101 protein-coding genes and 17 tRNA genes (2 of these 118 cut by a window edge) are annotated in these 115,343 nt (G+C 44.3%); 79 read left to right on the top strand and 39 right to left on the bottom strand.

The annotated features are described in order from the left end of the window. Together OA79_RS01090 and OA79_RS01085 are read left to right on the top strand one after the other, a co-directional pair. Positions 1–504, top strand: the 3' portion of a protein-coding gene (locus OA79_RS01090; RefSeq protein ID WP_063331366.1) for a helix-turn-helix domain-containing protein. It extends 108 nt beyond the left edge of the window; only the last 504 of its 612 coding nucleotides appear in the window; its start codon lies off the left edge, out of view; it ends in the stop codon at positions 502–504. Positions 505–541: 37 nt separating this feature from the next. Further along, positions 542–1,888: a class II 3-deoxy-7-phosphoheptulonate synthase gene (locus OA79_RS01085; protein ID WP_063331365.1), complete on the top strand. Its 1,347-nt coding sequence runs from the start codon at positions 542–544 to the stop codon at positions 1,886–1,888. Between the two features lie 82 nt (positions 1,889–1,970). Here OA79_RS01085 and OA79_RS01080 read toward each other — a convergent pair whose 3' ends face one another. Together OA79_RS01080 and OA79_RS01075 are read right to left on the bottom strand one after the other, a co-directional pair. After that, a complete protein-coding gene (locus tag OA79_RS01080) occupies positions 1,971–2,669 on the bottom strand; it encodes a GIY-YIG nuclease family protein (protein WP_063331364.1) in 699 nt (232 codons plus the stop codon). Between the two features lie 95 nt (positions 2,670–2,764). Continuing rightward, a complete protein-coding gene (locus OA79_RS01075) occupies positions 2,765–3,391 on the bottom strand; it encodes an O-methyltransferase (protein WP_063331363.1) in 627 nt (208 codons plus the stop codon). Positions 3,392–3,628: 237 nt separating this feature from the next. Here OA79_RS01075 and thrS point away from each other — a divergent pair, with 237 nt between their 5' ends. The 23 genes from thrS to OA79_RS00960 all read left to right on the top strand — a co-directional run bounded on the left by thrS (position 3,629) and on the right by OA79_RS00960 (position 12,793). After that, positions 3,629–5,566 (top strand): threonine--tRNA ligase, encoded by a 1,938-nt coding sequence (thrS, locus tag OA79_RS01070; RefSeq protein ID WP_063331362.1) that lies wholly within the window; start codon positions 3,629–3,631, stop codon positions 5,564–5,566. 8 nt (positions 5,567–5,574) lie between these two features. After that, the gene (gene infC / locus OA79_RS01065) at positions 5,575–6,108 is read left to right on the top strand and encodes a translation initiation factor IF-3 (RefSeq protein WP_063331361.1); all 534 of its coding nucleotides are present in this window, start codon (positions 5,575–5,577) and stop codon (positions 6,106–6,108) included. Positions 6,109–6,201: 93 nt separating this feature from the next. Next, positions 6,202–6,396: a 50S ribosomal protein L35 gene (rpmI, locus tag OA79_RS01060; RefSeq protein ID WP_063331360.1), complete on the top strand. Its 195-nt coding sequence runs from the start codon at positions 6,202–6,204 to the stop codon at positions 6,394–6,396. Positions 6,397–6,439: 43 nt separating this feature from the next. Next, on the top strand, positions 6,440–6,796 hold the full coding sequence (gene rplT, locus OA79_RS01055) for a 50S ribosomal protein L20 (protein WP_063331359.1): 357 nt from the start codon (positions 6,440–6,442) through the stop codon (positions 6,794–6,796). Between the two features lie 126 nt (positions 6,797–6,922). Further along, a complete protein-coding gene (gene pheS / locus OA79_RS01050) occupies positions 6,923–7,918 on the top strand; it encodes a phenylalanine--tRNA ligase subunit alpha (RefSeq protein ID WP_063331358.1) in 996 nt (331 codons plus the stop codon). A gap of 22 nt (positions 7,919–7,940) precedes the next feature. After that, positions 7,941–10,325, top strand: a complete 2,385-nt coding sequence (gene pheT, locus OA79_RS01045; RefSeq protein WP_063331357.1) for a phenylalanine--tRNA ligase subunit beta — start codon at positions 7,941–7,943, stop codon at positions 10,323–10,325. A 4-nt stretch (positions 10,326–10,329) separates the two neighbouring features. Continuing rightward, complete coding sequence (locus OA79_RS01040; RefSeq protein WP_013795997.1) at positions 10,330–10,626, top strand: integration host factor subunit alpha; 297 nt, start codon at positions 10,330–10,332, stop codon at positions 10,624–10,626. 267 nt (positions 10,627–10,893) lie between these two features. Beyond that, positions 10,894–10,970: transfer RNA gene (locus OA79_RS01035), tRNA-Pro, on the top strand. A 14-nt stretch (positions 10,971–10,984) separates the two neighbouring features. Next, positions 10,985–11,060 (top strand) — tRNA-Thr (locus tag OA79_RS01030). Positions 11,061–11,119: 59 nt separating this feature from the next. Continuing rightward, a tRNA-Thr gene (locus OA79_RS01025) sits at positions 11,120–11,195 on the top strand. Between the two features lie 43 nt (positions 11,196–11,238). Next, positions 11,239–11,314: transfer RNA gene (locus tag OA79_RS01020), tRNA-Thr, on the top strand. 44 nt (positions 11,315–11,358) lie between these two features. Continuing rightward, positions 11,359–11,434: transfer RNA gene (locus OA79_RS01015), tRNA-Thr, on the top strand. Positions 11,435–11,474: 40 nt separating this feature from the next. Beyond that, positions 11,475–11,550, top strand: a tRNA-Val gene (locus tag OA79_RS01010). Between the two features lie 35 nt (positions 11,551–11,585). Next, positions 11,586–11,662 (top strand) — tRNA-Asp (locus OA79_RS01005). 46 nt (positions 11,663–11,708) lie between these two features. Then, positions 11,709–11,784, top strand: a tRNA-Val gene (locus OA79_RS01000). A 34-nt stretch (positions 11,785–11,818) separates the two neighbouring features. After that, positions 11,819–11,895, top strand: a tRNA-Asp gene (locus OA79_RS00995). A 46-nt stretch (positions 11,896–11,941) separates the two neighbouring features. Then, a tRNA-Val gene (locus OA79_RS00990) sits at positions 11,942–12,017 on the top strand. Positions 12,018–12,051: 34 nt separating this feature from the next. Continuing rightward, positions 12,052–12,128, top strand: a tRNA-Asp gene (locus OA79_RS00985). Positions 12,129–12,174: 46 nt separating this feature from the next. Continuing rightward, positions 12,175–12,250, top strand: a tRNA-Val gene (locus OA79_RS00980). A 34-nt stretch (positions 12,251–12,284) separates the two neighbouring features. After that, positions 12,285–12,361, top strand: a tRNA-Asp gene (locus OA79_RS00975). A gap of 29 nt (positions 12,362–12,390) precedes the next feature. After that, a tRNA-Val gene (locus OA79_RS00970) sits at positions 12,391–12,466 on the top strand. Positions 12,467–12,500: 34 nt separating this feature from the next. Further along, positions 12,501–12,577, top strand: a tRNA-Asp gene (locus tag OA79_RS00965). Positions 12,578–12,717: 140 nt separating this feature from the next. Further along, positions 12,718–12,793: transfer RNA gene (locus OA79_RS00960), tRNA-Val, on the top strand. 340 nt (positions 12,794–13,133) lie between these two features. On the opposite strand, the gene OA79_RS18580 is transcribed toward OA79_RS00960, so the two are convergent. After that, the gene (locus OA79_RS18580) at positions 13,134–13,367 is read right to left on the bottom strand and encodes a SidA/IucD/PvdA family monooxygenase (RefSeq protein WP_156486194.1); all 234 of its coding nucleotides are present in this window, start codon (positions 13,365–13,367) and stop codon (positions 13,134–13,136) included. Between the two features lie 276 nt (positions 13,368–13,643). Between OA79_RS18580 and OA79_RS00955 the strand changes: the two genes are divergently transcribed. The 12 genes from OA79_RS00955 to OA79_RS00900 all read left to right on the top strand — a co-directional run bounded on the left by OA79_RS00955 (position 13,644) and on the right by OA79_RS00900 (position 28,259). Beyond that, positions 13,644–15,755 carry a TonB-dependent siderophore receptor gene (locus tag OA79_RS00955; RefSeq protein ID WP_063331356.1) on the top strand — a complete coding sequence of 704 codons (2,112 nt, stop codon included), beginning with the start codon at positions 13,644–13,646 and terminating at the stop codon, positions 15,753–15,755. Between the two features lie 139 nt (positions 15,756–15,894). Beyond that, on the top strand, positions 15,895–16,890 hold the full coding sequence (locus OA79_RS00950) for an iron-siderophore ABC transporter substrate-binding protein (RefSeq protein WP_231908773.1): 996 nt from the start codon (positions 15,895–15,897) through the stop codon (positions 16,888–16,890). 101 nt (positions 16,891–16,991) lie between these two features. Further along, entirely contained in the window at positions 16,992–17,840 is an 849-nt protein-coding gene (locus tag OA79_RS00945; RefSeq protein ID WP_063331355.1) for an ABC transporter ATP-binding protein, read from the top strand. Next, positions 17,830–18,870: a FecCD family ABC transporter permease gene (locus OA79_RS00940; RefSeq protein ID WP_063331354.1), complete on the top strand. Its 1,041-nt coding sequence runs from the start codon at positions 17,830–17,832 to the stop codon at positions 18,868–18,870. Before OA79_RS00945 ends, OA79_RS00940 begins: the two co-directional genes overlap by 11 nt. Then, the gene (locus tag OA79_RS00935) at positions 18,870–19,940 is read left to right on the top strand and encodes a FecCD family ABC transporter permease (protein ID WP_063331353.1); all 1,071 of its coding nucleotides are present in this window, start codon (positions 18,870–18,872) and stop codon (positions 19,938–19,940) included. Before OA79_RS00940 ends, OA79_RS00935 begins: the two co-directional genes overlap by 1 nt. A 161-nt stretch (positions 19,941–20,101) precedes the next feature. Then, a tRNA-Val gene (locus OA79_RS00930) sits at positions 20,102–20,177 on the top strand. Between the two features lie 399 nt (positions 20,178–20,576). After that, positions 20,577–22,256 carry a cyclic peptide export ABC transporter gene (locus tag OA79_RS00925; RefSeq protein ID WP_063331352.1) on the top strand — a complete coding sequence of 560 codons (1,680 nt, stop codon included), beginning with the start codon at positions 20,577–20,579 and terminating at the stop codon, positions 22,254–22,256. Next, entirely contained in the window at positions 22,250–24,043 is a 1,794-nt protein-coding gene (locus OA79_RS00920) for an extracellular solute-binding protein (protein ID WP_063331351.1), read from the top strand. Before OA79_RS00925 ends, OA79_RS00920 begins: the two co-directional genes overlap by 7 nt. Continuing rightward, entirely contained in the window at positions 24,022–25,104 is a 1,083-nt protein-coding gene (locus tag OA79_RS00915) for an ABC transporter permease subunit (RefSeq protein ID WP_197465334.1), read from the top strand. Before OA79_RS00920 ends, OA79_RS00915 begins: the two co-directional genes overlap by 22 nt. Next, positions 25,101–26,129 carry an ABC transporter permease subunit gene (locus OA79_RS00910; protein ID WP_063331350.1) on the top strand — a complete coding sequence of 343 codons (1,029 nt, stop codon included), beginning with the start codon at positions 25,101–25,103 and terminating at the stop codon, positions 26,127–26,129. The genes OA79_RS00915 and OA79_RS00910 overlap by 4 nt, the downstream gene beginning before the upstream one ends. Next, positions 26,122–27,630: an ATP-binding cassette domain-containing protein gene (locus OA79_RS00905; protein ID WP_063331349.1), complete on the top strand. Its 1,509-nt coding sequence runs from the start codon at positions 26,122–26,124 to the stop codon at positions 27,628–27,630. Before OA79_RS00910 ends, OA79_RS00905 begins: the two co-directional genes overlap by 8 nt. Next, complete coding sequence (locus OA79_RS00900) at positions 27,627–28,259, top strand: nitroreductase family protein (protein WP_063331348.1); 633 nt, start codon at positions 27,627–27,629, stop codon at positions 28,257–28,259. Before OA79_RS00905 ends, OA79_RS00900 begins: the two co-directional genes overlap by 4 nt. A 113-nt stretch (positions 28,260–28,372) precedes the next feature. Here OA79_RS00900 and OA79_RS00895 read toward each other — a convergent pair whose 3' ends face one another. After that, a complete protein-coding gene (locus OA79_RS00895; RefSeq protein ID WP_231908775.1) occupies positions 28,373–28,840 on the bottom strand; it encodes a thioesterase II family protein in 468 nt (155 codons plus the stop codon). Between the two features lie 168 nt (positions 28,841–29,008). Further along, positions 29,009–31,399, bottom strand: coding sequence for a TonB-dependent siderophore receptor (locus OA79_RS00890; RefSeq protein WP_197465333.1), 2,391 nt, complete (start codon positions 31,397–31,399; stop codon positions 29,009–29,011). Positions 31,400–31,539: 140 nt separating this feature from the next. Between OA79_RS00890 and OA79_RS00885 the strand changes: the two genes are divergently transcribed. Then, positions 31,540–31,947, top strand: coding sequence for a TauD/TfdA family dioxygenase (locus tag OA79_RS00885; protein ID WP_063331345.1), 408 nt, complete (start codon positions 31,540–31,542; stop codon positions 31,945–31,947). 606 nt (positions 31,948–32,553) lie between these two features. Here the strand turns inward: OA79_RS00885 and OA79_RS00880 are convergent. The 6 genes from OA79_RS00880 to OA79_RS00855 form a co-directional block, all read right to left on the bottom strand. Beyond that, positions 32,554–33,864: a purine-cytosine permease family protein gene (locus OA79_RS00880; RefSeq protein WP_063331344.1), complete on the bottom strand. Its 1,311-nt coding sequence runs from the start codon at positions 33,862–33,864 to the stop codon at positions 32,554–32,556. Positions 33,865–33,997: 133 nt separating this feature from the next. Further along, positions 33,998–34,978, bottom strand: coding sequence for a biotin-dependent carboxyltransferase family protein (locus tag OA79_RS00875; protein WP_063331343.1), 981 nt, complete (start codon positions 34,976–34,978; stop codon positions 33,998–34,000). After that, positions 34,968–35,855, bottom strand: coding sequence for a 5-oxoprolinase subunit B family protein (locus OA79_RS00870; protein WP_197465332.1), 888 nt, complete (start codon positions 35,853–35,855; stop codon positions 34,968–34,970). Before OA79_RS00870 ends, OA79_RS00875 begins: the two co-directional genes overlap by 11 nt. Continuing rightward, on the bottom strand, positions 35,836–37,239 hold the full coding sequence (locus tag OA79_RS00865) for an acetyl-CoA carboxylase biotin carboxylase subunit (RefSeq protein WP_063331342.1): 1,404 nt from the start codon (positions 37,237–37,239) through the stop codon (positions 35,836–35,838). Before OA79_RS00865 ends, OA79_RS00870 begins: the two co-directional genes overlap by 20 nt. A gap of 3 nt (positions 37,240–37,242) precedes the next feature. After that, entirely contained in the window at positions 37,243–37,491 is a 249-nt protein-coding gene (locus tag OA79_RS00860) for an acetyl-CoA carboxylase (RefSeq protein ID WP_063331341.1), read from the bottom strand. 48 nt (positions 37,492–37,539) lie between these two features. Continuing rightward, positions 37,540–38,301: a 5-oxoprolinase subunit PxpA gene (locus OA79_RS00855; RefSeq protein WP_063331340.1), complete on the bottom strand. Its 762-nt coding sequence runs from the start codon at positions 38,299–38,301 to the stop codon at positions 37,540–37,542. Between the two features lie 117 nt (positions 38,302–38,418). Between OA79_RS00855 and OA79_RS00850 the strand changes: the two genes are divergently transcribed. Then, positions 38,419–39,339, top strand: coding sequence for a LysR family transcriptional regulator (locus tag OA79_RS00850; protein ID WP_063331339.1), 921 nt, complete (start codon positions 38,419–38,421; stop codon positions 39,337–39,339). A 22-nt stretch (positions 39,340–39,361) separates the two neighbouring features. On the opposite strand, the gene hpaR is transcribed toward OA79_RS00850, so the two are convergent. The 4 genes from hpaR to OA79_RS00830 form a co-directional block, all read right to left on the bottom strand. Further along, on the bottom strand, positions 39,362–39,784 hold the full coding sequence (gene hpaR, locus OA79_RS00845) for a homoprotocatechuate degradation operon regulator HpaR (RefSeq protein WP_063331338.1): 423 nt from the start codon (positions 39,782–39,784) through the stop codon (positions 39,362–39,364). Positions 39,785–39,930: 146 nt separating this feature from the next. Continuing rightward, complete coding sequence (locus tag OA79_RS00840; protein ID WP_063331337.1) at positions 39,931–41,112, bottom strand: MFS transporter; 1,182 nt, start codon at positions 41,110–41,112, stop codon at positions 39,931–39,933. A gap of 120 nt (positions 41,113–41,232) precedes the next feature. Further along, positions 41,233–42,147 (bottom strand): p-hydroxyphenylacetate 3-hydroxylase reductase component, encoded by a 915-nt coding sequence (locus OA79_RS00835; RefSeq protein WP_063331336.1) that lies wholly within the window; start codon positions 42,145–42,147, stop codon positions 41,233–41,235. Between the two features lie 38 nt (positions 42,148–42,185). Next, positions 42,186–43,355: a p-hydroxyphenylacetate 3-hydroxylase oxygenase component gene (locus OA79_RS00830; protein WP_063331335.1), complete on the bottom strand. Its 1,170-nt coding sequence runs from the start codon at positions 43,353–43,355 to the stop codon at positions 42,186–42,188. A gap of 322 nt (positions 43,356–43,677) precedes the next feature. Between OA79_RS00830 and OA79_RS00825 the strand changes: the two genes are divergently transcribed. Continuing rightward, positions 43,678–44,667, top strand: a complete 990-nt coding sequence (locus tag OA79_RS00825) for an MBL fold metallo-hydrolase (RefSeq protein ID WP_063331334.1) — start codon at positions 43,678–43,680, stop codon at positions 44,665–44,667. Positions 44,668–44,763: 96 nt separating this feature from the next. Here OA79_RS00825 and OA79_RS00820 read toward each other — a convergent pair whose 3' ends face one another. After that, on the bottom strand, positions 44,764–45,654 hold the full coding sequence (locus tag OA79_RS00820) for a LysR family transcriptional regulator (protein ID WP_063331333.1): 891 nt from the start codon (positions 45,652–45,654) through the stop codon (positions 44,764–44,766). A gap of 126 nt (positions 45,655–45,780) precedes the next feature. Between OA79_RS00820 and OA79_RS00815 the strand changes: the two genes are divergently transcribed. The 6 genes from OA79_RS00815 (at position 45,781) to OA79_RS00790 (ending at position 51,860) form a co-directional block, all read left to right on the top strand. Next, positions 45,781–46,209: a DoxX family protein gene (locus OA79_RS00815; RefSeq protein WP_231908772.1), complete on the top strand. Its 429-nt coding sequence runs from the start codon at positions 45,781–45,783 to the stop codon at positions 46,207–46,209. Between the two features lie 98 nt (positions 46,210–46,307). Continuing rightward, positions 46,308–47,105 (top strand): DODA-type extradiol aromatic ring-opening family dioxygenase, encoded by a 798-nt coding sequence (locus tag OA79_RS00810; protein ID WP_063331332.1) that lies wholly within the window; start codon positions 46,308–46,310, stop codon positions 47,103–47,105. Between the two features lie 298 nt (positions 47,106–47,403). Further along, positions 47,404–48,681, top strand: a complete 1,278-nt coding sequence (locus tag OA79_RS00805) for a hypothetical protein (protein WP_197465331.1) — start codon at positions 47,404–47,406, stop codon at positions 48,679–48,681. Positions 48,682–48,813: 132 nt separating this feature from the next. Beyond that, positions 48,814–50,409 (top strand): transposase, encoded by a 1,596-nt coding sequence (locus OA79_RS00800; protein WP_197465330.1) that lies wholly within the window; start codon positions 48,814–48,816, stop codon positions 50,407–50,409. Positions 50,410–50,739: 330 nt separating this feature from the next. After that, positions 50,740–51,222, top strand: a complete 483-nt coding sequence (locus OA79_RS00795; protein ID WP_197465329.1) for a hypothetical protein — start codon at positions 50,740–50,742, stop codon at positions 51,220–51,222. Between the two features lie 35 nt (positions 51,223–51,257). Beyond that, a complete protein-coding gene (locus OA79_RS00790) occupies positions 51,258–51,860 on the top strand; it encodes a class I SAM-dependent methyltransferase (RefSeq protein WP_063331330.1) in 603 nt (200 codons plus the stop codon). A gap of 114 nt (positions 51,861–51,974) precedes the next feature. Here OA79_RS00790 and OA79_RS00785 read toward each other — a convergent pair whose 3' ends face one another. The 8 genes from OA79_RS00785 to OA79_RS00750 form a co-directional block, all read right to left on the bottom strand. Beyond that, the gene (locus OA79_RS00785; protein WP_063331329.1) at positions 51,975–53,168 is read right to left on the bottom strand and encodes a multidrug effflux MFS transporter; all 1,194 of its coding nucleotides are present in this window, start codon (positions 53,166–53,168) and stop codon (positions 51,975–51,977) included. Positions 53,169–53,252: 84 nt separating this feature from the next. Next, positions 53,253–54,683 (bottom strand): aldehyde dehydrogenase family protein, encoded by a 1,431-nt coding sequence (locus tag OA79_RS00780; RefSeq protein ID WP_063331328.1) that lies wholly within the window; start codon positions 54,681–54,683, stop codon positions 53,253–53,255. A gap of 14 nt (positions 54,684–54,697) precedes the next feature. Next, positions 54,698–55,141 (bottom strand): GlcG/HbpS family heme-binding protein, encoded by a 444-nt coding sequence (locus OA79_RS00775; RefSeq protein ID WP_063331327.1) that lies wholly within the window; start codon positions 55,139–55,141, stop codon positions 54,698–54,700. Between the two features lie 4 nt (positions 55,142–55,145). After that, positions 55,146–56,045: a 4-hydroxyphenylacetate catabolism regulatory protein HpaA gene (gene hpaA / locus OA79_RS00770; protein ID WP_063331326.1), complete on the bottom strand. Its 900-nt coding sequence runs from the start codon at positions 56,043–56,045 to the stop codon at positions 55,146–55,148. 63 nt (positions 56,046–56,108) lie between these two features. After that, the gene (gene hpaI, locus OA79_RS00765; RefSeq protein WP_063331325.1) at positions 56,109–56,915 is read right to left on the bottom strand and encodes a 4-hydroxy-2-oxoheptanedioate aldolase; all 807 of its coding nucleotides are present in this window, start codon (positions 56,913–56,915) and stop codon (positions 56,109–56,111) included. Positions 56,916–57,009: 94 nt separating this feature from the next. Further along, positions 57,010–57,813 carry a 2-oxo-hept-4-ene-1,7-dioate hydratase gene (gene hpaH / locus OA79_RS00760; protein ID WP_063331324.1) on the bottom strand — a complete coding sequence of 268 codons (804 nt, stop codon included), beginning with the start codon at positions 57,811–57,813 and terminating at the stop codon, positions 57,010–57,012. 22 nt (positions 57,814–57,835) lie between these two features. Continuing rightward, on the bottom strand, positions 57,836–58,597 hold the full coding sequence (locus tag OA79_RS00755; protein ID WP_063331323.1) for a fumarylacetoacetate hydrolase family protein: 762 nt from the start codon (positions 58,595–58,597) through the stop codon (positions 57,836–57,838). Between the two features lie 12 nt (positions 58,598–58,609). Then, positions 58,610–59,347, bottom strand: coding sequence for a fumarylacetoacetate hydrolase family protein (locus tag OA79_RS00750; RefSeq protein ID WP_082825324.1), 738 nt, complete (start codon positions 59,345–59,347; stop codon positions 58,610–58,612). Between the two features lie 292 nt (positions 59,348–59,639). Between OA79_RS00750 and hpaE the strand changes: the two genes are divergently transcribed. The 7 genes from hpaE to OA79_RS00715 all read left to right on the top strand — a co-directional run bounded on the left by hpaE (position 59,640) and on the right by OA79_RS00715 (position 66,224). Then, on the top strand, positions 59,640–61,103 hold the full coding sequence (gene hpaE, locus OA79_RS00745; RefSeq protein WP_156486193.1) for a 5-carboxymethyl-2-hydroxymuconate semialdehyde dehydrogenase: 1,464 nt from the start codon (positions 59,640–59,642) through the stop codon (positions 61,101–61,103). Between the two features lie 198 nt (positions 61,104–61,301). Continuing rightward, positions 61,302–61,682 (top strand): 5-carboxymethyl-2-hydroxymuconate Delta-isomerase, encoded by a 381-nt coding sequence (locus tag OA79_RS00740; RefSeq protein ID WP_063331321.1) that lies wholly within the window; start codon positions 61,302–61,304, stop codon positions 61,680–61,682. Positions 61,683–61,709: 27 nt separating this feature from the next. Continuing rightward, a complete protein-coding gene (gene hpaD, locus OA79_RS00735; RefSeq protein ID WP_063331320.1) occupies positions 61,710–62,639 on the top strand; it encodes a 3,4-dihydroxyphenylacetate 2,3-dioxygenase in 930 nt (309 codons plus the stop codon). Between the two features lie 27 nt (positions 62,640–62,666). Beyond that, positions 62,667–63,128: a DUF3237 domain-containing protein gene (locus tag OA79_RS00730; RefSeq protein WP_063331319.1), complete on the top strand. Its 462-nt coding sequence runs from the start codon at positions 62,667–62,669 to the stop codon at positions 63,126–63,128. Positions 63,129–63,244: 116 nt separating this feature from the next. Continuing rightward, positions 63,245–63,778 (top strand): TRAP transporter small permease, encoded by a 534-nt coding sequence (locus OA79_RS00725; RefSeq protein WP_063331318.1) that lies wholly within the window; start codon positions 63,245–63,247, stop codon positions 63,776–63,778. 1 nt (position 63,779) lies between these two features. Then, positions 63,780–65,108: a TRAP transporter large permease gene (locus OA79_RS00720; protein WP_063331317.1), complete on the top strand. Its 1,329-nt coding sequence runs from the start codon at positions 63,780–63,782 to the stop codon at positions 65,106–65,108. An 87-nt stretch (positions 65,109–65,195) separates the two neighbouring features. Further along, on the top strand, positions 65,196–66,224 hold the full coding sequence (locus tag OA79_RS00715; protein ID WP_082825323.1) for a TRAP transporter substrate-binding protein: 1,029 nt from the start codon (positions 65,196–65,198) through the stop codon (positions 66,222–66,224). Positions 66,225–66,325: 101 nt separating this feature from the next. Here OA79_RS00715 and OA79_RS00710 read toward each other — a convergent pair whose 3' ends face one another. The 3 genes from OA79_RS00710 to OA79_RS00700 all read right to left on the bottom strand — a co-directional run bounded on the left by OA79_RS00710 (position 66,326) and on the right by OA79_RS00700 (position 70,287). After that, positions 66,326–67,309, bottom strand: a complete 984-nt coding sequence (locus OA79_RS00710) for a 2-dehydropantoate 2-reductase (protein ID WP_063331316.1) — start codon at positions 67,307–67,309, stop codon at positions 66,326–66,328. A 309-nt stretch (positions 67,310–67,618) separates the two neighbouring features. After that, positions 67,619–69,127, bottom strand: coding sequence for a carboxylesterase/lipase family protein (locus tag OA79_RS00705; RefSeq protein ID WP_197465328.1), 1,509 nt, complete (start codon positions 69,125–69,127; stop codon positions 67,619–67,621). A gap of 389 nt (positions 69,128–69,516) precedes the next feature. Next, positions 69,517–70,287 (bottom strand): class II aldolase/adducin family protein, encoded by a 771-nt coding sequence (locus OA79_RS00700; protein WP_063331314.1) that lies wholly within the window; start codon positions 70,285–70,287, stop codon positions 69,517–69,519. Between the two features lie 128 nt (positions 70,288–70,415). Between OA79_RS00700 and OA79_RS00695 the strand changes: the two genes are divergently transcribed. The 5 genes from OA79_RS00695 (at position 70,416) to OA79_RS00675 (ending at position 75,767) form a co-directional block, all read left to right on the top strand. After that, positions 70,416–71,366: a LysR family transcriptional regulator gene (locus OA79_RS00695; protein WP_063331313.1), complete on the top strand. Its 951-nt coding sequence runs from the start codon at positions 70,416–70,418 to the stop codon at positions 71,364–71,366. Positions 71,367–71,482: 116 nt separating this feature from the next. Next, the gene (locus OA79_RS00690; protein ID WP_063331312.1) at positions 71,483–71,944 is read left to right on the top strand and encodes a hypothetical protein; all 462 of its coding nucleotides are present in this window, start codon (positions 71,483–71,485) and stop codon (positions 71,942–71,944) included. Positions 71,945–71,953: 9 nt separating this feature from the next. Then, positions 71,954–72,505 (top strand): hypothetical protein, encoded by a 552-nt coding sequence (locus OA79_RS00685; RefSeq protein ID WP_063331311.1) that lies wholly within the window; start codon positions 71,954–71,956, stop codon positions 72,503–72,505. A gap of 155 nt (positions 72,506–72,660) precedes the next feature. Beyond that, positions 72,661–74,511: an arylsulfatase gene (locus tag OA79_RS00680; protein WP_082825322.1), complete on the top strand. Its 1,851-nt coding sequence runs from the start codon at positions 72,661–72,663 to the stop codon at positions 74,509–74,511. A gap of 32 nt (positions 74,512–74,543) precedes the next feature. Further along, complete coding sequence (locus OA79_RS00675) at positions 74,544–75,767, top strand: anaerobic sulfatase maturase (protein WP_063331310.1); 1,224 nt, start codon at positions 74,544–74,546, stop codon at positions 75,765–75,767. 539 nt (positions 75,768–76,306) lie between these two features. Here the strand turns inward: OA79_RS00675 and OA79_RS00670 are convergent. Next, positions 76,307–77,221 carry a LysR family transcriptional regulator gene (locus tag OA79_RS00670; RefSeq protein WP_063331309.1) on the bottom strand — a complete coding sequence of 305 codons (915 nt, stop codon included), beginning with the start codon at positions 77,219–77,221 and terminating at the stop codon, positions 76,307–76,309. Between the two features lie 146 nt (positions 77,222–77,367). Between OA79_RS00670 and OA79_RS00665 the strand changes: the two genes are divergently transcribed. The 12 genes from OA79_RS00665 to OA79_RS00610 all read left to right on the top strand — a co-directional run bounded on the left by OA79_RS00665 (position 77,368) and on the right by OA79_RS00610 (position 91,820). Next, entirely contained in the window at positions 77,368–79,014 is a 1,647-nt protein-coding gene (locus tag OA79_RS00665; RefSeq protein WP_063331308.1) for a DUF1302 domain-containing protein, read from the top strand. Between the two features lie 16 nt (positions 79,015–79,030). Continuing rightward, positions 79,031–80,392 carry a DUF1329 domain-containing protein gene (locus OA79_RS00660; RefSeq protein ID WP_063331307.1) on the top strand — a complete coding sequence of 454 codons (1,362 nt, stop codon included), beginning with the start codon at positions 79,031–79,033 and terminating at the stop codon, positions 80,390–80,392. Between the two features lie 163 nt (positions 80,393–80,555). Continuing rightward, positions 80,556–81,713, top strand: a complete 1,158-nt coding sequence (locus tag OA79_RS00655) for an alpha/beta hydrolase family protein (protein ID WP_063331306.1) — start codon at positions 80,556–80,558, stop codon at positions 81,711–81,713. A 24-nt stretch (positions 81,714–81,737) separates the two neighbouring features. Beyond that, positions 81,738–82,688 carry a VOC family protein gene (locus OA79_RS00650; protein ID WP_063331305.1) on the top strand — a complete coding sequence of 317 codons (951 nt, stop codon included), beginning with the start codon at positions 81,738–81,740 and terminating at the stop codon, positions 82,686–82,688. Positions 82,689–82,923: 235 nt separating this feature from the next. After that, positions 82,924–84,105 (top strand): MFS transporter, encoded by a 1,182-nt coding sequence (locus OA79_RS00645; protein ID WP_063331304.1) that lies wholly within the window; start codon positions 82,924–82,926, stop codon positions 84,103–84,105. A 7-nt stretch (positions 84,106–84,112) separates the two neighbouring features. Continuing rightward, the gene (locus tag OA79_RS00640; RefSeq protein WP_231908771.1) at positions 84,113–85,204 is read left to right on the top strand and encodes a WD40/YVTN/BNR-like repeat-containing protein; all 1,092 of its coding nucleotides are present in this window, start codon (positions 84,113–84,115) and stop codon (positions 85,202–85,204) included. Next, positions 85,201–87,600: an efflux RND transporter permease subunit gene (locus OA79_RS00635; RefSeq protein ID WP_063331303.1), complete on the top strand. Its 2,400-nt coding sequence runs from the start codon at positions 85,201–85,203 to the stop codon at positions 87,598–87,600. The genes OA79_RS00640 and OA79_RS00635 overlap by 4 nt, the downstream gene beginning before the upstream one ends. Continuing rightward, entirely contained in the window at positions 87,597–87,989 is a 393-nt protein-coding gene (locus OA79_RS00630; protein WP_063331302.1) for a Rieske (2Fe-2S) protein, read from the top strand. Before OA79_RS00635 ends, OA79_RS00630 begins: the two co-directional genes overlap by 4 nt. A 20-nt stretch (positions 87,990–88,009) precedes the next feature. After that, the gene (locus tag OA79_RS00625; RefSeq protein ID WP_063331301.1) at positions 88,010–89,140 is read left to right on the top strand and encodes an FAD-dependent oxidoreductase; all 1,131 of its coding nucleotides are present in this window, start codon (positions 88,010–88,012) and stop codon (positions 89,138–89,140) included. A gap of 115 nt (positions 89,141–89,255) precedes the next feature. Continuing rightward, entirely contained in the window at positions 89,256–89,831 is a 576-nt protein-coding gene (locus OA79_RS00620; RefSeq protein ID WP_063331300.1) for a cupin domain-containing protein, read from the top strand. 14 nt (positions 89,832–89,845) lie between these two features. Beyond that, positions 89,846–90,838, top strand: coding sequence for a fumarylacetoacetate hydrolase family protein (locus OA79_RS00615; protein ID WP_063331299.1), 993 nt, complete (start codon positions 89,846–89,848; stop codon positions 90,836–90,838). Positions 90,839–90,842: 4 nt separating this feature from the next. Then, entirely contained in the window at positions 90,843–91,820 is a 978-nt protein-coding gene (locus tag OA79_RS00610; protein ID WP_063331298.1) for an NAD-dependent epimerase/dehydratase family protein, read from the top strand. A gap of 59 nt (positions 91,821–91,879) precedes the next feature. Here OA79_RS00610 and OA79_RS00605 read toward each other — a convergent pair whose 3' ends face one another. Next, entirely contained in the window at positions 91,880–92,794 is a 915-nt protein-coding gene (locus OA79_RS00605) for a LysR family transcriptional regulator (RefSeq protein ID WP_063331297.1), read from the bottom strand. Positions 92,795–93,026: 232 nt separating this feature from the next. Here OA79_RS00605 and OA79_RS00600 point away from each other — a divergent pair, with 232 nt between their 5' ends. From OA79_RS00600 to OA79_RS00590, 3 genes are all read left to right on the top strand, one after another. Beyond that, entirely contained in the window at positions 93,027–94,076 is a 1,050-nt protein-coding gene (locus tag OA79_RS00600; RefSeq protein WP_063331296.1) for an amidohydrolase family protein, read from the top strand. A 233-nt stretch (positions 94,077–94,309) separates the two neighbouring features. Then, positions 94,310–95,248 (top strand): VOC family protein, encoded by a 939-nt coding sequence (locus tag OA79_RS00595; protein ID WP_063331295.1) that lies wholly within the window; start codon positions 94,310–94,312, stop codon positions 95,246–95,248. Between the two features lie 35 nt (positions 95,249–95,283). Continuing rightward, positions 95,284–96,357: a fumarylacetoacetate hydrolase family protein gene (locus OA79_RS00590; protein WP_063331294.1), complete on the top strand. Its 1,074-nt coding sequence runs from the start codon at positions 95,284–95,286 to the stop codon at positions 96,355–96,357. Between the two features lie 176 nt (positions 96,358–96,533). Here the strand turns inward: OA79_RS00590 and OA79_RS00585 are convergent, their stop codons facing one another. Together OA79_RS00585 and OA79_RS00580 are read right to left on the bottom strand one after the other, a co-directional pair. After that, the gene (locus tag OA79_RS00585) at positions 96,534–97,319 is read right to left on the bottom strand and encodes a cyclase family protein (RefSeq protein WP_063331293.1); all 786 of its coding nucleotides are present in this window, start codon (positions 97,317–97,319) and stop codon (positions 96,534–96,536) included. Positions 97,320–97,478: 159 nt separating this feature from the next. Then, a complete protein-coding gene (locus OA79_RS00580; RefSeq protein ID WP_063331292.1) occupies positions 97,479–98,555 on the bottom strand; it encodes an aromatic ring-hydroxylating dioxygenase subunit alpha in 1,077 nt (358 codons plus the stop codon). Between the two features lie 159 nt (positions 98,556–98,714). On the opposite strand from OA79_RS00580, the gene OA79_RS00575 reads away from it, so the two are divergent. Next, positions 98,715–99,704: an AraC family transcriptional regulator gene (locus OA79_RS00575; protein ID WP_063331291.1), complete on the top strand. Its 990-nt coding sequence runs from the start codon at positions 98,715–98,717 to the stop codon at positions 99,702–99,704. A 69-nt stretch (positions 99,705–99,773) separates the two neighbouring features. Here the strand turns inward: OA79_RS00575 and OA79_RS00570 are convergent, their stop codons facing one another. Together OA79_RS00570 and OA79_RS00565 are read right to left on the bottom strand one after the other, a co-directional pair. Then, the gene (locus tag OA79_RS00570; protein WP_063331290.1) at positions 99,774–100,730 is read right to left on the bottom strand and encodes a PDR/VanB family oxidoreductase; all 957 of its coding nucleotides are present in this window, start codon (positions 100,728–100,730) and stop codon (positions 99,774–99,776) included. A gap of 163 nt (positions 100,731–100,893) precedes the next feature. Further along, positions 100,894–101,967, bottom strand: coding sequence for an aromatic ring-hydroxylating dioxygenase subunit alpha (locus OA79_RS00565; protein WP_063331289.1), 1,074 nt, complete (start codon positions 101,965–101,967; stop codon positions 100,894–100,896). A gap of 367 nt (positions 101,968–102,334) precedes the next feature. On the opposite strand from OA79_RS00565, the gene OA79_RS00560 reads away from it, so the two are divergent. The 5 genes from OA79_RS00560 (at position 102,335) to OA79_RS00545 (ending at position 107,187) form a co-directional block, all read left to right on the top strand. Then, a complete protein-coding gene (locus tag OA79_RS00560) occupies positions 102,335–103,234 on the top strand; it encodes a LysR family transcriptional regulator (RefSeq protein ID WP_063331288.1) in 900 nt (299 codons plus the stop codon). A 242-nt stretch (positions 103,235–103,476) separates the two neighbouring features. Then, the gene (locus tag OA79_RS00555) at positions 103,477–104,184 is read left to right on the top strand and encodes a DUF3800 domain-containing protein (protein ID WP_063331287.1); all 708 of its coding nucleotides are present in this window, start codon (positions 103,477–103,479) and stop codon (positions 104,182–104,184) included. Next, positions 104,184–104,666 carry a hypothetical protein gene (locus OA79_RS00550; RefSeq protein ID WP_063331286.1) on the top strand — a complete coding sequence of 161 codons (483 nt, stop codon included), beginning with the start codon at positions 104,184–104,186 and terminating at the stop codon, positions 104,664–104,666. The genes OA79_RS00555 and OA79_RS00550 overlap by 1 nt, the downstream gene beginning before the upstream one ends. 247 nt (positions 104,667–104,913) lie before the next feature. After that, positions 104,914–105,069 carry a hypothetical protein gene (locus OA79_RS18325; RefSeq protein ID WP_197465327.1) on the top strand — a complete coding sequence of 52 codons (156 nt, stop codon included), beginning with the start codon at positions 104,914–104,916 and terminating at the stop codon, positions 105,067–105,069. 798 nt (positions 105,070–105,867) lie between these two features. Continuing rightward, positions 105,868–107,187, top strand: coding sequence for an OmpP1/FadL family transporter (locus OA79_RS00545; protein ID WP_063331285.1), 1,320 nt, complete (start codon positions 105,868–105,870; stop codon positions 107,185–107,187). A gap of 271 nt (positions 107,188–107,458) precedes the next feature. On the opposite strand, the gene OA79_RS00540 is transcribed toward OA79_RS00545, so the two are convergent. From OA79_RS00540 to OA79_RS00515, 6 genes are all read right to left on the bottom strand, one after another. Beyond that, on the bottom strand, positions 107,459–109,711 hold the full coding sequence (locus OA79_RS00540; RefSeq protein ID WP_063331284.1) for a GGDEF domain-containing phosphodiesterase: 2,253 nt from the start codon (positions 109,709–109,711) through the stop codon (positions 107,459–107,461). A 110-nt stretch (positions 109,712–109,821) separates the two neighbouring features. Then, positions 109,822–110,925 carry a DUF1513 domain-containing protein gene (locus OA79_RS00535; protein ID WP_063331283.1) on the bottom strand — a complete coding sequence of 368 codons (1,104 nt, stop codon included), beginning with the start codon at positions 110,923–110,925 and terminating at the stop codon, positions 109,822–109,824. 1 nt (position 110,926) lies between these two features. Further along, a complete protein-coding gene (locus OA79_RS00530; protein ID WP_063331282.1) occupies positions 110,927–111,985 on the bottom strand; it encodes an imelysin family protein in 1,059 nt (352 codons plus the stop codon). Then, entirely contained in the window at positions 111,985–113,364 is a 1,380-nt protein-coding gene (locus OA79_RS00525) for a di-heme oxidoreductase family protein (protein ID WP_063331281.1), read from the bottom strand. Before OA79_RS00525 ends, OA79_RS00530 begins: the two co-directional genes overlap by 1 nt. Before the next feature lie 173 nt (positions 113,365–113,537). Continuing rightward, complete coding sequence (locus OA79_RS00520; protein WP_063331280.1) at positions 113,538–114,833, bottom strand: imelysin family protein; 1,296 nt, start codon at positions 114,831–114,833, stop codon at positions 113,538–113,540. Between the two features lie 132 nt (positions 114,834–114,965). Then, positions 114,966–115,343: the 3' portion of a hypothetical protein gene (locus tag OA79_RS00515; RefSeq protein ID WP_063331279.1), read on the bottom strand. 207 nt of this gene lie beyond the right edge of the window; 378 of the gene's 585 nt are visible here — the last part of the coding sequence; its start codon lies beyond the right edge, outside the window; its stop codon occupies positions 114,966–114,968.

The following is a 115,343-nucleotide window of genomic DNA, read 5'->3' as shown; positions in this document are numbered from 1 at the left end:
TGGACTCTCGAAGAAGTGGGGAAGCGAACGGGAATTGCTCGATCTACTTTGTCAAAAATTGAAAATGACCAAGTTTCTCCTAGTTTTACCATAGTGCAGAAGCTCATTAATGGGTTAGAAATGGATTTGCCTCAGTTGTTTGTGGAGGCGAGTGATCAGTCGATTGCGGGGCGTCGTGACATTACTCGCAAAGGGAAGGGTGAGCCTCATCCTACGGCCACTTATGAGCATGAGCTCCTTAACTATTCCATTAGTCGCAAGAAAATGGTGCCTTTCAAAACCCGAGTTAGGGCCAGGGCTTTTTCTGAGTTTAAAGAATGGGTGCGTCATGATGGGGAAGAATTCTTATTAGTGTTGCAGGGTAAAATTAATTTTTTCTCTGAACTCTATGAGCCAATTGAATTAAAAGAAGGGGATAGCGTGTATTATGATGCCACTATGGGACACGCCGTTACATCTTTGTCAGCAAAGGACGCTGAAATATTGTGGGTAGTTGCCCGATAACATTAAAAGTAAATATAAAATAAGGTTGTGAATCGTTATGAAACAGTGGGAGTTAACAAGTTGGAGAAATAAAACGGCCCTTCAGCAGCCGATTTATCCAAGTGCTGAGCATTTGGCTCAAGTAGAAAGTACTTTGGGAAAAATGCCTCCACTTGTTTTTGCTGGTGAGGCACGTCAGCTGAAAAATGCATTGGCCAAAGTGGCTAATCGTCAGTCTTTCTTGTTGCAAGGTGGTGACTGTGCTGAGAGCTTTGCTGAGTTCCACGCTAATAATATTCGCGATACATTTAAAGTGATGCTGCAAATGGCAGTGGTTCTGACTTACGCTGGAAAATGCCCAGTGGTTAAGGTTGGTCGAATGGCTGGTCAGTTTGCTAAGCCAAGATCGGCTGGCACGGAGACCATTGGCGGTATTGAATTGCCAAGTTACCGTGGTGACATCATTAATGGTATTGAGTTTGATGAAAAAGCGCGTGTACCAGATCCAGATCGCTTGATTCAGGTTTACAACCAAAGTTCGTCAACCATGAATTTGTTGCGTGCTTTTGCTCAAGGTGGTTTCGCGGATTTGCATCAGGTTCATAAATGGAATTTGGATTTCTTGAATGCTAGCCCAGCGGGCAGTCGTTTTCAGGGTGTGGCGGATAAAATTGATGACGCGCTGCAGTTTATGGAAGCGTGTGGCATCGGTCCGGGGTTGGCTCAGCTCACAGAAACGGAATTTTATACCTCTCATGAGGCGTTGTTGTTGCCATATGAAGAAGCCTTAACGCGTCAAGACAGTATGACGGGCGAATGGTACGACTGTTCCGCTCATATGTTGTGGATAGGTGACCGTACGCGTCAACTAGACGGTGCCCATGTGGAGTTCTTACGTGGAGTGCAAAACCCGATTGGTGTGAAAGCAGGCCCAAGTATGGATCCAGAAGATCTGGTTCGTCTGTGTGATACTTTAAATCCGAACAATGAAGCCGGTCGTCTGAATGTGATTGTGCGTATGGGAGCGGACAAAGTAGAAGATGGTATGCCAGCCTTGATTCGCGCCGTGGAGCGTGAAGGTAAGAAAGTGGTTTGGAGCTGTGATCCAATGCATGGCAATACTGTGAAAGCGTCTACAGGGTACAAAACGCGTCATGTTGATGATGTGTTAAAAGAGGTTCAGCAATTCTTCCAGGTGCATAATGCAGAAGGTACTTACGCCGGTGGTGTGCATTTTGAAATGACTGGGCAGAATGTGACGGAATGTGTTGGTGGTTCATTCCAGGTAACAGAAGCCGATTTGGCTGATCGTTATCATACGCATTGTGATCCGCGTTTGAATGCAGATCAGTCTTTGGAATTGGCCTTTATGATTTCGGAAACGTTGAAGAAAGCGCGCGCTTAATATTTTAACCGTTATAAAATAAAAAAAGACCAGCCTGATAAGGCTGGTCTTTTTGTTTGTGCTGGACTAAAACTTAAATTGTTTAGCCTTTGCGTCTTCTAAACGTTGAAGACGCTGATTTCGAGGTGATGTCAATTTTTGCCATGATGAGTGCCATCTCATCGGCTTCAGCTTGTTGTTGCTGTTTAAGTTTGTCTTCTCGTTCTTTTTTCGCTGCGCGCTCTGCTTCATTGAGCATTTTTTGAATGCTGGCTTTGCTGCGGGTGCGAGCAGGGGCTTTTTTGCTTTCTTTAATGGGTTCGGCAGGTTTATCTAGTCTGTCTTCACCAATCAGTTCGCCAAAAAAAGATTGTGCCGTCGGTTTAGGTTCGGCGGCTTTCGCGGGCAGTTCAACCGTTTTTTTAGCGGCGGTCTTTCTTGGTTTTTTGACTGGTTCGGCTGTTGATACGCCATTGGCGTCAAACATGGCTTTTTTGCCAAAACTTACGTTAAGCGCTTTTTCCGCAGATTGAGCGATTTTGTAGCCACGTAAGCTTTCACCGTTGTAGATGGTGATGTAGTCAGTCTCGAGCTCATAAAGTTCTTGTTTGTCTGTTGTTTCAAATAACTCTTCAACAGTGAAGGCTTCCATGCCATGTTCCCGAATGTCGTTGTACAGTGGGAAGTCTAGACCTTCGTTTGTCGCTTCTACATATTGTTCAAAGCGTTGAAAGCCACTATTGAACGATGTGCCAATATAGTGCTTTCCAGAAATGTTATTCGTGATTTTAAAAACAACCAAAATTGCAGCCTCTTAGCTTGTCTTTTTAAATAGCAAATAACCTCCATTCACCTTTTACTGAAAAAGGGTGATTGAGGTTGTTAAAGAATATAGTGTTAGTGTTTGACGACGATATTCAGTCCGTCTCGCACATTTAGATGGACATTCTCGACGCGAGTATCTTGAGCGATAAAGCGGTTCAAGTCGTTCACGGCGATGTCGCTGTTTTCTTGCGGGTCTAAAACTCGACCTTGCCAAAGAGAGTTATCAATAATGATTAATCCGCCTGATTTTACCAAAGGTACTACCGCCTGATAGTAATTAAGGTAATTGCGTTTATCAGCATCGATAAAGACAAAGTCAAATTCACCGTCTAAGGATTCGATTGTCTCGAGAGCGGGTCCAAAAATAGCTTCGATTTTGTGTCCGTGCTCGCTACGATCAAAAAAGGATTGAGCAAATTCAATGGCTCTTGGATTGGTTTCACAGCAAATAAGCTTACCTAGTTCAGGCATGCCTTCCGCAATAGATAGGGCGGAATAGCCTGTAAACATGCCTATTTCTAGAGCACGTTTTGGCTGCGCTATTTTTGCCAATAACTTCAACGTACGGCCAATGGTCTTACCTGACAATTTATTTGGGTAGCCCATATCAGAGTAAGTTTTTTCAACTAGCTCTAGCAATAGGTCTGGTTCTGCTTGAGTGGTTTCAATGCAGTAGTTGTCAAGAATATTGAGATCCATAACGCCTTGGTTTGTGAAGTATGTGAAACGGATGGCAATTTTACCCGCTGTGTTGAGAATGTCTATGGTAGAAAGTGAGAAAAATCACTTGATTTTTGTTTGCTTCAAAGAATTCACACCTTTTGCGTAATTGCTAAATTAAGGTCGCAAGAGAGGCTGAAAAATGGTAGGTTAAGCCCTGAAATTTCCATGTGCTCTTTGGTATGGAGCACCACTGACTCCGAATAGGGGAATAAAATGCCTGTAATTACTTTGCCTGATGGCAGCCAACGTTCTTTTTCTGATTCTGTAACTGTGATGCAAGTGGCTGAGGACATAGGTCCTGGTCTTGCGAAAGCCACCGTTGCAGGTCGTATTAATGGTCAACTTGTTGACGCCTGTGAACTCATCACTGAAGATGCCAATTTAAGCATCGTCACCGGCAAAGATGCCGACGGTGTTGAGATCATTCGTCATTCATTTGCTCACTTGGTTGGGCATGCCGTTAAGCAGCTTTATCCTACTGCTGAGATGGCCATTGGTCCGGTCATTGATGAAGGCTTCTATTACGATATTGCTTATGAACGTCCTTTTACACCGGAAGACCTTGCTGCGATTGAAAAACGCATGGCCGAGTTGGTTAAAACGGACTATGACGTAGTCAAAAAGATGACACCAATTGCCGAGGCTCGTCAGCAGTTTGTTGATCGTGGTGAGTCTTATAAAGTGGCTTTGATCGATGATATGGACGATTCCGTCACGGAAGTGGGTTTGTATCAACACGAAGAATACATGGATATGTGTCGTGGACCGCACGTCCCCAATACCCGTGTCTTACGTCATTTTAAATTGATGAAGTTGGCTGGCGCATATTGGCGAGGTGACTCTAATAATGAGCAGTTACAGCGTATCTATGGCACAGCATGGAATGATAAGAAAGAGCTTAAGGCGTACTTGACTCGAATTGAGGAAGCTGAAAAACGCGACCACCGTAAATTGGGTAAGCGACTTGATCTTTTTCATGTGCAAGAAGAAGCACCGGGTATGGTGTTCTGGCATCCAAAAGGTTGGAGTTTGTATCAAGTTGTTGAGCAATACATGCGTCAAAAACAGCTGGATAATGGTTACCAAGAGGTAAAAACACCACAGATTGTAGATCGAGTGTTGTGGGAGAAATCTGGCCACTGGGGCAAGTATCATGAAAACATGTTTACAACGCATTCAGAAAATCGGGATTATGCCGTTAAGCCGATGAACTGCCCATGTCACATTCAGGTTTATAATCAAGGTCTTAAGAGTTACCGTGATTTGCCTTTCCGTATGGCAGAATTCGGTTCTTGTCACCGTAATGAGCCTTCCGGCGCGTTACATGGCATCATGCGTGTGCGTAATTTCGTACAGGATGATGGTCATATCTTTGTGACTGAAGATCAAATCCAACAAGAAGTCTCTGAGTTTATCAAGCTGTTGCACGAAGTGTACGCAGATTTTGGCTTCGACAATATTATTTATCGTTTGTCGACTCGTCCAGAACAGCGTGTGGGGTCGGACGACGTTTGGGATAAGTCAGAGAAAGCTTTGGCGGATGCATTGAATGCGGCCAACCTGGAATGGGAAGAGTTACCAGGTGAGGGGGCTTTCTATGGTCCTAAAATTGAGTTCTCTTTGAAGGATGCCATTGGCCGAGTCTGGCAATGTGGTACTATTCAGGTTGACTTCTCTATGCCAACACGTTTGAGTGCGCAGTACGTTTCCGAGGATGGCTCTCGTCAGACTCCGGTGATGTTGCATCGTGCCATCGTTGGTTCATTAGAGCGTTTCATTGGTATCTTAATTGAAGAAAACGAAGGGGCTTTCCCAGTTTGGTTAGCGCCAGAGCAAATGGTAATTATGAATATTACCGATCGCCAAGCCGATTATTGCTCAGATTTGGAAAAAAGATTGAATTCAAATGGCTTTAGAGCAAAACTTGACTTGAGAAACGAGAAGATCGGGTTTAAAATTCGCGAGCATACTCTTCAACGAGTACCTTACATGATCGTTATCGGTGACAAAGAAGTTGAAAATCAACAAGTCGCTGTTCGAACACGTAAAGGTGAAGATCTTGGAGTAATGAGTATTTCTGATTTTGAAGATTTGCTTCAAAAAGAAGTTGCTCGCCGTAGCCGTAAACAAGAAGTGGAGATAGAGCTATAAAAGGTAATATGAATCGTGGGCGTGCCGCCAGTAAGCAGCGTCCTTTAATCAACGAAAACATTCGAGCTACCGAAGTGCGTCTAATCGCAGCTGATGGTGAACAAGTTGGCGTTGTCTCTCTAGAAGAGGCGCTAAAAGCAGCTCAAGATGCTGCTTTAGACTTAGTGCAAATTGCTGATTCAGATCCGATTGTTTGCAAAATCATGGACTACGGTAAGCATATTTTTGAAGCGAAAAAAGCGAAAGCCGCTCAAAAGAAAAATGCGAAGCAGATCCAGGTAAAAGAAATGAAATTCCGTCCAGGGACGGAGGAAGGGGATTATCAGGTAAAACTCCGCAACCTGATACGTTTCCTTGAAGGCGGGGATAAGGCCAAGGTATCACTGCGATACCGTGGTCGTGAAATGGCCCATCAGGAGCTTGGCATGCAACTTATGAATCGAGTCGCAGCAGACTTAGAAGAATATGGTGCAGTAGAGCAAGCCGCGAAAATGGAAGGTCGTCAATTGACGATGGTGCTAGGCCCCAAAAAGAAGAAGTGATTTTAAATAAGTTGGCTTTAAGGGCTTCGGTCCTTAAAGACTAAGTTATTAAGAAATTACACTAACATTAACGAATGCGAGAGTGGTTTTATCATGTCCAAAATTAAGTCACACAGTGGCGCAGCTAAGCGCTTCAAACGTACCGCGAATGGTTTTAAGCATAAACAGTCTCATACTAGTCACATTTTGACTAAGAAATCGACTAAGCGTAAACGTCATCTTCGTTCTTTGAACCAAGTTGCACAAAGCGACAAAGCGTTAATCGTACGCATGTTGCCATACATTTAAGTCTCATTTTTAGTCATTAATTAATTAGTAAAAGGTTTATATTATGCCTCGCGTAAAACGTGGTGTTCAGGCTCGTCGCCGTCACAAGAAGATTTTAAAGCAAGCTAAAGGTTACTACGGTGCACGTAGCCGTGTATTTCGTGTAGCTAAACAAGCTGTCATCAAAGCTGGTCAATACCAATACCGTGACCGTCGTCAGCGTAAGCGTCAATTCCGCGCATTGTGGATTGCTCGTATTAACGCAGCGGCTCGTCTAAATGGTTTGTCTTACAGCCGTTTCATTGCTGGTCTTAAGAAAGCAGCGATCGAAATCGACCGTAAAGTTTTGGCTGATCTAGCTGTGTACGAGAAAGAAGTTTTTGCAGCGATCGTTGAAAAAGCGAAAGCAAGCTTGGCTTAATTCTGACGTAGCCTTAGGGTGATTCGATCTTGAAAGAGACTATCTTAATAGAACGAGTTATCCAATGCAGTCTTTGATAGGGGAAGAGCAAGCGCTCTTCCCCTATTTTATTTTTTGGAGTGTATAATGGAGAACCTAAAGCAGATTCTTGCTGATGCGCTAAGCGCAGTAGAGGCATCTGAAAGTGAGTCAGCGTTAGATGATGTGCGTGTACATTATCTGGGGAAAAAGGGCGCATTGACTGCTTTGTTAAAGCAACTTGGTAATGTTTCAGCCGAAGATAGACCTAAATTTGGTCAATTGGTAAATGAAGCAAAAGGACAAGTTCAAGAAAAGCTAAACGCTCGTAAAAGTGACCTTGCGAAAGCCGCTTTAAATGCCAAATTAGCAACCGAAACCATTGATATTTCTTTGTCTGGTAAAGGTGAAGAGGTAGGGGGCTTGCATCCAGTCACTCGTACCATGGAGCGTATTGAGTCTTTCTTTCGTGGCATTGGCTTTGATGTGGCGGCTGGTCCTGAAATCGAAGATGACTATCATAACTTCGAAGCGTTGAATATTCCGGCGCACCATCCGGCGCGTGCTATGCAGGATACCTTCTATTTTAATCCTAATACCGTACTGAGAACGCACACGTCGCCTGTCCAAGTGCGAACGATGGAAACGTCTCAGCCACCTATCCGAATCATTTGTCCGGGTCGTGTTTATCGTTGCGATTCTGACCAAACTCACACGCCTATGTTCCACCAAGTGGAAGGCTTGTTGATTGATGAGAATATTTCTTTCGCTGATTTGAAAGGTATTCTTCATGAGTTTTTGAATGTGTTTTTCGAAGACGATTTAAAAGTGCGTTTTCGCCCAAGCTATTTCCCGTTTACAGAACCGTCCATTGAAGTGGATATCATGCGCACCAACAGTAAAGGCGAAGAGTCGTGGTTGGAAGTATTAGGTTGCGGCATGGTTCACCCTAAAGTATTGGAAATGTCTGGTATTGATCCGGAAAAATACACAGGCTTTGCTTTTGGTATGGGTGTTGAGCGTTTTGCTATGTTGCGTTACAAGGTAGATGACCTACGCATGTTCTTTGAGAACGACTTACGTTTCCTCAAACAGTTTAAGTAATCAGTCGACCTAGGATGTTTATATGAAAGTTAGTGAGAATTGGCTAAGAGAGTGGGTCAATCCAAACATCAGTAGCGATGATTTGGTTGCTCAAATTACCATGGCCGGCTTGGAAGTCGATGAAGTGATTCCTGCAGCGGAATCGTTCAGTGGTGTGGTTGTGGGTGAGATTTTGGCGGCTGAGCCGCACCCTAATGCCGATAAATTGCAAGTATGTCGTGTATCAGATGGTTCTGAAGAGTTTCAGGTAGTCTGTGGTGCACCGAATGCACGCCCAGGAATCAAAATTCCGTTTGCCAAAATTGGTGCGGTATTAAGCGCAGATTTTAAAATTAAAAAAGCCAAACTACGTCAGGTTGAGTCGTTTGGTATGTTGTGTTCTGCCTCTGAATTAGGGGTGAGTGAAGACAATGATGGCATTATGGAATTGCCACTAAGTGCTAAAACCGGCGAAGATTTTCGTGCTTTTCTTGGTCTAGATGATCAGATTATCGACGTTGATCTGACCCCGAACCGTAGCGACTGTCTAAGTGTTGCGGGTTTGGCTCGTGAAGTGGGTGTATTGAATAAGGTGGATCTTACGCCAGTCACGGTTCAAGCGGCTGAAGTGAGTATTACTGATACTTTTCCTGTGAAAGTTGATGCCATAGAAGCTTGTCCTCGTTATTTAGGGCGAGTGATTCGCGGTGTTAATGTGACGGCGGATACACCGTTGTGGATGACAGAAAAGCTGCGTCGTAGTGGTATTCGCTCTATTGATCCAATTGTCGACATTACCAACTATGTGATGTTGGAATTGGGTCAACCTATGCATGCGTTCGACTTAGCGAATTTGAACGGTTCTGTGGTTGTGCGTATGGCCGATGCAGGCGAGAAAATCGTACTGCTAGATGGTCAAGAGATCAGCTTGCGTGAAGACACTATGGTCATTGCTGATGAGCAAGCGCCGTTGGCAATCGCTGGTGTGATGGGTGGTGAAGGTTCTGGTGTAAATGAGAAAACACAAGACATCTTCCTTGAAAGTGCTTTCTTTACGCCGTTAGCCCTTGCAGGTAAGGCGCGTTCTTATGGCTTGCATACGGATTCTTCACATCGTTTCGAACGTGGTGTTGATGCGTCGTTGCAAGAGAAGGCCATTGAACGTGCGACTCAGTTAGTGTTAGACATCGCTGGCGGTCAAGTGGGTCCAATTACGCAGGCGGTGAATGAAAGTGCCTTGCCAGTTGCAGCAGAAGTTACTTTACGTCGTCAGAAGTTGGATCAGTATCTTGCTGTGTCGTTGAATAAAGACTTGGTGACTGACATCCTAACTCGTCTTGGTTTAGAGATGGTGGAAGTAACGGATCAGGCTTGGGTGACGAAAGCGCCTTCTCATCGATTTGATATCGCCATTGAAGCGGATTTGATTGAAGAGGTGGCTCGTATCTACGGTTACGATAATCTGCCTTCTTCTATGCCGACAGCGGCCGTTAACTTCACGCCATTGAGTGAGTCGAAAACGCCTATCCAATCATTGCGTGCTGCGTTGGTGTCTTATGGTTATCAAGAAGCCGTCACTTACAGCTTCATCGATCCAAACTTAAGCAAGCAATTCTTGCCTGAGATTGAGCCTGTGCCATTAGAAAATCCAATTTCTGCGGATATGGGCGTCATGCGTCCTAGTTTGATTCCAGGTTTGGTGAAAGCGTATTTGTATAACCAGAACCGTCAGCAGTCTCGAGTACGTTTATTTGAGACAGGGCGTCGTTTTATTGGTACGGTTGAAGCGCTAGATGAGTTAGATCAACAGTTGCAAATTTCAGGTCTGATTGCCGGAAGTCGTCACCCAGAAGCTTGGTACCACAATAATGAAAAAGTCGATTTCTATGATCTAAAATCGCATGTGGAAGCCTTGTTTGCCGTCAATAATGGCGGTCAACCAACGTATCAGCGTTCTGAGTGTGAGTTTCTACACCCTGGGCGTTCTGCGGACGTCTATTTAGATGGTCAATTTGTTGGCATGATGGGGGAGTTGCATCCTCAGTTAGCCAAATCTCTAGGCGCTAACCAAACCCTATATGTCTTTGATATTGCCTTGGAGGCGGTATTGAATGCAACGTTGCCTGAGTACAAAGCTGTGTCTCGTTTCCCTGAGGTGCGTCGTGATTTGGCGTTGTTGGTAGATCGTTCGGTGCCGGTTAGTGAACTGGAAAAAGTGATTGTGGAATCGGCTGGCGATGCCTTCAAAGGGGTCTTGGTTTTTGATGTTTATCAAGGGCAAGGTATTGATGAATCGCAAAAAAGTGTGGCTTTGGGCTTGACGTGGCAGCATCCTTCACACACTCTTAGTGATGAAGAAGTAAACAACTCTGTCGAACAGACTGTGAAAGCGCTGTCCGAACAATTGGGAGCCGTTGTAAGGGGGTAGATTTATGGGATCGTTGACGAAGGCAGATTTAGCTGAAAACTTAGTCGATTCAATTGGTCTTAGTAAAAAAGATGCAAAAGATTTAGTTGAAGGCTTTTTCGATGTGGTGCGAAGCTCACTTGTAGAAAGAGAACAAGTTAAACTGTCGGGCTTTGGTAACTTTGAAGTTCGTGAGAAAAGTCAGCGACCTGGTCGAAACCCGAAAACAGGGGAAGAGATTCCGATCACGGCTCGTACAGTAGTGACCTTTAGGCCTGGGCAGAAGCTTAAGTCTAAAGTGGAAGACTATATGCAAGAGTGATCTGTTGTTTACGATAAAAGCCACCTTAGGGTGGCTTTTTGTCGTTTTGAGGCTTGAAAACATCATGGCAAGGTTTCGGGCAGATAAAATGGATAAAATCGACTGATTTTGAGTGAAATAATGATATTTAGATCAATGCTTAATCGATTATTCTTGGTTTTTGAATTGATCGGACTAAATTGAAAAAAAAACAATAAAAGTCTTCCCTTTTCAATTCGTTATAGTAATATACGCACCCGCTGACAACGACAGAGTTGTTGTTTGCATCGGGGCGTAGCGCAGCCTGGTAGCGCACTAGCATGGGGTGCTAGTGGTCGCAGGTTCAAATCCTGCCGTCCCGACCAAGAATTTGTTTTTAGCCGCTATAGCTCAGTTGGTAGAGCATCTGACTTGTAATCAGAGGGTCCCGAGTTCGACTCTTGGTGGCGGCACCATTTCTTGGTCAAAGTTTCTTGCCTTGGTGAGATACAAAAAACGATTTTACTTTTATTTTGCCGCTATAGCTCAGTTGGTAGAGCATCTGACTTGTAATCAGAGGGTCCCGAGTTCGACTCTTGGTGGCGGCACCACTTAATGATTTAAGTAACGATAAAAGTGAACTGCGTAAGCTAAGCCGCTATAGCTCAGTTGGTAGAGCATCTGACTTGTAATCAGAGGGTCCCGAGTTCGACTCTTGGTGGCGGCACCATTACTACTCATTAAGTAGTAATACACAATTTGATTTAGCGTTTAGCCGCTATAGCTCAGTTGGTAGAGCATCTGACTTGTAATCAGAGGGTCCCGAGTTCGACTCTTGGTGGCGGCACCATACTTTTTTACCAAAGTATTGGTTTAAGGTTAAATGAATTGGGTGTGTAGCTCAGTTGGGAGAGCGTCGCCCTTACAAGGCGAATGTCGGGAGTTCGAACCTCTCCACACCCACCACTTATAGGAAAGTTGGCTAAACAACCTATGACAATGGAGCGGTAGTTCAGTTGGTTAGAATACCTGCCTGTCACGCAGGGGGTCGCGGGTTCGAGTCCCGTCCGTTCCGCCACTTACTTTTGATAGGGTAAGTTGGTAAGTAATACCATCATTACGATGGGTGTGTAGCTCAGTTGGGAGAGCGTCGCCCTTACAAGGCGAATGTCGGGAGTTCGAACCTCTCCACACCCACCACTTATAGGAAAGTGGCTAAACAACCTATGACAATGGAGCGGTAGTTCAGTTGGTTAGAATACCTGCCTGTCACGCAGGGGGTCGCGGGTTCGAGTCCCGTCCGTTCCGCCACTTACTTTTGATAGGGTAAGTTGGTAAGTAATACCATCATTACGATGGGTGTGTAGCTCAGTTGGGAGAGCGTCGCCCTTACAAGGCGAATGTCGGGAGTTCGAACCTCTCCACACCCACCACTTATAGGAAAGTGGCTAAACAACCTATGACAATGGAGCGGTAGTTCAGTTGGTTAGAATACCTGCCTGTCACGCAGGGGGTCGCGGGTTCGAGTCCCGTCCGTTCCGCCACTTACTTTTGATAGGGTAAGTTGGTAAGTAATACCATCATTACGATGGGTGTGTAGCTCAGTTGGGAGAGCGTCGCCCTTACAAGGCGAATGTCGGGAGTTCGAACCTCTCCACACCCACCACTTATAGGAAAGTGGCTAAACAACCTATGACAATGGAGCGGTAGTTCAGTTGGTTAGAATACCTGCCTGTCACGCAGGGGGTCGCGGGTTCGAGTCCCGTCCGTTCCGCCATCTTTCGACAAGATGTAAAACTACGAGTCGGGTGTGTAGCTCAGTTGGGAGAGCGTCGCCCTTACAAGGCGAATGTCGGGAGTTCGAACCTCTCCACACCCACCACTTATAGGAAAGTGGCTAAACAATCTATGACAATGGAGCGGTAGTTCAGTTGGTTAGAATACCTGCCTGTCACGCAGGGGGTCGCGGGTTCGAGTCCCGTCCGTTCCGCCACTTACTTTCATAAGGTAGGTTGGTAGTATCACTCATCACAATGGTGAGCATGTCGTTTTATTGGGATTCTGTACCCATAATTCGCATCGACATTGGAGTCCAGCACTCCGATCAAAATATTGGCTTTTATAAGTCAAATTGGGTGTGTAGCTCAGTTGGGAGAGCGTCGCCCTTACAAGGCGAATGTCGGGAGTTCGAACCTCTCCACACCCACCATCTTTTATTATTTTTCAGAAAATACCTTTCAAATATTTGATTTACAACTCTTTTTTTTATATTGCATAATATTTGTGATAACTCTGTGATCATATTTTTTAAATATATTGTGTTACCTCAGTGTGACTTTTCTATGCCATATATGATAATTCCTATGTTTCGTTGTCTTCTTTTTAAAGCATTTCTTGTATATTTTGGACGATCGCACGAATAAATCACAGACCTTATAGATTTTCTCTCTTCGAATACCTTGTTTTACCTTATTAGTTCTCTCTGTCACTCGACTAATTTGAAGTTTTCATTGCTTTGTATTTTCGCTAGATCTTGTGTGAGTAGATTTTTATTTGAAGTTGTGTGACCTAAGGTTTGTGTCAATCGGTGTTCTTAGTAGCACTAAAGATGAGCTGTATACCGCTTTTTCGCAATGCAGGGGCGTCCCATCAATTAGCATATTAGGGTGCCAATTAAATTCTTTAGATTGTTCAAAAATGCGTCCATTCAATTCTTTTATCGGCGCGGCCATGCAAGCAAAACTTAGATTAAATGGCCTTGCAGTACGATTTAGAGTTTCCATAGTGGTAGATCCCTCGAACATAGCCATATCAAAGACAATAATAAATATTATCACTCGTGTTTACTGCTATAGAGCATAATCTAGATCTTGAGGTTAATGATCTCGTTCTATGCTTTTTTGAGGTGATTATGGTTTTTCCTAATTGTGCAAAAAATAAGAATTTAAATAAATGGTAAAGGTTATTAATTGAGTGTGATTATCATTTGTAATAAAAATGCCTTGTGAAATTTAGATTTAGTTTTCTAACAAAATGTCTGATTGAGCTAGGAGTAGAGTATGAGACTTCCCAAAAAAGGGATTTTGGTGCCGTCACTTGTTGCCATTGCCGTGAGTATTGCTATTAATGCAAAAGCAGAAGAACAAGAGTCAGATACCGCGCAAGATCAAATTGATGTGGAGCTGAACACATTAGGCTCGTTGTACGTATATGGGGAGCCAGAAGAAATTAAATCAGCTACCAAATTAAACTTGTCAGTATACGAAACACCGCAAACTGTCTCCGTCATCTCTGAAGACCAAATGGAAGATTTGGCATTAACGGATGTGGCGTCTTTGCTTCACTATGCGCCAGGCGTTACGGTAGAAAATGTCGAACCCAACAGAACATATTATACGGCCCGCGGCTTTGATATTGTGAATTTCCAATATGATGGTGTGGGGGTTCCATTCTCATATGGTCTAACCCAAGGACAAGAAGACACCGCAATCTATGAACAAGTAGAAGTGGTTAAGGGTGCTACGGGTCTTATTACTAGTTTAGCCAACCCATCAGCCACCATTAACTACGTCCGCAAACGTCCAACAAAAGAAGCGCAGGCATCTGTTGAAGCTTCCGCCGGCAGTTGGAACCAGCGTCGTGTTGAAGGGGATGTGTCTGGCTCAATTGTAGGAGATAAACTAAAAGGACGCATTGTAGTTGCTAAGGAAGAAGGCGATTCTTACTTAGACCGTTATTCTAAAGAACGAGAGGTGTTTTACGGAATTCTGAGTGGTGATATCACCGATTCTACTCGTTACGCCATTGGCCATAGCATTAACGATAGTCATGCAGACGGAAACCCTTCTGGCGCTTTACCTCTGTTTTATAGTGATGGTTCTTTGACCAGTTACAGCCGCTCCACCAACACCGCCCCAGACTGGGCTTATCAAGATGTGACCCAAACTCGCACATTCTTAGAGTTGGAACATGACCTCAGTTCAAACTGGATGGTTAAAGCTATTTATACCCGTGATGTGCAGGAAAAAGAATGGGAGTCCTTCTACACTACAGGTAACCCAGACCCGAATACAGGCACTGGGTTAACGGCGGAGGCAAGTTATTACGAAGCGAAAGAAACAGAGCAAATTATAGATCTGTTTGTGACAGGCTCATTATCTGCTTGGGGACAAGATCATGAGTTAGTGGCTGGTGTAAACATGGCCGATATTGAACTAACTGGTCGTACTGTGTATGCCTCTGCATGGCGCTATAATTCTATAGGCTCAGACTGGGCAGATGGCAATGTGTCCCGACCAGACTTTGATGCCTATGATGCCAGCTCACAATCCACCGATATTAATCAAACTCAAGATTCTTATTACGTTTCGACCCGAATTAAAGCGAACGATGATCTTGCGGTGTTGCTTGGTGCTCGTGCGATTGATATTGAACAATCTGGTATCAACTATGGAAGCAATCAAGACGCTTCAGCCAATGAAGTGGTGCCTTACATTGGAGTGACCTATGAGGCGATGGTTGGAACCTTGCTATATGGTAGCTATAGCAAGGTCTTTAAAGCGCAAACTTGGGTTGATGATAGTCTTAATCCCCTAGGGCCAGTTGAAGGAGATAGCTATGAGTTTGGTTTAAAACAAGAGTTATACGACGGTCGTGCAGTCCTTACCTTGGCGCGCTTTGGCTCTGAACAAGACAACTTTGGTGAGTATGTTACCCGAGATGCAACCAGTGGTCTGAATATATATAAGGGTGTCACTTACAAAAGTGAAGGGTACGAGGTCGAGCTTTCCGGTGAAGTGTTGGAGGGACTCAATGTGAGTGCAGGATACACCACTGTACGCATCGAAGATAAAGATGGCAAAAAAGCTCGTACTTACATTCCTACCGAACAGTTCAGCTTAGCGCTGGCGTACCACCTACCACAGATTGAGGGCTTACGTCTTGGTACTGGAGTAAATTGGCAAAATGAAATCTATTACAGCGGTAAGGAAGTGCAAGGTAGCTATGCACTGGTGGATATGTTTGCTCAATATAATATTGACCAGAACTGGAACTTAGCCCTTAACATTAAAAACGTGGGCGATGAGAAATACCGTGAAAGTCCACAGTGGGGACAGTCCTATTATGGTCCAGGTCGTTCAGTCTTAGGGACGGTGACTTGGACCTACTAAGAATTTTACGTCACTTACAGACTAACGGAACGGTGTAAATCAGTCGTAGCAAGACGAGGAGAGCCACTCATTTTATTCCTCTTATGAGTGTGCTCGTCTTTATTATTAAGACAGCTTCTATCAAAAGTGAAACATCATTATGAAAATTTCAACCATCCTCCTCTCCCGCATTAGTCAATGCACGCTCGCCGCCATGGCGATTTTTTGTTCTATGTGGAGCATTGCAACCGAATACCCTCTGACTATAGAGCACAAGTTCGGCACCACAGTTATTTCCGGATTGCCCAAGAGGGTCGCTACGGTGGATTGGGGTGGTGGTGATAATTTACTCGCCCTTGGTTATCAGCCATTAACAGTACGTTATTGGTTTGGTGACAATGAGAGTGGTGTCTGGCCTTGGGCGCAGCCTTATCTGAATACCACACCAGAGCTGATTAGAGGTGAGTTGAACTTTGAGCAAATCGCCAAGACCAACCCTGATGTGATCATTGCCATCCGTTCAGGTATTTCAAAAGAAGATTATGAGCAGTTGAGTAAGATAGCACCGGTGGTTGCAGCCCCTAAAGATGTTGGCATGTACATGCTTACTTGGGAAGAGAGGGCTCAAATTATTGGAAAAGTTGTAAACAAAGAGCTAGAGGTCGCGGCTAGGATTGCAGACATTAAAAGGAAAATTGAATCTGTTAAAGCCAGTCATCCTGATTGGTCAAACAAGACCTTAGCGATGGCAACATATTGGAATGGCAGTGTGGGAGTGTACTCAGAGGAGGATGTTACGGTACGTTTGAAAACCGAATTAGGGTTGAGAGTAGACCCGCGTATCAATGCTTTAAGTAGCAAAGGTAATTTTTACACTACTATCTCTGAAGAACAATTATTCCTATTAGATGCCGATATTTTATTTTGGTATACAGGGGAAGGTGCCAAAGAAAAGATTGAATCCCTCGTGCTACGTCCGCATCTACGTGCCTATAAGGAAGGCCGTGAGGTCTTTTTGTCCACTTCCTCCATTCTTAATGGAGCCATTTCTTACGGTAGTTTACTTAGTTTGCCTGTGGCCATCGAGACAATAGTTCCCCTAATTGAGCAAGCTATTGATGGAGACCCAAATACTAAGGTTATGAATACGCCTTAAGGTGGAGTTTTCTGGTATTTAGCAAAGTGATAGCTTACTCAATGATCTGTAATTTGGTTATTGAATACGGCGTTGGCATTGATAAAAAGTGGTAGATGTAAATGAGTAAACGGGTTCATAGCAATATCAGGCTGGCAGGTGATGATCTTTCGGTTGCCTATGGCGACAGAGTGATTCTCAAGCAGGTTAATTTTCAAGTGCCGCCTAATCAAGTGACTGTCTTAATTGGTCCAAATGGCAGTGGCAAGTCTACCTTGTTGAAAACCCTCTCACGGATTCTTACTCCAAAAACGGGGTGTGTATTGTTAGATGGCCACGATATTCACAAATCTCATACCCGCGATGTGGCGAAAAAACTTGCTGTATTACCTCAAGGGCCAGTGGCTCCAGAGGGGTTAACAGTAAAGGAGCTGGTTTCTCAGGGGCGATTTTCACATCAGAGTTTGTTCAGACAATGGTCCACCGAAGATGAAGGCGCCGTACAGGCGGCTATGGATGTGACTCAAGTTAGTGAGTTTGCCAATAGATTAGCGGATGATTTGTCTGGTGGGCAACGCCAGCGTTGTTGGATTGCGATGGTACTGGCTCAAGAGACAGATCTGATTTTGCTGGATGAGCCGACGACATATCTCGATTTAAAAGTACAAGTAGATTTGATGAATCTGTTAGTGCATTTAGCCCATGATTTACAGCGAACGCTAGTGGTGGTTTTGCATGAGCTAAATTTAGCCGCTGCCTATGCAGATTATTTGGTTATGATGCGTGATGGTGAAATCTGTCAACATGGCAAGCCAAATGATGTTTTTACTAGTGAAAATTTAAAAAGCGTATTTGATTTAGACGCTAGGGTAGTTCAAGAACCTATTTCTAAACAGCTTATTTGTATTCCCAATTATCCATCATCACTTCACCCAAATTTTCACACTGAGTATCAGCCTAATGAAGAATAGAGAGGGAACTCTTTATCCGCGAGTTAATTTAAAGCGCCATGGTCGAGTGGGACGCAGTGCTGGGATAGTGGTGATGTCATGGCTATTAGCATCGATGTTTGTATGGCATTTAGCCTTAGGGGCCACATCACTTCCTATGGCGGCGGTGTATGATGCTCTGTTTCATTTTGATAGTAGTAATTTCAATCATTTAATTGTTAAGAGTATTCGATTACCAAGAGCTTTGGTGGCTGTGTTAGTGGGCGCCAGCTTAAGTGTCGCTGGCGCCCTAATGCAGGGGGTAACTCGCAACCCTTTAGCTGAACCGGGAATTTTGGGGCTGATGGCGGGTGCATCGTTTGCCGTGGTATGTGCCATGACCATATTTCCTTCAGTAGCGACAGAATTTCTTCCTTGGATCGCTGCATTAGGGGCTTTAGTGACGGCCATAGGAGTTTGGTTTATCGCTCAATCGGTACCCGGCGGTGCAACACCATTAGCGTTAACGCTCACTGGTGCAGCCATTACTGCCTTCTTAGGTACATTGATTTCTGTGATGTATTTGTTGAGCCAGGATACTTTTGAGCAGTTACGGGTGTGGTTGACGGGGTCGCTAGCAGGGCGGCGTCTAGATGATGTAACGATCGCTCTGCCGGCTATCTTGGCAATGTTAGCCTTTGCCATGTCCTTGTCTAGAAATGTTACTGTGCTTGCAATGGGGGATAGCATGGCCAAAGGCATTGGAGCTAATACTGCTTGGTTGAAAGGGCAAGTGCTGATGTGTGTGGTGATTTTGACAGCATGTTCTGTGTCATTGGCTGGCCCTTTAGGCTTTGTTGGGTTAGTTGTGCCTCATACAGTGCGTCTATTTGTCGGAGCAGATTATCGTTGGGTGGTTCCCTATTCGGCATTGTTTGGCGCTATATATCTGTTGGGGGTGGATGCGATAGCTCGGGTGTTGATCCGCCCAGAGGAGATATCGACAGGAATCATTACGGCTTTAGTAGGGGGCCCCTTGTTTATTTATTTAGTTCGTAAAAGGGCTCATTAATGTGGTTCGTTGATAAATCTCACCCTAAAGTGCTGGTTATTCGAAAATTTGGCGAGCACTTTTCGCTTCGTTTAGGGATTAAGGCATTAGGTGTTTTGTTAGTGCTATTGATCGCATGTATTTTATTGATCATGCTCAGTCTATCGATAGGAAGCTATCAATTAAGCGTGCAACAGGTTTGGCAGGTCGTTTGGGGAAGTCTGCCCAGCGAGCATATGAATACTGTGGTTTGGGAGTTTCGTTTCCCTAGGGTGTTGGTTGCTATGTTAGTGGGTGCCATGCTTGCTTTGTCGGGTTCAGCTTTACAAAGTGCTACGGGCAATTCCTTAGCAGACCCTTCGTTAGTGGGTATTTCTCAGGGGGCGGGGATGGCGGTGGTTTTGCTAACGGTACTTTTGCCTCAGATTGTCGATGTTTGGAGACCGTGGTTGGCGTTTTTAGGTGCATTAAGTGTTGCAGCAGTGATTCAAGGACTGAGTTGGAGTCGTCAGGGTAAGAACTCTATTCGCTTTGTCCTTATGGGAATTGGAGTAGCAGCCTTTATAAACGCCATTACTTCAGCGTTGATGACCTATGGTCAGATTGATCAGGCCATGTCGGCCTTGGTATGGTTAAGCGGAAGTATCAATGGAACTGATTGGATGGATGTGTCTCTGTTAGCGACTTGGTTTATGGTGCTTCTGCCATTCATACTTGTGCTTAGCCGTTCTATATCTACCTTGAAAATGGGAGAGGTGACAGCCATAAGCCTTGGGGTATCCTTACCACAGCTGCGCATTGGACTTGTTTGTTTAGCGGTAGGACTTGCTGCCGTGGCTACGGCGGTGGTGGGCCCTCTCGGTTTTATTGGCCTAATTGCTCCTCATATAGCTCAGCGCATTACGCATAGCGGCACAGGCCTGCGATTGCTAATTACCGCGGTAGTGGGGGCTCTGATTGTTGCTCTGGCCGATTTACTTGGGCGCATTCTGTTTGAGCCGATACAGATTCCTGCTGGGTTGATGACAGCACTGATCGGAGTCCCTATGTTTATCTTTTTAATACGCCGTAGCAGTACAGGGAGAGCTTAAGCTCTAGTACTAGACGGTGCCGTAATATCTTTAAAAGACTTGCCTGTTACCTAGGTGTCCGGTTTTATTAGACCACTACAGTTGGGATTTTGCCCTAGCAAGGTGCATCGACACTGGAGTCCAGCACTCCGATCAAAATATTGGCTTTTATAAGTCAAATTGGGTGTGTAGCTCAGTTGGGAGAGCGTCGCCCTTACAAGGCGAATGTCGGGAGTTCGAACCTCTCCACACCCACCATTCAATTTTCTCTTTCTTGTATTATCCAATCCTTTTGTCGTTAATTACCTTCAGTATTTTATAAATCTAGCTCTGTTTTATATGTTGCTTAATTGCGATCAGCTTAATCGCTCAAGTTTACTTAGCTAAGTAATTTTTTGTGTAATCCTCTAATTTTACGGTTAGCCCTGCAGAGGTATATTTCCAGACTTTAATGTATTTTTAATCATTGTTTCCTCTTACTGTATTTTTGGTGCTCTAACATTAGAGGAGCTTTAAATACTAAGTTTTATTGTCATATATAAAGTTGTTTTTTTCATTTTAGAGAGGTGTAGCTTTTATTATTCCGCTATTATTTTTACGCCACCTGTTTTATTATGAAGGTAGTAATAATTCTCGTTTTCTTTATGGGTGTGGTAAATGTCTCTAGTATGGACGCTGTTACGCGGTAGTTCCTTGAAATTTTTTTTCGCGGTTGTTCTAAGCGCCTTAAGTGCCGGTTGTGGTATTGCTGTTATCTCTATGATAGGTCAGGTTGCTTCTGCCGATGATATTACTGGGCTGGATGTGGCTCTGCTGTTTGTGTTTATCTTGCTGTTGTTTTGTTTCAGCGTCAGTTCGCAGGCGATGTTGACGTCGCTTGGTCATCATGTGGTGCATCGATTACGTCTCCATTTGAGTCGTCGTATTCTAAAAACGTCTGTTGAACGCATTGACCAACTAGGCCAACCAACCATCCTGGCGACTCTCACCAAGGACGTTACTTCCATTAGTCAGGCGTTTAACAGTTTGCCTTTTGTTGTCTACGGGGCAGCTGTTTTACTGTGTTGTTATGGTTATTTAATTCAGCTTTCTGTGCCGTTTTTCCTCAGTACCTTGGTCATGACAATCACCTCTGTTTTTATTGCTAAGCAGCTTATGTCTGCCTCACGAAAGTTGAAACGGGAGGTCAGAGAAAACGATGACGCCTTATACGATCGTTACGCAGGATTATTACTGGGGCGGAATGAACTTAAGTTGAGCCGAGCACGACGCCGTCGTTTTTTTGAAGACAGTTTAACGCCGATAGTAGGCAAGGCCTTGGACCTTGAAGTCCGAGCGGATCGCTATACGGTGCTCACTGGCAGTTGGGTGAACACTTCCATTCTTTTATTAATTGCCATCATTATCTTAATTCATGTCCTGTTTGCTGTTGGTTCGAAAGAACAACTGATGGGGTTTGCCTTGACTATTCTGTATCTGCGCTCTCCCTTGGCCGGCATGATTGGCTCTTTACCCGCTTTAATACAAGGCTCTGTGGCCTATAACAAAGTGCAGCAGCTGGCGTTAAATGAAGATGAAGATAAACCCGATCATGAACGAGCCTTAGAAAAGCACTGGCAATCGCTAGAGCTTCGTGATGTGACTTATCAATACCCTTCAGAAGCCGATGAACAGGGTTTTTCGGTGGGACCAATTAATTTCAAATTAACGCCGGGTGAATTGGTGTTCTGGGTAGGCGGAAATGGCAGTGGAAAGTCTTCCTGCGCGCGCCTTATCACGGGGCTTTATCACCCTCATGGTGGCGAGGTTTTCTTTGCTGGTGAAAAAATCGACGAGACGAATCGAGATTGGTTTTTGAGCCATTTTTCTGTGGTGTTTGCTGATTTTTACCTGTTTAAGCAACTGATTAACGAAACCGGTGACAGGCCGGATGAAGCCTTGGTAACACATTATCTGAATGCCTTGGCACTGGAGCAAAAAGTCACTGTATCAGAGGGTGAGTTAAGTTCGACCAAGTTGTCCCAAGGGCAACGTAAGCGCCTTGCTTTGTTGTTAGCGTATTTGGAAAACCGCAGCATTATTTTGTTGGACGAGTGGGCGGCTGATCAAGACCCTTCTTTTCGAAAAGTGTTTTATACCGAGCTCTTACCTGAGCTGAAAGCCAGAGGCAAAACGGTGATCGCCATTACTCACGATGATCATTACTTTCACTTGGCTGACAAAGTTTACCGCATTCATCAAGGCACCATGAGCTTACTTGAATACGAACACTCTGATAACCAGACGATGGCTGCGGCAATACCCCCGCATAATGATAAGGAAAAATTGAAATGTTGAGAAAGACCGCACGTATATTGGTGATGACTTTTTTCTGCTGTGCGCATCTTGTTCAAGCCGACGAAGTCACTCACGCCGTTGCGCTTTATGGTGAACCAAAATACCCAGCGAATTTTGATCACTTTGAATACGCTAATCCCAATGCTCCTAAACAAGGGGAATTGGTGATGGCTGAAGTGGGCAGTTTTGATTCTCTTCATCAGTTTATTAATCTCGGCTCCAAACCCAGAGGTTTGTTTTGGCTGTACGACAGTCTGACCGATCGTGGTCATGATAAAGACGAAATCAAAACGCGTTATGGCGTGCTAGCCGAGACCATTACCATTGCCGACGATAATGCTTGGGTTAAATACACACTCAGAAAAGATGCTCGATTCAGTGATGGCACACCGGTTACCGCAGAAGATGTGGCATTCTCAGTCGAAACCTACCAGGCGCAAGGGCTCAGCAATATTAAGTCCCGTTTTCAGGGGGTGAAAAGTGTTGATGTATTGAGTTCAAGAGAAGTGCGATTTAATTTTGGCAAAGGGGGAAGTCGTTTACAGGTTTTAAACTCAGGCAACCTGCCCGTATTGTCGAAACGTTTCTGGGAAGGCAAGGATTTTACTCAGTCTTCTCTAGAGGTTCCGGTGGGTAGCGGGCCCTATAAGATTACCTCTGTGGTGCCTGGTCGCAGTATCACTTATACCCTGCGTGATGACTATTGGGCAAAGGATTTACCTGCTAATCAAGGTAAATACAACTTTAAAACCATTCGTGTTGAATATTTCCGCGACCGTAACGCTGCCGTTCAGGCACTGGAAGCGGGCGAGGTGAATTACATTGCCGAGTCCAATCTGGCTCGTTGGAAAAAACTCTATCAAGGTAAAGCCTTTACTGACGGGAAAATCATCAAAGAGAAAATTGATTATGATGCGCCGTCCTTTGTTACCGCAATCTTGTTTAACTTACGAGAAGCAAAATTTGCGAATCCTAAGACTCGTGAAGCCTTGGTGTATGCCTTTGACTTTGAATGGTTAAACAAGCGTGCTTTTGGCGGACAATACACGCGAGCTGAGAGCCTTTTTAATAACAGCTTTCTGGCTTCCAGTGGTGATATCTCCCCGAAAGAGAAAGCGATCTTAACGCCTTTTCGTCAGAACCTGCCGGATGAGTTGTTTAATAAGACCTTTTCCTGGCCCACGACAGACGGGTCGGGTGACAACCGACAAAACTTGATAAAAGCCAAAGCACTGCTAGAAGGGGCGGGTTGGACGCTGGAAGGAGGCAAACTGGTGGACGCTCAGAATAGGCCGTTTGTTATTCGCTTTTTGGTGCCTTCTGCTGATATGAAGCCTGCTCTGGGAGCGTATTTACAGAATCTGAAACGTCTTGGTATAGAAGGGCAAATTTCCGTTAGAACCGGAACCGAATTTTACAAGCAGTTAATGCAACGTCAGTTTGATATGACGCCTATTCAGTATAAGGTGCGCATTCCGCCTAATACCGAAGTGCAATCGGCCTTACTGTCTTCGTTTGCTAATGTGGCGACCAGCAGCAACATCGCAGGGTTTAACGATCCGGTGATTGATGAATTGGTAGAAGGTTTGGTTCACGCGCCAGATTATCAACAGACAGAAAATTACGGTAGAGCATTAGATCGAGTCTTGAAATGGAATTATTACTTTTTACCTCTTTGGGCGCGAAATTTTCAGTTAGTGGCCCATGCTGATGAGATCAAGCGTCCACAAGTGAATCCAGCTTATGGTTATGAAGTGGAATTCTGGTGGGACGAGAAGAGTCAGTAAGCACGATGATGCGACATTACCTGATAAAGCGTTTGTTGTTGATCGTACCTACTTTATTGGCGATCGTGACGCTGAATTTTTTCCTGTTGCAGTGGTTACCTGGGGGGCCGATTGATGCTGTTTTAGCGAAAATGAGCGGCGTTGAAACAGGTACAACGGCATTGTTTGAGAGTGACGGTTCGTCACTCGATTATCATCAGATTGATGAGCAATTGCGTGAGAAAATTGCCAATCAATATGGTTTTGATCAACCACTGTGGCGGCGCTATGTAGATACTCTGTTGCATTATCTGAGTCTTGATCTTGGTCAGAGTTATTTTAGTGGTCAGGCGGTCTCTTCCCTAATTTTCAGTAAGCTACCGACATCGTTTTCTATCGGCTTCTGGAGTTTACTGATTATTTATCTTGTTGCTGTGCCTTTAGGTGTCTGGAAGGCGCTTAGTCGAGGTGGTTGGTTAGATGCTTTAACGAGCTTGACCCTGTTTATCTCCTTTGCGCTTCCGACTTTTATTATTGCCATTCTGTTGATGATTTTGTTTGCTAGCGGTGGCGTGTTTAGCTGGTTTCCTTTAAGAGGGTTGGTGTCGGCAGACTTTTCTCAGCTTTCGTTGTGGGCTCAGGTGAAAGATTATGTCTGGCATTTAATGTTACCCGTGATGACCTGTGTGGCGGGGGGATTGGCTCCGATTACCTTGCTGGTGAAAAACGCCGTGGTGGATCAACTTCATCAGAATTATGTGGAAACGGCACTGAGCATGGGGGAAAGTCGGCAGGGTGTGATTTTTCGCCATGTGTTACCAAACAGTCTGTTGGTATTGGTTGCGCGTATTCCCACTGATCTGTTGGCTTTATTCATTGGTGGTGCCTTGCTGGTGGAGATTATTTTTTCGTTGGATGGCATTGCCTTGCTGGCCTTTGAGTCCGTATTGCAGCGGGATTATCCCGTGGTGTTGGGCGTCATCTACCTTTATTCTCTGTTAGGGTTTGGTATGACTCTTGTTGGGGACATGCTTTACCGTCTGGTGGACCCAAGGTTGAGCTTTGAGGCGGTGAGAGGATGAGATGGCAGGGCAAGCAGACTGGTGTTCTGCGGCATGGTAAAGGTGCTGTGTTTTTCTTGGCAGCGGTCTTTCTATTAAGCTGTTTGTCTCCGCTTATCGCCAACGATAAGCCCTTGGTAATTCATTATAAACAGCAATGGTTTTTTCCTATCGTAAAAGCTTACCCTGAAACAGCGTTCGGTGGTTTTTTTGACACTGAAACCAATTATAAAGATGACTTTATTACTCAGGAAATCCTCCAACGTGGTGATTGGTTGTGGCCTCCTGTGCGCTTTTCGTATGACACGATTAATTATGATGTTAGCTTTCCTTCGCCGCCTTCCAGTACCAATTGGCTTGGCGTTGATGACCAAGGGCGCGATGTGCTGGCCCGTATTCTGTATGGTACGCAGATCAGCCTACTCTTTGCTTTGGGACTAAGTACTAGTGTCGCTTTTCTTGCGCTGTGTTTCGGAGCTTGGCAGGGATATTTTGGCGGCAAGGTCGATTTGATTGGGCAGCGCATTACCGAAATTTGGGGAGCCATTCCTGCCATTTTTATTGTCATGATTCTTTCCAGTCTGGTTCGCCCCGGTCCATGGCTGCTGTTGATGATTCTCGCTCTGCTGGGTTGGCATCATTTAGCACAGCAAGTTAGAGCAGAGGTCTTGCGTATTCGTCAGTTGGATTATGTACAAGCCGCTATTATTGCCGGTATATCGGATCAACGTATTATCTTCACTCATGTCTTGCCAAATGCGTTGGTCGCATTACTGAGTAATTTACCCTTTATTTTTGCTGGAGCCTTGGGGGCATTAATTACCTTGGACTTTCTTGGTTTTGGTTTGCCTTCTGGTTACCCTTCCCTGGGCGAGTTGCTGGCACAAGGAAAAAACAATTTACAGGCTCCATGGCTTGGTGTGACGGGTTGTTTGTATATTTTGATGTTAGTGACTTCGGTGGTTTTAATTGGCGAAATGGCTCAAGAACGCTCAGCAAATCGTACCTCTAACTTAGGGCAAAAAGGAGAGAAACGGCATGCTTAGTTGCCAAGGGGTTTCTTTTTCCATTGCCAATCAAGCTTTACTGGAGAATATACATTTTCACCTTCCAGCAGGAAAAACGCTGGCGATAGTGGGTGAGAGCGGCGCAGGAAAAACACTGCTTTCCAAGTTGATACTGGGATTGCAACCAGAAGAGGGTCGCCTTCAAGGTGATATGCTACTGGAAGGTCAATCGCTTATTCAGTACAAGGATAAAGATTGGCAAGCCATCAGAGGGCGATTGATTGGGCGAGTGGCCCAAGAGCCTCTTTCTGCATTAAACCCCGTCAAACGGATAGAATGGATATTAATCCGAGCGCTTCGCCTGCATTCTGATAAAAGGTTGTCAAAATACCAGTGTGCCGAAAAGATAGGCGCTTTGTTGGATCAAGTGGGCTTGCCAGCAGAACACAAACGACGTTTTCCTCATCAGCTTTCAGGTGGTCAACGACAGCGTGTGTTGATTGCTCTGGCAATGGCGAATAACCCAAAACTCATTATTGCGGATGAACCGTCAACCGCATTGGATAGCCATACTCAACAACAAATCATGACCCTGTTGAAACAGCTGCAAACCCGTTTGAATATGACCATGGTCTTTATTTCGCATGATTTGCAAATGGTGCAGGCAATGGCCGATCACGTCTTGGTACTTAAGCACGGGAAGATTGTTGAACAGGGCAGTGTCGATAGGATTTTTTCCGCTCCAGAACACGAATATACCCAAAAGCTGCTGGCGCCAGACGCTATGCAGCGTATTACGGCGAATTCTTTATCACCCTTATTGAAGGTGAAGGATCTAAAGGTGAAAGGCATTCTTCATGGGGTGAGTTTTGATCTTAAGCTGGGGGAAAATCTGGGGGTAATCGGCGAGAGTGGTGCGGGAAAATCTACTCTTGCAAAGGCATTACTCAGGCTGATGCCAGCCAGCGGCCAGATTGCTTTCAATAAACAGGACTGGTTGTCTTTAGCACCTAAAGTGCTTCGTCAGCAACGCGCCAGTATGCAATTTGTGTTTCAGGATACCGCTGCTAGTTTTAACCCTCGTCTTACCATTCGACGCTCTTTAACAGATGTGTATCGAGTTGGTAATGTGTCAGAAAGTCCCCCAAGTCTGGATGTGAAATTAGCTAACGCCATACAGGAAGTGGGTTTGGATTCCGCGTTATTAGATCGTTATCCTCATGAGTTATCCGGCGGACAACGGCAGAGAATCATGATCGCAAGGGCGCTTATTTTGTCACCTAAATTACTCATTTTAGATGAGCCAACAACGGCGCTGGATAAGCTAAGTCGGAAAAGTATCATCACTTTAATACAAACATTGCAAGCACAGCGACATTTTAGTTTGATCGTCATCAGTCATGATGAGGGGCTTTTGGAGCTCCTATGTCATCAGTATCTGGTGCTGTCTGGTGGCCGACAACTTTCGTTTGGGAAATGGCCTAAGCAGACAGCTGATCAAACTCACGAGATCGCACCATTACAGGTTGAGTCATTATGAAATCCTTACAGGCATTATTAAATCGGCGTTCATATTGTCGTAAAAAACTCACGTATCCAGCGCCAGATGACCAAGCGCTAAAGTCGCTTTTTGATCTAGTAATGACCACGCCAGATCATGGCAACTTAAAACCTTGGCGTTTTTTGGTGGTAAAAGAAAAGAACATGTCTAAGTTGGCTCAGGCCACGTTGGAAATGTATCGCCAGCAATCAGCTGATGGCAAGGTGACGGAGAAAGCGCGGCGTTCGGCTAAAGAAATTGCGGAATCTCCTATGATGATTATTGCGATTAGCAATGTCAGGCCGGAACACAAGGTCTCACTTTGGGATCAGCGGCTATGTGGTGGTGCGGCAGTGCAGAACATCATGAATGGCCTGCACCTGATGGGCTATGGTGCTTTCTGGTATACCTTCTTAGCAGGCAATGCGCTCAAACCGGTTTTGGGTATGAAGCCGGAAGATCAGGTGTTGGGAGCGATTGCGGTGGGGACGCCAATAGAGCGTTTTAAACGTCCGCTGAAACGTAAGGCTCCTGATGATTACTGTTTTGAATGGCAAGGTTTGGGGGAAGTTGCCATACCTCTTTTCTCCGATAAAAATGAGTTAAATAGTCTTAAGCGAAGAGACTAGTGTCGTGAGGAACCTTTCCAAATCTGACTGAAAATAGAAATGATCACCAGGCCAGTTTATATGTTGATATTCTTCACTATAGTGTGCCCACTCCTTGAGATGCTCAAGTTTGACTAAAGGATCATCCATGCCATGAATCGTGGTAATAGGGCAGGATAATGGTGTTTTTTCTGGTTCTGGTAATGCTCATTCAAGGTGAGATCTGCACGTATAATGGGGAGAACCAGTTCCAGTAATTCTGGATGATTAAGTGCTTCCTGTTTTAGTCCGCCTATTTGCTTGAGTGTGGTAATCAATTCTGAATCGCTTAAATGACTTTTAAGTGAGGTTTCTTCCCGTTTGTTAGGGGCATGGCTTGATGAGATAAAAACGCTTTGGGGTGTCTTATATGGGCTTTGTTGAATCTGTAGTGTCAGCTCATAAGCAACAATGCCGCCAAGGCTGTGACCAAACAGATGGTAGTCGTCATCTTCTTTCAGCACTTCCTGTAACTCATTCATCATATCATTTGTTAAGGCGTCTATGCTGTTGGCTAGAGGGTTGGTAAAGCGCCGCCCCCGACCGGGATATTCTGGGCAGATGAGCTTAATGTTTCTTTGTTTAAGAATTGGGTTTCATGGTGCGAAAAGGCTGGATGAGCTGCCTGAAGAAGGAAAGCAAATAAGTTTCATAGTTTTAGTACGGTAAATTGTTAAGAAAAGCCGCCTGTATTCAAGCGGCAAAGCAAAAGAGACAATAAGGTTAAAAACCTAGAAGGTATATTTGGCTTTGAGTGAAACGGTGCGAGGTGAGCCTAGGTATACTGCATTCTGTGTTGAATCAGAAGAAGCAGTATAGTATTTCTCATCAAGCAGGTTAGACATGCTTAATTGTAGATGCAGTTGCTTATTGGCAAAATTTGGTTCATACCAGGCGGTAGCGTTCAATAGTGTGTAGGCATCCAGTGTGTAGTCGTAGTCTTTGCGACGGTTACCTGCTCGGTCGCCAACATAAACTACCCCAGTTCCTGCTCCCCATTCTTCGTTAATGTCATAGAACAACCATGCGCTTGCGTTATGCTCCGGAATGTTAACAGGCTTGTATACGGAATCGGGTGCATCAATAAAGTCAGCGTTTGTATAGCCATATGAGAAAAGTGCTAAAAGAGTTTCAGTAAGAGCATAATCTCCATCAATTTCAAAGCCTTGACTGCGTTGTTTGTAGACATCGTAGCTACCTGATACATCGCCTGCATAGGCTACATTATCCAAATCTATATGGAAGGCTGATACTGTTACATTTAGTTTTTTATCCAGTAGAGACAGTTTGGTTCCTACTTCGAACTGGGTGCCATGTTGTGCATCCACCCATTCATTGGCAACAGAATCATAGGAATCGTTTGGCATGTAGGAGGTGGCTACATTAGAGTAGAGGGAGACTTGTTCATTTAGCTTATAAAGAGCTCCTAATTGCCCACTGGTATTGGTTTCATAAGGGCTTTTGGTCTCTGTGTCCGTAAGGGTTGTTAAAGATGCAACACCTGCTTGTAATGTGTCGTCGTAATCCTGTTTGTATTCTCGGGAGTAGCGATCAACTCGTAAGCCAGCAATAAAGTTCCAATCGTCATATTCAATCAAATCGTTAAAGTAGACACCGTACTCGGTCAATTTGGTATTTTCATCTGTTAATTTAAACATATCGTTAGGGTACGACACATCTGTGAAATCGTCTGAGTAGTAGTCATAAACGCCACTGTTGGGGTCTGTAGTGCCAAGTACAAGTCCAGAGTAGAGGGTTGTTAGCATGTTATAACCGCTCCAACTGGCAGAAACAGAAGTAGCTGTATCTTCTTCATAGCGCGTAGCATCGACCCCAGTGGTAATTTGGTGGAGCGAATCACCTATATTAAACTCCAGTTGGTTTTCCCATGAGAACACATCTGTAGTGCTGGAAGTGTCTTTGCCCAAAATGTATCGATTGATCGTGCCATCAAAAGCGGTGTCTTCTTCGTCTTTATCATAAATTGTAGTGCCGCTTACTGTGCGTTGAGAGGCAGCAGAAGATGCATAAAAATGAACTAGGATTCCGTCATATTTACGTTCTTGATGTTGTAATTTCAGTTTGGTTGTCCAGTAATCGTTAACATCATGACTAATCTCTAAACCAATTTTTTCTGTCTCGCGTGTTTGGCTTGAGAAGCTTGAACCTAGGCGAGTTGTATCAATGTCAAGAAATTCCCATCCAGTGTTAGATGCATTGCGTACCGCTAAGGTTCCTCGGTCAAAGGGGATTTCTTCTTTATTGTATTTGTATGAGAAAGTTGCTTCCGTATCATCTGATGCATTCCAAGTGATAGAGGGGGCTATATAGGTCTGGCTGCTGTCAGAATCATCGCGCCAGCCTTCAGAATCATCTGTTACGCCAACAATACGGTACAAGAGGTTGCCATCTTTGTTCAGAGGACCTGTGCTGTCAAAGCTTAGGCGTTGTTTACCATGCTCATCTAATTCCAGTGTGACTTCAGAACTTTGTATAGTTTCAGGCTTTTTCCCTATCACATTGATTAGGCCACCTGGGTTCATGTTTCCATACAGAACAGATTCCGGACCTTTTACAACTTCAACATACTCAATGTCCTCAATGACAGCCTTGTCTTGAGCTAGCCCGTATATACGAGTGCCATCTTCGTAAATGTTGGCATTAAATCCGCGTATTGAAAATTGATCTCGTGTTCCTCCATAACTGTTATTTTCAGACACATTACTTACGTTACTAAGTGTATCGGTCAGGTCTTCGGCATTTTGCTGCTCAATTATGTCTTTGCTAAGTACCACTGCAGAACGAGGAACCGAGGATAAATCTGTTTCGGTACGCATAGTGGATTGGGCGATATTGGATGACAGAGTTTGTTTGATGCCGCTGCCTGTAACAACTAGTGTGTCCAGCATGACTTCTGAGGAATCTATTACTTCCTGCTTATCTGTTTCATCCCCCAGTGCTGTTAAGGAAGAGGTGGCGATGCCAATAATGAGCAAATTGCGGGGGCGAATAATTGAGCTGATTGATGCGGTTAAAATTGTTTTATTCATTTTATAACTACCACTTAGGGTTCCTTGAAAGTTCGTTGATGAAGCAATGTGTAAATTAGTGTCAGTAAACATAATAAAAAATGTACATAATTGTAAAGCAAATAATGAGAATCATTATTGATTATATATTAATTACTCTATTTTATAAAAAGCTGATTGTCCTAATGCATTTGGTTGTCAGTCATACTTGTGTTTAAAAAGGAGATGTTATTGTGGATATTGCTCTGCCATTGCAAGTAATGATGGAAAATACCGCTGGATGGCGTAATGACTTGGAAAACATGCATCGCGTTGTAGAAGAAGGACTACATAAACACGGTGGTATTTTATTTCGCGGTTTTGATATTTTGGGTGAATCTGAATTTCAGGCGTTTGCGAAAACTTTCGGTTTCCCTCTTCTTAGAGAGCATAAATTGCAACCAGTGCGTGCTTCGCTCCATGTTTTCTGGTCCAGTAAAACGTTGCAAGGCTCCCGCTATCAAAAAGCTGCCTTAAAGGGAGAATGGGATCTCTATGGTCAGATACAGGAAACGACCATAGAAGGAGACCATGAAAGTATCGTGCGTGATCGTTGTGTTGCTAGCCATATACTTAATTTGATGGAAGGGGAAAAAGTTTAGAAAAAAGAGGGAATTGCAAATTCATTAATTCCCTCTTTTTTTGTATGGATTAAGTTGATATTGATCTTAGGGTTAATAACTTTAGACTAATAGTAGGTTTCTTTAGAAATTAAATTTTTTATAGTATTAAATATGGTTGTTTTATTTAGTTGGGTTAAGTGTAATATTTAATTGATTTTATATGTAATGTTTAATGAAGGTGCGAATAAGTCTTCTGAACATTAGTCTTATCAGAGAAACGGCCTATCAGGGCAAGAGTGAGCAGGAATGTTAATACCTTTTTACTCTTAACAGAGGGAGGACGTTTATCTGAAAGGCCCGAAATACGAGAGCTAAGCTCTCTTTATTCTTTGTTAAGCTTCTTGTCAATATGCTTATGTTGGACGGCGAAACTTGCCTCGAATATAAGGAGAGTATTCCACACGCTGACGTCAGTGGACTTGTTCGTATCTTCCTTAACGGGAAGAAAAACTTAGCTCTCTTAAAGTGTGGTTTTATAATATGTTTCAATTTATATGGATTTAAAAATTAGGCACCCTAAAAATTAGAGTTGATGCTATTAAAAGCCACCTCAAGGTGACTTTTAATAGCGCCGTTTTCGTAGAGTTATGCAACTGCTTTATATTTCATGCTTTTCGTTCCTGTGTAAATACATATGGAAATAATGAAAGTTATTGGGGCTGAAAAAGAAGTCATGGTACTGTTTGAGTTCATTAAAATAAGGCCTACTAAGGTACTAATTAACCAAGCAGCTAAACCAGAAGCATTAAACTGTTCAACGTTTTCATGCGAGTCATGCTGACTTTTGAATAGAATATGTGCCAAAGCAATACCCACCCATGCGACCACAAAGACACCTTGATAAGCCAATGCCTGTAGAAGATAAGAGAAGACGTCAGAGAGCATGAGTGCGTACACTACGATGCCGACAACGATAGACCAGAGAAGTTTTTGTGCCTTGAGTGATAAAAGACTGTCAAAAAACGCCTGCATGTTCATGGTTGCAAGGTAGTAGTTGGCAGTATTGATTCGGGTCTGTGTGACCCAAACAAAAAACAATCCCCAAATGCCTAATAGTTTAATGATGGATAACACAACGGACACCTCACTAAGTGCGGCATCTTGAGGGATACTGGCGATTAGGTAAATGCCGATGACACCATTGATTAAGAAGGTGACGAGGTAAAAAGGCATACCAAAGTTGTATTTTGCATGATAATTACTGTCTTTCTTTTTACCAAATCGTGCATAGTCGAATGTAAACAGCATGAGAATCCAAACTCCCATGTAATAGGTGAAACAATCCCACCAACCAAAAGCAGTATGATTCTCAGAACCTAAGCTCATCCAATCCGCTTGATAACCATATTCGCTGATTGAAACGACAACGGCAGCAATTAATCCCAGAATATAAAATGGCAGCAGAACACCGTTAAATTTATCCAACCATTTTTGCACACTGCCAAAAATCAATATGACGCTGTACACCACCACGAACAAAGATGCCCATTTGTAATCCAACCAGGGAAAAACACTGTTGATTGCGACAGCAATAACAGAACCTTCGAATACTGCATAGTAAATGGCAGTAGAGAAAAAGATCAGAGTAGCTAATGCGGCACCAGCGTTACCGAATAAACGCCGAGAGAAGAGGGCAACAGATAAACCTTCTTTTATGGCATAGCGACTCATTATACCGTTAATAATGCCGTAACTAATGACGGAAAGTACCATACCAATAATGGCATTTTGAGCGCCATAGCTAAGCGCTAGAGACGCACCAACGACAATATAAAATATGGCGCTACAAACAGCCCACCATGCCATGGTTAGTGAAAACGCTCCCATTCTTGCGCTATCAGGGATAGGCAAGCTAGAGCTGTCTTGGGTTGATTTTTCAGATGCTAAATTGGCCATTTTTTGTTCCTCTTAATGATTTTTTAGCGTTTTGGGGAATGATTCAGGGATTTTTGAAACAAAAAGATCGGAGCGGCTAGGTATTGTTATTTTGGCCACTCTATCGTTAATTGATTCAACTGAATTGGTAAGATTAACTGTGCTTGAGTCGTTCTCTGACTCGTTGTAACTTTTCTTGTTTTAACTTACGGGCCGTTAACGCTTCAGCCATCGATATGGGTTTAAATTGGGCTTTATAGTTTGGCTGCATTTGGCCAATTAAATCCATATCCGTGCTGATAACGGTCCCTATGGTTGCGTAACCACCACCTGATACAGCGTCACGGTGTAAGACGATCGGTTCTTTACCGGCAGGAATTTGAATAGAGCCAATTGGGTAGCAAGCGTCAACGATGTTGGAAGGGTCGGAGCCCGCGCCAAAAGGTGGTTTTCGAGGAATGAAATCCATCGGACGACCATCTTTAAATCGATAGCCAATGCGGTCTGCCTCACTGCCAACGGTCCAACTGTCTTCATAAAAGCGTTCGACAGCGTCATCTGTTAGACGATGAATGTACATACCTGGAATAATGCGAAGAATCGTTTCTTTGCCAATGTTCGTGATGAACTCTTCTGGGAGGCTTTGTCCTACTTGGCAATGAGCGTTAGGTTGTCCAATAGGAAGCTCGTCACCCGCGATTAACCTACGGCCTTCATGTCCACCTAAGGAACCCAATGTATAGGTCGACCGACTACCAAGAGCCATGGGGACATCAATTCCACCAGCAACGGCTAAATAAGCCCGTGCGCCAGACGTTGGATAATTAAAACGCAAAGTCTGTCCTGCTTTTATGTCTAAGACGGTGTCCAATGGCATGATTTGACCATCAATTTTAGGCACCATACGAGCGCCACAAATGGCGACCATGGCGTCTTGCTGGAAAAGTAACTCAGGACCAAGTAACGCGCATTCCAGAACGGCCGCATTCTCATCATTTTTGAGCAATAAATTTGCCAGAGTCATGGCGTATTGATCCATTGCTCCTGAAGGCGGTATGCCTAAATGGTAATAACCTTCACGACCTTTGTCTTGAACGGATGTCGCGAGTCCTGGTTTGATGACTTTAATCGACATAAAGCACCTCCATAATGGTTTTTTTATAGCCTTCAGGGTCGGCTTGATAGTCTTCTAAATTAAAAGAAAAAGGACGTGTTTTAGGCGCATAGTCACCGGCTTCTACCTGTTCCAGAATATGATCATATTCGTCTCTGGCCAGTGGCTTGAATTGCACAATATCCCCCGTTCTAAAAAACACCATAGAATCTTTAAAGTACGACAGGCTTTGTAGTGGGTCATAAATAGGAGAGGGAGTGACACCAAACATTTGATAACCGCCAGCGCCACGCACAGAATAAATACAGCCAAAGCAACCACCATGACCTAGGGTTTGCTTAGGAGTATCGGTTCTTGGGCTAAGGTATTTTGGGACTTCTAGTTGTTTTTCTTGCTCAACCATTTGAAACATAAAAGGTAAGCCAGAAACAAACCCTACCATGGACACAAACCAAGGCGACCCTGAGTGAGCGTCGATAAAAGCCTGAGTATCTTGGAGGCCATTGATGCGAGCCGCATATTCGAGGTCAGTCGCATTAGGGTCTTGGTGTCGGTCACGAAAGCGCATTAGCGTTTCATGAGTCCATGGATCATTGTATAAAACGGGTATTTCAACAATTCTCGTTTCTAAGCATTGTGATTGCTGATGACGAGTTAAACTTTCAATGGCTTTCACCTTAATTAATAAGTCATCAGGATGAATCACATCAGGGTTAAAACGAATTTGAAAAGAAGCATTGGCTAAACAGACATCTAAGATGCCCTCCATTGCTTGTTTTTTTATCGCTTCAACCATGCTCAAACTTTTAAAAAAGGCGTCTAACGACATTTCGTCAGAAATTTCCGCAAACAGTTGTTCATCGCCACCGAAAGTATATCTAATGGGTTGTGACAGCATGAGTCTTCTCCTCATCAATGAGCTTTTCATGGTTTTCTGATAGCCACATTTCCAATGTACCGGTATGAAATAATCCAGCTTGAATGTCTGGCTCTTTTAGTAGCGCTTTGTGAAGTGGTAATGTGGTTATAACCCCCTTTATTTGCGTTTCATCTAGCGCCATGATGGCGCGTTCAAATGCTTGCTGACGGTTATTACCGTGTATGATTAATTTCGCTAACAGAGAGTCATAGAATGGTGGGATGATGTAATTGTCGAACAAATGCGTGTCGATACGGACCCCTTCACCGATTGGCCAAGACACGCTTTCCAGTAAGCCTGGGCTTGGAAAAAAGCCTTTCGCTGGATTTTCAGCATTAATGCGCATCTCGATGGCGGACCCTTGTATGCGAATATCTTTCTGCTGTAAGGATAATGGTTCTCCTAGCGCAATTTTGATCATCCATTGCACTAAATCCACCCCAGTGATTGCTTCGGTAACGGGGTGCTCGACCTGAATGCGAGTGTTCATTTCGATAAAGAAAAACTCTTGAGAGGAATCGTCGTAAAGAAACTCTAAAGTGCCTGCACCTTTATAATGAAGTTGCTGAGCTAAAGCCGCAGCATTGAGACAAAGTTTCTCGCGAGTCGAAGGTGATAATACCGGCGATGGGGCTTCTTCAAACACTTTTTGACGGCGGCGCTGTAAAGAGCACTCCCGTTCATAGAGATGAATAGCCTGTTCGCCGTCACCTAGGATTTGCACTTCGATGTGTCTTGCTTGTGTTATGAAACGTTCTAAATAGACGGCCCCTGAGCCGAAAGCGGCTTTGGCTTCACTCTGCGCAATGACAAACTCTTTCGCCAGCTCACTGTCATCATATGCGATACGAATGCCACGTCCCCCACCACCAGCTGAGGCTTTGATTAATAGAGGATAGCCCACGTCTTTGGCCGTATTGATGGCTTCTTCAAGGGAATTAATTTCGCCTTCTGAACCCGGTACGACGGGCACGCCAGCGGCCTGAGCTGTAGTTCGAGCGCAAGCTTTATCGCCCATCTTTCGAATAGTCTCAGCGCTTGGACCAACAAAAATTAGACCTGCTTCTACAACCGCTTCAGCAAAATCGGCACTTTCTGACAGAAAACCATAACCTGGGTGAATGGCTGTGGCCCCAGTTTCTTTTGCTGCTTTTAAGATCAGTTCACCTTTTAAGTAGCTCTGGTCGGCTCGGGCGGGACCAATGTTGACCACTTCGTCTGCTAGCATGGCAGGTAAAGAGAGTTTATCGGCTTCACTGCAAACGGCCACGGTCGGTATGCCAAGTTGCTGTGCTGCACGAATAATTCGTACTGCAATTTCACCACGATTGGCGACTAATAATTTATGTTTTGTAAAAGACATACGTTACTCCTCGACATCGATCAGAGCGATGACTTGGCCTGGTTCGACGGGTTCAGAGTCCTCGACACAAAAACGTATGAGCTTACCTTTGGTGTCAGCGGTGAGGTCAGAAAATTGCTTCATAACTTCAATTAAACCAATAACGCTGTTGTTGTCGACTTGATCTCCCTCATTTGCAAAAGCGTCTGATTCTGGTGATGGACGACGATAAAAGATACCGGGTAGTGGGGAAATAATTTCGATGCTCGCCATGATGTGTTCCTCATCTGTGATAATGTGATTGCTATGATTCTTATTGATTTAGTGACTTGGTGATTGAATCGTAATTCCGGCTTGTTGTAACAAGTCTTGTGTTGTTTTCACTAATGCCAGTGCCCCTGGGGTATCGCTGTGTATGCAAACTGAATCAAAAGAGATGTCAATGTCTGAACCTTCGACTGTGCGAACTTTGCCGTCTTGGCAGGCTCTTAAAACTTTGTTGGCTACGTCATTTGCATCCAATGCTCCTACTCGGCGAGTAAAGACAATTGACCCTGAATTGTCGTAGTCACGATCAGCATAGAATTCGCAAACAACAGGATGTCCAATACGTAGGGCTGTTTTATGAATAGCGGATCCATACATGACATAGAGCAGTAAGTTAGGAGATATTGCATGCAAACGAGTGACCAACATTTCAGCCAGTTCCTCATTTTGTGCCGCATGCATATAGAGAGCGCCATGCGGCTTTACATGTTGCAAAGGTAAGTCATGCAGTTTGGCGATCTCTCTGAGAGCGCCTATTTGATAAAGAATGTCATTTACTAATTCTTCAGGGTTGGCATTCATATGGCGGCGTCCAAAACCGACTAAATCACGAAATCCTGGGTGAGCGCCAATAGAGACGCCATGCTGCGCTGCGATTTTGACGGTATGTGCCATAATCGACGGATCACCTGCATGAAACCCTGTGGCAATATTGGCGGAACTGATTAATGGCATGATTTCATCGTCTACGCCATCGCCAATAGTCCAAGGGCCGAACCCTTCTCCCATGTCTGAATTTAGGTCTACTGATCTCATTAAATTTTCCCTTACCGTTTTCGTTGTATAACCAATATATAAATGAACCTAGGTATTTAAAAAGATCTATTTTTTGATAGGGTGGTATCTGAAAAACAGATAATGGGAAAAGATGTTATGGCGTTCACCCTAAAACAACTAAGATATTTTGTTGCGACGGCCGAAATCGGTCAGGTGTCACAAGCTGCGATCCATCTCAATATTTCTCAATCAGCGGTCACTACAGCGATAAGAGATTTGGAAGATTTATTGGGCATCGAGCTTTTCGTGAGAAGTACACAAGGGGTCAGTTTGACTGATAGTGGGCGACATTTTTTGAACCAGGCTTATCAAGTATTACGTAGTGTTGATGAAGCACTCAATTTGCCTCACACGGATGAGGAAGCGGAAGGTAAAGTGCGGTTTGCTGCCAGTTATACGGTTCAAGGGTATTTTTTACCTTATCACCTGCAACGCTTATCTCAGTGGTATCCTAATATTGACATGTCTTTATTTGAATACGAGCGTGCCCATATCGAAGAAAGATTGGCGGATAATACCATTGATTTAGCTTTGGTCCTGACCGACAACCTAACACATCCAGAGATTGTATCTGAACGGCTATTCGCTTCTGAGAGACGCCTATGGTTACCCAGTCATCATGTTTTGACAAATAAATCGAGTTTATCTTTGAGAGACTTAGTGCATGAGCCTTTTATTATGTTAACGGTAGATGAAGCAGACCAGAGTGCCATGCGTTATTGGAATAGGGAAAAACTACAGCCGAATGTGATCTTGCGGACATCTTCGGTGGAGTCTGTTCGTAGCATGGTCGCAAATGGTCTAGGGGTGGCTATTTTATCCGATCTTGTCTATCGACCTTGGTCTTTAGAGGGTAAGCGGATTGATACACGTGCTTTAGACGAAGGTGTATTGCCCATGAGTGTGGGCTTAGCTTGGCGTCGTGGTAAACACTTTACGCCAGCAATGAATGCAATAAGGGAGTATTTCAAACAAGTGTTTTTAACGCCTCAACAAAATGTGCTAAGGCGGAGTTAGATAAAATAGGATTGCGTTTCTTTTAAGGTGTCAGTCGCGTCACTTCTGTGAGTAATCGACTTAATTGCTGCATTTTTTCTTCACCTAATTTGCCAATCAAACTGGCGTAAGCCTGATCGATTTTAGGACTGACTTCTTTAAAGATTTCGGTGGCTTTATCGCTCAGTGACAGCAAGGTAATGCGCTGATCATGTTCAGAGCGGTTACGAATGATTAGGCCATCTGTTTCAAAGCGACTGATGATTCGAGTGAGGCTTGGGCTTAAAATACAGCAGCGTTCAGCAAGCTGTTTAGCGTCCATTTCCTTGTTGTCATTTAAGACTCGAATGACTCGCCACTGTTGCTCGGTGAAGCCGGTTTCTTGAAGAATAGGGCGGAAAAACTGCATGGCGGATTCACGTGATCTTAATAATTGGAGCGTCAGAGAGTCTTCTAATTTTTTCATAGGGTTTTTGGTAACTCGATGAGGGTAAATGTTATTAAAGTGCTTAATATGTTAACTAAATAATATAGCAAAATGCTTGCCAGTTTGCATAGAGCGAAACTGGTGGCTATTTTGCGTTTTGGTCTATTTCGTACTGTTAGTGTGATTTATTTGACGTCATTAGCCTTCGGCTTTTGTGACCAATGTTGCAAATGTAATGATATGGCTAGGCTCATACAAACGAAAATGAGCCAAAAAACCAATGTGGGCAGACTGGTAACGATGAGCGGAATAAACTGGGCAAATACAGCCCCAGATAAGAGCTGTAAAAACCCCATCAAACCAGCGGCCATACTAGATTGCTTGGCAATACTGCCAATTGCGGCTGTTTGATTGGTCGGTTGGCTGATGCCCCGACCAAAAGTCACCAAGCACATTGGCAAGAATAGCGCAGCGTAGCCGCTGTCTAAAAAGAGTTGAGTGAGTAATAAGAGCAATGCGCCAAGTAAACTGATCGTGTTACCGATGGCGATGGTTTTATCGAGTGTCAAAAATCGATTAATTAGGGTACTTAGGTAGCCTCCGACCATAAACGCAATGGAAATAGAAATAAACCAATAGCCATATGCATGAATACCACCATCGAAGGCATCGGCAATATAAGGTGATGAACTGACAAAAATATAAAAGCAGATCGCAACGAGTGTGTTTGCGATGGCATAGGTTCTAAAATCGCGGTCTTTTAATAGGCTTCTATACTGAGAGAGATTTTCTCTAAATGAGGGGCGCTGTGTTTGTCGTGCTTGGTGAGGGACAAGCTTTAAAGTGAGTGCGAGTAACAGACTGCCTTGCAGGACAGAGACAGCAAAGATAATTTGCCAACCGAGTGCACTATTAATAACACCCCCCATCAGAGGCGCAATACTCTGAGAAATGGCAATCGCCATGATAATGTAGCCCATCTTTTGCGAGGCTTTTTCTTTTCCTGAGCCGTCCACCAACAGAGCGCGTGCTAACGACATCGCAATGGCTCCGCCCAATCCTTGTAAAACACGCCCGATAAGCAGCCCCTCGATATTGCCGAAACCGCCACCAATGGCACTGCCTAACGTAAAACTGGCAAGACCAAGTAGCATGGTCTTTCGATAGCCAAAGTGATTAACAATGCCGCCCACTAATAACTGACCAAACGCGAGAGCACACAAGTAAAGGGAATAGCTCAATTGCACTAAGCTGATATCAACATTGAGTTGCTTAGCGATGTTTGGCAGCGCTGGCAGTAGTATATTGATAGCAATTGGGCTGCTCATCGCGATAAAAATTAAATAGCTAATGGGGAAGCTGGGCATAGGTTACTCATCGGTTAATGGTGTGGTGTATGGATTATAAAATACGAAAAGCAAAAACCTCGACAAGGAGGTTTTTGCTTTTTAGTTATGACCATTGATTTTTCGACGACGTCAGCCTGGTTAATTCAGCTGCTTTAAGACACTTTGCATGAGCTGTTTAAAGTTGCTGTATTCTTCATCGCTGAAATCACCAAAAATGTCTTCTTGTTGTTGGTTCGCTATCTCCCATAGACGGGCCGCCATATCTTGGCCTTTTGTTGTCAGTATCAATGCGTCGGTAATCAGCCCAGTTTGAGTTAGACGTTCTACACCGGCTTCTACATCTGTTTCAGGGATGGTGACAAAGTCTTTCAATGTGTCCAAGCTGATCTGTTGGGCATCACTCAATACCAAAAGAAGACGAGCTTCACTGGTATTTAAACCAATTGACGCTTGTTTCGGTAGGTAGTTTTCCTGAATTTTTTGCAAAACTTTATTCATTAAATAGAAGGCATTGTTGTGCAATCTTTTTAAGTCGTCAGTTGGCGTGCTGTTTCGATCCGTTGCGGTTAACCCGGTAAACGGAATCGCACCAGCATAACTGCCTTGGACATAGAGTAATGGATTGCGTCCAATGTGCTCGAAAGCGACCACTTTGCCGATCATAATCCAATGATCTCCGCCGTCGACGACTTGATATTTTTCACACTGAAAGCTTGCTGTGGTGTCTTTCAAAATCGGACTATTACCGACACCAAGGGTGTATTCAATGCCTGCAAACTTATCATCGCTTGGCTTGGCAAAGTTATTTGATAAATCGATCTGGTCGGCGGCTAAAATATTCACGGCAAAATGGGCCGATTTTTCAAAAATGTCATAGCTGCTGGAGGTTTTGACCAAGCTCCACAATACCAAAGGCGGATCTAATGATACGGAATTAAAACTGTTTGCCGTGACACCGACTTTGTTGCCATCAGCGTCTTGGGCTGTGATAACGGTGACACCAGTCGCAAAATTGCCAAGTGCTCGTCTAAATTCTTTTGGGTCGAAGTTCATACGTTTCTCTCTTATTGTTGTTCTAGATTAAAAGGAAATTACAGTAAAGAGGGATCAGGCTCTAAACCCATTAACTCTCGTCCAAAGATTTGCGCGCACACATCGTAATCTGTGTAGGCATGAGCCCCTGTAACATGACTGTCACGAAATAAGCGCTGTGCTTCTTTATCTAGATACCAATGGCTCGCGCCCATGCTGCTGAACAAACGGTCTACGGCGTCAATACACATTTTCACCACATAAGCTTGGTTGGTACGCCACTCGGCTAATTTTGCTCGGTCTGGATAACGATGCGCTTCCGCATATTCAGCGTGTTCATCCCACGTTTTTTCTAAGAAAGCCCGTGCCGCCATGACTTGATGAGACGATTCTGCAATACGTAATAAAGCGGGTGTCGCCGTACCGACTTTAGCACCGGTATAAGCACGAATACGTCCTTGTGTTGCCTCTTTGAATGCTTCTAACATGCGCTCAGCAATCCCTAGACTGATGGCAGAAAAGCCAGACGCAAAGTAAGGGCGGTAGGGGGCATAAAAAATCTTGCTGTCAGGGTATAAGCCAAAACCACCGGACTTGCCTTCCATCATGTCTTTGGCTTTTTGAATTCTGTGCTCTGGTACAAATTTGTCACGAATGACGAGTGTTTTTGTGCCGCTGCCTTTCATTGCGGCGGCTTGCCAATCGTCATCTATGGTGTAATCCGTGGCAGGAATCAGTGCAAAACAATGATCTTTGCCGCCTTCAGCGTTTTCTCTTAGGAAACCACAAAGCGCCCATTGAGCATGATCGCAACCGCTGCTCCAGCGCATGTCACCGGTGAACATCACGCCACCATCGGTTTCTTGATATTTACCAAAAGGCGCAATACTGCTGCTGGCTAAGGCATCAGGATTTTCTTGCCAAATGTCGTCTTGAGCTTGTTTGGGGAACAAGGCGATTTGATGATTGTGCGTGCACAATAAACTGAATGCCCATGCGGTACTGGCGCAGGCTCCCGCGAGTGCTGCAATGCAGTCACCAAATTCAGGCAAGGAAATTTCATAACCACCGTAGGCTTTTGGTAAGAAGGCCTTATGAAGCCCGACTTGCTTCAGTAGGTCGATGTTCTCCTGCGGGGCTTGGCGAAGCTCTTCGGCTTGAGAGGCATTTGCTGCAATCTGTGGCAGCACGGATTGTAATTCAGTCAGTAATGGATTCGCTCTTTGCATAGTAGGTACCTTAATTATTTTTATAGGGTGCTTTAGGAAAAGCGGATGTTTGAAGTATTGGTGTTATGGCGACAGAAGAGAATGCAGATTTAAGACAATTGCTGGTACTTTTCTGGAATTTAGTCTATTGATCAAAAAATAAAGGGGGAGTAAGAGGTCAAGGATTTCTAGATTAGTGTATTGTTTGGTTGTTAAACAATATTTAGTATCAACAAAGGGTTCACTCCTTTAAAATAATAAAACTGATTTTGACATCATGCATGAGCGACACAATGTTCTGCTTGGCTGTTATGGTGTTCATCGATGAAAAATGGAGAAAGCAATGTTTGGAACAACCTACTTTAAGCGTAAATCGAGTCTTGTTACTGCCTTTACTGTGTGTTCATTAGGCTTACTCTCTGCACCTTCTTTTGCGGCGGATTTAAATGGCTGTCAATCTGCACCAATTTTAGAAAAATTCGAAAAATTTGGTGAAACAGGCAAGATGCCAAGAGAGTTGGGAATGTGGCTTGGAAACCCAGATGCTCAGGCTATTGAGCCTTATAAGGTGTTCGACAATGTCGATTATGTTGGTATCTGTTGGGTCTCTTCCTGGGTGGTCAAAACGTCTGACGGTGCGGTATTGATTGATAGCTTATATGGGCCTTTTGCTAATCAGTTGATTGGCAAATTAGATAAAGTGGGGGTCAAACCAGAAGACGTGAAATATGTCTTGATCACCCACGGTCATTTTGACCATGCTGGTGGCGCTTACCAGCTTAAGTCTTTACTGCCTAATGCGCGTTTTGTGATGACGGCAGAAGGTTTTGCCGAAGCGAAAAAAGGTGCCGAAATGTCGAAGGTATCGCCTCGAGCTTGGAAGATGATTGAGCCGGATATGGTGGTTTACAATGGCACGAAAATTACATTGGGCGATAATGTCTTTACCGCTTACGCGACGCCGGGTCACACACCGGGAACGGCCTCTTATGAATACACAGTAAACGATGGCAATAAATCCTATCAAGCCTTCACTGTTGGCGGTCTTGGTATGAATGCCATTCGTAGCCAAGAACAAGCGGAAGATTACATTGGCAGCGTAGAGGCCATATTGGCGATGGTTGAACGGGATGAAAAACCCTTACAAGTGCATTTGTCTGCCCATGGCTTTTCGAACAATCTGCCAGAAAATGCCGCTAAGCTAAAAACGCGACAAGAAGGCGAACTTCATCCTATGGTGGATAAAGAAGGCTTTGAAGCGCAGTTATTACGTTTACGAGGGATCGCTGAAGACCGAGCTGAAATTGAAAAGGCCAAGAAAAAGCGTTTATAGAACACAATAAGAACATGATTAAACAGTTTCTATTTTTCACTAGAAGCTGTTTTTTTATGGGCAAACGTACGATTGTTTTAATGTTCAGACCTTCCTTTACCTTGTCTGGCAATTCGCTATTTCATCCATTAAAAAGCTTGCAGCAGGGCCCATCGCGTTGTCTTTTCGTTTTGCTATAAGGGCTGTGATGCGTGGCATTTTATTTGATGAATCCCATTGTTCGGGGTCTAAAACCACCAGCTCACCTCGTGATATTTCGGTTTCTATCATTTGTCTCGGCATACTTCCCCAACCGAGCCCAGCCATGATTAAGTTATAGCGAAGTCTGACTTCACTGACTTTCCATTGATTAACACCGACCAGACCAAAGTTTTCAGTATGTTGACTGGATACCACAATTTGAAGGTGATCTCGCAACGTATGGTGCGATACTTTGGATGGCTCTTTTGCCAATGGATGGTGAGGGGCGACGACAAGAACCAAATCGATATCTGAGATGACTTTGTTTTCCAGTTCCACTGGCATATTGGGTATTCTTAGAAACACGCCTAAATCGGCCCTTTTATCCACTAAAGCCTGACGTGCTTCCTGTGTCCAGACGGCACTGATGCGTATCGGAACCATAGGGAAAGCATCATAAAATGCTTCTAGAGCGGGTGTAATCAGCGATAGAGGTAAAAAATTATCAATCACCAAATTCAATTCTGCTTCAATTCCTTGAGCCATGCTTTGGACGTGCAAGCGAAAATCGCCAAAATCATCCATCACTCTGCGAATGCGTGGTAACACACTGCGTCCGGCGTCCGTTAAGGTTGGGCGGTAAGTGCTCCGGTCAAACAAGAGAAGGTCACTTTGTTCTTCCAGTTTTTGAATGGCATAGGTAATAGCGGATTGTGTTCTGGAAAGCTTACGAGCGGCACCCGCAAAGCTTTTTTCATCAACAATCGTTAAAAATACCATGAATTGATCTAGGGTAATGGCGTTCATAACATTCAGATTATCTGAATGAGTTGTTTAAAACAATGCATATATTTTAATTGTTTGTTTGGGCCTAAGATAGACAGCAATAAAGCCTGATTCGCTTATACCCCTAAAATTGAATGATTGGAGAAAATGATGATGAACGAAGCAACGATTACAAACCCTGTCTCGAAACGCGCTAATGTTGGTATTTGGATTATTCAAGTACTGGGCGCTGCCGCTTTTATTCTGTCTGGTGTGATGAAAACCATGATGCCAATTGCAGACCTAGCCGCCATGATGCCTTGGGCGGGAGAGTTCTCTGTTGAATTCGTTCGTTTCATTGGTGTGGTTGATTTAGCGGGTGGGTTTGGCTTGTTGTTACCATCTCTGACACGCATCGCACCTCGCTTAACCGTTATTGCCGCTGCTTGTTGTGTGTTACTTCAAATTCTAGCGATTGGCTTCCATGCGTCCCGAGGTGAATTGTCCGTTCTTCCTACGAACGCTGTCTATATTACTTTGGCATTGATCGTGTTGTGGGGACGTGGCCGTAAAGCACCGATTACACCACGTAGCTAATTATCATTTGGTGGTTTGATGGGTTCTGCTAAGTAGAACCCATCTGTCTCTCCGTTGTTGACAGAATAAACACCACAAAAAGATTATGAGGGGCTGCTATGTCTAAAATCTTACCCACTTACTTTATTTCTCATGGTGGCGGCCCTTGGCCTTGGGTGCCACAAATGCGAGAAATTTTTCAGCCTTTAGAGGCGGCTTTAAAAGACATGGTGAAAAACCATGGAGAAAAGCCGAAAGCCATTCTGATGATTTCAGGTCATTGGGAGGAGCGTGAGGTTAAAGTTATGGGGGCATCTCAGCCACCTATGCTGTACGACTACTATGGCTTTCCTCCTGAGACCTACCAAATTCGCTATGATGCACCGGGCGCACCGACCATTGCTCAACGCACCGTTAACTTGTTAAACGATGTAGGAATAAAAGCCAAACTAGACAGGTCCCGAGGCTTTGATCACGGCACCTTTGCGCCGATGGCCGTGATGTACCCAGAGGCGGATGTGCCTTTGTTTCAAGTGTCTATGCTGACATCGTATGACCCAGCCGCGCATTTAGCGATTGGTAGAGCATTAGCGCCATTAAGAGAAGAAGGGGTGATGATCGTCGGCTCGGGTCTCAGCATGCACAACCTACGCCTGAGCAATGGACAGGGCCGCCTACCTTCTGCTGAATTTGATCAGTGGCTTTATGACACCCTGATGTCCGACCCAGCGACACGCACACAGCGAATCATCGAATGGGAAAACGCACCAAGCGCACGCATATGTCATGAAGATGAAGATCATCTCGTGCCCTTATTCACCGCATTGGGTGCCGCAGAAAACGACATGGCCACACGGATTTTCCACCACGTCAGCGCCTTTACTGGTAACACCGTCTCCAACTACAAATTTGGTTGACCTCTTTGGGAACCGCTATTTTTCATTCCTTCCTCTTTTTTCAAGGGGAAGACATCACACACTCTTTGTGGGTCATTGCTATAAAGCTGTGTAAATACACAGTTTATTTCTGTGGTTGCCAATTGCTGGCTCACTTTGCCTAAAAAATAATCACAGTGTTGCGCGTTTACGCTGGTAGAAAAATAAAAAGTCTCTTAGTATCAATGGATAAGAGTATCCGCAGCAGAAATAACAGGCCATGCTCTCCTAAAAGAAAGATGTGTAAACGCGCATGCTCGTTTTTCCAGTTTTGGATTCTGTGGATACCTTGATAAAAGTATTTATTTCAATTGGTTATAAAGGTATTGGCGAAATTTTTGAATTGTCTAAACGCGCATGCGCACTATTGAAAATGTTAAGTTTTTCTGGAGTACATATGTCTCGTGCAGTAACTTCTGACCATGTGTTGTTTGATGAGTGTATTAATGCTTTTCGTAGTGAAGGTGAAATGCTTCCGAACTTTGATAAAGGCAAAAGTATTTCTTATTTGCTAACTCCATTTTTATTACCAAAAATATGGGATTTCAATTTATTTAGTGTTGAGCCGTCAGTGCAAGTAATGCTACCGGGTGCATATTCTGCATTCATTTGTAAAATTAATAATCCCGATAGTGTAGGAACGCATAATAGTCATTTATTCGGTATCGCCTTATCAGCTGTAGTTTCATTTACTACATTAAAACCATGTAAGTCCACCCGAGATGATTATTTATGTCGCAGAGAGAAATTGTCCGAGTTAGATTATAATCAACTAGCCTTACACCATCCCATATTAACTGCCGGGCCGGGCTTCAATCATAGCAGTGTATCAGATTCTAAGTTACTCGAAATGCAGAGTGAACTTCAGGAGTTAACTTCAAAGCTAATGAGTGTTGATTCGAAAGTATATCGATTAGTGATGCAAAGTATAAGGATGATACATTTATCTTTATTAGTAAAAAGAGATGACTTTGGTTTGGCGTACTTACTTGTTGTGTCAGCAATAGAAGCAATCGCACAACATGCAGTAAAGCGAAATAAAGTTAAGAAGAAGCACCCGCAAGAAAATGAATGGAAGAAACGAGCAAAAGAAGATTTGATGTTTGAGGAACTGTTTAAGTCTTACCTAGATTCTAGGGGAAATAATCAGTACTTAAGGGAAAGGTTTGTTTTGTTCATTGAAACATATGCTCCTGTTAAAGACTGGGAAAGTTATGTCGAACATCCAATGAGCGGTGTCGCTGATACAATAATTACACATAACCCTAAGCAAGATGTTGGACATTTGATTGGCAAAAAATGGTTTGAAAAATATCCTGATGACTTGTCACCATCTGAAATAGAGTTGATATTATCTGATGCATACGTGCATCGTTCATGCTTTATACATCGCGGTGAACAACCACCACATAATGATCCAAACCCATCATTGCATCGTTTTTTCCAAGATTACAGATCTTATAATGGTTTTAATCTTGAGGAGAAACTGTTGCCTAACTATGAACTTCTTGTGGGCTTAGCTAAACATTCAATTATTAATTGGCTTAATACAAAATAAAAACTTAACAAGGCGTTTAAACGGAACTAAAACAGTTGGTTAGGTTCCGCTTCGCTTCACATTATAACCAACAATTTTAGTCCGCTTAACGCGGCGTTGAGGCTGTAGAATTTCTCCAAAAAGAACATTTTCATGTTCTTTTTTAATGGTCTGTTATCTAATCACTATTATTCGCTACAGTTGAACGTGATGGCGAACTACAAACCTGATTTATCCTGCCAAAGTAAATTCATTCCGATTGATTTTTCACAACAAATTGTCCCAGGTACATTTGAGTACGCGCTTTCCCATATTATTGATAAACACCTTGATTTAACGTCATTTGATGATTGGTACAACAACGATCATGGTGGCGCTGCGGCGTATCCACCCTCTGTGATGTTGAAGATCGTCTTGTTTGGCTACTCTCGTGGATTGGTCAGCAGTCGCCGCATTGCAAGGGCGTGTAAAACCAATATTACCTTCATGAGTTTGTCTGGTGATGCGCAACCTCATTACACATCTATTGGCCATTTTGTTGCGAACATGAAAGATCAAATAGAACCTCTGTTTACTCAGGTCTTGATGATATGCGACCGCGAGGGTTTGATTGGGCGAAACATGTTTGCCATCGACGGTTGCAAAATAAGATCGAATGCGAGTAAAGAATGGAGCGGGACGTTTGAAGAACTTGAACGTAAGGAGGCTAAACTACGCCGTGCCAGTCAACGCATATTTGAGCGTCATCAATCGCAAGACTGTCTAGGTGAAGGTGACGTCGCACATGATTTGAAACAAAAAGAAAAACTGGATAAAAGCGCTGAAAAAATCACAAGATTCTTAGCTGCTCATGAGGAGAAAACGGGTAGTAAAGGTAAGCCTGTTAAAAGTAATATTACCGACCCAGACAGTGCAAAAATGACCACCAGTAAAGGCACGATCCAAGGTTACAACGGCATTGCGATTAATGACGATAAACATCAAATCATCCTACAAGCCCAAGCATGGGGTTCGGTTGGTGAGCAGCAAACCTTAGAGCCAGCGTTTACTCAATTAAAGCAGCAACTCGATAAGCTCACCACACAAAAGAAACCAAACGAGCACACAATAAAATTCACCGCAGACAGTGGCTTTAACAGCGAAGCTAATTTGGAATTTATGGCTCAAAGTGGGTTCGATAGTTATATTACAGACAATCAATTTAGGAAGCGTAATCCACTCTTCAAAGAGAGTGAAACGTATGAAACAGAGCAAGAAAAACGACGATTAAAGCGAAGTAAAGGCAGGCCAAGATTATTCACATCAGAGGATTTTCATTATGATGGAACAACACAAACGTGTCGTTGTCCTGCAGGTAATGAAATGTGGTGTAGTGGGACAAATGTAAAGAGTGGTAATCAAGAGTACGAACGATTCTGCGGCTACTTAAAAGACTGTAAAGTGTGCCCATTACAGCAACAATGTATGCGTAAACCACCGAAGGATAGAGGAAGACAAGTACAGTTCTTAAACGATCAATCCCGTAAAAAGCTAAGCTACGGTGATAAAATGAAAACCAAGATAGACAGTCCAATAGGACGGCGCCAATACAGTAAACGACTTGGTGCAATTGAACCTGTGTTTGGTAATATCACCGTCAATAAAGGCATGAACAAATTCACGCTACGTGGGCAAGAAAAAGTGAATGCCCAATGGCAAATGTATTGTCTCGTTCATAACATCGAAAAACTTAGGAATAGCCTGCACTAGCCAAAGAGAAAGTCTTCACGGAAATAGAAAGACTCACGCCGCGATCACGCTTCATTTATGGCTCTATATCATCAGTCTATGATTAAAAATAGAATCACCTGTTGAATCTTGGGTGTATGTGAAATATTGTGGATTTATATTAATTAAGTAGGCTGAGAAGTAGAAATTCTACAGCCTCGTTAAACGGTAAGTATGGATAGTCGAACTCGGAGAAAATACGCATCACTCATGTGGGAATGTCGCTATCGCCTAGAGACGTTGCGGGATTTTGTCGAGGGTAGAACTCATTGCACATACTTACAGACGACGATCGAATCTGAGGCACTACAGTTGCGAAAGCTGCTAGAGCTGATTGCGTTTGCATCTTTGGTGTCGTACCAAGATGCCTATCGCTCAGTCCGCAATGATATTGCTAAAGACTGGCATGCGGCTCGAATACTCAAAAAAATTGAAGGTATTAATCCAGACTTCTATCCCACTCCAGTGAGGGGGCATGACGGAAAGCGCTGGAGAAAACTGAGCGGTGGATACCTTACTCGTCATCAATTTTCGCAACTGCATGACAAGTGCGGTGCAATGCTTCACACCAAGAACCCTTTCTCGAAGGGTAAAAATTCTTTGGTATTCCACAATCAGGTGCCAGAGTATTTGCGACGCATCGAGCAGCTCTTGTCGGAACATTATGTGAGATTGGCCAAGACCAATGAGCTTGTCCACGTAACAGCACCTATGGACCCAGAGTCGTCAATCCAAGTTCGTCTTTTCGTCGAGCTTAAGAGTTCGTTTAACAAGTCACGGAAGGCGGACGCGTGAGACGCGCCGCTTCGTTCAGCGTTAGGTAATACACTATGAACCCTACACAAATAGGCAAAAACTACGACACAATTACAGATCGTTGGTCTGAAGATCGGTTCAATATGAAAAACGGAATCGATCAACATAAAAGAGCGATATCTTTTGTGAAGTCGAGAGGCAAGGCACTTGATGTTGGTTGCGGAAGAACTGGGAGAGTAATGGATTTACTAGCCAAAGAAGGCTTTAAGCCTGAAGGCCTAGATATCTCAGAGAAAATGATTGCGCTCGCTAGAGGCCGTAATTCAGAATGGAATTTCTATCAAGAAGATATCTGCGTCTATCCGTTATCAGAAAAATATGACTTCATAACTGCTTGGGATAGCATTTGGCATATACCATTGGATAAGCAAGTTAGTGTGATATCAAAACTGGCAAATGCGTTAAACCCCGATGGGGTCATGATATTTTCATTTGGCGGGGTCAACGAACCGGGAGAGCATACTGATGATACTATGGGGCCAATGATGTATTACTCATCTCTCGGAACAAATGGCTTCATACAAGTGTTTCTTGATAATGGCTGTACCATCAAACACTTAGAATTTGACCAGTACCCAGAGCGGCACACCTACTTAGTGGCACAAAAAATTGCCTAACAAAGCCATCAACTTGACTGTCTTACGCTGCGCTCCATGCGGCAAATTATGGCGGCGTTCTATCTAAACATCATAAACAACCCAAGCCTGTCAGTTCCTGTCAGGCTTTTTTGATTATGTCGTTTTACTTTGTGACAAGCGGTGAAAGGCATAACTTAAGCCGCCGCATATTCCCATGACAATCAGCAATGAACTGGCGGTGCCATCGAAGACCATATTGGTGACCGAGCTTGAGAGACCACCGACAATAAATTGAGTAGCGATGAGTAAGCCTGCCATGGTACCGGCTTTTGTGGGGGCGAGGTCAAACAAACAGGCTAGGCTGTTCGCGCCTATGGCACCGGTTACGCTGATGTAAAGCATGGTGACGGCAATGAAGAGTGCAGCCGTATTAGGGAAGATGATCGCGACCATAAAGATCAGTAAAGCGGCCGTTAATGAGGTGGCGGAGGTCACTCGTAACGCTTTATAGACGTTAAATTGACTGACTAATTTTTTATTGATCACAGTGGCGGCAATGATCATGGTCACGTTGGCGGAAAACGTGATGGCGTAGGTGGTTTCAGAGAAGTCAAAGAAGTCGATGTAAACGAAAGCCGATGCGGCAATAAAGGCGAACATGCCACCGAAGGAAAAGCCATTTGCCAGTAAATAAAAAGTGACTTTTGGATGAGAAAGGCAGTCAGCATAGTTCTTTAGATAGCCTTTAATACTGGTCTTGTTGCTCGTGTCTCGTGGGGGTTCTTTTAAGATACAGAAAATGCCAATCAAGGATAAAAATGACAGGGCAGATAAAAAATAAAAAATCCATCGCCAATTTAACCAAGTGACAATATAAGCACCTAAAATAGGTGACATCAGCATCACTCCCATCGAGATAATATGCATGTTCGAGAGAATCCCTGCGGCTTTATTCAGCGGGAATAAATCTCGAACCAAGGCTCGTCCAAGCACACCGGCAGCGGCGGCACCAAGCGATTGTAAAAATCGCAACAACACCAAGGATTCACCATTATTCACGAGAGCACAGCCAATGCTACTGATGACGTAAGAAGCGGTGCCAATTAACAATAGCTTTTTTCGACCCATCAGATCTGACAGTGGGCCGAAAAACAGCATGCCAATGGCCATGCCGAACAAAAAAGACGTGATGGTGTACTGAATGGTGGCTTGCGAGCTGCCTAGATCACTGGCAATCGCAGGCAAACTGGGCAAATACATGTCGACCGATAAGGGCCCGAAAGCGACTAAATAGCCAAGTAAAGGAACCATCCATTTAGAGTGTGTCTGGTTGCTGTCTGCAGTCATAACCGTGTCCTTGATGAGGTATCTGATAAAGCAGAAAGCCGACGAGAGCTTGTCTCGTCGGCTTTCTTGAACGTCTAAAACGCTTTATTTTGGGGTTCTTAGTACCAGCAGTTTGAGTTCGGTCATGTCTTCAATGGCAAAACGGACGCCTTCACGACCTAAACCACTGTCTTTTACGCCGCCATAGGGCATGTGATCAACACGCCAAGATGGCACATCGCCAATGACGACACCGCCTACTTCTAAGACATCCCATGCTTTGTAAGCTTTATAAATGTCCTTAGTGAAAATGCCAGCTTGTAAACCAAAGTCTGAGTTATTTACTTCATCCAGTGCCGCATCGAAATCCGTAAACTTCGATAAAATGGCCACAGGGCCAAAGGCTTCTTGAGATGAAATCGACATCTCTGATGTCACATTTTCAAGCAGTGTGGCGTCTAGCATAGCGCCTTCACGGTGACCACCGCTCAGAACCGTTGCACCACCCGCACGGGCTTCATCGATCCAGCCTGATAAACGAGAAGCTTCTTTTTCAGAAATCATTGGACCAATAAAAGTAGATTCATCCAATGGGTCACCCATCACGAGATTATTCACCGCACTGGTAAGGCGTGCTTTGGCTTCGTCATAAAGTGATTCATGAACCATAATACGTTGCACGCTGATACAGCTTTGTCCAGACTGATAATAAGCTCCGAAGATAATGCGTTGCACCGCATCATCAAGGTCGGTGTCGTGATCGACGATACAAGCCGCGTTACCACCCAGCTCTAGTACGACAGGCTTTTTGCCTGCTTTGGCTTTTAAGGCCCAGCCAACCTCTGGCGAGCCGGTGAAACTTAATAGTTTCAAGCGCTCATCCGTGGTGAATAAATCGGCGCCATCACGATGGCAAGGCAAAATGGAAAATGCCCCTTCTGGTAAATCGGTTTCTGCGAGGATTTCGGCGACGATCAACGCGCTGACTGGCGTTAAGCTGGCTGGTTTTAGAATAAAAGGGCAACCTGCGGCAATGGCAGGCGCGATTTTATGGGCCGCTAAATTGAGTGGGAAGTTAAACGGCGAGATGAAAGAGCAGGGGCCGATTGGCACGCGTTTCCACATGCCTTGATAGTCTTCCGAGCGAGGTGAAATGTCCATTGGCATGACTTCGCCATAGATACGCGTCGCTTCTTCTGCGGCAATTTGAAAGGTGTCAATTAAGCGAGTGACTTCACCGCGAGAATCTTTAATGGGCTTACCCGCTTCGATACAAAGAGCATATGCCAGTTCTTCAAAGCGTTCTTTAAAGCGTTGGATACAATGTTGCAAGATGGCCTGACGTTTGTAGGCTGGTAGAGCTTGCATCGCATGTTTGGCGTTGTCCGCGGCGGCAATGGCGTTGTCGATATCGGCCACGCTGGCCATGGCCACATGGGTTGCGACTTGGTTGCTGTATTTGTTCGTAACCGCTAAGTCTTGATTGGCATAAACTGGCTTGTTAGCAAGGTAAAAGGGATAGCTTGATTGCAACATGTTTAATTCTCTTGTTATTTTACTTGGGATAATGAATTCAATAATGCTGTGATGGCCTGTTCTGCGCAGTCAACATCTTGTGCTTCGGTTGCACCAGAGACGCCGATCGCACCGATGACTTCGTTGTCGACCATTACCGGAAGGCCTCCGCCTAAATAGGTAAAGTTGTCTTCTCTCAATAGGGCGCTCATGGTGTCGGGCTTGTGTTTGAGTTTTTCTTGCCAAGACTGACTAGAGACTTTGAAACTGGCGGCGGTGTAGGCTTTTTTTCGCGCAATGTTTATTGCATGTAATGGGGCTTGGTTCATCCGCACCGCAGACAGCTCTATTCCGGCTGGTGTTAACACCACGACGCCAATATTGGCTGGAAATGTGTTGGCATGAGTGATGGCAGTGAGGCACAGCTGGACGGCACACTCATGGCTTAATTCTGTCGTTTGTTTAATCGCGTTTAGCATCGTATTACCCTTGGCTATGACGTTTTTTATATTCGCTGGGCGTCAGACCCGTTTTGATCTGGAAGAAACGTGAAAAATAAGACGGGTCCAAATAACCCAAGTCATAAGACAGTTCATTCAAGCTTTGATTGGCATGCAGAATGTGACGCTTGGCTTCCAGAATGACGCGACTGTTAATAATGGCTTTAGGGGGAGAGCCAGAGATTTTTTTGCAGACGTAGTTCAACCGGCTTTCGTTGATGTTTAATTGCTGGCAATAGAAGGAAATGGTTTTTTCTGTTTTATAGTGATTTTCCACCAGTTGATTGAAGTGTTTATATAATTCGACTTCATGACGTGTGCTGCTATTGGTTTTTTTATCCGATTCAGAAAGACGAAAAAGATTGAGTAGCAATAGTTTAATGAGCCCTAAAATAGCCTCATTTTTATATGATAACTCGCTGCTCCATTCGGATTTGATCATCTCGATCAGTTCTAATGTTGTGTTAAAAAGCGGTTCTTTTTCTGGTTTTGTGTTCTCTGACGTCAGACAGATGGGCAGAATTAAGAAACGATTTTGTGCATGAGCCCCTAGCTCATCGGCAATTTTGCTGGCAATAGAATGATGCAGTGTTAATACGTAACCTGGGGCGTTTGCTTCGGTTAGAAAAGCATGAGGTGTCGCTGGTGGCGTATAAAAAATAGCGGTTCCGGATGTTTTATACAGATTTTGGTCAATATTAAACTGGGTGTCGCCACTAAAAACAAAATGAATTTGGCAAAAATCGGCGTGCATGTGCACAGGCATGTCGCGACCAAAAAAGTCCGCCATGGCACCAAGTTGATCAAAGTGAATGTCTGCATCACGGTACTGACTGTCATAGTCTTGACCGATTTGTAGATTGGGGATCCATTCTTTTGTCATGGTTTTTTACCTGTGTCGAGGGCTATCTTTATAGAAAAGAAAGGTCTCATTGACTGACTCAGCTTAATAAACTGAGTCACCACCTTCATCAGTATTGGTTGTCTTTGTTGAGAATGTATCAACCAGTTTTTGGGTGCTGTTCATTAGCAAGCCAGTGTCACTGCCAACAGCGACAAATAACGCACCTTGCGCGATGTAACGTTTCGCTTGCTCTTGTGCGGCCATTAAAATGCCTGGTGCTTTATTTTTGGCGACAATTTTGGCAATACTGGCTTCGATAACGGCAACCACCTCAGGGTGATTGGGTTGTCCAATAAAACCCATGGACGCGCTTAAATCGGCAGGGCCAATAAACACACCATCGACACCGTCCACATCCAGAATGGCGTCTAGCGCATTCACGCCTGCTAGGGTTTCAATTTGCACCAAGACACAAATTTCATCGTTGGCGGTGGTTAAATAATTCGGCGTGCGGTTGAACTGAGAAGCTCTTGCTAGCGCGCTGCCAACGCCGCGAATACCTTGAGGAGGGTAGCGAGTTGCTTTGACCACTTGTTCCGCTTGTTCTGCGCTGTCTATCATGGGAGCTAAAACGGTTTGCACGCCAAGGTCGAGGATTTGCTTTAAGCTGACATGATCCGCCCACGCTGGACGCACAATAGGATGGCTCGGATAAGGCGCGATGGCTTGCAGTTGGCTTACCATGGTTTGCAAGGTATTTGGCGCATGCTCGCCATCGATTAATAACCAATCAAACCCAGCGGAGGCAATCAGTTCCGCCGTGTAGGAATTGGCAAGACCAAGCCATAAGCCAATTTGTGTTTCACGGTTTTTAAGAGCCATCTTAAATTCGTTTTTTGGCGCGCTCATCCGATTATCCTCATGCTTTTTGTTATTGTCGTTCTTTCTATTTCAGTGGCTGAAACGATTGAATTGGGTGCTCTTTTATTTTAAATGTAAAAGACTATTTAAAATGACAAGAGACGGTTCCAAGTGGGCCGTAATCAACCGTAAAGGTATCGCCTTTTCGAGCGGCGGTAGGACGTGTAAACGAACCACCAAGAATGATCTGTCCTGCTTCGAGTTCGACATCGAACGGAGCCAGTTTATTGGCTAACCAAGACACACCATTGGCTGGGTGATTCAAGACACCGGCGGCGACTCCCGTTTCTTCCACTATGCCATTGCGCATCATGATGGCTGACACCCAACGTAGATCCATTTCATCGATTTTGATCGGTCGACCGCCTAGGATAATGGCGGCATTGGCGGCATTATCCGAAATGGTGTCATAGACCAAGCGAGGTCGTTTGGTCTCAGGATCAATGGATTGACTGCGCGCATCAATTAACTCAAGCGCAGGCACCACATAGTCTGTCGCGTTATAGACATCAAACATGGTGCAGTTTGGGCCTTTTAATGGCTTTTTCAGGATAAAGGCCAGCTCCACTTCAATGCGTGGCACGATGAATTTGTTGGTGTCGATTTCACAGCCGTCATGATAAAGCATGTCGTCAAGTAGGGTGCCGTAATCGGGTTCGTCGATTTGTGAACTCAATTGCATAGCACGAGAGGTCAGACCAATCTTATGACCTATGATTTGGCGGCCTTCCGCTAATTTGATTTTTAGCCATTCACGCTGAATCGCGTACGCATCGTCGATATCAATATTAGGGTATTCTAACGATATTTGACGAATTTGAACGCAGTCCTTTTCGGCCTGATGCAAGTTCTGAGCACACTGTTTTATGATGTCGGCTGATAGCATGGTGAGTTCCTTGTTGTTTTTGTTAGAGGCTACTTAGATAGTCAGTTTCGGAAATAATGGTGTTTTTCAATACGCCAACGCCTTCCACTTCGGTAATGACTTCATCACCTGGATACACATGGGCAAGGCCTTCTGGGGTGCCGGTAAAAATCATATCGCCCGGTGTCAGTGTCATGATGTTGCTTAAGTAAGACACCAAATAAGGCACATTAAAGATCAAGTCTTTGGTGGAGCCTTCTTGTTTCAGTTCACCGTTGATGTAGGTACGGATCGTCAAATTATGAGGGTCTGGCACTTCGCTGGCATCAATAATGTAAGGGCCGATAGGCGTGCAAGTGTCGCGACTTTTGACACGTAAATTAGGGCGATAGTAGTTTTCTAGATAGTCACGAATGGCATAGTCGTTACCAACGGTGTAACCACCAACGTAGTCCATGGCATTTTCTAGGGACACGTTCTTCGCTTCTTTACCAATCACCACCACCAGCTCGCACTCGTAATGCATATAGTCGATGTTGTCTGGCTGATAGGTTTTTTGATCATGACCGATTAGGGTGTTGCTAGACTTTAGGAAGACTAACGGTTCATCTGGGGCTTTAAAAGACAATTCAGCGGCGTGATCGGCATAGTTGATCGCCAAAACAAACGCTTTGCCTTCACAAGGTGGTAACCAGGTAAATGTCCCTTCTTCTACTACCGAGCCTGTTTCGGTAAGGACTTGGTTAGCCTCGTTAATGGTGACGTTGACAGTTTCTTCATTTAATAAAATTTTTGCGCGTTTCATGTTTATCACTCCTTATTCTGCGGCAACTGGGTTAACAAGGCGGCCAATTTTTTCGATCTCAACCATGACCACATCATCTGCCTTAATTTCAAGGCTTTCGGTGCGAAGTGGTGTGCCTGCGATAATCATGTCGCCAACTTCTAGAGTGATAAAACTGCTGATATACGCGATGACTTGCTCGATGCTATGAATCATCTGATTGGTGCTGGTTTCATGGCAAAGTGTGTCATTGATGTAGGTTTTGATGGTCAAATTTTGAGGTGTCTCGACATCTGCTGCATCCATAACCCAAGGCCCAATAGGGCAGAAAGTGTCACGACATTTTGCTTTTACCGCTGGGCGGTAGAAAGACGTTTCCGCTAGGCTAACCTCATTAACAATGGTGTAGCCTTGAATGTAATCGAGCGCGTTTTCTTCAGTAACTCGGCAGGCTTTCTTGCCAATGACAATGCCCAAAGAAGGGCCAGAAAACACCGCGCCCATGTTATTTGGAATACGAATGGTATCGCCATAGCCAATGAAGGTGTTGTCGGTTTTGATGTGCAACACCGGTGTTTTAGGAGGGCTAACGTGAGGCTTTTCGTTAAATTGTTTTTCTAACGATTGGTAAAGTCCTTTGTCATTCAGTGCCACACCAATCACGGCACCATTTACGGCAGGAAGCAGATTGTTTTCGAGTGGTACTTCAAAAGCGGCTTGCGCTTGTACGTTGTTTACTTGATCGTTTTTTCTTGTTTTGTAATAGAGCATGGCATGATAATCCTAATGTGCTTAACATGTTAACTATATTTGCTTAATCCTTTTCCTCTGTCAACTCAAAAAAACGCTTTGCTCGAAAAGTAAGTATTAGGAAATAGACTAGGAGTGAGCACAAATAAAATTTGTTTTGTTCTATTTTTGTCTCTTGACAATTTGCTTCATGAGGAATAATTTACTTAACATGTTAATGAGTTTTGCTCTGCTTAGTTTTATTTAAAACCCTTTTAAGGGGCGATAAGACACAGTAGAGAAAAAGAAAATCTGCTTTGAAGAGGTCATAAAAATGATAAAAAACTTAATCAACGGCAAATGGGTTGAAAGTAAAGAAACCTTCCAAACCTTTAATCCAGCCACGGGTGAAATGCTTGCTGACGTGGCGCATGCTTCAGACGCGCAAGTAGCGGAAGCGGTTGCTGCGGCTAAGGCTGCGTTTCCTGCTTGGGCCAATATGCCTGTTGCCAAGCGTTCTAAGATCATCACCAAATTAGGCGATCTGATTGCCGATAATGTGGAAGAATTGGCGCAAATGGAAACCGCCGATACGGGATTGCCTCTATATCAAACACAAAATGCGTTGGTGCCACGGGCTTCGAACAATTTCTATTTCTTTGCGGAAATGGCAAAACAAATGAACGGCCATACTTACCCTATGGACGATCAGATGTTGAACTATTCTTTATATCAACCAACCGGTGTTTGTGCGCTTATTTCCCCATGGAATGTGCCTTTCATGACAGGGACTTGGAAAACCGCACCTTGCTTGGCGTTGGGTAATACGGCGGTTATGAAACAGTCAGAATTATCGCCTTTGACGACCGATTTCCTAGGGAAACTGGCAATGGAAGCGGGCGTTCCTGCTGGGGTATTTAATGTGGTTCATGGTTTTGGTGCGACCACGGGTAATGCTCTGATCACTAACCCTGATGTGGCGGCGATTTCTTTCACTGGCGGCACGTCTACAGGTAAACATATTATTTCCACGGCAGGGTTGAAGAAGTTTTCTATGGAACTGGGTGGCAAATCCCCTGTGATGATCTTTGATGATTGTGACTATGATCGTGCACTCGATGCGGCCGTATTTGGCATTTTTTCTATTAATGGTGAACGTTGTACGGCGGGCTCTCGAATTTTCATTCAAGAAAGCATTTACGATAAATTCTGTGAAGACTTTGCCGCCCGTGCGAGTAAAATTGAAGTGGGTGATCCAACCGATATGAACACCAAAGTCGGTTCATTGATCAGTCAACAGCATTGGGAAAAAGTCACCGGTTACATTAAAACTGGGATCGAAGAAGGGGCAACCTTGATCGCGGGTGGCCCTGAAAAACCCACAGAAGAATTACCTGATCACCTTAAAGGTGGTCACTTTATTCGTCCGACAGCATTTCGTGATGTGACCAATGACATGCGCATTGCTCGAGAAGAAATATTTGGCCCTGTTGCTGTCTTGATTCCATTTAAAGACGAAGAAGACGTGGTTCGCATGGCGAATGACAACGACTATGGCCTAGCGTCTTACTTATGGACTCAAGACAACGGCAAGGTACATCGCATTGCGCGTCGTATTGAAGCGGGTATGCTGTTTGTTAATAGCCAAAACGTGCGAGATTTGCGTACCCCATTTGGTGGGATGAAAGCGTCTGGTACTGGCCGTGAAGGTGGTACATACAGTTACGAAATTTTCTGCGAACCAAAGAATGTGTGTATTAGTATGGGAAGTCATCATATTCCTAAGTGGGGCGTTTAACTTTTATATACGACTATTGCGCTCGCAAAGACAGCGTTAAAAATGGACTCGGAATGCTCATTTATGACATATAAACTCCGCTTCCTCGTCCATTTTATGCCTTGCCTTTGCATCGCTCATAACGTCGTTAAGAGTACTTGATAAAAGAGAAACAATTTCCTTTTATTTGAAACAGTATCTCTTTAGGGGGAGAGTTATATGCCACATTTTATTATTGAATACTCAGCAAATTTGGAAGAGCGATTAGATTTTCAACCGCTTTTTAAAGCCTTCCACGAGTATGTCGTCTCGACGGGGGCGTTTCCATTGGGTGGTGTACGCAGTCGTGCCATTCGTTGTGATGATTATCGTGTCGCGGATGGGCGTGAAGACTTTGCTTTGCTGAATCTGACGCTTAAGATTGGTCACGGTCGCAGTATGGAATTGCGCCAAGAAGTGGCGGAGAGGGTATTTGAAATACTCTGTGATTGGATGAAACCCATCACGGATACGAGTTACTGCCAAATATCATTTGAATTAACAGAATTACACCCAGTTCTTAAGTTTAATAAAAATAATATTCACGCTCTCTTTAAGTAGGGTGTGACACGTTAAGAGGTTTTACCTATGGGTAAGTTAGCGCTAGCCGCAAAAATAACACATGTGCCATCCATGTATCTTTCAGAGTTAGATGGCCCAAGAAAAGGGACTCGTCAAGCCGCCATTGATGGACATTATGAAATCGCCCGCCGATGCAAAGAACTCAATGTGGATACCATTATCGTGTTTGATACACACTGGTTGGTGAACGCCAATTACCACATCAATTGCGCCCCTCATTTTAAAGGGACTTACACCAGTAATGAATTGCCACACTTTATTAAGAATATGGATTATGAGGTTTACGGTAATCCTGAATTAGGCAAAATCATCGCGAAAGTCTGTAACGAACAAGGGGTTGAAACCCTCGCTCATGACGAGACAACGCTTGCGCCAGAATACGGCACACTGGTGCCAATGCGTTATATGAACCAAGACCTGCACTTTAAAGTCATTTCGGTTTCGGCTTTGCTAACGGTTCATTACCTTAATGATTCCGCTCGTTTTGGTTGGGCGCTGCGAGAAGCCATTGAGAAGCACTATGATGGTAATGTGGCGATTTTAGCCAGTGGTTCTTTGTCACACCGATTTGCTCAAAACGGCAGTGCCCCCGATTTCGCACATAAAATTTGGAGTCCTTTCTTAGAGTCTCTTGATGAATCTGTGGTCAAAATGTGGGAAAACGCTGAATGGGATACGTTTTGTGAAATGCTACCTGAATACGCCGCAAAAGGTCATGGTGAAGGCTTTATGCACGATACCGCTATGTTACTTGGGGCGCTCGGTTGGTCGGAATACGATCAAAAAGTAGAAGTGTTAACACCGTATTTTGGTGCGTCTGGAACAGGTCAAATCAATGCTATTTTCCCTGTATCACCACAAACCGGAGCGGCGGTTCCTAAGCCTCAAGCTTCAGCAGAAAATGGCACCTTTACTTACGGTAAAAGCCGTCTTTAATTGGTCTGTTGTTGATAGGAGTCGAAAATGATTCAAGCCCCTGAATTAAAATACTTTGCGACGTTAAAAGTGGAAATTGATGCGCCTCAGGAAGTGGGTGTTTCAATTCACGGTGAACGCCGAGTTATTCCGATTACCGGTGGTCTTGTGCAAGGTAATGGTTGGCAAGGCAAAGTATTACACGGCGGTGCAGATTACCAATTAATACTGACACCTAGATTGACTCATCTGGACGCACGATATTCCATCGAATTAGAGAATGGTGAACTGATTTACATTCATAATAAAGCCATTCGTGTCGCGTCAGCAGACGTCACACAAAAAATAAAGGCAGGTATAGCAGTGGATCCTGAGCTTATTTATTTTCGCTGTCATCCGGTTTTTGAAACGAGTTCACCGGCGATGCAATGGATAACAGAACGTGTGTTTGTTGGAACGGGTGTGCGACGTCCTGATTTGGTTGAACTGCAAATTTTTGAAGTGCTTTAGAGTCTAGCGGAATCGATAGTCTGTCGATTTTTTGAGTCAAAAGTTGTTTTTTTTACATATTTAGTTAACATGATAACTAAATTAAAATAATAATTAGAATGTATTTAGGAGCTTCCATGAAAAATAATGGATGGATAGAAAAACAGTATCCAGAACCTAATCTTTATCGTTGGATCGGTCTGACATTAGAAGCGATTGCTGCCACAGTATTATTATTGCTGGTGTTGCTAACGTGTTTTGATGTCGCAGGGCGTTATCTTTTTAATAATTCCATTGATGGTGCCGTTGAGTTGACTCAACTTGGACTTGCCATAATGGTGTTTGCTCAAATGCCTATTATTACTTGGCGCGGCAGTCACGTGGTGGTGGATCTACTGGACCATATTTTAGGCAATCGTATCGTTAAACTTCTCGCTATCTTTTCGGTTTTAATCATATCGACTTCATTTTATTTTTTAGCCATTCGTATTTATCAATTAGCCGAACGCTCTCTGCGTCGGGGCGAGCTCACGGAATATTTAGGCTTGCCAGCAGGTCATATTGCTCAGTATATCGCTTTAATGAGTTGGTTAACGGCAGCCTGTATGTTGACCTATGGTGCTTATGTTGTCTTAAAAAATAAGAATGTTTCATCGTCGGTTGGAGAGTAACGTGTCCGTTGTATTAATTGGTTTTGCTGTACTGCTATTTTTAATCCTAATTCTTCGTATGCCGATTGCGTTTGCGATGGGCATCGTAGGCTTCTTTGGTTTTGCTATGTTGCAAGGTCTTGGCTTTGATAACGTCTTCTCTTTTCGCTGGACCGCACCGCTTACGTTGGCGTCTAGTCGAGTGATCGAAACCGTGCAGGAGTATAGTTTGTCAGTCATCCCCTTATTCATTTTAATGGGGAATATTGTTACTCGGTCTGGTCTTTCTCAAGAATTATACAACGCCTCTTATGCTTTTTTAGGGCATCGTAAAGGCGGTCTTGCTATGTCGACTGTGTTGGCTTGCGGCGGTTTCTCGGCGATTTGTGGTTCGAGTCTGGCAACCTCAGCGACCATGGCAAAAGTGGCCATGCCACCGATGCGTAAGTTTGGCTATTCTGACAGCCTAGCAACCGCTTCAATTGCGGCAGGCGGTACTTTGGGCATCCTTATTCCACCGAGCGTCATCTTAGTGATTTATGGCTTGCTCACTGAGTCCAGTATTCGTGAGTTGTTTGCGGCCGGTTTTATCCCAGGCATTTTAGGCATTTTATTGTATATGGCCGCTGTGCGTTATGTGGTTTGGCGTAACCCGTCGGAGGGGCCTGCGGGGGAGCGCATGACATTTAAAGAACGCATGATTGCGTTAAGAGGTATTTGGGGCGTATTAGTGCTGTTTACCATCGTCATGGGCGGTATCTATTTGGGTATTTTTACCCCAACAGAAGCCGCTGGTATCGGTGCAGGTGGCGCATTGATGATCGGTTTTGCTCGCCGTACTTTAAGTTTTTTAGGGGTGTATGAAACACTGATTGATACGGCTAGAACGTCCGCGATGTTGTTTAGTGTGGTCATTGGGGCACTTATCTTCTCGGATTTCATTAACCGTGCGGGCTTGCCGGATGCGTTATTGAATTTTGTCACGGCATTAGATGTTGCGCCGATTGTGGTGATCCTTGTCATCCTGTGTATTTACATTGTGTTGGGCATGGTATTTGAAAGTCTTTCGATGTTGTTATTGACGGTGCCTGTTTTTTATCCTTTGGTCGCCAGTTTAGGGTTTGATCTTGTTTGGTTTGGCATTGTCGTGGTGGTGGTTACCGAGATCAGTTTGATCACGCCACCCGTGGGGATGAATGTTTTTGTGCTGAGTGCGGTGTTAAAGAACGTCAAAGCAGGAACCATTTTTAAAGGGGTAACACCTTTCTGGTGTGTGGATATTCTTCGACTTTTGATCATTGTGTTTGTGTTTCAAGTGTCGATGTTTTTACCAGAGCTTCTTTATAGATAGTGTGTGTTTGAGTAAGGGGTGTCACCAACTTTACGGTTAAGGCGGTGACGAAAAAAATAGGAATCATAAACAATAGGAATAATAAATATGATGAGTTTCAATAAAAATTTACTGTGTGTCGCCATGGGTTCGGTTATTTCTTTTTCCGCAATGGCTGCGGAAACAACTTTACGTGTTGCCACCTGGTTACCGCCAACGAATCCACAAAATGCCACGGTTTGGCCAACTTGGAAAAAGTGGGTGGAAGAGGCGACCGAAGGTCGAGTTGAAGTGGTTATTGAAAACTACACGGGTCACCCAAAAACGATTTACGACGCCGTTGAAGACGGTATTTATGATGTTGGCTTTAGTGTTGAAGCCTATTTGCCTGGCCGTTTTAAGTTGTCAGGTGTGGCTGAAATTCCAGGTGAAATCACCGATGCTGAAACGGGCTCTGTCGCTTTATGGCGCACTTATAAAGACTATTTTGAAGTAGCGGATGAATACGAAGGCTTACACCTATTAGGTTTGTTTGTGCATGGACCTGGTCAGCTTCATACTAAATTTCCAGTGAATTCGTTGGACGATTTAAAAGGTAAAAAAATGCGCATCGGCGGTGGTTTGATTAACGACCTTGCTGAGCGTCTCGAAGTTACTCCAGTATCTGCTCCATCGCCTAAGTCTTATGAAATGATGCAGCAAGGTGTGGTTGATGGGACATTTTTACCAGCACAGGAACAGAAATTTTTCCGTTTAAGTGAGGTGAGTACTGACCTGACGTTATTCCCCAAAGGTTTATATACCACTGCCTTTAGTATTGTCATGAATCCAGAGGTATTCGAAGATCTGAGTAAAGAAGATCAACAAGCCATTATGAGCGTTTCTGGTGAACGGTTATCGCAACTTGCTGGTGCGGCTTGGGGCAAAGCCGATGACAATGGCATTTTGGAGGCGAAAGCAAAGGGCGTTAACGTGGTGTTCCTGACTGAAAATGATCAACGAGTGAAAGATTTAAACAAGTTGTCAGAAGGTATTGATCAGCTTTGGGTTAACTCTGTTTCTGATCGTGATGTTGATGCAAAAGCGGCTTTGGCCGATTTCAGAAAATACGTCAATGAAATCGACAGTCAAAAATAGTAGCCACTAAACACAGCTAAAGTGAAAATCGTTTCTTCTTAGGGGGAGGGTTTTCTAAGATACGCCGGGTGACTTATCTAGGTCATCCGGCGTTTTTATGGTTAGGCTTTTTTATACAAACCTTTGGTTGTCGCAAAGAGTCGAGTGAGTCCAAAGAGAGATTCAATATGTGGCGACTCTATCTCTAGTCTTTGTGTGAGTTCGTAGACGATGCCCAGAATAGAATCCAATTCTATGGCACGGTTGTTTTCAACGTCTTGCAACATGGATGTCTTGAAGGCACCTAGTTTTTCCGTTCCTATGTGTCGAGTCTCTGGATCTTCACTAATTTTACAATCGATCTGTTCGCCGATAATCGCGGCTTCATTCATTACCGCAGAACAATATTTTCGAACAAGAGGGTCTTGTAATATCTTATCGGCTGTCGCTCCAGTAATGGCGCTGACGGGGTTGGTGGTCATATTGCCCCACAGTTTAAACCAAATTTCAGCACGTATATTATCCGAATGTTTTGCGTCAAAGCCGACTTCAGACAGGAGATTGGTCAGCATTTCAGCTCGTTCTGATTGACCACCGCTCGGTTCTCCGATGATCAATTTATCGCCTGCTTTATGCTGAATGACCCCCGGTTCTTTTCGAATGGCGGCTGCATGGACTACCAAGCCAATGATGTTTTCATAGGGGATGGCGAGGCTGTTCTTGCCATCAGGATTAACGGACTGGAATGCTTGTCCGGATTGCTTTTCAAGATCGCGGAAGAACCACCAAGGAATGCCATTCATTGCAGAAACAACCAATGTTTTTTCATTAATCAGTGGCGCCAGCGTCGGCAAAACTTGTGCTAATGCGGGTGTTTTTAACGCAATAAATACAATGTCTTGGACGCCAAGCTCTTCGGCAGACTTAGCGGCAATACAAGGTCGCTGAATGACTTCTCCGCCTTGCTCCAATCGCCAACCATACTTATTAAGGGCTTCTAAACTTTCTCCACGAGCTAACGCACTGACGGTGAAGTGACTATTCGTAGCAAGACGTGCACCTATGAAGCCGCCAATAGCCCCAACACCTACGATACATATTTTCATGTTATTTTTCCTTTCAACCTATGTTCTCTCTATGTCGTTCAGCATGTTAAAAAAAGCGTAACGATAGCAAAACACTAAAAAATATGGTGCAGGTCATGGGTTTTTATTGAGTACTGGATTGAGGCGGTTAGTAACGATTCTTTAGGCTTAAAGACCATTTTAAAAGCAACTTTGGACGCTAAGATCTAAGCAAAAAAAGCACGCCTTATGCGCAGGGCAAAGGCGTGCTTATATTGTGCGTCTGCTGATTCGTCTGCTAAGAATGCATGAAAAATCGCTTAAAGTTGACCTAAATACACCTCTTTGAGGCTAGAAGGGGTAATCCTTCCATAGCTCACGGATTGAGGCCTCTGGGTCGTCTACCTGTTGCGATTTAGTATCAAAACGCATTGTCGGACGTGTGTCTAAATTATATGGCGTCCAGTCGACACGATCTGATTTTGCAAAGCGGATCCAGTTATCATGCATCGCTTGAGCCAATGATTCAGGAGGATTCTCACCTACCATGCCTTTCGCTTCATCACTAAGGGTTGTGTTAAACGTAAAGGGTACATCAACAAAATGAGCAGGGCCTAATCGACCGCCAAATGCAGGTGAAAACCATGAGAAGTTGTAGTGCCATACGGTATTACCGTTATTCACCAAATGCTCAGCAATATGTAATGCAGGCATTCTAAACGTGTAATCAGATTGAAGATTGACGTAACGTTCACCGATGGATTTATTTGCATAGGCTTCAGCAGGGTGACCATTGAGTGAAAGGTCGTTTATAAATAGAGAGACTTCCTCTTTAGCGATATTGTCGATAGCACCGTTAGGGACCAAATATAATCTCGCTTCTTGATCTGTGCTGCCGACAATAATAGGGATGGACGGATCGGCATTGTTTACCAACGATTGCATTGGTGAGCCCGTAATGAGTTTATTATCAACAACGGGTAAAAAGGCTGTGCCTCCCCACGCTATCATGCCCCATTCGTCATGGTTGGTGATGGTTTGGCCTTGATCTATAACGGTTGAGACCAGTTGAGTAAATGGGACGCTGGCGATTCCTTCGATGGTTGCCGGTACGGACAGTTTATCGGCAAAGCTCTTAGTGATACGAGCGGCTTCTGTTTGACTAAAAGATTGCATCGGTGGGCTTTGCATGATCGCTTTTTGAAAAAGACCTTGTGCTTTTGGGATGCCGAGTAAAATGGCGACACTTTCCGCACCAGCAGACTGACCAAACAATGTCACTTTTTTGGGATCTCCACCAAAAGAAGAGATGTTTTTATTGACCCACTCTAAGGCCATGATTTGATCTAAAGTACCTCGGTTATCAGGCGCGCCTTGCAGGTGCATAAAACCATCTACACCGACCCGATAATTGACCGTCACAACAATGACGCCATGTTTAGCAAAGCTGGTTCCGTTATAAACTTGCTCGCCAGCATCTTCACGAATAAAAGCACCTCCAGGAAGCCATACCATAACCGGTAATTTCTTATCTGAATGGATGGCATCTTTTGGCATCCAAATATTCAGCGTCAAATCCCCTGGCTTGCCAACCAACTCGACATTTCTACCTCGACTGGGTTGAGGCACGGGTTGGCCCATATTTGTTGCGTCTAATACACCTTGCCATTTCCCGTACGCTTGGGGAGCTTGAAAGCGACGCTCTTTGACAAAGGGGTTTTTGGCGTAAGGAATGCCATAGAAAGTCCCTACATCTTGTTGAAGTTGTCCATTTACGAGACCTTGTTGAGTCGTTATTTCGAGCGTATTTGTGTTCGCAGCATACATAGGGCCAGTTCCAAACAGTAAAATACAAGCCATTATTCTGCTTGTTATCATCGTTTTTATATAGGGTTTCATGACGAATTCTCTTTGTTAATGGTTCGGTAATCGGTGAGTGCTCTCCATCTGTCATTAAGGTATGACATACCATCAAGGTAATAATTTTCCAGCCAACGGCAAATGGCACGATAGGAAATTCACATCAAAATTTGACATGCTTGTGTTTGTTGAGCAGTAAAACGTATTAATCGCCGTGTTGATCAAATAGAAATCATTACCCTTGAAGAGCTGACTTTTGATGATGAGAGGCGCATAGAATTCGGTCAATGCTTCATTTGATAAACAGGCTAAAATGCGCAGTTATTACGCATTTTTGCCTGTTTTTCTGACCTTTTAGTGATTTTTAGCACAGGTTTTGATGTGAATGTTTAGTTCTTAAAGGAAGGGTCTTGTTTTTCAATGATGCGTTTCATTGCCGCAAAAACGTCTTCACCAGCCCCGAATTTCGGATCAAAGTTAAGCGACTGAGCGGTGCATTTTTTGCAAATTTCTTCAGGAATTTCTCTGACTGCGCCCATCGACATTGAAGCCATTTGCACTTCACAGGCACGGTTGACTAGCCACATGAGCGAGAATGCCTGTGCAAGTGATGCGCCCATCACAACAGGGCCATGATTACGAAGCATTAATAGTGGTTTGCCGCCAGCACTGTCTAAAATGCGTTGACCTTCGTCCATATGCAGAGTGATGCCCTCAAACTCATGGTAGGCCACTTTATCCCACAGTTGAGCCGAGTAAAAATTACTGTAAGACAATCCGTCTTCTAAACAACAAACAGCAAGCGTCGGCGTGGTATGAACATGCATCACGCAATGTGCGTCGTCTACTTTGTCATGAATTGCGCTGTGAAAGGTAAAGCCTGCGGGGTTAATTGGCCAGTCGGAGTGACCGATAATATTGCCTTCCAGATCGACTTTTACCAGGTTAGAAGCCGTTACTTCACTGTAATGAAGACCAAATGGGTTAATTAAAAAATGATTGTCTTCGCCTGGAACTCGTACTGAAATATGGTTGTAGATGGATTCATCCCACTTTAAGTAAGCGAAAATACGGTACATTGCCGCTAAGTCGACACGGGCTTTCCATTCGGCGTCGTTAAAGCGAGCTGGATGTTCAAAATTGCGAGGAGTAGAAGCCATATTGATTCTCTTTTTGAATATTTTTGTTTATGGAAAAAACTTGGTATTAACATGTTAAATAAATGACTGGATATAAAAAACTAAAATGATTATGGTGGAGCTCCATATTTTTTTTATAGCCAATTCGTATGAATACCAAACAACTTCTGTTCTTTTTAAAAACCGCAGAAATCAACAGTATTGCAGCAGCAGCACGAGCGTTAGACGTGGCACAACCCAGTGTCAGTCTACAACTAGAAAATTTGGAGCATGAGGTGGGTGCTAAATTGTTCGACCGCAGTTTTCGTGGTGTTGTGTTAACGGAAAGTGGGCAGATTTTTAAGGCACATGCCGAATCGATTATTCGTCAAGTTGAACAAGCTAAGTTAGATGTGCACCAATTTGAAAGAGAACCAGCAGGGCAGTTGTCCATTGGCATGACGCAGCCTATTGGCAACATTATTTCAGTGCCTTTGCTGGCCTTGGTTGAGCAACATTATCCCAATATTAAATTAGAACTCTACACGGGGTTATCTTACAGTCTTTCTAATCAGCTTCTGGCAGGGGAAATCGATATTGCTATTTCTTCACCGGATGGCAGTGATTTGAGTCAGATTCGTCAAGAAAGGTTGTTCCAAGAAAAGCTTTTTATTTCAATGGGGACGGACCCTAAAGTACCGGCACATCAATCCCTCAAAGAAAAATCGACCATTACCTTTGCTGATTTAGCCGAGCATGAAGTGATTGTCACTGGTGAACGGGATTCATTAGGTTATGTTTTACGACGGTACGAAAAGGAAACCGGCATTAAAATCCCTCATAAACCCGCTTATGGACAGCTAATGACCACGTTACGCTATGTGGTTGACGGCTATGGTATGTTGTTGTCGCCAACGTCGGCATTTTATCATTTACAACAAGTGGGTCAGATACACGCGTTGGAAGTGGTTGAGCCACGTTTATGGCGGGATGTTTATATTTCAACTTCGTTGAACCGCCCTGAAACGGCCATGTTAAAAGTCATTATTCCCTTGATTCATCAAGTGACTGAGCAGGAGTTTAAGGCGGGTCGATGGCAAGGACGGTTGGATCTTGCTTGATTTAGCGAGACCTGTCCATAACTCAGCTTGGACTTTGAAGCTGAAAGTTTAATTCCTTGTGGTTGTGACTCGTTTACTCTAAAACTAGCGTCAATGTCTAATTAAGGAGGGGGCTTATGGTGTCTTTAGTTGAATACATTTTTAAACTAAAACGGGCTTTGTTTTCTGGGGCTTGGCGTGATCGTAGAGAAAGTGATGAAACCCTTTCCAATCCTTTAGCCATGAGTGCCGCCATGTCACGAGACGTGCTGCAAGCTAGAATAACGGCATTATTGAGCAGACAGTTTCAGGATGCCAAAAATAAGCAACAAAATACCAGTCATTGGGGAAACGTTGGTTGGCAAGTTGAGGCCGCCGCGCAGCAATGTAAAAGCATTATTAGCATACAGGACGACGAAGAATTATTGGGATACTTTGAACGAGTCTTGCCACACATGGCGAATTTAGCGGCGCGTTACCGTGAGTCCACAATGGACGAAGAGGGTTATGGCTTAGGGACGGTTCGAGAAATTGAAAATTACCTGATTCAACAGGCGAAGATCTATGAAAACACCCTTGCAGTGAGAGATGAGGAATGAGGGATGAGGATGAATAGAATCATACAATCTCTTCTATTGTTTTGTTGCACTACGTTATCGGTGAACGCCTTTAGCTCTGAGTCCAATCGTCTATTGCTGCAGTTGAATCAGGTTAATCAAATTGCGTTAGAAAAGCGTTGGATGCCTTATCAAGACACTTTGTACATAATCCATAGTGATGCTTTGCCACGAACGTTGCGATTGTCTCTAAAGGGCATTCCCAATGAAAAAATGACCTTGAGTTTGATCGATGATCAGACTAGTGAGCAAATGCTGGAGGCGTCTAATCTTGATCTCTATGGTTTTTGCAAGCTTCCTGAAACAGAAGAGGGCTTTACGGTTCTCTTCACTCAACGCAATGGCGGAATGGTAAACGATACGGAATTGTTGATGCTCAGCCCAGTATCCGATCAACCTAGATTAACCCGTTTAGGGCGTTTTCTCCCCGAGTTATTTGGTGCCGATCGAGACCTTTTAGAATGTGCTGAGGGTGAAACGATACTTGATACAACACAGGCTTTCGCGCCTTGTCATTGCGCGTTCAATGAGCGACTAGAGTAGCTATCATCCCTTCATGCTAATCGAATGAACCATATTTTGTTACATTATCATTCGATTTCATAAACACATTGTTTCAATTTAAAGGACTTGATCGAAATCAAATTACTGGTAGCTTTGTCATTAATAAAAATAATATTTAGTTAGTGGATGTATCTATGATTGATCACTTGCATGACAAGTGCGCGAGCACCTTGTTGAAATTCAAAGTTCCTCACTTGTGTCTAGGTGTTGTTGCGGCCTCACTATTAAGTGCATCGGCTGTCGCCCAAACAGATTCTTCTCAAAATACCCTAAATGCCAATAAAGACTTACGCCCCAATATTTTATTGGTCATGGCCGACGACCTTGGTTATTCAGATTTGAGCTCGTTCGGTAGTGAAATAAACACGCCTAATATTGACGCCCTAGCGACTCAAGGTCGCATTATGACTAATTTCCATGTGGCGTCAGTTTGTTCTCCAACTCGAGCGAGTTTGATGACTGGAGTCGATCATCACTTATCGGGTATTGGCAATATGGCAGAGGTGGTGGGTCTTAATATAGTCAAAAATAAGCCACTCAATGCCCCTTGGGGAAAAGCGCACACTTATGATTTTGATAATATCCCAGACGGTTATAGTGGTCACTTAAGCGATAAAACAGCGACCATGCCAGAGTTGTTGTCCGATGCTGGTTACCATACTTATATGGTGGGGAAATGGCATCTGGCCTATGATGTAAAAGCCCCGACTAAAAAGCGCCGGACTTGGCTCAATATTAAACATGATGCACTGCCTTATGCCCGCGGCTTTGAAAAGTCCTATGCGTTAATAGAAGGGGCGGGAGCACACTTTGCCCCCTCGACACCTCCAACGCCTCTCGATATAGTGCATTACGCTGAGAATGATCGTGTTTTTCCAGCCAAAGAGCTGCCGAAAGATTTTTTCTCTACCGAGTTTTATACCAATAAGCTGATTGAATACATTGACTCTAGCCGCGATAGTGGCAAGCCTTTCTTTGCTTACGCCGCGTATACGGCACCGCATTGGCCATTGCAAGCGCCTCAAGCGGACATTGATGCGCAAAAAGGACGTTATGATGAAGGCTATGATGTCATCAAAGCGCGCCGCTTGGCTAAAATGAAGTCCTTGGGACTATTGGCAAACGTGAGTGAACCGAATACGGGGGCTATTGGACCAAAATACTGGAATGAATTAAATCCAGAGGAAAAGCTGAGAGAAGCTAAGTCGATGGAACTTTATGCGGCCATGGTCAGTAATCTAGATCGCCATGTTGGTCGATTGGTGGCTCATCTAAAAGACATTGGTGAGTATGACAATACTGTGATCATGTTCATGTCGGACAATGGTGCCGAGGCGGCTCCGGCTTTCATGTTTCCTATTCCGGGCACTAAGGTAGATAATTCTTTAGAAGCGATGGGGAAGGCGGGTTCTGCTGTCGCCTATGGCCCTCGCTGGGCAGAAGTAGGCTCTGCACCTTTCCGTTTATTTAAGGGCTTTACCGGGGCGGAAGGCGGAACAGCTTCTCCTTTAATTGTTAAATTAAATGGTCAAAAAGAGCAAAGACCCCTTTCGCCAGCACGACTACAGGTGACGGATATTTTGCCGACTGTGCTAAATATGGCAGGTGTTGCCATGCCGGGTACACGTTATAAGGGTAAAGACATTTATCAATCTAGAGGCGTGTCATTTTTACCAGCTCTAGAGCAAAAAGACGCCTTCTCTAGTGTTCATCCTAAAGGAGCCGTCTTGGCGGATGAGTTAATGGGCGCAAGTTATGTGGTTCGAGATAATTGGAAGTTAAGTCAGCAAGCTTCTATGGGGAAAGTCCCAGTATTCAGGAAAGATGTGCCGTGGGCACTGTATGACTTGTCGAAGGATCGCGGTGAAACAAAGGATGTATCGGCTCAGCATCCAAAAATAGTAAGACAGCTAAAAAGTGATTTTAGAGAATACGTTCTTCAGAACAAGGTCATTGAAGGAGCGTCTTCTGCGAATGGTCGATAGATAGAGGTAATGATTTTTGTGGAGCGACTGTAATGGATCGAATTAACAACTTTGGTGTGATGGCTAAGCCAAGTAGCTCTGTCTGTAATATTGACTGTACTTATTGTTTCTATCTGGAGAAAGAGCATCTTTATCCAGATAGAAAAAAGCAATGGCGTATGAACAATACGACACTGGAGAATTACATTCGTGATCAAATCCAATCGCAAAAGAGCGATGTGATCGATTTTGTTTGGCAAGGTGGTGAGCCCACCCTTCTAGGGGTGGCGTTTTTCCGCCAAGTCATTGTGTACCAACAACAGTATCAAGGTTATAAAACCATCACCAATTCGCTGCAAACCAATGCGACCTTATTGGATGAAGAATGGGCGGTTTTTTTGAAGGAACATCAATTTTTGATCGGTGTTTCAATTGATGGTGACCGTATAAGCAACGATACTTATCGACTTTCTCGTAAAGGAAAAAGCACATTCGATGATACGTTAAAAGGTCTTGCTCTGCTGAAGAAACACGGCGTCGATTTTAATACCTTAACGGTAGTGAACGCCGAGAACGTCAAGCGTCCGCTCAATGTTTATGCGTTTTTAAAACGTATTGGCAGCCAGTACATGCAATTTATTCCTTTAGTTGAGCGTAAGTCCATTATGCCAGATGAGGATGGTTTAACTCTGATACAGCCCACGTTTGATGGTGAATCAAACCTAGCGGAGTGGTCGGTTCCAGCCAAAGCTTATGGCAAATTCTTAAATACGATTTTTGACCATTGGATTCAAAATGATCTCGGAAAAATTTTCGTGATGAATTTTGAGCAAACCATGAGCCAGTTGGCAGGTCGACCGGGCGCTTGTGTGTTCAATGAAACTTGTGGCAGCAGTGTGGCCATGGAGTCGAATGGCGACGTGTATTCTTGTGATCACTATGTTTATCCAGAGCATAAATTGGGCAATGTGAATGACACATCACTAATTGATTTGGTGAATTTGCCTCAAAATCGTCAGTTTGGCCAAGATAAGTTAACGAACATCAGCGTGGATTGTCATCAATGTGACGTGCGATCAGTGTGTCATGGGGGGTGTCCAAAACATCGGTTTGAGTCGTCTAGTGATGGTTTATTGAATCGCAACTATCTGTGTGATGGCTTTAAATCCCACTTTTCACATGCGTTGCCTAAAATGAACGAAACATTAGGTTTATTGAGTCATCAATTGCCCATCAAGAAGGTAAAACAAGAGATTAAGCGAAGATTTTACGCGTGAACAGGGGGTGATTGTATTCACAATGCGGTGCAATGGACATCCCTATGCTTGCTTCTTACGCAATCATAGCAGCGTATTTATGGCCTCTTTATAGGAGGCTAATCAAAGGCTTTGGCAACTTGTCTGGCAAATAAGACGTTTTAAATAGTAGGGGGCTAGATCAGTCCCCTTTTCTTATTGTGGCCGCGGCAATACACAGCATGACAAGAGCCTTGACACCAGCCCCCTAGAAATAGTTACCGTTCATTTTCTTTTGTCGTCTATAACCGTCTTTTGACCTTATTGAATAGCGGTTATCCAGTGGATCTGGATTGAGTCGCACAAGGTATAGGTTTGAGTCGGAGGGCTATTCAAGCGCGCTCACTCGAGCATTTAAAGGGGATTTTTGTGTGACCCCTAGCCAATATAGGACGAATGAGCGATTGAACATTAACTGCTAGTCTATTCCCAGTACTATGCTGCTTTGTGTTAACCGTTACCATGGTATGTGGCAGGGTGCTTGGAATTCATACCACGGTAACAGGCTTCTAGCTTGTCTATTATTCCGTTTCCATATTGATGGTGGCTTCTTTTAAGACATTAATAAGCCACATCAGACCTTCATCATTATTTCTGTATTGATGCCATTGAACACACTGTTTCATTGGTTGAACGTCAAAGGGTAATGGCAAAATTTTAAGTGGCCATACCTTGGCCATTTTTGTTGCCAGTCTGGCGTGTATGGTGGCGATGTTTTCTGAACCAATGACCAGTGCCGGTAACGAGGCAAAGCTTGCTGTCGTGGCAATTAAACGACGTCGAATGCCATATTTTTGCGCAAAGACGGTTTCAAAAAAATCTTTTTTAATGGTGGCAGGGCGCATAAGAACATGGCCGGCTTCTGTGTATTTTTCCGCGGTGAGCTCGCCTTGCGCAATTTGGCTATGCTTCCAAACAACGGCAACAAACTCTTCTTCATGAAGGATTTCACTCGGATGCTGGGGTGACACAAAATCAGATGGAATGATTAATAAGTCGGCTTTACCTTGTTCTAGTTGTTCATCTGGGTTTTCTACTTGCGCTAAAAACTGAAAGCGGGCTGTGCTCTTCTGTTTGCCGACGATTTCTAATGCATGGGGGGCCAGCACGGTTAGGGTGTAATCAGAGCAAAAAATACTAAATATTCGATCTGTGGTTTGTGGGTTAAAGCTGGGTTGGACCAGTATGGTACTTTCGATGTTATACAGAGCGTTACGCACATGAACTTTTAAACTTTCACCGAGTGGTGTGACGACCATTCTTCTTCCGATCTGGGTCAGCAGATCGTCTTCAAAATAGTCTCGTAATCTTGAGAGAGAGTTGCTCAAGGCAGAGGGGCTCATATTCAGTTGTTTTGCCCCTTTTGTGATGCTTTGTTCGGTGAGTAGAGTGTCCAATGCCACCAATAGGTTTAGGTCTAGCTTTTTAAAGCGCATAAAAATCCCTCATCATTATTGTTTTTGTTTTATTGTTCGATGGTATCGAATGGTTGATTCAGTTTAAAGGGTTTTTCTGAACGGTTGCAGTAATTTACATTGAGTTTGTTCTTAAAGATAAAAATAAAACCTTAGAGGAAGAACAAGTGAAAATAATCAATTCAACGCCATTTCGTTTGAAGGTGGTTGCTTTAGCAATTGCTTCAAGCGCTAGCTCTGTCTATGCATTCAATATTGATACTGGTAATTCCGATATCAGATTAAGTTTAGACAATACCCTCAAATACAGTACCGCTTTCCGGACTAAAGATCGTTCAGCTGGCTTAGCAGGCCCAGGTGCGGATACTGAAAACCTGAACGATGGTGATAACAACTTCGATAAGGGGTTGGTTTCTAATCGTCTAGATCTCCTCACGGAGTTAGATATTTCCTATAAAGATACTTATGGGGCTCGTATCAGTGCAGCTGGTTGGTATGACGATGTCTATCACCAGAAAAACGACAATACCACTGGTGCGTCAAACCATGTTGGTGCTTCTGACGAATTTTCTGATGAAGCCAAAGACGTGATGGGAGGAGATGTCGAGATTCTCGATGCCTTTGTTTATGGTCGCTTTCCCGTAATGGACGGTATGGATGGCACGATACGAGTAGGTCGCCATAGCCTTTTATGGGGCGAAAGCTTGTTCTTCGGTGGTAACGGTATCGCTGGTGGTAATGGCCCTGTCGATGTGGTGAAGCTGGCCGCTGTACCTAACTCTACTTTTAAAGAAACCATGATGCCAACCGGTAAGGTCTCTGTTGATATTCCTATCTCTGAAACGGCTTCCATAGGGGCTTATGTCGGTTATGAGTGGGAAAAATCTCGCCTTCTTCCTGCGGGTGCTTATTTGTCTCCTGGGGATACATTGGGGGGAGAAACCCTTCATGGTGGTGTAGGAACGTTTAATAAGATTGATGATATAGAAGCATCCGATTCAGGCCAATACGGTTTGAAGCTTAGTTGGAGTGATTACGATATCGATACCGACTTTGGTCTGTATGCAACTCGTTATCATGCGACCGGCCCAAGCAACCTAATTAACCGTGTCGCTTTTCCAGGACCGACAGCGGCTGACTACAGATGGGTATATGCGGAAGGAATTGAGGCTTATGGCTTCAGTATGGCCAAAACGGTCGGTCGATGGAGTTTAGCGGGCGAGATGTCTTATCGTCGTAACGCACCATTAGCAAGTAGAACGCAAACGGATGCCGGTACCGCTCGAACGGGTCATGATGATGGAAACTTGGCTTATGCTGTTGGTGAGACGGCCCATGCTCAGTTTAACTGGTTGGCTAACGTGCCAAGTTTCATTTCACAAGAAGCTTCTTTCCTAGGTGAAATCGCATGGAATACGCGGGTTAAAACGACAGCGAATGAAGAAAAACTGAATGAATATTCCGATAAATCGGCCGTCAGTATGAGGGTGGTTTATAACGCAACCTATCGTCAGGTTTTTGATGGTTTAGATCTAACGCCATCAATTGGTGCAAGCCATACTTGGGGTAAGTCTTCCGCAATAGGCCCTGCATTCGGGGTTGATGGTGGTGGAGATGTGAACATTGGCGTGAAGGCCGTGTATTTAAATAAATGGAAAGCATCATTAAGTTATAAAGCATTTTATGGTGAAGAAGGTCCTCTTACTCTTCGTCGAGATGTAAATGGTGATGGTGACGAGCAAAGTAACGGCACATACAAGCAATCTTTAAAAGATCGTAACTTTATCTCCGCTTCTGTAAGCACCACCTTTTAATTTTTGGAGAATGACAATGCATAACAATAAAAAACATTTTCTTAGTACGCTTTTAACGACAACAGCGATCAGCTGCCTGTCTTCGCTAAGTCATGCCGCGGTGAGTCCAGAGCAAGCGGCTCGTTTAGGGGCGGATTTGACGCCTTTTGGCGGGGAAAAAGCGGGTAACGCTGATGGCTCTATTCCGGCTTGGACGGGTGGTTTTAATGATCCGATTCCTGGTCAAGTGTTGGGTGGGAATCGTCTAGACCCTTATGCCAATGAAAAACCTTTGTACACAGTTACTGCTGCGAATATGGAACAGTATTCGGACAAGCTAACGGACGGTGTTAAGGCGATGCTGCAAAAGTATCCCGATACGTATCGTCTTGATGTTTATCCAACGCATCGAACGGCAACGGCACCTAAGTGGGTGTACGACTTCACTGTGCAGAATGCCTTGAAAGCAAAGCTTAATGGCCATGATTTAAGTGGTGCCTATGGCGGTATTCCTTTCCCTATTCCACAAAATGGTCTAGAGGCGATGAAAAATCATGTTTTATCTTGGAAGGGGGTGAGCTGGGAAACCAAGCTGAACCAATATCAAATTACCTCTAATGGTAACGTTGTTTTGACCACGGATGGCATACTGAAAAACCAAATGCCTTATTACTTTGATGATGGCTCAAGTGAAGACTTTGATGGCTACTTTTGGGAAATCAACCTTGAAAACGTAGGGCCACCAATACGTGCCGGTGAGCGCATTGTCGGACGTAACAACTTAGAAGCCGATAAAGCGAAGTCCTATGTCTATTTAACGGGTCAACGTCGTGTGCGTAAGTTGCCGAATGCGTGTTGTGATACACCAACCCCAGCAACGGCCGGTTTGATGTCATTTGATGAGTTGAGCGTGTTTTCTGGACGTACCGATTTATTTAACTGGAAGTTGTTGGGTAAGAAAGAAATTCTGATTCCTTACAATGAAAATCGCTTCTTACAATACCCAGATGATCAGCTTATTACTGGCAATCATTTGAACCCAGACACTGTACGTTGGGAATTGCATCGCGTTTGGGAAGTGGAAGCAACGCTTGCTGAAGGCAAACGCCATCCAGCCGTACGCAGTAAATATTATCTAGATGAAGATACTTGGCAGGCAACGTTAGGCGACCGCTGGGATTCCAATGGCGATCTTTGGAAAACCTTATGGCAGTTTAACTACATCATGCCTGATTACCCAGGGACAATTCCGCAAACCTTTGGTTTCTACAACTTGCTTTCTAATGAGGCCTACGTGGCAAACATCATGAATGGCAAGGGCGCACAACGTATTCCCGTTGAGCGTTTTCCAACCAGTACTTTTACGGGGCAAGGTTTAGCTCGTCAAGGTACACGATAAGAGGTATTTGATACTCAGTTCATCCAGTTACCTTTGCAGCAAAGGGCGAGCATTGTCTTTCCCCTTTTTGGCTTTGCTCGTTCTTTGATGCAGGTTTTGGTTACATTGAGTGAAAAGTACCAAGTTTGTTATCCGTTTATAAATTTTAGATGTTGGAGAATTTATGTTCCGCTACTTTCCCACCAATTATCCATGGGATCTTTCTATTAATCTTGCGTTAGAAATGGGCGCACGTATTGGTGAAATTGAAGAGATGTGCGCGCCATTACAAGACGCCGCTAAAGCGAAAGACGCGGCGGGTTCTAAAGCCTTTCGTGATAGCTGGGAGCGCATGGCCGATAAGCTATGTGAGTTAGCGAAAGAAGATGAAGAGCGTGGCCGTATGATCTCCGCGGGAGATAAATATGGCCGGGCAGCGACCTATTATTTGACCGCTGAACGTTTACAAGGACATGGCTCACCGGGTCGAGAAGCCTTATATGATCGTTTTTTAGAGGTGTTTGCTCGCGGTCTTGAATTAGCGAAAGAAAACTGCGAACGCGTTGAAATTCCCTATGAAGGGAAACATCTTTCAGCTCTGTATGTGCGTGCTGAAGGGGTAGAAGGTAAAGCCCCTATCTTGGTTCAAGTAAATGGCTTGGACTCTACTAAAGAAATGAAATATCGCGTCGGTATGCCTGCTTGGTTGGCAAAACGCGGCGTCTCTTCCCTGATCGTTGATCAGCCTGGGACGGGGGAAGCGATTCGTTTGCAGGGGCTGACTGCCCGTTATGACAGTGAGCACTGGGCGAGTCGAGTGGTGGATTGGTTAGAAACTCGTGAAGAAATTGATGCCAAACGCATAGGCATGGAAGGGGTTTCTTTAGGGGGATATTACTGTCCTCGTGCCGTGGCATTTGAACCAAGATTTGCTTGTGGTGTTGTTTGGGGGGCGAATCATGATTGGCGTGATGTGCAAAAACGCCGCCTAGAAAAAGAAGGCAGCTTTCCTGTGCCTCATTATTGGGAACATGTACGTTGGGTGTGGGGCGCAAAAGACATGGATGAGTTTATGGACATTGCGGAGAAGGTTCACCTTGATGGCGTTCTTGATCGCATTAAAGTGCCATTCCTTGTTACCCACGGCGAAAAAGATTCGCAAATTCCGCTTAAATGGGCGCATCGCACCTACGAGCAGTTAGTGAATAGCCCTAAAAGAGAGCTAAAAGTGTTTACCGATCGCGAAGGTGGTGTACAGCACTCAAGTTTTGATAATTCCGCTAACGCCGGTGCTTATATTGCTGACTGGGTAGCAGAAACCCTTAATGGTCATACCGCCTAATCGCGGTCTAGCGGGAGAGAAAAAATGAATATAGTTGGTTTAGAAACCATTGTGTTTGCCGTTGAAGACATCGCTTCTTGTACGACCTTTTTAACCGATTATGGTTTGATACCGGTTGATGTTACGGAGGTCGGTGGTCGTTTTGAAGCCTTGGATGGCACGGCAGTCGTGCTTGCTCATACTTCGGATACCAGTCTTCCTGCCAGTATTGGCAATGGCTGCATGATGCGCAAAACCGTGATGGGCGTGGCGGATCAAGAAACCATTGAGGCGATCACGGCAGAACTGAGTAAAGACCGAGAGGTGCGCAAATTAGCCGATGGCTCTATTGAGTCGACTGATGATTCCGGTTTTGTGATTGGCTTTCAAATAACGACACGTAAAGCACTTGATTTAGCAGGCGAAATATCGAATGTTCCAGGGTCTCCGTTACAGCGTCCTGTTAATCATCGTGCTGTTGATGTGAATGCAGAGATTCGCCCTCGAACCTTGTCGCATATTGTCTATTTCGTTCCAGATCCGGTGAAAGCAGAAGCCTTTTATGTCGAGCGTCTAGGCTTTCGCTGTACCGATCGTTTCGAAGGGGCGGGTCCATTTTTGCAACCAGCAGGGACATTAGACCATCACACCCATTTCTTGATTGGTGCGCCACCGTTTATGCAAGGTGTCGAGCATTTTACCTTCCATTTTAGTGGTCCAACCGAGATGATGCAAAATGGTTCGCGCTTTATCGAAAAAGGTTATCAAGCCTTTTGGGGGCCTGGTCGTCATATTTTCGGTTCGAACTGGTTCTGGTATTTCAACAGTCCTTTTGCTTGTCACATCGAAATGGATGCGGACATGGATTTGCACGATGACAATTGGGTGCCTCGTGTGGTGCCAATGAGTGCAGATGCCTCTCAAGCGTTTTTAATGCGTCATAGAACCAAGTGGTCGCCAGGCAAAGACACGCCACACAATGGCGACTATGACTAAAGTGCTTAAGATGAAGCAACGAAAATAATGATTAATAAGAGTCGAATTGTTGGTAGGGGGGAGCGGTAGTTTGTTACTACTGCCCTACAAACAATCTTAAGGCGGCAATCCGCCGCTACCACGAAATAACAATAAACAAAGTGGATGGTATTGATATGTTGATGATGTCTGTGAGATGTAGGACGAATTCCTTTACGGATCGAAGAAAAGTAGCCTCTTATGCTGGAGGTGTATTATGAGTCATCGTTTTGGTGTTAAAGGCAATATTGCCCTCATGGTTTCCCATTGTGCTGGCATGATCGATCTGGTTGCGATGCCCTTATGGATCGGTGTTCTGGTGGCGTCTTATCAATTTGACAGTCAAGAAGCGGGTGGCTTGGTGACCTTCTTTTTAGCGGGTGCCGTTGTCGCCAGTATGTTTGTCGCTCCGCGTTTTAAAAACCTTAATCGCCGTATGATTGCGACGGTTGGTTTTTTTATCTCCGGCTTGTGTTTTTTCGCCGCTGCTCAAACCAATGATTATGCTCTATTAGCTTTATTGCATGTGATCGCCGGTTTAAGTGCCAGTAGTGCGCTTAGTGTTGCTCACGGCACCATTGCTCGTAATATCAACCCTCATCGATTGTTTGCTCTTGCCGGTTTTGCGTTAGGCATCATGGGCTTTGTTTTTATGGGCGCCGCCCCGAACATAATTAAAGCCGTAGGCGGGCATTCGTTGTTTTTGATTTTCGCTGGCATTATGGCGGTCGGCGCTTTCGCTTGTGCGTTGGCTTTTCCTCGCATGGATTCGGCGAGCGTACTCTCTGTTGAGGAAGAATCAAAAGAGGCCGCTCGGGTTACGGCTAAAATTCCGACCAGTGTGTGGTATGGCATTGTGGGCTTCAGCTTGATGAGTGTGACGCAAGTGATGACCTTTGCTTTTATGGAGCGCGTGGGTAACGAACGAGGTTTTAGTACCGAGTCCATTACTATGGTGCTGGTGGCGTTGGCGCTCATTAATATAGTGGCAGCCGCTTCGGCTGGTATTTTTCAAAAACGCATTTCCCCTCGTATTGTTTTGTTTGTCTGTCCTGTACTGCAAGTTATTTTGTCTAACATCATGATGAATGCGACAGGCTTTCCTCTGTATGCGGCTTCTGCTGCGTTTTTTGTTTCGTTGGTTATTTTTATTCATCCATTTTTCTTTGGCTTGGTGGCTCAATTAGATACTTCTGGTCGTGCCTTGGCAGCGACACCCGCGATGATTATGTCTGGCGCCGCCATTGGCCCCATTTTGGGCGGAACGATTGTTAAGTTAGTTGGCTATCACGGTATCGGTATCGCGGCACTGGTATTAGGGAGTATTTCCTTAGTCTGCTTCGCACGTCTTTTCCATCAGAGTTCAGTGACAGATATTGAATCTGAGAGTGTGGCGTGAGGTTGATATGTTGAATAAAAATAATACAGCCAGCATGAAAGGCGTTGCTTCGTTGTGGCGCAAAGTAGGAACGTTCATTTTGATGGCATGGCTGTTGTGTCGTTTAGATGGCGCAATAGCGGCAGTGTCAGACGCGTTGGAACGCCCGGCCATATCATCTCATTTGGGGGCGAAATCTGTTTTGATGTCAGCTTCTTTGGTGGGCGACCATCTGATTGCGGTGGGTGAGCGCGGGTTAATTTTGCGCTCCGATGACAAAGGAGAAAGCTGGCAGCAGTTGCCTTCTCCAGTCAGTGTCACGCTGACTGGCGTTGGCTTTTCGGATGATAAAAATGGTTATGCCATTGGCCACGGCGGTACGGTGTTGCGAACCAGTGATGGTGGAAATAGCTGGCAAATGCAATTAAATGGTCGTCAATTGGCTAAGGACCTTTTGATTCAAGCAGAACAGGAAGGATATGACGAAGATATTCGACAGGCTAAATTGTTGGTGACTGATGGCCCAGACAAACCTTTCTTAGACATGTTGCTACTGGGGCCTGATCATTTAGTCGTGGTTGGGGCTTATGGTTTTGCTTTTGAAAGTAAAGATGGCGGTCAGACTTGGGATTCTTGGATGGAACGCATCGAAAACTATTTTGGACTTCATCTTTATAGTATTCGCAAGCAAGGTCAACGTATCTTGGTCGCTGGTGAGCAAGGCTTTGTGGCGCTCTCCATGGACAATGGAGCATCATTTGAAACCATTGAAACACCCTATGAAGGCAGTTTTTTTACCGCACAGCTATTAGGTGATAGTGAAATAGTATTGGCCGGTTTACGTGGTAACACGCTGATCTCCAATGACAACGGTCAAAACTGGAAAAACATCAAAAATCCGATTAGTGCCTCCATTATGGCGTCTTTAATTAATGCGGATGGGCAGGTCATCATGGCAAATCAGGCGGGTATTTTACTTGGTTTGAGAGCGAATAGACTGGTTCCATTAACCCGCAAACGCCTTCCACCTTTAACCAATATGGTGGAAAAAACAGATGGTAGTGTACTTGCTTTAAGCATCCATGGAGCTGTGTCCATTGATGTAGGAGAGTTAAAATGAAACATCATTCACCTGTCACCGTGTCACCAGAGGAAGAATTTGACCCTAATACGGGGTCTATTATTGAGCGAGTACTTTTTAATAATCGCTTAATTGTGATTATTGTTTGTGCCTTATTGACTGCGTTATTGGGTTGGCAAGCGACGAAATTAACCATTAATGCGAGTTTTGAAAAAACCTTACCGACTCATCAAGAGTACATTCAAAATTATTTGACCTATGAAAAAGAGCTGACGGGGTTAGGCAACGCATTACGGATCGCGGCGGTTAGTCCTAAAGGCACGATTTATGACGCAGATTATCTCGAATCATTGCGCCAATTAAGTGACGAAGTGTTTCTTCTTCCTGGTGTGGATCGAGTGCAAATGAAATCCTTATGGACTCCATCAACCCGTTGGATTGGTGTGACGGAAGAAGGCTTGGATGGCGGTCCAGTGATCCCTGAAGATTACGATGGTTCGCCATCGAGCCTACAAAAGTTAAAGGCGAATGTGGCACGTTCAGGGCAAATTGGTCAGTTAATCGCTGCGGATGAAGAATCCACCATTATCTACATGCCACTGTTAAGTGAAGATGCGACAGGGGAGCCGCTGAATTACGCAAAATACTCTGACGCCCTTGAAGGTTTGCGAGCTAAATACCAAGAGCAAGGACTGGAAATCCATATCACTGGCTTTACTAAGGTGATGGGAGATCTGATCGAAGGTGTGCAAGCGGTTCTGTCGTTCTTTGCGTTAGCCGTGGTGATAGCAACGATCATGGTGTTTTGGTATACCCGTTGTGTTCGCTCTACTTTTCTAGTGGTATTTGCTTCCATTTTGGCCGTGGTGTGGCAACTGGGGATTTTGCCTACGTTAGGTTATGTGTTGGACCCTTATTCTATTTTGGTGCCGTTCCTGGTGTTTGCCATTGGTATGAGTCACGGCGCACAGAAAATGAATGGCATTATGCAAGATGTGGGACGAGGATTTAACAAATTAGTCGCGGCACGTTTTACCTTTAGACGCTTGTTTATGGCGGGTTTAACGGCATTACTTGCCGATGCGGTTGGCTTTGCTGTTCTCCTTGTTATCGATATTAAAGTGATTCAAGAATTGGCGATTGCGGCTTCTATTGGTGTCGCGGTGCTCATCTTCACTAACTTGATTCTGTTACCCATCATGCTTTCTTATGTTGGTGTTGGTAAAAAAGCCGCACAGCGTAGTGTAGTGAATGACATTAATGACGACAGCACGAAAAAAATGCCTGCGTTGTGGGTATTCCTGGATAAGTTCACTCAGCGTAAATGGGCAACTGGGGCGTTAATCGGTGGTTTTGTACTTGCCGTAGGAGCCTTTGTGTTGAGTACACAACTCAAGATTGGTGATCTGGATCAGGGCGCACCAGAGTTGCGTCAAGACAGTCGTTATAACCAAGATGTCGCGTTTATGAATCAACATTATGGTGCTTCCAGCGACGTCATGGCGATTATGGTGAAGACGCCAGATGGTCAGTGTTCTCAGTATGATACGTTGAATAAAATAGACGCTCTTGAATGGCAATTACGCCAGTTACCTGGAGTGGAAACGACGAACTCTTTGGCCTTGTTGTCTCGACGTGTGTTGTCTGGCTTGAACGAAGGCAACCCTAAGTGGTACGAGTTTTTACCGAATCAAAGTATGTTGAATTACATTACAGCAGGCGCGCCACGTGGCTTATACAACAATGGCTGTAACCTGCTGACAGTGTATGTTTACCTGCAAGATCACAAGGCTGATACGCTGACGAACGTGGTGAATCACGTAGAAGCGTTTGCAAAAGACAACAACACTGACGATGTGCAGTTTTTATTGGCTGCTGGCAGTGCGGGGATTCAAGCCGCAACCAATATTTCGGTGAAAGCCGCTTGGTATCAGATGCTGTTCTTGGTTTATGGTGCTGTGGCGCTTTTGTCCCTGATTACTTTCCGTTCTTTCAAAGCCGTTGTGGTGGCGCTTCTGCCACTGATGCTGACGTCCATTATGGTAGAAGCCTTAATGGTGCAATTGGGCATGGGTGTGAAAGTAGCCACTTTGCCAGTGATTGCCCTAGGGGTCGGCATTGGTATCGATTATGCCTTGTATATTTTGTCTATTACTTTGGTCGGATTACGCCAAGGCACGAGCTTATCTCAGTCCTACTTAAGAGCCCTTAATTTCACCGGTAAAGTGGTGATGTTAACCGGCGTTACCTTGTCAGTAGGGGTCATTACCTGGATTGCCAGCCCGATTAAATTCCAAGCGGACATGGGCTTGTTGCTGGCCTTTATGTTCATTTGGAACATGTTAGGGGCGTTGATTCTTTTGCCTGCGCTTGCGCACTTTCTGCTTAAACCAAAATTCGCAGAGGCAGATAAGAGCAACGAGTCAGCCAAATGACGGATGTGGTTGAAACGAGCCTAGGTAACGTAACAGTGCTTTGTCATGTGAATGACATTGAAGAAGGGGCATCGAAGGGCTTTTTAGAAAACGACGCAGGGCACGATTTGTTTTTCGTCGTTAAGCAAGAAGGTCAGCTCTATGCTTGGCGCAATGCTTGTCCACATGTGGATGGCGCGCCAATGGCATGGCGCAAAGATGCCTATATGGATGCCCAAAAAATCCACGTTACCTGCCATGCTCATGGGGCATTGTTTGAACCTAAAACAGGTTTATGTATTCAAGGTCCTTGTCTTGGACAGAGATTAGAGAAAATTCCATTGCATGTGAGTGAAGCCGGTGAGGTTTCTATTTTATTCGCGGATATTCATTCACGAAACGGGTTATAACAAAAATAAGGAGTCATCAGATGGCTGCAGTAAATAGAGTATTGGTCATTGGTGGTGGTTTTTCGGGGATGGCCGCCGCGATCAAGATGCGTCAGCATGGCATTGAAGTCGATCTGGTTGAAATTGACCCAGAATGGTGTGAGCTGGGTGCCGGTATCACCATTGGCGGTGCGACGTTACGTGCCTTGGATGATCTGGGTTTATACGATCAAGTAACGGAGCAAGGGTGTGTGACGGATGGCTTAGCTGTGCATTTAGCACATGGCCCTTTGTTGATGGAAATCCCAACGCCTAGCCCAGCAGATTCACGAGTCGGCGGCAGTGGCGGCATTTTTCGACCAACGTTAGCGCGCATTATGTCAAGCGCGACACTTGACGCCGGTGTCAATGTGCGTACGGGTTGTACCTATACTGAGATCAAACAAACCGCCACCAGTGCCACGGTCACCTTTACCGATGGCACCACGCAAACTTATGACCTAGTGGTGGGCGCTGACGGTGTTCACTCCACCATCCGCAAAGAATTCTTCCCTGAAGAGCCAGAGCCTGAATACATAGGTCAGGGAGTGTGGCGCGCCATTATGCCGCGTCCAGCAGAGATTGATCATGTTCATATGTGGATGGGTAACCACCTTAAGTTGGGCGTAAACCCAGTATCTGATACCCATATGTACATGTTTATTACCGAAGATCGTCCAACCAAGGAACACATAGATAGAGCCACTTGGCCACAAGTGTTTGCAGGGTTAATGGAAGAGTTTCCAAACCCGACGGTTAGGGCGTTAATTCCTCATGCACTGGAAGAAGGGGCGAATATTGACTATCGCCCGTTAGCCAATCTTTTAGTGAAAGCCCCTTGGAATCGTGGACGTTTAATCATGATTGGCGATACGGTCGCTGCCACTACGCCACACCTTGCATCCGGTGCGGGCATCGGCATTGAAAGCGGGATTGTATTAGCTGATGAATTGGCTGCGAACGACGATTTTCAAACCGCGCTGGATAAATTTCATGAGCGTCGTTGGGAGCGTTGCCGCATGGTGGTCGAAAATTCAGCGCGTTTGTGTCACATCGAAATTAATGGTGGTGATAAAACCGAGCACTCAAAAATCATGGGGCAATCCATGATGGTATTAAGTCAGCCTATTTAATGAATTGGCTCCCTTGGGTGGCGTGATAATGTCTGTTTTTGATCGCTGCCATTTTTTATTCCTGAGATTCACATAGCAACTGCCTAGGTTGCTTTTCCAACAAAAGGGTTAGGTCATGAACTTTCCTGACATTTACCGAGTCGTAACGGGTCATGATGAAAACGGCCAAGCCATTATTGTCGAAAACGGTCCTCTTAAAACCGTAATGGATCTTGACGCTGTGCCAGGAACTCAATTTCACGAAGTGTGGAGTACCAGTGAGTCGCCTGCGGTCATCAGCAAAACACACATTGATCCAACGCTTGGCTCTGTGGTGTTACCACCGCCGCAACAGGGTACACGGCTTCGTTTTGTTGATATTCCACCGGATACTGAGGCGTTCCTGAATCAGGGGCAGAGCAAGATGAAAGGCATGTTTTCAAGCGTTGGGGATGAAAATCTCTCGACGGTACAAGCTGATTCTCCCCATCCCTTGATGCACCGTACCGAATCCGTGGACTATGGCATTGTGATCGAAGGGGAATTAACCCTCATTGTCGACCAAGATGAAGCGCTTTTGACGCCTGGTAGTGTGGTAATACAGCGTGGCACCAATCATGCGTGGGCCAATCGTTCGGGAAACATATGTCGTATTTTATTCATCCTAGTGGATGGGCAATACGACGATGAGCTGGCCAAAGTATTAGTTTAAGAAGGAAGAATAGTATGAAATTCGCAACCCTAGCCAATGGCACCCTAGACGGTCGTTTAGTAGTGGTATCCAAAAACCTTAGTAAAGCCGTGGATGCTTCGGCGATATCGCCAAACTTATTATCTGCGGTACAAAACTGGCAGGAAAAAGAGGCTGAATTACAGGCCTTGTATGATGCATTAAATGCCGGTCAGCTAAAAGAGGCGTTTGATTTTGACCCTTCCGTTTGTCTCGCTCCCTTGCCAAGAAGCCCACAATGGTTAGACGCCTCGGCGTTTTTAAATCATGGCAAATTGATGGAAGAAGCCTTTAATACTGATCCTATTGCAGATTTTGATACCATTCCGGTGATGTATCAAGGTGCCAGTGATGACTTCCAAGGCCCAACGGTAGACATTGCCATGCCCAGTGAAGCCGATGGCATCGACTTTGAAGGCGAATTTGGGGTGGTCATGGCCGAAGTACCTATGTCAGCAACCCCCGAAGAAGCCGCCAAATCGATACGCTTGATAGTGCAGATTAACGACTGGAGCTTACGCGCCCTTGGGCCTCGTGAAATGAATTCAGGTTTTGGCTTCTTACAAGCCAAACCTTCTTCTAGCTTCGCACCTGTGGCGGTGACGCCTGACGAACTAGGTGATGCATGGGCAAATGGCCGAGTGAACATGCCATTACACGTAAGTTGGAATGGCGAGCGTTTTGGCGAACCCCACGGCAGCGAAATGAACTTCTCCTTCCCGCAACTAATGGCACATGCCGCTCGTAGTCGCAAACTCACCGCAGGTTGCATTATAGGGTCTGGCACCGTATCGAACAGTGCGCGTGAAGCAGGTTCTGCCTGTATTTCTGAACGTCGAGTGATCGAAAAAATCGACTTAGGTGACATCAAAACTCAGTTTATGCGCTTTGGCGACACCGTACGCATGCAGGCCAAATTTGATGATGGCCGAGATGGACCATTTGGAGTGATCGAGCAAACAGTCGTAGAAAATCAGCGAAAAGGCTAACCAGATGCAGGTGGTGATTACCGGTGCCAATGGTTTTGTTGGTCAAGCTTTGGCGCAGCGGCTTTGTTCAGACGGTGCCATTGGCAAGAAGACGCTATCTCGTTTAACCCTATTAGATCGTCAATTTGATAAGGTGTCCGTTTTAGGCTCTGAACCGCAGGCGCTAGTGGTAGAGCGGCACAGTGGAGACCTCACCGATGATCTGTGGCTACGGGAAACCCTTGGCCACTCGCCAATCGAGGTCATTTTTCATTTGGCAAGCATTCCCGGTGGCATGGCGGAACAGAATGACAGCTTAGCGCGTAAGGTGAATATTGACGCCACCATGACCTTGCTGGAAATAAGTAAGGCGCAAACCGAAGCGGGCTTACAGAAGCCAGTCTTGGTGTTTGCCAGCAGCATTGCGGTATTTGGCATCATGCCCGACTTGGTGACTGACGACACACCACTCAAACCTCAGCTTAGCTATGGGGCGCATAAAGTGGTGGGTGAGGTGATGATCAATGACTTTAGCCGCCGCGGCTGGGTCGATGGTCGTTCCTTGCGTCTACCGGGAGTATTGGCACGACCTCCGGCAGAAACAGGGCAGTTATCGGCTTTTCTGAGCGATATTATTCGTGAGGTATCAAAGGGAAAGTCTTTCGTTTGTCCTATGTCTGAACAGGCGAAAACCTGGGCCTCGTCTTTACCGAACATCCTCGATAACCTGATACATGGGGCTGTAATAGAAGAAAGGACACTGAAGACAGACAGGGGTTTTACCTTGCCAACGCTGTATTTCAGCATGGCGCAATTGGTGTCCGCTATTGGCAGGGTTTATCATCAAAAAACCGATGATTTAGTCCGTTATGACCCCAATCCGCTGATTGAAAAACTGTTTGGTTGCTTTCCACCACTGGAAACCCCTTCTGCTGATGAAATGGGATTTCAACATGATGGGGATTTGAATAAACTAGTAGAACGAGCATTGCGTTGCTCTTAGGCGTTGATCTGAGATTTTCTTAATGTTTGCTGGGGCATGTGCCGTTGTTTAACGCGAGTCTAAGATCTGCTCTCTCTTAGTTCTTTTGCACCTTCCTCTAATAAACCTGCTAACCATCGTAATCCAGGGTCGTCATCTCGCACACTGTGCCATTGCATTCCTTCTATTAAATCTGGGAAGGTTACCCAGGTTTCATGCAGCTTAATTGGGTAAAGCCGAGCAAAGTGAAGGGCATAACGGCGGTGCATTGTCGCAAGGCGTTTTGTACCGACTATGGCTTGGCAAAGTGCGCCAAACTCAGGTAGTTGTACCGCTACACGACGTTTCCAGCCATTGCGGTCAATATAATAGTCCGCCACAGACGGTCGGCGTTCTGGACCAAAAGTGGCGACAGCGTGATCGCAAGCAAAGAAAGTCTCTTCATCGATTTCCTCGAAGCCCGCACCTTCCCAACTGATAACGACTTCATCATCTCGCCACAATTCGGTAAAGGTATGACCTGATAAGGCAAGCTTATCTACTGTCAACAAAAGGTCGATCTCAGCTCGATCGAAACGATCATTTGCTTGCTCGCTTGGAGGGACTATTTCGAAGCTGACAGCGGGTGCTAATGTGGCGGCTTTCACCACAACATTGGACAGCAAAATAGTGTAAGCGTAATCAGAGGCGGAGATAACAAAATGACGAGCCGTGGTGGCCGGGTCGAAATTTCCTGCTCGTGTGATTTCACCTCGAATCTGTAATAAGGCTCTGCGAACGGGGTCGGCGAGTGTTTCAGCCTTTGGCGTAAGGAACATTCTGCGCCCACGTTGCACAAGAAGCTCATCATTGAAATATTCTCGCAATCGCTTCAGCGCGCCGGTAACAGCTGGTTGGCTTAAATGTATGCGCCGGGCTGCTGCTGAGACGTGTCGCTCTTCAATCAGGGCCTCAAGAGCTACCAGTAAGTTTAAATCTAATCCGTCGAATCTCATCCGATTAATCTATCAGCCAAACTTATTGCTTGCAAGGATAATTATGATTGGACGCTTATAGGTCTTAAGTGAAAAAGTAGGATTATTCTCACATTAGTTGGCCTCTTTGTCCTCCTCAATGAGAGACATTGTATGTCTATATTTTCCTTTTGAAATGCGACAGTGAATTGTGTGTCAGTTTTAAAATGCGCGATGTCTGTCTTATAAAAATAATTATGATTAGGTTGAGTTTATGAGTACTGATTGTTGTTCGAATAACCATTTAATTTCGGTTAATCAAAAAGGTAAGCATTTAGTGGTGGATATTCATTGTCACTTAAATATCCCCGCGGCAGATGCGATTGTGCAGGCGAAGTACCCAGGGCCTCCGCCGGGTATCCATGAGTTTTCTAGTGCTAAGTCTAATGAAGTCAACAAGGCTCAGTTTTGTACCATAGGACCGACGCTAAATGACATTAGTCTGCGCATTGCGGACATGGATAAGCTTGGTGTGGATGTTCAAGTTATCTCACCAAATCCGGGTCAGTACTTTTACTATACTGATGCCGAAACTGGCTTAAAGGCTTCGCAAACCATTAATAATGGTATTGCCGAGGCGATTGCAACGAATCCAGAAAGATTTGTTGGCATGGGCACGGTTCCCATGCAAGACATTGACATGGCGATTGTAGAAATGACGCGCTGTGCAAAAGAACTTAATTTCCGCGGTATTGAGATAAATACCAATGTGAATGGCAAAGATTTACACGAAGAAGAATTAGGGCGCTTTTTTGCGGCAGCAGAAGAGCTGGATATTTTACTCTTTCTCCACCCACTCGGCTTTACCCATGCAAACCGTATGAAAGAGTATTACTTCAATAACCTGATCGGTAATCCACTTGAATCCACTCTGGCCGTCGGGCATTTGATTTTTGGTGGTGTATTGGATCGCTATCCGGGTCTAAAAATCTGTGTGGCGCATGGTGGCGGATACATTCCGGGTTATTGGGGACGCATGGATCATGGCTGGCGAGCTCGCCCTGATTGCAGTGAACATTGTAAAGAGCTGCCATCCAGTTATCTTCGTAAAATGTGGTTCGATACATTGGTGTTTGATAAGGCGCAGTTGCATTCTTTGGTGAGCACCCATGGTGCCGATCGCTTATGTTTAGGAAGTGATTACCCTTTTGATATGGCCGAGCCAAATCCGGTTGAGTTTCATAACCAGTTAGACGAAGAAGATAAAGCCAAAATATTAGGTTTAAATGCGGCGAGTTTATTGGGCTTAAAGGCAAAAAAATAGCCTGAAGAGTGATGAGAAAATACGTATTGTGCAAATAGACCTATCAGTATAACAAATACATAAACGGATTTTATTGTATTGGACGCTGATAGGTCTGGGCCTATATTCTTAGTGAAGTAGCATTAGGATTTTGTGAAATAAGGGGATCTTTCAGGCGTTCTCTCCTCTTTGATAGCACAAATGAAAATGACGAATAAAAATAAACCAATAAAAATAAAGGAGTCCTTTCTATTATGCGCCTAAAAAGCCCTCATCATGTGAAATTTCAGGTGCTGGATTTAGAGCAAACCGAAGTGTTTGCCCAAGATTTCGGCCTGTTAACAGTCGAACGGACTGATCAGCAACTTATTATGCGAACTGGCGGTGGTGATGCGTTTGCTTATGTTGCCAAAAAGGGCAATGAAGCCAAGTTTCTAGGTCTGGCTTTTGAAGTCGAAAGCAAAAATGATTTAGAAAGTGCCATAAGTGATCACGGTGCCAGTCCAATTCGTGAATTAACGACGCCTGGCGGTGGCATGGCTGTGACCTTAGTCGATCCAAATGGCTTGGAGATCGATCTTATTTATGGCATTCAGCGTATTAACCCAGAAGAAGCCTATAAGCATTTGGAGATGAATGCGCCAGGGCAATATACCCGTGAAGGACGTTTTGAACCTAAGCGTCCTATGGGGCCTGCTAAGTTATTCCGCCTCGGCCACGTTGGTTTATTTATACCCAGTTTTGCTGCGACCTTGCCGTTTTATAGAGACGTGTTAGGGCTTATTCCAAGTGATGTTTATCACATTCCTGGTCAACCGCAAGCGCAGATTGTTGGCTTTTGCCGCCTTGATCGTGGTGAAGAGTTAGTCGATCACCATGTTGTTGCGTTGATGCAAAGTCAAACTGGTGAAACCGCGTGTCATCACATCAGTTTTGAAGCACAAGACTTCGAAGCGCAGTTTATGACGCACCGTTATTTAGAATCTAAAGACTATGAATTGGTATGGGGCGTTGGACGTCACCCGCACGGGAGCCATATTTTTGATGTATGGCGCGACCCAGATCGCAATCGTTTTGAAACCTTCTCGGACACGGATTTATTAAAAGCCAGTGATGGATCTCGTGTGCACAACATAGCTGAAGTCGAAATGGATGTATGGCGTTCAGATCCACCTGATCGTTATTTTGAATAATCTCCATTGACGAGCAATATAATATAGGAAACGTTATGAGTAAATTTATGATGGGCAATGTAAAGCCCGCAGTAGAGCCTGAAAATATTAACCCAGTAACAGGCTTGGTTGAAGGCACTTTTGGTATTGGTACTTATCAGGTAAAAGGCGAAAAAGCCTTTCCAGGTTTGGTTTTACCCAATGGTGATGTGCTAGATGTATCAGATCGTTATGTCGATACCCATGCTATTTTTGATGATTGGGAAAATGCCCTAGTTTGGCTGAAAGAGCTCGCTGCAAAACAAGATCGTCCGGCTAAATCCTTTACCGAATTAAATATCCTACCGGTTCTAGCGCACCCTAACTTTATTTGTGCCGCGTCTAACTATCGTCAGCATGTTGCTGAGATGATGACCTTTAACAAATTTAACCAAGACAAGCGTTTACCGGGTGAAGATGATGAAGCTTTCTTCGCACGTAATTACGCGGAAGTTGACCGTCGTGGTCGTGAAGGGACACCATTCTTCTTTACGGGTTTGCATTCTTCTTTATGTGGTCCAAATGACGATGTGCCATTACCTCTAATCGGTCAACAGCCTGATTGGGAATTAGAGCTTGGCTTCATCTTGGGTAAAGGTGAGCGTTATTCAAGCCCTGAAACGGCAGAAGACATGATCGCCGCCTATGTCATGGTGAACGATATTGGGACGGTGGATGAATTCAAACGTGCGGATATTAAATTTAACTTTGACTGGGTGAGTAAATTCCAGCCTAACTTCAAGCCATTTGGCCCTTTTGCTGTGCCAAAAGAGTTTGTTGATCGTAACAAGATGCAAATTAGACTGAATGTGAATGGTGAGAAACGTCAGGACTGGCCTGCAGAAGATATGATTTTTGGTCCTGCACAAGTGCTTTCTCATGCGTCTGAGCGTCTGAGATTATTGCCTGGGGATCTTTTCATTATGGGATCGCCTCCAGGTAATGCGGCAAACCATGGCGGAGCATGGCTTAAAGAAGGTGATGTTATGGAGAGCTCTATTACCTATCTTGGTCGTCAACGCAATAATATTGTTAAGGAAGACACAGAAGGTAAATCTGTGACGTACGGCGCTTTCAAAACGGAATGGTAAGTTTAGACTGATTATCAATGATGGCTGAGTGTCTGCTCCTCTAGAAGACTTTTATTCTCTAGTTGTGGCAGACATTTAGTGCGGTTTATGGATGAACGGTTCGCGCATTGAAGTGTATAGACATAAAAAAAACAGAATACGGTCCGTATTCTGTTTTTTCGTTTTATAGAATGGTATTAATCGAAAATCGCCACCGCACGGATAAAGCCGGCAGAGCCATTTTTGATTTTATAAGGGAAGCAAGACACCATGAAACCGTTGGCTGGTAAGCTTTCTAGGTTAGACAGTTTCTCCATTTGCCCATAGCCAATGTCACGTCCGGCTTTGTGGCCCTCCCAAATAATCGAAGCATCCCCTGACTCAGCAAATTTCTCACGAGTATATTTAAAGGGGGCGTCCCAGCTCCAAGCATCTGTACCGACTATTCGTACGCCACGTTCTAACAGGTACATGGTGGCTTCGCGACCCATGCCAACGCCAGCCTCTAAGTAGCCCGCTTCACCGTAAATTGCCCCGGCACGGGTATTAACTAATACAATATCGAGTGGTTGCAGTTTGTGTTTGATGCGTTTTAGTTCGGCTTCGACTTCTGCGGCCGTAATAATATGACCATCACGAAACTTACGAAAATCCAGTTTCACACCGGGTTGTAGGCACCAATCTAAAGGGAGTTTGTCGATACCGTACGCGGGTTTGCCGCCATCTGTGGTAGATGCATAGTGCCAAGGTGCGTCCATGTGGGTGCCGTTGTGGGCACTCATGACCATTTTTTCGACGGCCCAAGCCTCGTTGCCTGGCATGTCTTCTTTTTTAAGGCCAGGGAACATGTTCGCCATTTCCGGCCAACCCTCTTGATGATCTGTGTATTCGATTTTAGGCAGCAGTGGTGGTGGATCGGTATAAGGGTTGTTGTCTAAGGAGACAGATAAATCGACAATACGTCGGGTGTTGGATGGTTTCATTATTCTCTATACCTCTTTTTATTATTGCGCCGTTGGTGAGTGGCAATGGCGTTAACGAATGTCTCTCTCATAATAAGGAAAAAATATCTTTCAATTAAGTTGATAATAACCACGCAAACTGTGGATATTATCAACTTGACTTTTTTTGTGATGGGGTGTTTATTCGGTTCTCGTTGGTGGGTTTTCCGCAGCGAGCATGGCATCAATTTTTCTTCGTGCTTGGATAGCGGCCTTATCAGCGCCCACGATCAGTTCTCTCTGAAATTGTGCTGCTTGATCTATTCTGAGTTCCATATCTTCAATGGCGTCCACATCTTGTTGGCGGACCTGCATTTCAGACTCATATTGAAACTTGTCTAGCCATTCATCACCTTGTCTAAAATTACGCGTAGAAAAGCCAAAGTAGTGAGTCGTGGTTTCCGTCTCAGGTGTTAAGCCGTGCAAGATGGCCAAATGACCTAATTCCTTAGGCACATCCTCTCTACCGGGTATTTGGGTGATGGTTGGCATACTGGTTTTGACCAGTTCAGGGCCATAAAAATCGCTTAAATGCACGAAATCGGCGAGACCTTCGTATGCGGCCTCTTTACCAAAAAGAGTTTCTAAGAAAGGATTCCAAGGCATTTTTCCATTTCGAAAAATACGATAACTTTCATCGCGTTCTTCAGTGACCATGGGGATTTTTTTCAAGGTATCGCCACCTTTTCCTAACTGTTGGTGTATGTAAGGTAGATGGGTCAGATCCATTAGGTTGTCGACCAATAATTGTGAGCGGCCTTTTACATGGAAGTAATTTTCTGAGCTGTAGTAAGTGTCAGGGTTGTCTAAACCGAAATCATGGTATGGCGGAATCAGATTGGTATCGCATTTTTCTATGTCTCCCATCCAAATCCAACAAATTGGGCCACGTTCCTCTAGTGGGTAAACGGGCTGGCAGAAACTCTTAGGCACCGTATCTTGTGAGGGTATTTCAACACAGTCGCCATTATCCGCAAATTTAAAGCCATGATACCCACAAACAATGTGATCGCCTTCCACGTGACCTTTGACTAAAGAAAAATAACGGTGCGGACACAATCCGTACATGGCCACGGGCGTACCATCTTCTTTGCGATACATAACAATGGGTTTGCTGTGTATTGTTCGTTCCATGGGCTCGCGCGCGATCTCGTTAGAGAACGCGGCCATATACCAGCGGTTTTTGACAATGGAAGTGTCGTATTTGAATGGGTACATCAGATAAACCTCTTTATATTTATAATGACAAATCACGGTCTGCCCAGTGTGATTTGTTCGAGTCTGGCTATCGTCTTTTGAGGTGCTTAGAAAAGACAAAGAAAGGTTGGTTTCGCGATTAAGCGATTTCTAGTCTAGAGCCTCACCAAAGAATAATATATGCTGTTTATACCTATATTTCGGCTAAATACTCTCATTATGGACTTGCTTGGTGATGTTCTGCGTTCGTTAAATGTGTTTTCTCACTCTATGGGGACGTTTAGCTTAGGGCGTTCTAACACGCTCTCTTTGTCTGAATTTCCATCTAACTTTGTTTATATGTTTTCCAATAGAGGTGGCGATTTTTGGGTGCAAGTGGAAGGCTGTGAAGCGTGTCAATTGGAAGTTGGGGATTCCATTTTAATTTTGGGTGGTCGCGCGCATCGTTTTGGTATGTCGTTAGAAGGGGAGTCGCAGGCATTTGGGGAGATTTGGAAAGCCAACAATTTGCCTGAATTCGGTGAAATTCGAAATAAACCCATTCACCTAGCAGTGGGCAACCCTGATGATGCGGTGTCGCTTTTGTCCATGGCGTTTACGGTTGATGAGCCGCAGCAACATTCATTATTAAGATTACTGCCGCCTTATATTTTGATTCCCAAAGGGGGGCAATTAGATACTTGGGTAAACGCCGCCGATGTTTTTTGTCAGCAAGAGTTTGACCAGAATACGTCTGGCTTTAGTGCATCCGCCCTGTATTTAACTCATTTGATATTTGGCGAGTGTATTCGTTCTTATATTAATGCGACGGATCTTGCGCAAGTGAGCTGGATGCGAGGCTTGTCTGATAGTCGAATTGGTCTAGCCTTGTCTATTATGCATACCCGTTGTGAGGAGCCATGGAGTGCCGTTGCTATGGCTGCAGAGGTGGGGATGTCGCGGGCCAGCTTTGCACGTACGTTTAAGTCATTAGTGGGTCAGTCACCGATGGATTATTTAACGGATTGTCGAATGCAAAGAGCCGCGCAGTATCTACTCAGCGGAAATTTTGCCATTGGTTACATTTCGGAGCTGATTGGATACCATTCTGAAAGAGCGTTCAGACAAGCCTTTATGCAACGCTTTGGTGTGACGCCTCGGGATTACCGAAAGCAAGAGCAAAAAATATAGTGCCTAGCCTTTGAGTATCCTTGTCGGTACTAAGGCTAGGAATGAAAGGGGTTGTCAGTTGTCCGCCTGTTAGAGATCGAGTGTCAAAGAATCACTGATTGCTCTGGAGCAACAAGGTGTAAATTGATCGTTCTTCGATTTTTCGTCATCCGATAAAAAGTCATCTCGATGGTCTGGCACACCGGCTGTTACCTTGGTTAAGCAGGCACCACAGATGCCCATTTCACAAGAGACATCCACAGTAACACCAGCAGCATCGATGGCTTCTAGAGCGGTTTGATCCGCTGCGACGTCTATTTCCAAACCAGAACGACTTAAAATGAGTTTAAACGCTTGGTCGCCTGATTCTGAGGCTTTTGGCTCTGCCTTAAAGACTTCTTTGTGCAGGTTTTCTTCTTTCCAAGAGTTTGCTCTTGCGCTGTCAAAAATATAATCCATATAGCCCACTGGGCCACAGGTGTATAGATGTGTGTTGTCAGTAAAAGAGCTTAAGGCTTTATTGACAGCGTCATGACTTTCTTCTTTTGTGTTGTCACAGTAAAAGAATACCTTGGATGCAAATGAGCAATGACTGAGTTGTTCATAAAATGCCGTGTCGGCTTTCGATCTAGTGTGATAGTGCAGCTCAAAATCCACTCCAAGGTTATTCAGTTCAATGGCCATGGACATGATAGGCGTAATGCCAATACCACCAGCAAAAAGCATTACTTTCTCGCTTTTTACATTCAGTGGGAAGAGATTGCGAGGTTCAGAAATGCGGATTTTGTCGCCAATTTGAACATGATTGTGAAGGGCGACTGATCCCCCTCGGGATTGATCGTCATTTAACACCGCAATTTTGTAGAATTCGTCAGAGTTAGGGTGGTTAATCAAAGAATATTGGCGGATTAAACCTTCTGCAATGTGTACATCGACATGGCTACCGGTTTCAAAAGCCGGCATTTTTTCCCCGTCTTCACGTACTAACTCGAAACTGGCAATGTTTGGGGTTTCAAGTATTTTATTTCGAATAATAACGTTAAGCATTATGTGCTACTTCCTTTCTTTCTTTGCCTAGCTTAAATAGGGCTGATTCAGTCGAAAAAGAGTATGGCAGAGACAAAACTCATGACTTCATTTGATGTGTCTTTAAAAGGTATCAGTGACCGAGGGTACGGATAAAAGGTGTCATCGGTCACTGATATGGCGGTTAGGCCTCTTCTAAAGGTGCATCTTCCACAGCCAGCATAGCTTCAATTTTTCGGCGTACTTGCACAGCGGGTTTGTCTGCCGCAACCAATAATTCTCGTTGTTGTGTTACGGCAAAATCCAATCGTTTTTCCACGGCATTAATTGCTACAACGTCTTGGCCACGAATTTTCTGATCGGCTGCGAGTTGGAAATTATCCAATGCTTCATCGCCGAGTCGGAAATTACGCGTAGAAAAACCAAAATAATGCGTCGTGTTATCGGTTTCAGGGGTGATGCCATGGAGAATCATCAAGGTGCCCAGTTCTTTAGGAACTTCTGTTTTACCTGGAACCGCTGAGATAATAGGGAGGCTGGTTGAAATAAATTCAGGTCCGTAGAAATCACTTCGAATGGAGAAGTCACACAAACCTTCAAATTGTGCTTCTGGACCAAACACCAGTTTGAAGTAGTCATTCCAAGGTGCTTTACCATGTCTCAGAACACGGTAGCTTCTTTCGTGTTCTTCTGTGACCAATGGAATTTTTGCCATCGCATCCTTACCATCAACATGATGATGAACATACGGCAAATGGGTAAGGTCCATTAAGTTATCAACCAATAATTGCGAGCGGCCATCAATGTGAAAGTAGTTTGCCGAATGGAAATCCCAGCCTGGCTGGTCCAAACCAAAATCGTCATAAGGTGGTATTAAATCTGTGTCACATTTGTCTTCATCACCCATCCAAATCCAGCATATTGGGCCACGTTCAACAAGTTTATACACTGGCTGACACATTTTTCCAGTGACTTTGTCTTGTGAGGGGATATCAATGCAATCGCCGTTATCGGCAAATTTAAAACCGTGATAACCACATACAATGGCATCGCCCTCTACTCGTCCTTCTACTAAAGGCAAATAGCGATGCGGACAGAGTCCATACATGGCCACAGGTGTTCCATCTTCTTTACGATACATAACAACTGGCTTGTTAAGCATGGTGCGTTCCATTGGCTCACGGGTAATCTCAGTCGAGAACGCGGCCATGTACCAACGGTTTTTCACGATAGATTGTTTATATTTGAATGGATACATAATGATAATATTCCTGTCTTTATTTTTATAATATCGGTGGCGACTTCCTGCCCGGAGTGACCTGACCAAGAAAAAGTCACATATGAAATGGGAGGCCCATGTTAGACATGGTGGCAATGCGATAACCTTACTTTTCCTAATGCCATATGTGATTTTTCAGCAATATAGCAATGCAAATCACGATGCACCAATCCTTAACAGCGTTGGTTGGTATCGATAAATTCAATACTAGATCAAGGTCGCTAGGCACCAGCTTCACAGCATTGCTCCAAAAATCAGTTAAAAAGACGGTACGCATTGACGCAAAGGCATCTTTAAAATAGATTAATTAGATCCCTATATAACGATAAAAATGATGGTGGAAAATATGCGCTTTAGAGGTCTTGATTTAAATCTATTGGTCGCGTTGGACGCGCTTATTACGGAGCGAAATATTACCCGTGCTGGCGAGCGTATTCATTTGAGCCAATCGGGCATGAGCTCCGCCGTGTCGCGATTACGACAATACTTTGACGATGAATTGTTTGTCTTGGTGGGGCGAGATTTGGTTCCCACACAATTAGCGGAAAGCCTAGCAAAACCCGTTAGGCATATTCTTGTTGAGATGGAAAACACCATCATTAATCAACCGAAATTTGACCCAACAACGGATGATCGCTGTTATAAAATTGTCGCCTCAGAGCTGACGACCATGGTGTTAATCACGAAAGTCATTAGTTTGCTGGCTCAAGAAGCGCCTAATATACGTCTAGAATTATTGGCAACCAGCGAGACTGAGCTACTCGACAAAGGCGGGGTTGATCTAATATTCATTCCACGCCAATTTGCTTTGGAAGATCACCCGTACGATGAAATATATCAAGAAGGGTATAAATGCATTTGCTGGGAAGGCAATACCTCAATTGGTGACAAAATCACCTTTGAAGACTACCAAACCGCTGGCCATGTTGTGGTGAGTTATGGCAAGCAGCAGTCACCAGCCTTTGATGGCTGGTTTATGAATAATTATGGCGTCAGTCGAAAAATCGAAATTACCACCACCAATTTACTGGCGCCGCCAGTGCTGATCATAGGCACTCAGCGTATCGCAACGGTCCATAGCCGGCTCGCGAATATAGTGCGTAAATCCTTGCCCATTAAAATTCTGGAACCGCCCATGAGCATTCCTATGTTAACGCAAACCATGCAGTACCATCGTAATCGCGAGAACGACGTAGGACTGACTTGGTTACGAAAACTCATTGTAGACGTTGCCAAGACGATTTAAGGTGCTTGTAATCGTCGCCAGACTAAACAAAGTTAACCACAAAACGTATTGGAACAAGCGGAAAACTATAAAAAGTATCGGGCTTAAGCATTTATCAGGGAGATAAGATGAACAACAAGCAATACGCAAAAACGATTGAGCTGTTCTTGATGGATGGCGACCAGTTAACCGAGATCAAACAAACACAATGGCACCTCGCGGACACGCTGGTGGCACAGGCTTTGTAACCAAGGAGGGTTTCTATGAGCGAACTTTATAATGTTTATTGTGATGAATCTTGTCACTTAGAAAATGATGGCATTAACGTGATGACGTTGGGGGCGCTTTGGTGTCCTGTGACCAAACGAGTTGAAATATCCAAACGGCTTCGAGAGATTAAGGTAAAACATGGATTGTCAGCAGATTTTGAAATTAAATGGACTAAGGTAAGTAAAGGAAGGTTGGACTTTTATCTTGATGTCATTGATTACTTTTTTGATGACGATGATTGTCACTTTAGAGGTTTAGTCGTACCTGATAAAACAGTCCTTAATCATCATAGTTTTGGTCAAACTCATGATGATTGGTACTACAAAATGTACTTTGTTATGTTGAAAAGTATTTTTGATCCAGAATCAAAATACCGTGTCTACATTGATATTAAAGATACGTTGGGTCATGAAAAAATTGCTAAGTTGCACGATGTTGTTTGCAATAGCCATTATGATTTTTCTCAGCATATGATAGAAAAAATGCAGCGTATTCATTCTCATGAAGCAGAACAGCTTCAATTGGCAGATTTGTTGATAGGTGCATTAGCCTATTTACATCGAGGCCTCACAACGAATCAAGCGAAGCTTGATTTAATATCAAGAATTAAAGAGCGTAGTGGTTATCAATTAACGCGCAATACTTTGATTAGAGAAAGTAAGTTTAATCTTTTAATTTGGAATGGACAGGGAGTTTCCTAATGACACGGGCATGGCTGCCAGATTTGGTCTTATTTAATGATTACGATGGAGATTGGAATCGTTATTTAAACGCTATCTATACATATTTTAAAGCAGATTTTGTCATATCAAAGCCTATTTTTCGTGGCGTTAGGTTAGGGCTAAAGCGTTACCCTGAATATGATGGAAAGTCTGCGACTTTCTGGCATATGACTAGTACGGGGGATGATGAAAGTGAAAGAATACCTGATTTTCGTCGTTGCGAGCGCATTCGTTGGCCAAAGCCAATTATTGAAAACGATCAACATTCATCTTTAAAAGTGTGGGCTGAGCTAAAAGGTAAAAATAAGCGAATTCATATTTGGTATGAGCAAGAAGGATATTTGGTTGTACTAGATGATAGAGGCGATTATATTCTGCCTTGGACTGCATTTTATGTTGAGCGTGAACATGAAAGAAGGAAGTACAATAAACGTTGGGAACGAAATAAAGATAATGTATAGGAAGCAACTAAGAAAAGCTGACCTCGTCCTCTTACGAGGACGGTGTCGTAACTCCTTCTACACATGGTAGATGAGATGTGTGAATCTTAGCTATATGAGTCAATATTTGCAAGTAATTCGTTTTAAGCAGGATGGGACGTGTGTTTCTTGATAATTAACTATCAGTAAAGTTTTGCGCAAAAAGTACAATCGTGAGCAATTAGAGGCTATTGTAGGTTTACGATAGTTAAGGAGATGAAAAATGCTAATGATCAAAAAAGAAAAAGTGAAATCGACGCCTTTTTCTGATTTTTTCCGACATGCTAAGTCTGCTGAAAAGCGCCAGTTTTTTGATAGGATCGCAAAAAAAGCGATTGAAGAGCAGCAACAAATGCTTGAAAAAGCTAAGAAAATGCCACAATAAATGGCGGTATTATTTAGAAAAGAGCCGCTTAGCAGCGGCTTTTTAGTTTGTAAAATTGATTGTGCTAAGGCAAGAAAGGGCTTTCGCTCTTTGTGCTGTTAGAGCTCTTCGATTTTAAATTCGCTGTAGCCTTCGTAGTAGTAACTCACATCTATGCCTTTCACAAACACCGCGCGGTTGCTATAAAAACGCTCTCATATCCTCCCATTTTACATTTGTAAGTTAGTACAAAGCTCTGAAAAGACTCTTCTCTATCAATGCCTTGTCATCAAAAATATGCACCAGCTATTTTATTCCCCGTTTGTTACTGGATGTGCTGGTCATATGGCAGGGGAATGTGATGATATTAAGCGCTGATATGCGGGCATAAAAAAACACGGTCTACCTTTTGTGGTTTACCGTGTTTTTTATTTTATGCTTTGCTTAGAGAGTACTTTTACTTAGAGCGTTTTTGATAAGCGGCTGTTAGTCAAAAATCGCGACGGCGCGGATAAAGCCCGCTGAGCCATTTTTGATTTTATAAGGGAAGCAAGACACCATGAAGCCATCCGCAGGTAGGCTTTTTACGGAACTTATTTACCATGTTTAGTCTAAGAAATGAGGTCTATACTTTACGATCTGACTTCATCTGTTGTGAGTGGCTTTTTATGTGTCTAAACGTAATGTTTCGAAGTTATTTTTTGCATATTGTATTGCGCATGAAATACATGCTGGTAATATCATGAGACGGGACTCTATAATAGAAACGTATAAAGTGATCAATCGTATATTCCAATAAAAATAATAATGGAGATTATTATGACTACCTCATCTAAAGGTTTGTTTAAAGCAAGTGTTGTTGCCGTATCCGTTGCAGCAGCGTCCAGTGCCTATTCAGCTGGTTTTGCTTTAAACGACCACAGTGCGACCGCTTCTGGTGCAGCGCTTGCTGGTGCTGCCGCTTCGACTAGTGACATTTCTTTTAGCTTCTGGAACCCTGCGCTGTTTACAAATGCTGAGAGTACGACATTCATGGCCTCTGGTGCTTATGTTATGCCGAGTATGGATGTGGATTTAAATTCAGCAGAAGATGCAAGATTTACTTATACTTCAGGGGGGCTTCCCTCGCAAGATATATCCTCTGATGGTGTTACTCAGGATTCTGTTGATGATACCTTAGTGCCTTCTCTCTATTTTGCTAAGCCAATATCTGATAAAACGGTTGCTGGTATTTCATTAAATGTTCCTTTTGGTCTGTCTGGTGACTATGGTCAAGAGTGGGCCGGACGTTTCCATGCGACTGAAACAGGCATTCAAGATATTGCTCTGAGTTTTGCTTTAGCACATCGAGTATCCGAAAAACTTTCTGTTGGTGCAAGTTTACAACTTCATCAAGCCGAAGTCGTACTTGAGTCTGCAGTTGGTTTTAGTGGGACCGAAGGAATTGGTCGTATTGAAGCAGACGCAACAGGTGTAGGTTTTAGTTTAGGTGTAATGTTTGAGCCCGTTAAAGGGACTAGACTCGGTGCGGGTTATCGAAGCGAAGTTGATTTCGATTTTGAGGGTGATGTTAAATATTCTGATGTGCCTGCTGCTATTGTGGCTGGTGTTGGTACTGTTGATGCAGATGTTACTGACTCAATTACTTTTCCATCAGTATTAACTTTGAGTGTCGAGCATGACCTTTCCGATAAATTGACGCTTGGTCTTTCTGCTATTCGTACTGGATGGGGCTCGATGGATGGTATCAACATTGATTTTGATAGTAATCAGCCAAATTCAGTGTTAACTTTCGGCTTTGAAGATCAGTGGATGTATTCTGCCGGTGTAAACTATGTTTACTCTGATAAGTTAACCCTACGTACTGGTATTGCAATGGATAATTCCCCTGTGACGGATGAATACCGCTCAGCGCGTACGCCAGATGGCGATCGTAAGTGGATCTCAGTTGGTGCAACTTATGACTTCAACGATATGACCTCGGCAAGCTTTGCTTTCACTCATGTCATGATTGAAGATGTATCTGTCGATCGTGATTTCACTGGCTCGGGTGAAGAGGATCAGGGGCGTGGTACATTAAACGCAGACTATGAATCTTCTGCAAACGTTTTCTCCGCGTCTGTTAGCATGGCGTTCTAATCTGCATTGATTCTACTCAATATAAAACCAGAGCCTAGGCTCTGGTTTTTTTTGCTCTGAATTTAGTCAGTCATGGTCTTGTTATTGGATTCAATGATTATTTTTACATAGATAAATGGAAAGTCTTTGGTGAAGAGGTGACTCTGTATTTTGCTAGGAAGATGTGATCGTTCTGTGCTGAGAGGCTAAGCGAATAAGTACTTAGTTAAAGGCAGATGTGTCTGATGATGGTATGAATGAAGTGGTAAAGGATGCGGTGTTAGATGGCGGATTAATACACCATTCTATGTTGTTTGGCTTTTTCGTGGCCATTGGCTGTCCAGTCCGAAAGCGGTGACGGCTTGGCGTAATAATAGCCTTGTAGGGTATGGCAGCCAAGGGCAATAAGCAGAGTTGCTTGTTCTTTGGTTTCAATGCCTTCCGCAACGACTTGCATATTAAGTGAATTAGCTAATTGGATGGTGGATTTGACGATATCAACATGTCGTTGGTCTTGCGGTAAGGGTGACACAAAGCGACGGTCAATTTTCAGTATGTTGGCCGGAATGTCGACCAATTGTCCAAGAGAGGCTTGGCCTGTTCCAAAGTCATCAATGGCAATGGAGTAGCCATATTGCGACAAACTGCGTAAGCGTTTATGTATCAATGGATGGGTCATGACCGAGCTGGTTTCTGTGATCTCTAGCTCCAACATGTCTCTTAACCAAGGATTGTCTGCAATCAGGGTCATTAATAAAGCAAAAAACGCGTCATTCATCAGTTCCTGTCCGGCTAAGTTTAGTGCAATGGGCGTTCTGATGTGTTCTTTATGCCAAACAGTCAGGGTATCGACCAGTTCTCTGACGAGGTTTTCAGCCAATAATGGCAGCATGCCTAAATCTTCAGCCAGCTTGATAAACACCATTGGGGAAACAAACTCTCCCTCGTTATTCCAGCGGGCAAGGGCTTCAAAGGAGCGGACCTCGCCATTTGCGCTGACTTGAGGTTGCAACCAAATATCAATGTTTTTATTTTTAATGGCGGCACTAAGCTTTAAGCCTAGATTGTGTTCTCTGACCAGTTTGCTTTCTAGGCTGTGGTTGTAAAAAGAAAACTTATCTGTGCTGGTGGAATATTCTAATGCCATTTCACAGTGTTCTAATAATTCTTCAGCTGTTTTGCCATCGGTATGGTAATAAGAAATGCCGAGTTGGTAATCCATATTGAGTTTCTGACCATCGAGCATCAGCTGGGCTGGTAATAAAGACTGGATTAAGGTTGTCAGGTTTTTTTGGATCAAATGCGTTTGGCTTAGAGGCACAAAGCAGGCAAATTTTATACCGCGAAGACGACCCACAATGGCTTGATTTGAGAGCTTACTCTGTAGGGATTTGGAAAAGTTGAGAATGATTTTATTGGCATTGTCTTTGCCGTATTGCTTATTGAGTAGTTTGAACTGACTGATACGAATAATAAACATAGCGCCGGTTAAGTGATGCTCTTGCTCATTAATCTTCATGTTGACCTGGCGGCAAAAGTTTAAGTGATTAGGCAGCAAGGTTAGTAGATCAAAGTGCGCGAGTCGGCTGTTGGTTTGCTGAGAGCTTTCTAGTTTCTGCTGAATGGCGCGAAACTCGGTCATATTATCCAAGTGTAAAATATAATGACCATGATTAGTGAGAGAAGCGCGACGAACTTGAATGTGCGTGTCGGTGTCATGCTTGAGTGTGCATTCGGCTTTGTTAGATTGCCAGAAGAGCTTCGACTCATTATTAAGGGGAGAGAGCCAGTCACCCATTCGAGTACCGGAAAATGCGGTGCTGTCTTTTTGACCGAGTAATTTTTTAGCGAATTGATTCGCTTTTATCAACACGCCGCGCTGATCACACAACAGAGTGGGCGTGCCTGTATTCTCAAAGAATTCTTCGTACAACAGATAGTTTTCGTTGAGCTTGCGGTACAAGGCTCGCATACGAGCACTGTGGTTTTCTAACGAATGTATGATTTGTGAAACGGCCAAGGGCAAGCCAATATTCAGTGTCATAAAGGTTAGCAATTGGAAATAAAATGAAGAAGACTCATTAGAAGGTAAGCTGTCTAACCACTGTGTGGTGACGAAATAAAATGGTGCGAAATTGAGGGCCATCACCACTAAAGAAGCTTTAAAGCTAAACAGTAGTCGAGTAATTAATGGAATGGAATACAGCGCAATAAGGGCGTACTTCTCAGACTCTTGTTCTGGGTTGGTGAACAACATAATACCGCTCACAAGAATAAGCGATAAGACGAACAAGAAAGCGCCAGTTTGCGAGTGGTCTTTACTAAAGTACAGCAGTGCAAACAACACACATAAATATAAGCTATTCATTTCAAAGAAGAAAAGCTCACCATGGGTAAACAGCGAGTGTAACTCCGAAATGAAAAAAATACTGATGGTCAATGCAATCAGGATTCGAAGTATGCTCAGTTGAAAAGAGCCCTCGCTCTGTCCACTGGTGTGATCCGAATCGATAAAAAAATACTGCTTAAGAGAGTCTATCAACATTAATCAACTTCATAATGTAAAAAGAAAAAAGCCACATAATAGGGCTTGTTCTAGACATTACCGAAAAATACTGACTTTGACCATGCAAGAAATGGTTTATATTTAAATAATTATGTATTAATTTGCCGTAAATGGTTGTCCCAGTGAACTGTTGGGTGCTTCTTAATCAAATTAATGTGTTCACCGACTGGATTGCTGACATATTGATTGCCTGTCCCCGTTGTCAGAATAAATTCATGTGCATTGCCATGGGCAACCAAACCGCAAACGTCACGGCAATTATCAATGCCTAAAAAGGTTTTCGTGTCCACGTGCCAGTAGGCGACAAAACCGCCGCGAGGGGTGCTAATGGCCAATACGTCACCAGACTGATCAAAACACACGCTACCGCAATATTGTTTAAAACGGGCTCTTACTTGTTCTGGGATGGGTAAATAATCTAACTCGGGTTGATCAATGCGAGATAAGGCAACCAAGGGGACTTGGTCCCATAATGGACCTTGATATTGAAAACCAAGTGCCACCGTACCATGTTGATTAACATCTAAGTGACGAATGCTCAGCTGATGTAACTCTTTGGCGTTGGAGGCTTGGTTTAATGGTTTGCCATCCTTTAATGATAAATAGGTCACATTTGGTGACATGGTATCCAGATTAAGAACTTGGCGATCATTGTCTGGATGAGTTTTTAAGCCACCATTGGCAATGACCAGCACGTCGTCATTGAGTAAAACCGCTTCATGAGGACCAATGCCGTGGCTGGAATACACGTCTAAAATGTGGCCGCTTGGCCATTCGCGTATAAACACCTTACCATCACCAGAAGGGTAGTGATTTTCTTGCGTGATTAAGCGTTGACCATCACGGGTAAAGAGTGCATGACCATAAAAATGATGGTCTTTTTCTGGTTCAATTCGCAGGATTTTGTCATGACTTGCGACATTGAAAAAATCGATAAAAAAACCCGGTCGTCGAGCCACAATGCCAACAATGGCTTGGTTTGGATGGACAACCGGTGCGTGAGCGCGATCCGGCAATCTAGTTTGCCAAACAAGGTTACCTTTGGTGTTGAATAGGCCAAAAAAATGCTCTGATTTGCTCTGTGAGAAAGCCGAAGCAAATAAGCTTTTATCATCAGAGACGGCAATTGCAGCCCAAGACGGCGCGCTAGCAAGCGCCCCGCTCAGAGCTAAAAAACGGCGTCGAGATAACATCTTAATCTCCATCGCGACTATTAAAGCCAATCTGGAAGCCAAGTTGAGTGACCAGTTGGGTTAAATAGCTCTGGCTAGCCGAAATGGATTTGATCAGTGGTGTCGCCATCTCAATGCGTTGTGTTTTTGAGTAGCCAGATTGGAAATAATCCGCTGGCAGTTGCAGAGCCAGTTTTTGATTATTGATTAACGTTTTTTCAAGTTGATTGGCTAATGAAGGGTATTGTTGCTGTGCAATGTCGTACAGGGAAGGTTGACCGGCATGATAAATTTTACGATAAGACAATAAATTGGCTTGAATAGACGCTAATGATAGATTGCTGCGATAAAATTCCGCCAGTTTTAGATTCTCATGGCCTTTATAGCCAATCGGTGTTTCCAATTTGGCGTCTTTCACGGCAGACATGTGCTCAAGCCACTGTTGTAGTACTTGCTCCAGTGCAGCGTGTTCTGCATCGAACTCCGCGCCATCTTCTGCAAATACCCAGTCCTGCGCTCGACTGTCTTGCCACTGTTTGGCCACAGCGTTGGCGCTGCTAAATTGATGCTCTGTCACTTTCTCTAATAAATGACAGTGGTCTTTAGTGGCCATTGGAGAAAAATCTGGGTGATACAAAAGACTTTCTATGGCGGTCAGACCACGTACAGCAATACTGGCTGATGTCCAAAATTTAGGCGTTTCCATCACGCTTGGGTTTTGCTGAGCCAGCGCTCGTAATTGGCGCTGAGTGACGCCTTTTTTGTCTGGCCAATATTCAAATGCATAATAACGCATGAAATAAGTGACAGGGCCAAAGTTTAACCATTGTACTTGCTGCCAATCGAGTGCGTTTTTTTGGAAAGCGGTTTGCGTCTCAGCTTGGTTCGCTTTACTCGGAACGCTGCATAATTGCGTGGCTTGTTGAGCGAGTGTGTTAGCAGAAACAGCATAAGAGTCATAGCCGCTGCGAATAACGTCAGAAATAATGCCATTTAGAGGGCCTTGCCATTGTCCTGCAAAGCCTAGTAAAGGGGCACTGGCGCTAATCGCAACGGCCATGATTTTTGGAAGGTACTTCATTACAACGACTCCAGAAAATAAATGAGTTTTTGGCGATATTCTTTGCTTAAACGTTTGTAAGCTTGCTGGCTCGATTGGGCTTCACCGCCGTGCCATAGTATGGCCTCTTCGATCGTTCGAGCCCGTCCATCATGAAGAAAGCCCACTCGCCCCGATACCTTGTCAGATAAGCCAATGCCCCAAAGGGGAGCCGTTCGCCATTCTTGAGGTTCGGCGGAGTAAACGGGAAACCCCGAACGTAATTCTGCCCCCATATCGTGAAGAAGCATATCGGTAAAAGGGTAAAAAGTGCGATTTTTTAAGACAGAATACGGTGAATCATTGCCAGTGACCATTTTTGGAGTGTGGCAACTGGCACAACCAGAATCGATGAAAATGTCTTTTCCTGCTAGGAAATCAGGCTCAGATAAATTTCGCATGGCGGGTGGCGCGGCTAAGGAAACAAACAAATCGACCAGTCGAGATTGTTGTTTGTCGACCTCGAGATTATCCAGATGAGGGCTATTGCCATTTGGGCTGTTTAAGCACTCTAGTTGTAATGCGGTACAGTCACCTGAAGGTGCAGGAAATAGTGTGGTGGATAATCCTAAATCCGTATTAAATGCGAGCTGATTCTGCGCGGTAACGCTGGGTGTAGAGGCTTTATAGCCAAAACGACCAACAACGGGTTTGTGTTGCCCCGGTATCCAACTGACTTTACCGCTAATGCCATCTTGATCTGTATCGTCTGGGTCGGCATTGGCGATTATGTATGGGGCAGGAATATTGTCGAGTAGTCCCATACCAACCAGTGACGGGGTGTTAAGTAGCGTAAAGCCGGTATCGGTTTCAAAAGGACCATAATGCAATTTGCCCCAGTGCAGAACGGGCTTTCTAAGTGATACTTGGTGGCCGTCAGCTAAGACCTCGACATGAGTTTGATAGGTAAGATGAAAGTCGCCTTCCGGCAGAGTGCCGTTGGCACTTTGACCTTGAAGCTGCCCGCCATAATGAGCGTCGCCAACACTCGGGAAGATGCCATCGTGATGCTGCATTGAGTCTGGATAGCGCTTGCCAAAACGAACCATAAACGAGGGAATCGTCGCACCACTGACATGGGCTTCTGGTGCATGGCCGCGACCGTTGTTGACATGGCAATTGTTACAGGAGCGAGTGTTGTACAGTGGCCCTAAACCATCACTGGCGGTTGTGGAGGAGGGAGAGGGAACCCAAAATTTCTGAAACACGCCTTCGCCAATGCGGAATTCCAGCTTTTCTTCTGCTGATAAACTAGGCAGTGGCTGTGAATATTCACTGGCAACCGACATATTGGTAAAACCCAAAAAACTGGCGAAAAGGCCAGCGAACATGAGCAAGTTTTCATTTTTCGATCTGGTCATAGGTTAGGCAAACACCATTCATTGACTCATTAACACAAACGTCTTGTAACCCTATACATGTAAAAGGGAAGGGGCAAAATACCGAGTTTGTTATGACTCGGCATTTCACACCTTCCCTATTATAACGCGACTGTCTTTCGTTATCGCGTTAGGACTTTTCTATACCAGTGGTATTATTCGAATACGGCACTTGGGTTGTCAAGGCTATCAGAACCTTCTAATGCAATGCCTTGTAGATCAAGTGTTTGAATGATTTCTTCCGTTACGCGGGTTTCTAGCACTAGGGAATCAACAAAATCTTGAACCAACTGGTTGCCTTGTGTGTTGTTCATTGCAATCAGAACATCAAAGGTTTGACCTTGCGCAGCGGCATCGACCATCGCTTGCGCTGCGTCTTCTGTCATTTCCAATTTTTGCTTCATGTCGCTGTCTAGCGCGATATCTTGCTGTGCAACTAGTTGTGATAAAGAAGCGCCTTTAACCCAGCTGCCATCAACACGTTGATATTCACCTAGGTAAACATTTTTAATGCCTTTCGCATCGTAGTAATGTGACCAGTGAGTGTTGTCAGAGAAGCAATCATGTTCTTCTTCTGGGTCATGTAGCATCAAGCCCAATTTCGTACGCTCACCACCCAACTCACCGTAAGCTAAACTGCCCATACCGGTTAAGATAGTAGAAAGACCTTCTTCCGTAGACTGATCCAATAAGGCTTGGCGTGCTGCGCCGTCTTGTTTCCAGTTATCAGCCATTTCTTCTAAGTCAGAAATTAGCAAATCTGTTGCCGCAGTTAGGTATTCACGACGACGATCACAATTACCATTGGTGCAATTGTTTAGGTCAAAGTCAGTGGCTTTACGCTCGCCTGCACCTGGGTTAGTGCCGTGTAAATCTTGACCCCAAAGTAGGAACTCAATGGCATGGTAACCGCTGGCGACGTTGGCTTCTACACCATCGGCTTCTTGCAAGTATTCAGCAATAAGTTCTGGTGTGATCTTGCTTGTGTCAACGGTTTGGCCGCCAATCACTAAGCTCTTAGAAGCGATGACATTGGCAGTGTAAAGCGGATTGAGGTCTGATTCACTACCGTAACTGCTGGTTGATACATAATCGATTAGGCCTTCATCTAGTGGCCAAGCATTAACTTTGCCTTCCCAATCATCAACGATGGCATTACCAAAACGGTAAACTTCACTTTGCTGATAAGGAACACGAGAAGCTACCCAAGCAGTACGAGCCGCTGTTAAATTGGCTTCGGTAGGGTTGTCTAGGAAACGATTAATTGATGTGCGAAGGTCTTGCGCAGTAGATAAAGAGTCACCATAAATGGCTTCAGCAATGTCTGCGTAATGTGTCACAACTGAATCTGCTGTGACAGAAGCGGAATCATTTTTAAGATTGGTTGTACCACATGCTGTTAGTAGCGCACCTGCTACACAAACCGCAACGGGGGTCAGTAATCGTTTCATTTTGATGCTCCAATATTGAATTGTGTGCAACACTATATTTGAAATGAAAACGATTATCAATGCGTGCTTTTACATGCTTTTTACGTAATTTGTATTTTAATGTTAACCACTTAGTTAAGTAATAAATTCCGCTTATAGCCCGCATTGATGATAAAAAGCGTTTTCGGCTGTCTTAGCTAAATCGTATTCGCATGCCTTTTCGCGTAACACGCTTTTACCTTCCCAAGAAACACTCATGCTGACAGGGGATTTATGTTTGTAGCTTGGAATAAATCGATAAGCTGCAATGACATCGACAGAACTGTGTGGGCCAACTTGTACAGATTGACCAATTAAGCGTTGACGAGTCTCTTTATTGTAAAGCGTATAGTCTGTTGTGTATTCCAGATCACCATTGTCATGGGAAAAATTAAGCCAAATCTTACGGTAGGTTTGTGGTTCGGATGTGGGGTTTTCGAAACGCAATTTGGTGTAAATAACTTGCGCTCGTGAAAGGCTGTTTTGAGCGTT

The sequence above is a fragment of the Marinomonas sp. TW1 genome (assembly GCF_001625355.1).
GTDB lineage: Bacteria > Pseudomonadota > Gammaproteobacteria > Pseudomonadales > Marinomonadaceae > Marinomonas.
This window is presented reverse-complemented; position numbering and strand designations above follow the sequence as displayed.

What these genes read in the sequence shown, in the direction of transcription:
- OA79_RS01085 (WP_063331365.1), top strand. Translation starts at nt 542, where the DNA reads ATGAAACAGTGGGAGTTAACAAGTTGGAGAAATAAAACGGCCCTTCAG.
- OA79_RS01075 (WP_063331363.1), bottom strand. Translation starts at nt 3,391, where the DNA reads ATGGATCTCAATATTCTTGACAACTACTGCATTGAAACCACTCAAGCA.
- thrS (WP_063331362.1), top strand. Translation starts at nt 3,629, where the DNA reads ATGCCTGTAATTACTTTGCCTGATGGCAGCCAACGTTCTTTTTCTGAT.
- infC (WP_063331361.1), top strand. Translation starts at nt 5,575, where the DNA reads ATGAATCGTGGGCGTGCCGCCAGTAAGCAGCGTCCTTTAATCAACGAA.
- rpmI (WP_063331360.1), top strand. Translation starts at nt 6,202, where the DNA reads ATGTCCAAAATTAAGTCACACAGTGGCGCAGCTAAGCGCTTCAAACGT.
- rplT (WP_063331359.1), top strand. Translation starts at nt 6,440, where the DNA reads ATGCCTCGCGTAAAACGTGGTGTTCAGGCTCGTCGCCGTCACAAGAAG.
- pheS (WP_063331358.1), top strand. Translation starts at nt 6,923, where the DNA reads ATGGAGAACCTAAAGCAGATTCTTGCTGATGCGCTAAGCGCAGTAGAG.
- pheT (WP_063331357.1), top strand. Translation starts at nt 7,941, where the DNA reads ATGAAAGTTAGTGAGAATTGGCTAAGAGAGTGGGTCAATCCAAACATC.
- OA79_RS01040 (WP_013795997.1), top strand. Translation starts at nt 10,330, where the DNA reads ATGGGATCGTTGACGAAGGCAGATTTAGCTGAAAACTTAGTCGATTCA.
- OA79_RS18580 (WP_156486194.1), bottom strand. Translation starts at nt 13,367, where the DNA reads ATGGAAACTCTAAATCGTACTGCAAGGCCATTTAATCTAAGTTTTGCT.
- OA79_RS00955 (WP_063331356.1), top strand. Translation starts at nt 13,644, where the DNA reads ATGAGACTTCCCAAAAAAGGGATTTTGGTGCCGTCACTTGTTGCCATT.
- OA79_RS00950 (WP_231908773.1), top strand. Translation starts at nt 15,895, where the DNA reads ATGAAAATTTCAACCATCCTCCTCTCCCGCATTAGTCAATGCACGCTC.
- OA79_RS00945 (WP_063331355.1), top strand. Translation starts at nt 16,992, where the DNA reads ATGAGTAAACGGGTTCATAGCAATATCAGGCTGGCAGGTGATGATCTT.
- OA79_RS00940 (WP_063331354.1), top strand. Translation starts at nt 17,830, where the DNA reads ATGAAGAATAGAGAGGGAACTCTTTATCCGCGAGTTAATTTAAAGCGC.
- OA79_RS00935 (WP_063331353.1), top strand. Translation starts at nt 18,870, where the DNA reads ATGTGGTTCGTTGATAAATCTCACCCTAAAGTGCTGGTTATTCGAAAA.
- OA79_RS00925 (WP_063331352.1), top strand. Translation starts at nt 20,577, where the DNA reads ATGTCTCTAGTATGGACGCTGTTACGCGGTAGTTCCTTGAAATTTTTT.
- OA79_RS00920 (WP_063331351.1), top strand. Translation starts at nt 22,250, where the DNA reads ATGTTGAGAAAGACCGCACGTATATTGGTGATGACTTTTTTCTGCTGT.
- OA79_RS00910 (WP_063331350.1), top strand. Translation starts at nt 25,101, where the DNA reads ATGAGATGGCAGGGCAAGCAGACTGGTGTTCTGCGGCATGGTAAAGGT.
- OA79_RS00905 (WP_063331349.1), top strand. Translation starts at nt 26,122, where the DNA reads ATGCTTAGTTGCCAAGGGGTTTCTTTTTCCATTGCCAATCAAGCTTTA.
- OA79_RS00900 (WP_063331348.1), top strand. Translation starts at nt 27,627, where the DNA reads ATGAAATCCTTACAGGCATTATTAAATCGGCGTTCATATTGTCGTAAA.
- OA79_RS00890 (WP_197465333.1), bottom strand. Translation starts at nt 31,399, where the DNA reads ATGTTTACTGACACTAATTTACACATTGCTTCATCAACGAACTTTCAA.
- OA79_RS00880 (WP_063331344.1), bottom strand. Translation starts at nt 33,864, where the DNA reads ATGGCCAATTTAGCATCTGAAAAATCAACCCAAGACAGCTCTAGCTTG.
- OA79_RS00875 (WP_063331343.1), bottom strand. Translation starts at nt 34,978, where the DNA reads ATGTCGATTAAAGTCATCAAACCAGGACTCGCGACATCCGTTCAAGAC.
- OA79_RS00870 (WP_197465332.1), bottom strand. Translation starts at nt 35,855, where the DNA reads ATGCTGTCACAACCCATTAGATATACTTTCGGTGGCGATGAACAACTG.
- OA79_RS00865 (WP_063331342.1), bottom strand. Translation starts at nt 37,239, where the DNA reads ATGTCTTTTACAAAACATAAATTATTAGTCGCCAATCGTGGTGAAATT.
- OA79_RS00860 (WP_063331341.1), bottom strand. Translation starts at nt 37,491, where the DNA reads ATGGCGAGCATCGAAATTATTTCCCCACTACCCGGTATCTTTTATCGT.
- OA79_RS00855 (WP_063331340.1), bottom strand. Translation starts at nt 38,301, where the DNA reads ATGAGATCAGTAGACCTAAATTCAGACATGGGAGAAGGGTTCGGCCCT.
- OA79_RS00850 (WP_063331339.1), top strand. Translation starts at nt 38,419, where the DNA reads ATGGCGTTCACCCTAAAACAACTAAGATATTTTGTTGCGACGGCCGAA.
- hpaR (WP_063331338.1), bottom strand. Translation starts at nt 39,784, where the DNA reads ATGAAAAAATTAGAAGACTCTCTGACGCTCCAATTATTAAGATCACGT.
- OA79_RS00840 (WP_063331337.1), bottom strand. Translation starts at nt 41,112, where the DNA reads ATGCCCAGCTTCCCCATTAGCTATTTAATTTTTATCGCGATGAGCAGC.
- OA79_RS00835 (WP_063331336.1), bottom strand. Translation starts at nt 42,147, where the DNA reads ATGAACTTCGACCCAAAAGAATTTAGACGAGCACTTGGCAATTTTGCG.
- OA79_RS00830 (WP_063331335.1), bottom strand. Translation starts at nt 43,355, where the DNA reads ATGCAAAGAGCGAATCCATTACTGACTGAATTACAATCCGTGCTGCCA.
- OA79_RS00825 (WP_063331334.1), top strand. Translation starts at nt 43,678, where the DNA reads ATGTTTGGAACAACCTACTTTAAGCGTAAATCGAGTCTTGTTACTGCC.
- OA79_RS00820 (WP_063331333.1), bottom strand. Translation starts at nt 45,654, where the DNA reads ATGAACGCCATTACCCTAGATCAATTCATGGTATTTTTAACGATTGTT.
- OA79_RS00815 (WP_231908772.1), top strand. Translation starts at nt 45,781, where the DNA reads ATGATGATGAACGAAGCAACGATTACAAACCCTGTCTCGAAACGCGCT.
- OA79_RS00810 (WP_063331332.1), top strand. Translation starts at nt 46,308, where the DNA reads ATGTCTAAAATCTTACCCACTTACTTTATTTCTCATGGTGGCGGCCCT.
- OA79_RS00800 (WP_197465330.1), top strand. Translation starts at nt 48,814, where the DNA reads ATGTTCTTTTTTAATGGTCTGTTATCTAATCACTATTATTCGCTACAG.
- OA79_RS00790 (WP_063331330.1), top strand. Translation starts at nt 51,258, where the DNA reads ATGAACCCTACACAAATAGGCAAAAACTACGACACAATTACAGATCGT.
- OA79_RS00785 (WP_063331329.1), bottom strand. Translation starts at nt 53,168, where the DNA reads ATGACTGCAGACAGCAACCAGACACACTCTAAATGGATGGTTCCTTTA.
- OA79_RS00780 (WP_063331328.1), bottom strand. Translation starts at nt 54,683, where the DNA reads ATGTTGCAATCAAGCTATCCCTTTTACCTTGCTAACAAGCCAGTTTAT.
- OA79_RS00775 (WP_063331327.1), bottom strand. Translation starts at nt 55,141, where the DNA reads ATGCTAAACGCGATTAAACAAACGACAGAATTAAGCCATGAGTGTGCC.
- hpaA (WP_063331326.1), bottom strand. Translation starts at nt 56,045, where the DNA reads ATGACAAAAGAATGGATCCCCAATCTACAAATCGGTCAAGACTATGAC.
- hpaI (WP_063331325.1), bottom strand. Translation starts at nt 56,915, where the DNA reads ATGAGCGCGCCAAAAAACGAATTTAAGATGGCTCTTAAAAACCGTGAA.
- hpaH (WP_063331324.1), bottom strand. Translation starts at nt 57,813, where the DNA reads ATGCTATCAGCCGACATCATAAAACAGTGTGCTCAGAACTTGCATCAG.
- OA79_RS00755 (WP_063331323.1), bottom strand. Translation starts at nt 58,597, where the DNA reads ATGAAACGCGCAAAAATTTTATTAAATGAAGAAACTGTCAACGTCACC.
- OA79_RS00750 (WP_082825324.1), bottom strand. Translation starts at nt 59,347, where the DNA reads ATGCTCTATTACAAAACAAGAAAAAACGATCAAGTAAACAACGTACAA.
- hpaE (WP_156486193.1), top strand. Translation starts at nt 59,640, where the DNA reads ATGATAAAAAACTTAATCAACGGCAAATGGGTTGAAAGTAAAGAAACC.
- OA79_RS00740 (WP_063331321.1), top strand. Translation starts at nt 61,302, where the DNA reads ATGCCACATTTTATTATTGAATACTCAGCAAATTTGGAAGAGCGATTA.
- hpaD (WP_063331320.1), top strand. Translation starts at nt 61,710, where the DNA reads ATGGGTAAGTTAGCGCTAGCCGCAAAAATAACACATGTGCCATCCATG.
- OA79_RS00730 (WP_063331319.1), top strand. Translation starts at nt 62,667, where the DNA reads ATGATTCAAGCCCCTGAATTAAAATACTTTGCGACGTTAAAAGTGGAA.
- OA79_RS00725 (WP_063331318.1), top strand. Translation starts at nt 63,245, where the DNA reads ATGAAAAATAATGGATGGATAGAAAAACAGTATCCAGAACCTAATCTT.
- OA79_RS00715 (WP_082825323.1), top strand. Translation starts at nt 65,196, where the DNA reads ATGATGAGTTTCAATAAAAATTTACTGTGTGTCGCCATGGGTTCGGTT.
- OA79_RS00710 (WP_063331316.1), bottom strand. Translation starts at nt 67,309, where the DNA reads ATGAAAATATGTATCGTAGGTGTTGGGGCTATTGGCGGCTTCATAGGT.
- OA79_RS00705 (WP_197465328.1), bottom strand. Translation starts at nt 69,127, where the DNA reads ATGGCTTGTATTTTACTGTTTGGAACTGGCCCTATGTATGCTGCGAAC.
- OA79_RS00700 (WP_063331314.1), bottom strand. Translation starts at nt 70,287, where the DNA reads ATGGCTTCTACTCCTCGCAATTTTGAACATCCAGCTCGCTTTAACGAC.
- OA79_RS00695 (WP_063331313.1), top strand. Translation starts at nt 70,416, where the DNA reads ATGAATACCAAACAACTTCTGTTCTTTTTAAAAACCGCAGAAATCAAC.
- OA79_RS00690 (WP_063331312.1), top strand. Translation starts at nt 71,483, where the DNA reads ATGGTGTCTTTAGTTGAATACATTTTTAAACTAAAACGGGCTTTGTTT.
- OA79_RS00685 (WP_063331311.1), top strand. Translation starts at nt 71,954, where the DNA reads ATGAATAGAATCATACAATCTCTTCTATTGTTTTGTTGCACTACGTTA.
- OA79_RS00680 (WP_082825322.1), top strand. Translation starts at nt 72,661, where the DNA reads ATGATTGATCACTTGCATGACAAGTGCGCGAGCACCTTGTTGAAATTC.
- OA79_RS00675 (WP_063331310.1), top strand. Translation starts at nt 74,544, where the DNA reads ATGGATCGAATTAACAACTTTGGTGTGATGGCTAAGCCAAGTAGCTCT.
- OA79_RS00670 (WP_063331309.1), bottom strand. Translation starts at nt 77,221, where the DNA reads ATGCGCTTTAAAAAGCTAGACCTAAACCTATTGGTGGCATTGGACACT.
- OA79_RS00660 (WP_063331307.1), top strand. Translation starts at nt 79,031, where the DNA reads ATGCATAACAATAAAAAACATTTTCTTAGTACGCTTTTAACGACAACA.
- OA79_RS00655 (WP_063331306.1), top strand. Translation starts at nt 80,556, where the DNA reads ATGTTCCGCTACTTTCCCACCAATTATCCATGGGATCTTTCTATTAAT.
- OA79_RS00650 (WP_063331305.1), top strand. Translation starts at nt 81,738, where the DNA reads ATGAATATAGTTGGTTTAGAAACCATTGTGTTTGCCGTTGAAGACATC.
- OA79_RS00645 (WP_063331304.1), top strand. Translation starts at nt 82,924, where the DNA reads ATGAGTCATCGTTTTGGTGTTAAAGGCAATATTGCCCTCATGGTTTCC.
- OA79_RS00640 (WP_231908771.1), top strand. Translation starts at nt 84,113, where the DNA reads ATGTTGAATAAAAATAATACAGCCAGCATGAAAGGCGTTGCTTCGTTG.
- OA79_RS00635 (WP_063331303.1), top strand. Translation starts at nt 85,201, where the DNA reads ATGAAACATCATTCACCTGTCACCGTGTCACCAGAGGAAGAATTTGAC.
- OA79_RS00630 (WP_063331302.1), top strand. Translation starts at nt 87,597, where the DNA reads ATGACGGATGTGGTTGAAACGAGCCTAGGTAACGTAACAGTGCTTTGT.
- OA79_RS00625 (WP_063331301.1), top strand. Translation starts at nt 88,010, where the DNA reads ATGGCTGCAGTAAATAGAGTATTGGTCATTGGTGGTGGTTTTTCGGGG.
- OA79_RS00620 (WP_063331300.1), top strand. Translation starts at nt 89,256, where the DNA reads ATGAACTTTCCTGACATTTACCGAGTCGTAACGGGTCATGATGAAAAC.
- OA79_RS00615 (WP_063331299.1), top strand. Translation starts at nt 89,846, where the DNA reads ATGAAATTCGCAACCCTAGCCAATGGCACCCTAGACGGTCGTTTAGTA.
- OA79_RS00610 (WP_063331298.1), top strand. Translation starts at nt 90,843, where the DNA reads ATGCAGGTGGTGATTACCGGTGCCAATGGTTTTGTTGGTCAAGCTTTG.
- OA79_RS00605 (WP_063331297.1), bottom strand. Translation starts at nt 92,794, where the DNA reads ATGAGATTCGACGGATTAGATTTAAACTTACTGGTAGCTCTTGAGGCC.
- OA79_RS00600 (WP_063331296.1), top strand. Translation starts at nt 93,027, where the DNA reads ATGAGTACTGATTGTTGTTCGAATAACCATTTAATTTCGGTTAATCAA.
- OA79_RS00595 (WP_063331295.1), top strand. Translation starts at nt 94,310, where the DNA reads ATGCGCCTAAAAAGCCCTCATCATGTGAAATTTCAGGTGCTGGATTTA.
- OA79_RS00590 (WP_063331294.1), top strand. Translation starts at nt 95,284, where the DNA reads ATGAGTAAATTTATGATGGGCAATGTAAAGCCCGCAGTAGAGCCTGAA.
- OA79_RS00585 (WP_063331293.1), bottom strand. Translation starts at nt 97,319, where the DNA reads ATGAAACCATCCAACACCCGACGTATTGTCGATTTATCTGTCTCCTTA.
- OA79_RS00580 (WP_063331292.1), bottom strand. Translation starts at nt 98,555, where the DNA reads ATGTACCCATTCAAATACGACACTTCCATTGTCAAAAACCGCTGGTAT.
- OA79_RS00575 (WP_063331291.1), top strand. Translation starts at nt 98,715, where the DNA reads ATGCTGTTTATACCTATATTTCGGCTAAATACTCTCATTATGGACTTG.
- OA79_RS00570 (WP_063331290.1), bottom strand. Translation starts at nt 100,730, where the DNA reads ATGCTTAACGTTATTATTCGAAATAAAATACTTGAAACCCCAAACATT.
- OA79_RS00565 (WP_063331289.1), bottom strand. Translation starts at nt 101,967, where the DNA reads ATGTATCCATTCAAATATAAACAATCTATCGTGAAAAACCGTTGGTAC.
- OA79_RS00560 (WP_063331288.1), top strand. Translation starts at nt 102,335, where the DNA reads ATGCGCTTTAGAGGTCTTGATTTAAATCTATTGGTCGCGTTGGACGCG.
- OA79_RS00555 (WP_063331287.1), top strand. Translation starts at nt 103,477, where the DNA reads ATGAGCGAACTTTATAATGTTTATTGTGATGAATCTTGTCACTTAGAA.
- OA79_RS00550 (WP_063331286.1), top strand. Translation starts at nt 104,184, where the DNA reads ATGACACGGGCATGGCTGCCAGATTTGGTCTTATTTAATGATTACGAT.
- OA79_RS18325 (WP_197465327.1), top strand. Translation starts at nt 104,914, where the DNA reads ATGATCAAAAAAGAAAAAGTGAAATCGACGCCTTTTTCTGATTTTTTC.
- OA79_RS00545 (WP_063331285.1), top strand. Translation starts at nt 105,868, where the DNA reads ATGACTACCTCATCTAAAGGTTTGTTTAAAGCAAGTGTTGTTGCCGTA.
- OA79_RS00540 (WP_063331284.1), bottom strand. Translation starts at nt 109,711, where the DNA reads ATGTTGATAGACTCTCTTAAGCAGTATTTTTTTATCGATTCGGATCAC.
- OA79_RS00535 (WP_063331283.1), bottom strand. Translation starts at nt 110,925, where the DNA reads ATGTTATCTCGACGCCGTTTTTTAGCTCTGAGCGGGGCGCTTGCTAGC.
- OA79_RS00530 (WP_063331282.1), bottom strand. Translation starts at nt 111,985, where the DNA reads ATGAAGTACCTTCCAAAAATCATGGCCGTTGCGATTAGCGCCAGTGCC.
- OA79_RS00525 (WP_063331281.1), bottom strand. Translation starts at nt 113,364, where the DNA reads ATGACCAGATCGAAAAATGAAAACTTGCTCATGTTCGCTGGCCTTTTC.
- OA79_RS00520 (WP_063331280.1), bottom strand. Translation starts at nt 114,833, where the DNA reads ATGAAACGATTACTGACCCCCGTTGCGGTTTGTGTAGCAGGTGCGCTA.